104 protein-coding genes, 2 tRNA genes and 1 riboswitch (1 of these 107 running past the window's edge) are annotated in these 113,381 nt (G+C 70.1%); of the genes, 61 read left to right on the top strand and 45 right to left on the bottom strand.

All coding sequences use genetic code 11. From position 1 onward, the window contains the following. The 5 genes from ACZ7MG_RS29690 to ACZ7MG_RS29670 all read left to right on the top strand — a co-directional run. Positions 1-6, top strand: the final stretch of a protein-coding gene (locus ACZ7MG_RS29690; RefSeq protein ID WP_471393124.1) for a beta-N-acetylhexosaminidase. 1,620 nt of this gene lie to the left of the window's left edge; 6 of the gene's 1,626 nt are visible here — the last part of the coding sequence; the start codon falls outside the window, past its left edge; the stop codon is at positions 4-6. A 280-nt stretch (positions 7-286) separates the two neighbouring features. Next, entirely contained in the window at positions 287-1,180 is an 894-nt protein-coding gene (locus ACZ7MG_RS29685; RefSeq protein ID WP_471393126.1) for an FAD binding domain-containing protein, read from the top strand. Continuing rightward, positions 1,177-3,015: a (2Fe-2S)-binding protein gene (locus ACZ7MG_RS29680; protein ID WP_471393129.1), complete on the top strand. Its 1,839-nt coding sequence runs from the start codon at positions 1,177-1,179 to the stop codon at positions 3,013-3,015. Before ACZ7MG_RS29685 ends, ACZ7MG_RS29680 begins: the two co-directional genes overlap by 4 nt. Continuing rightward, on the top strand, positions 3,012-5,327 hold the full coding sequence (locus ACZ7MG_RS29675) for a xanthine dehydrogenase family protein molybdopterin-binding subunit (RefSeq protein ID WP_471393132.1): 2,316 nt from the start codon (positions 3,012-3,014) through the stop codon (positions 5,325-5,327). Before ACZ7MG_RS29680 ends, ACZ7MG_RS29675 begins: the two co-directional genes overlap by 4 nt. Positions 5,328-5,498: 171 nt before the next feature. Then, the gene (locus tag ACZ7MG_RS29670) at positions 5,499-6,128 is read left to right on the top strand and encodes an SUKH-4 family immunity protein (protein WP_471393135.1); all 630 of its coding nucleotides are present in this window, start codon (positions 5,499-5,501) and stop codon (positions 6,126-6,128) included. Here ACZ7MG_RS29670 and ACZ7MG_RS29665 read toward each other — a convergent pair. Beyond that, positions 6,097-6,171 (bottom strand) — tRNA-Cys (locus ACZ7MG_RS29665). The two genes, ACZ7MG_RS29670 and ACZ7MG_RS29665, sit on opposite strands and share 32 nt — an antisense overlap. Before the next feature lie 211 nt (positions 6,172-6,382). Between ACZ7MG_RS29665 and ACZ7MG_RS29660 the strand changes: the two genes are divergently transcribed. The 5 genes from ACZ7MG_RS29660 (at position 6,383) to ACZ7MG_RS29640 (ending at position 11,491) form a co-directional block, all read left to right on the top strand. Continuing rightward, complete coding sequence (locus ACZ7MG_RS29660; protein WP_471393138.1) at positions 6,383-7,867, top strand: MFS transporter; 1,485 nt, start codon at positions 6,383-6,385, stop codon at positions 7,865-7,867. Positions 7,868-7,955: 88 nt separating this feature from the next. Then, complete coding sequence (locus ACZ7MG_RS29655; RefSeq protein WP_471393141.1) at positions 7,956-8,156, top strand: hypothetical protein; 201 nt, start codon at positions 7,956-7,958, stop codon at positions 8,154-8,156. Continuing rightward, entirely contained in the window at positions 8,153-8,527 is a 375-nt protein-coding gene (locus ACZ7MG_RS29650; protein WP_471393144.1) for a type II toxin-antitoxin system death-on-curing family toxin, read from the top strand. Before ACZ7MG_RS29655 ends, ACZ7MG_RS29650 begins: the two co-directional genes overlap by 4 nt. Positions 8,528-8,687: 160 nt before the next feature. Further along, complete coding sequence (locus ACZ7MG_RS29645) at positions 8,688-10,484, top strand: DEAD/DEAH box helicase (RefSeq protein WP_471393147.1); 1,797 nt, start codon at positions 8,688-8,690, stop codon at positions 10,482-10,484. Between the two features lie 365 nt (positions 10,485-10,849). Beyond that, positions 10,850-11,491 carry an IclR family transcriptional regulator gene (locus tag ACZ7MG_RS29640; protein WP_152169216.1) on the top strand — a complete coding sequence of 214 codons (642 nt, stop codon included), beginning with the start codon at positions 10,850-10,852 and terminating at the stop codon, positions 11,489-11,491. Between the two features lie 216 nt (positions 11,492-11,707). Here the strand turns inward: ACZ7MG_RS29640 and ACZ7MG_RS29635 are convergent, their stop codons facing one another. Continuing rightward, the gene (locus tag ACZ7MG_RS29635; protein WP_471393150.1) at positions 11,708-12,550 is read right to left on the bottom strand and encodes an alpha/beta fold hydrolase; all 843 of its coding nucleotides are present in this window, start codon (positions 12,548-12,550) and stop codon (positions 11,708-11,710) included. A 90-nt stretch (positions 12,551-12,640) separates the two neighbouring features. On the opposite strand from ACZ7MG_RS29635, the gene ACZ7MG_RS29630 reads away from it, so the two are divergent. Further along, on the top strand, positions 12,641-13,117 hold the full coding sequence (locus ACZ7MG_RS29630) for a MarR family winged helix-turn-helix transcriptional regulator (RefSeq protein ID WP_471393152.1): 477 nt from the start codon (positions 12,641-12,643) through the stop codon (positions 13,115-13,117). 96 nt (positions 13,118-13,213) lie between these two features. Then, positions 13,214-14,014 (top strand): S16 family serine protease, encoded by an 801-nt coding sequence (locus ACZ7MG_RS29625; protein ID WP_471393155.1) that lies wholly within the window; start codon positions 13,214-13,216, stop codon positions 14,012-14,014. A 48-nt stretch (positions 14,015-14,062) separates the two neighbouring features. Here the strand turns inward: ACZ7MG_RS29625 and ACZ7MG_RS29620 are convergent, their stop codons facing one another. From ACZ7MG_RS29620 to ACZ7MG_RS29600, 5 genes are all read right to left on the bottom strand, one after another. Then, positions 14,063-15,025, bottom strand: a complete 963-nt coding sequence (locus ACZ7MG_RS29620; RefSeq protein ID WP_471393157.1) for a glycine betaine ABC transporter substrate-binding protein — start codon at positions 15,023-15,025, stop codon at positions 14,063-14,065. Beyond that, positions 15,022-15,945: an ABC transporter permease gene (locus ACZ7MG_RS29615; RefSeq protein ID WP_471393378.1), complete on the bottom strand. Its 924-nt coding sequence runs from the start codon at positions 15,943-15,945 to the stop codon at positions 15,022-15,024. Before ACZ7MG_RS29615 ends, ACZ7MG_RS29620 begins: the two co-directional genes overlap by 4 nt. A gap of 251 nt (positions 15,946-16,196) precedes the next feature. Next, positions 16,197-17,450 carry an ABC transporter ATP-binding protein gene (locus tag ACZ7MG_RS29610; protein ID WP_471393159.1) on the bottom strand — a complete coding sequence of 418 codons (1,254 nt, stop codon included), beginning with the start codon at positions 17,448-17,450 and terminating at the stop codon, positions 16,197-16,199. Continuing rightward, entirely contained in the window at positions 17,443-18,090 is a 648-nt protein-coding gene (locus tag ACZ7MG_RS29605) for an ABC transporter permease (RefSeq protein WP_471393162.1), read from the bottom strand. Before ACZ7MG_RS29605 ends, ACZ7MG_RS29610 begins: the two co-directional genes overlap by 8 nt. Before the next feature lie 22 nt (positions 18,091-18,112). Next, positions 18,113-18,595 carry an Lrp/AsnC family transcriptional regulator gene (locus tag ACZ7MG_RS29600; RefSeq protein ID WP_471393165.1) on the bottom strand — a complete coding sequence of 161 codons (483 nt, stop codon included), beginning with the start codon at positions 18,593-18,595 and terminating at the stop codon, positions 18,113-18,115. A gap of 122 nt (positions 18,596-18,717) precedes the next feature. On the opposite strand from ACZ7MG_RS29600, the gene hppD reads away from it, so the two are divergent. Continuing rightward, positions 18,718-19,863 carry a 4-hydroxyphenylpyruvate dioxygenase gene (gene hppD / locus ACZ7MG_RS29595; protein WP_471393168.1) on the top strand — a complete coding sequence of 382 codons (1,146 nt, stop codon included), beginning with the start codon at positions 18,718-18,720 and terminating at the stop codon, positions 19,861-19,863. A 234-nt stretch (positions 19,864-20,097) separates the two neighbouring features. Here the strand turns inward: hppD and ACZ7MG_RS29590 are convergent, their stop codons facing one another. Beyond that, the gene (locus ACZ7MG_RS29590; protein WP_471393171.1) at positions 20,098-21,525 is read right to left on the bottom strand and encodes a tetratricopeptide repeat protein; all 1,428 of its coding nucleotides are present in this window, start codon (positions 21,523-21,525) and stop codon (positions 20,098-20,100) included. A 90-nt stretch (positions 21,526-21,615) separates the two neighbouring features. On the opposite strand from ACZ7MG_RS29590, the gene ACZ7MG_RS29585 reads away from it, so the two are divergent. Further along, positions 21,616-23,022, top strand: coding sequence for an FAD-binding oxidoreductase (locus ACZ7MG_RS29585; RefSeq protein WP_471393174.1), 1,407 nt, complete (start codon positions 21,616-21,618; stop codon positions 23,020-23,022). Between the two features lie 28 nt (positions 23,023-23,050). Here the strand turns inward: ACZ7MG_RS29585 and ACZ7MG_RS29580 are convergent, their stop codons facing one another. Next, entirely contained in the window at positions 23,051-23,464 is a 414-nt protein-coding gene (locus tag ACZ7MG_RS29580) for an SsgA family sporulation/cell division regulator (RefSeq protein ID WP_471393177.1), read from the bottom strand. Between the two features lie 293 nt (positions 23,465-23,757). On the opposite strand from ACZ7MG_RS29580, the gene ACZ7MG_RS29575 reads away from it, so the two are divergent. Continuing rightward, entirely contained in the window at positions 23,758-25,440 is a 1,683-nt protein-coding gene (locus tag ACZ7MG_RS29575; protein ID WP_471393179.1) for an RDD family protein, read from the top strand. A gap of 85 nt (positions 25,441-25,525) precedes the next feature. Next, positions 25,526-26,212, top strand: coding sequence for an RDD family protein (locus ACZ7MG_RS29570; protein WP_471393181.1), 687 nt, complete (start codon positions 25,526-25,528; stop codon positions 26,210-26,212). Between the two features lie 131 nt (positions 26,213-26,343). On the opposite strand, the gene ACZ7MG_RS29565 is transcribed toward ACZ7MG_RS29570, so the two are convergent. Further along, the gene (locus tag ACZ7MG_RS29565; protein WP_471393184.1) at positions 26,344-26,640 is read right to left on the bottom strand and encodes a hypothetical protein; all 297 of its coding nucleotides are present in this window, start codon (positions 26,638-26,640) and stop codon (positions 26,344-26,346) included. Positions 26,641-27,020: 380 nt separating this feature from the next. Here ACZ7MG_RS29565 and ACZ7MG_RS29560 point away from each other — a divergent pair, with 380 nt between their 5' ends. Both ACZ7MG_RS29560 and ACZ7MG_RS29555 read left to right on the top strand, forming a co-directional pair. Then, entirely contained in the window at positions 27,021-29,372 is a 2,352-nt protein-coding gene (locus tag ACZ7MG_RS29560) for an immune inhibitor A domain-containing protein (protein WP_471393187.1), read from the top strand. A 135-nt stretch (positions 29,373-29,507) separates the two neighbouring features. Further along, positions 29,508-29,870, top strand: a complete 363-nt coding sequence (locus ACZ7MG_RS29555) for a hypothetical protein (RefSeq protein ID WP_471393189.1) — start codon at positions 29,508-29,510, stop codon at positions 29,868-29,870. Between the two features lie 193 nt (positions 29,871-30,063). Here the strand turns inward: ACZ7MG_RS29555 and ACZ7MG_RS29550 are convergent, their stop codons facing one another. Both ACZ7MG_RS29550 and ACZ7MG_RS29545 read right to left on the bottom strand, forming a co-directional pair. Beyond that, positions 30,064-30,651: an isochorismatase family protein gene (locus ACZ7MG_RS29550; protein ID WP_471393192.1), complete on the bottom strand. Its 588-nt coding sequence runs from the start codon at positions 30,649-30,651 to the stop codon at positions 30,064-30,066. Positions 30,652-30,919: 268 nt separating this feature from the next. Next, positions 30,920-32,248, bottom strand: a complete 1,329-nt coding sequence (locus tag ACZ7MG_RS29545; protein ID WP_471393195.1) for a nicotinate phosphoribosyltransferase — start codon at positions 32,246-32,248, stop codon at positions 30,920-30,922. A gap of 144 nt (positions 32,249-32,392) precedes the next feature. On the opposite strand from ACZ7MG_RS29545, the gene clpS reads away from it, so the two are divergent. The 8 genes from clpS to ACZ7MG_RS29505 all read left to right on the top strand — a co-directional run bounded on the left by clpS (position 32,393) and on the right by ACZ7MG_RS29505 (position 38,232). Further along, complete coding sequence (gene clpS / locus ACZ7MG_RS29540) at positions 32,393-32,710, top strand: ATP-dependent Clp protease adapter ClpS (protein ID WP_471393196.1); 318 nt, start codon at positions 32,393-32,395, stop codon at positions 32,708-32,710. An 11-nt stretch (positions 32,711-32,721) separates the two neighbouring features. Continuing rightward, positions 32,722-33,324 carry a DUF2017 domain-containing protein gene (locus ACZ7MG_RS29535; protein ID WP_471393199.1) on the top strand — a complete coding sequence of 201 codons (603 nt, stop codon included), beginning with the start codon at positions 32,722-32,724 and terminating at the stop codon, positions 33,322-33,324. Between the two features lie 219 nt (positions 33,325-33,543). Continuing rightward, the gene (locus tag ACZ7MG_RS29530; protein WP_471393201.1) at positions 33,544-34,989 is read left to right on the top strand and encodes an amino acid permease; all 1,446 of its coding nucleotides are present in this window, start codon (positions 33,544-33,546) and stop codon (positions 34,987-34,989) included. An 87-nt stretch (positions 34,990-35,076) separates the two neighbouring features. Next, entirely contained in the window at positions 35,077-35,499 is a 423-nt protein-coding gene (locus ACZ7MG_RS29525; RefSeq protein WP_471393204.1) for a M67 family metallopeptidase, read from the top strand. Between the two features lie 117 nt (positions 35,500-35,616). Then, complete coding sequence (locus tag ACZ7MG_RS29520; RefSeq protein ID WP_471393207.1) at positions 35,617-36,684, top strand: LacI family DNA-binding transcriptional regulator; 1,068 nt, start codon at positions 35,617-35,619, stop codon at positions 36,682-36,684. A 100-nt stretch (positions 36,685-36,784) separates the two neighbouring features. Beyond that, on the top strand, positions 36,785-36,880 hold the full coding sequence (locus tag ACZ7MG_RS29515; protein WP_020115562.1) for a putative leader peptide: 96 nt from the start codon (positions 36,785-36,787) through the stop codon (positions 36,878-36,880). Between the two features lie 116 nt (positions 36,881-36,996). Next, positions 36,997-37,275: a MoaD/ThiS family protein gene (locus tag ACZ7MG_RS29510; protein ID WP_037703545.1), complete on the top strand. Its 279-nt coding sequence runs from the start codon at positions 36,997-36,999 to the stop codon at positions 37,273-37,275. Positions 37,276-37,281: 6 nt separating this feature from the next. Continuing rightward, positions 37,282-38,232 (top strand): PLP-dependent cysteine synthase family protein, encoded by a 951-nt coding sequence (locus ACZ7MG_RS29505; protein ID WP_471393211.1) that lies wholly within the window; start codon positions 37,282-37,284, stop codon positions 38,230-38,232. A gap of 183 nt (positions 38,233-38,415) precedes the next feature. Here the strand turns inward: ACZ7MG_RS29505 and ACZ7MG_RS29500 are convergent, their stop codons facing one another. Continuing rightward, a complete protein-coding gene (locus ACZ7MG_RS29500; RefSeq protein ID WP_471393214.1) occupies positions 38,416-38,892 on the bottom strand; it encodes a type II toxin-antitoxin system PemK/MazF family toxin in 477 nt (158 codons plus the stop codon). 293 nt (positions 38,893-39,185) lie between these two features. On the opposite strand from ACZ7MG_RS29500, the gene ACZ7MG_RS29495 reads away from it, so the two are divergent. Then, a complete protein-coding gene (locus ACZ7MG_RS29495) occupies positions 39,186-39,938 on the top strand; it encodes an MBL fold metallo-hydrolase (protein ID WP_471393217.1) in 753 nt (250 codons plus the stop codon). A gap of 86 nt (positions 39,939-40,024) precedes the next feature. On the opposite strand, the gene ACZ7MG_RS29490 is transcribed toward ACZ7MG_RS29495, so the two are convergent. The 3 genes from ACZ7MG_RS29490 to ACZ7MG_RS29480 form a co-directional block, all read right to left on the bottom strand. After that, complete coding sequence (locus ACZ7MG_RS29490; protein WP_471393220.1) at positions 40,025-41,275, bottom strand: PTS transporter subunit EIIC; 1,251 nt, start codon at positions 41,273-41,275, stop codon at positions 40,025-40,027. Positions 41,276-41,386: 111 nt separating this feature from the next. Then, positions 41,387-41,953: a DUF2087 domain-containing protein gene (locus ACZ7MG_RS29485; protein ID WP_471393222.1), complete on the bottom strand. Its 567-nt coding sequence runs from the start codon at positions 41,951-41,953 to the stop codon at positions 41,387-41,389. A 113-nt stretch (positions 41,954-42,066) separates the two neighbouring features. Further along, positions 42,067-43,338, bottom strand: coding sequence for a PTS transporter subunit EIIC (locus ACZ7MG_RS29480; protein ID WP_471393225.1), 1,272 nt, complete (start codon positions 43,336-43,338; stop codon positions 42,067-42,069). Between the two features lie 83 nt (positions 43,339-43,421). Here ACZ7MG_RS29480 and ACZ7MG_RS29475 point away from each other — a divergent pair, with 83 nt between their 5' ends. The 4 genes from ACZ7MG_RS29475 (at position 43,422) to rdgB (ending at position 45,776) form a co-directional block, all read left to right on the top strand. Then, on the top strand, positions 43,422-43,715 hold the full coding sequence (locus ACZ7MG_RS29475) for a PTS sugar transporter subunit IIB (RefSeq protein ID WP_471393227.1): 294 nt from the start codon (positions 43,422-43,424) through the stop codon (positions 43,713-43,715). Positions 43,716-43,800: 85 nt separating this feature from the next. After that, complete coding sequence (rph, locus tag ACZ7MG_RS29470) at positions 43,801-44,538, top strand: ribonuclease PH (protein WP_471393230.1); 738 nt, start codon at positions 43,801-43,803, stop codon at positions 44,536-44,538. A gap of 195 nt (positions 44,539-44,733) precedes the next feature. After that, positions 44,734-45,132 (top strand): hypothetical protein, encoded by a 399-nt coding sequence (locus tag ACZ7MG_RS29465; RefSeq protein WP_471393233.1) that lies wholly within the window; start codon positions 44,734-44,736, stop codon positions 45,130-45,132. A gap of 41 nt (positions 45,133-45,173) precedes the next feature. Next, a complete protein-coding gene (gene rdgB, locus ACZ7MG_RS29460) occupies positions 45,174-45,776 on the top strand; it encodes an RdgB/HAM1 family non-canonical purine NTP pyrophosphatase (RefSeq protein WP_471393236.1) in 603 nt (200 codons plus the stop codon). 56 nt (positions 45,777-45,832) lie between these two features. Here the strand turns inward: rdgB and ACZ7MG_RS29455 are convergent. The 4 genes from ACZ7MG_RS29455 to bcp form a co-directional block, all read right to left on the bottom strand. After that, a tRNA-Leu gene (locus tag ACZ7MG_RS29455) sits at positions 45,833-45,907 on the bottom strand. A gap of 10 nt (positions 45,908-45,917) precedes the next feature. Then, complete coding sequence (locus ACZ7MG_RS29450; RefSeq protein ID WP_471393239.1) at positions 45,918-46,778, bottom strand: HNH endonuclease; 861 nt, start codon at positions 46,776-46,778, stop codon at positions 45,918-45,920. Continuing rightward, positions 46,775-47,401 (bottom strand): HNH endonuclease signature motif containing protein, encoded by a 627-nt coding sequence (locus ACZ7MG_RS29445; RefSeq protein WP_471393242.1) that lies wholly within the window; start codon positions 47,399-47,401, stop codon positions 46,775-46,777. The genes ACZ7MG_RS29450 and ACZ7MG_RS29445 overlap by 4 nt, the downstream gene beginning before the upstream one ends. A gap of 139 nt (positions 47,402-47,540) precedes the next feature. Continuing rightward, entirely contained in the window at positions 47,541-48,008 is a 468-nt protein-coding gene (gene bcp / locus ACZ7MG_RS29440) for a thioredoxin-dependent thiol peroxidase (protein ID WP_471393244.1), read from the bottom strand. A gap of 104 nt (positions 48,009-48,112) precedes the next feature. Between bcp and ACZ7MG_RS29435 the strand changes: the two genes are divergently transcribed. The 3 genes from ACZ7MG_RS29435 to ACZ7MG_RS29425 all read left to right on the top strand — a co-directional run bounded on the left by ACZ7MG_RS29435 (position 48,113) and on the right by ACZ7MG_RS29425 (position 49,325). Continuing rightward, complete coding sequence (locus ACZ7MG_RS29435) at positions 48,113-48,451, top strand: DUF3618 domain-containing protein (protein WP_471393246.1); 339 nt, start codon at positions 48,113-48,115, stop codon at positions 48,449-48,451. Positions 48,452-48,502: 51 nt separating this feature from the next. After that, positions 48,503-48,844, top strand: a complete 342-nt coding sequence (locus tag ACZ7MG_RS29430) for a GroES family chaperonin (protein ID WP_033525031.1) — start codon at positions 48,503-48,505, stop codon at positions 48,842-48,844. Between the two features lie 65 nt (positions 48,845-48,909). Beyond that, positions 48,910-48,970, top strand: a riboswitch (guanidine-III (ykkC-III) riboswitch). A gap of 34 nt (positions 48,971-49,004) precedes the next feature. Next, positions 49,005-49,325, top strand: coding sequence for a DMT family transporter (locus ACZ7MG_RS29425; RefSeq protein ID WP_045560647.1), 321 nt, complete (start codon positions 49,005-49,007; stop codon positions 49,323-49,325). A gap of 19 nt (positions 49,326-49,344) precedes the next feature. On the opposite strand, the gene ACZ7MG_RS29420 is transcribed toward ACZ7MG_RS29425, so the two are convergent. Then, positions 49,345-51,693, bottom strand: a complete 2,349-nt coding sequence (locus tag ACZ7MG_RS29420) for a transglycosylase domain-containing protein (RefSeq protein WP_471393382.1) — start codon at positions 51,691-51,693, stop codon at positions 49,345-49,347. Positions 51,694-53,611: 1,918 nt separating this feature from the next. Here ACZ7MG_RS29420 and ACZ7MG_RS29415 point away from each other — a divergent pair. The 4 genes from ACZ7MG_RS29415 to ACZ7MG_RS29400 are packed head-to-tail and all read left to right on the top strand — an operon-like array spanning position 53,612 to position 57,254. Continuing rightward, positions 53,612-54,412, top strand: coding sequence for an ABC transporter permease (locus ACZ7MG_RS29415; RefSeq protein ID WP_471393249.1), 801 nt, complete (start codon positions 53,612-53,614; stop codon positions 54,410-54,412). Continuing rightward, positions 54,405-55,301: an ABC transporter permease gene (locus ACZ7MG_RS29410; RefSeq protein WP_471393252.1), complete on the top strand. Its 897-nt coding sequence runs from the start codon at positions 54,405-54,407 to the stop codon at positions 55,299-55,301. The genes ACZ7MG_RS29415 and ACZ7MG_RS29410 overlap by 8 nt, the downstream gene beginning before the upstream one ends. 16 nt (positions 55,302-55,317) lie before the next feature. Next, positions 55,318-56,361 carry an ABC transporter ATP-binding protein gene (locus tag ACZ7MG_RS29405; RefSeq protein ID WP_471393255.1) on the top strand — a complete coding sequence of 348 codons (1,044 nt, stop codon included), beginning with the start codon at positions 55,318-55,320 and terminating at the stop codon, positions 56,359-56,361. A gap of 32 nt (positions 56,362-56,393) precedes the next feature. After that, positions 56,394-57,254 carry a DUF1707 SHOCT-like domain-containing protein gene (locus ACZ7MG_RS29400; protein WP_471393256.1) on the top strand — a complete coding sequence of 287 codons (861 nt, stop codon included), beginning with the start codon at positions 56,394-56,396 and terminating at the stop codon, positions 57,252-57,254. 195 nt (positions 57,255-57,449) lie between these two features. Here the strand turns inward: ACZ7MG_RS29400 and ACZ7MG_RS29395 are convergent, their stop codons facing one another. Further along, on the bottom strand, positions 57,450-58,775 hold the full coding sequence (locus ACZ7MG_RS29395; RefSeq protein WP_471393259.1) for an SGNH/GDSL hydrolase family protein: 1,326 nt from the start codon (positions 58,773-58,775) through the stop codon (positions 57,450-57,452). Between the two features lie 301 nt (positions 58,776-59,076). On the opposite strand from ACZ7MG_RS29395, the gene ACZ7MG_RS29390 reads away from it, so the two are divergent. From ACZ7MG_RS29390 to ACZ7MG_RS29375, 4 genes are all read left to right on the top strand, one after another. Further along, positions 59,077-60,390: a DUF445 domain-containing protein gene (locus ACZ7MG_RS29390; RefSeq protein WP_471393385.1), complete on the top strand. Its 1,314-nt coding sequence runs from the start codon at positions 59,077-59,079 to the stop codon at positions 60,388-60,390. Between the two features lie 90 nt (positions 60,391-60,480). Beyond that, positions 60,481-62,013: an MFS transporter gene (locus ACZ7MG_RS29385; RefSeq protein ID WP_471393262.1), complete on the top strand. Its 1,533-nt coding sequence runs from the start codon at positions 60,481-60,483 to the stop codon at positions 62,011-62,013. 154 nt (positions 62,014-62,167) lie between these two features. Next, on the top strand, positions 62,168-62,623 hold the full coding sequence (locus ACZ7MG_RS29380) for a hypothetical protein (RefSeq protein WP_471393264.1): 456 nt from the start codon (positions 62,168-62,170) through the stop codon (positions 62,621-62,623). Positions 62,624-62,707: 84 nt separating this feature from the next. Further along, complete coding sequence (locus ACZ7MG_RS29375; RefSeq protein ID WP_471393266.1) at positions 62,708-63,076, top strand: Mth938-like domain-containing protein; 369 nt, start codon at positions 62,708-62,710, stop codon at positions 63,074-63,076. A 75-nt stretch (positions 63,077-63,151) separates the two neighbouring features. On the opposite strand, the gene ACZ7MG_RS29370 is transcribed toward ACZ7MG_RS29375, so the two are convergent. Beyond that, positions 63,152-63,679, bottom strand: coding sequence for a levansucrase (locus ACZ7MG_RS29370; protein WP_471393269.1), 528 nt, complete (start codon positions 63,677-63,679; stop codon positions 63,152-63,154). Between the two features lie 48 nt (positions 63,680-63,727). Continuing rightward, entirely contained in the window at positions 63,728-64,216 is a 489-nt protein-coding gene (locus tag ACZ7MG_RS29365) for a DUF2269 family protein (protein WP_471393272.1), read from the bottom strand. 217 nt (positions 64,217-64,433) lie between these two features. Between ACZ7MG_RS29365 and ACZ7MG_RS29360 the strand changes: the two genes are divergently transcribed. The 4 genes from ACZ7MG_RS29360 (at position 64,434) to ACZ7MG_RS29345 (ending at position 69,147) form a co-directional block, all read left to right on the top strand. Beyond that, on the top strand, positions 64,434-65,396 hold the full coding sequence (locus tag ACZ7MG_RS29360; RefSeq protein WP_471393275.1) for a GlxA family transcriptional regulator: 963 nt from the start codon (positions 64,434-64,436) through the stop codon (positions 65,394-65,396). 364 nt (positions 65,397-65,760) lie between these two features. Beyond that, positions 65,761-67,275 carry a hypothetical protein gene (locus ACZ7MG_RS29355; RefSeq protein WP_471393278.1) on the top strand — a complete coding sequence of 505 codons (1,515 nt, stop codon included), beginning with the start codon at positions 65,761-65,763 and terminating at the stop codon, positions 67,273-67,275. A 161-nt stretch (positions 67,276-67,436) separates the two neighbouring features. Further along, the gene (locus ACZ7MG_RS29350) at positions 67,437-68,615 is read left to right on the top strand and encodes a winged helix DNA-binding domain-containing protein (protein ID WP_471393280.1); all 1,179 of its coding nucleotides are present in this window, start codon (positions 67,437-67,439) and stop codon (positions 68,613-68,615) included. Positions 68,616-68,667: 52 nt separating this feature from the next. Next, the gene (locus tag ACZ7MG_RS29345) at positions 68,668-69,147 is read left to right on the top strand and encodes a hypothetical protein (protein ID WP_471393282.1); all 480 of its coding nucleotides are present in this window, start codon (positions 68,668-68,670) and stop codon (positions 69,145-69,147) included. 419 nt (positions 69,148-69,566) lie between these two features. On the opposite strand, the gene ACZ7MG_RS29340 is transcribed toward ACZ7MG_RS29345, so the two are convergent. The 9 genes from ACZ7MG_RS29340 to ACZ7MG_RS29300 all read right to left on the bottom strand — a co-directional run bounded on the left by ACZ7MG_RS29340 (position 69,567) and on the right by ACZ7MG_RS29300 (position 77,370). After that, entirely contained in the window at positions 69,567-70,847 is a 1,281-nt protein-coding gene (locus ACZ7MG_RS29340; RefSeq protein ID WP_471393284.1) for a hypothetical protein, read from the bottom strand. Beyond that, positions 70,844-71,110, bottom strand: coding sequence for a hypothetical protein (locus ACZ7MG_RS29335; RefSeq protein ID WP_471393285.1), 267 nt, complete (start codon positions 71,108-71,110; stop codon positions 70,844-70,846). The genes ACZ7MG_RS29340 and ACZ7MG_RS29335 overlap by 4 nt, the downstream gene beginning before the upstream one ends. Then, entirely contained in the window at positions 71,107-73,776 is a 2,670-nt protein-coding gene (locus ACZ7MG_RS29330; RefSeq protein WP_471393288.1) for an SUMF1/EgtB/PvdO family nonheme iron enzyme, read from the bottom strand. The genes ACZ7MG_RS29335 and ACZ7MG_RS29330 overlap by 4 nt, the downstream gene beginning before the upstream one ends. Further along, positions 73,773-74,552: a class I SAM-dependent methyltransferase gene (locus tag ACZ7MG_RS29325; RefSeq protein WP_471393291.1), complete on the bottom strand. Its 780-nt coding sequence runs from the start codon at positions 74,550-74,552 to the stop codon at positions 73,773-73,775. The genes ACZ7MG_RS29330 and ACZ7MG_RS29325 overlap by 4 nt, the downstream gene beginning before the upstream one ends. A gap of 154 nt (positions 74,553-74,706) precedes the next feature. After that, a complete protein-coding gene (locus tag ACZ7MG_RS29320) occupies positions 74,707-74,985 on the bottom strand; it encodes a hypothetical protein (RefSeq protein WP_471393294.1) in 279 nt (92 codons plus the stop codon). Between the two features lie 5 nt (positions 74,986-74,990). Beyond that, the gene (locus ACZ7MG_RS29315; RefSeq protein ID WP_471393297.1) at positions 74,991-75,287 is read right to left on the bottom strand and encodes a DUF6247 family protein; all 297 of its coding nucleotides are present in this window, start codon (positions 75,285-75,287) and stop codon (positions 74,991-74,993) included. Between the two features lie 178 nt (positions 75,288-75,465). After that, a complete protein-coding gene (locus ACZ7MG_RS29310) occupies positions 75,466-76,011 on the bottom strand; it encodes a class IV adenylate cyclase (protein WP_471393299.1) in 546 nt (181 codons plus the stop codon). Between the two features lie 295 nt (positions 76,012-76,306). Continuing rightward, positions 76,307-76,525: a DUF397 domain-containing protein gene (locus tag ACZ7MG_RS29305; protein WP_471946208.1), complete on the bottom strand. Its 219-nt coding sequence runs from the start codon at positions 76,523-76,525 to the stop codon at positions 76,307-76,309. Beyond that, on the bottom strand, positions 76,522-77,370 hold the full coding sequence (locus tag ACZ7MG_RS29300) for a helix-turn-helix domain-containing protein (RefSeq protein WP_471393305.1): 849 nt from the start codon (positions 77,368-77,370) through the stop codon (positions 76,522-76,524). Before ACZ7MG_RS29300 ends, ACZ7MG_RS29305 begins: the two co-directional genes overlap by 4 nt. A gap of 235 nt (positions 77,371-77,605) precedes the next feature. On the opposite strand from ACZ7MG_RS29300, the gene ACZ7MG_RS29295 reads away from it, so the two are divergent. Further along, on the top strand, positions 77,606-78,241 hold the full coding sequence (locus tag ACZ7MG_RS29295) for an ATP-binding protein (protein ID WP_471393387.1): 636 nt from the start codon (positions 77,606-77,608) through the stop codon (positions 78,239-78,241). Positions 78,242-78,283: 42 nt separating this feature from the next. On the opposite strand, the gene drmB is transcribed toward ACZ7MG_RS29295, so the two are convergent. The 5 genes from drmB to ACZ7MG_RS29270 form a co-directional block, all read right to left on the bottom strand. Further along, complete coding sequence (gene drmB / locus ACZ7MG_RS29290; protein WP_471393307.1) at positions 78,284-80,140, bottom strand: DrmB family protein; 1,857 nt, start codon at positions 80,138-80,140, stop codon at positions 78,284-78,286. Positions 80,141-80,143: 3 nt separating this feature from the next. Continuing rightward, the gene (locus ACZ7MG_RS29285; RefSeq protein ID WP_471393310.1) at positions 80,144-83,395 is read right to left on the bottom strand and encodes a helicase-related protein; all 3,252 of its coding nucleotides are present in this window, start codon (positions 83,393-83,395) and stop codon (positions 80,144-80,146) included. Further along, on the bottom strand, positions 83,392-85,308 hold the full coding sequence (locus ACZ7MG_RS29280; RefSeq protein WP_471393313.1) for a UvrD-helicase domain-containing protein: 1,917 nt from the start codon (positions 85,306-85,308) through the stop codon (positions 83,392-83,394). The genes ACZ7MG_RS29285 and ACZ7MG_RS29280 overlap by 4 nt, the downstream gene beginning before the upstream one ends. Next, positions 85,305-90,104, bottom strand: coding sequence for a DEAD/DEAH box helicase (locus tag ACZ7MG_RS29275; protein ID WP_471393316.1), 4,800 nt, complete (start codon positions 90,102-90,104; stop codon positions 85,305-85,307). The genes ACZ7MG_RS29280 and ACZ7MG_RS29275 overlap by 4 nt, the downstream gene beginning before the upstream one ends. 120 nt (positions 90,105-90,224) lie before the next feature. After that, complete coding sequence (locus ACZ7MG_RS29270) at positions 90,225-90,608, bottom strand: hypothetical protein (protein ID WP_471393317.1); 384 nt, start codon at positions 90,606-90,608, stop codon at positions 90,225-90,227. A gap of 320 nt (positions 90,609-90,928) precedes the next feature. On the opposite strand from ACZ7MG_RS29270, the gene ACZ7MG_RS29265 reads away from it, so the two are divergent. Genes ACZ7MG_RS29265 through ACZ7MG_RS29255 form a run of 3 tightly spaced genes read left to right on the top strand, consistent with a single transcriptional unit; the run spans position 90,929 to position 94,895 of the window. Further along, complete coding sequence (locus ACZ7MG_RS29265; RefSeq protein WP_471393319.1) at positions 90,929-93,022, top strand: helix-turn-helix domain-containing protein; 2,094 nt, start codon at positions 90,929-90,931, stop codon at positions 93,020-93,022. Next, positions 93,019-93,993 (top strand): hypothetical protein, encoded by a 975-nt coding sequence (locus ACZ7MG_RS29260; RefSeq protein WP_471393321.1) that lies wholly within the window; start codon positions 93,019-93,021, stop codon positions 93,991-93,993. Before ACZ7MG_RS29265 ends, ACZ7MG_RS29260 begins: the two co-directional genes overlap by 4 nt. Next, complete coding sequence (locus ACZ7MG_RS29255) at positions 93,990-94,895, top strand: DUF6339 family protein (protein ID WP_471393324.1); 906 nt, start codon at positions 93,990-93,992, stop codon at positions 94,893-94,895. Before ACZ7MG_RS29260 ends, ACZ7MG_RS29255 begins: the two co-directional genes overlap by 4 nt. Before the next feature lie 267 nt (positions 94,896-95,162). Here the strand turns inward: ACZ7MG_RS29255 and ACZ7MG_RS29250 are convergent, their stop codons facing one another. The 5 genes from ACZ7MG_RS29250 to ACZ7MG_RS29230 all read right to left on the bottom strand — a co-directional run bounded on the left by ACZ7MG_RS29250 (position 95,163) and on the right by ACZ7MG_RS29230 (position 101,086). Continuing rightward, positions 95,163-96,386: a DNA cytosine methyltransferase gene (locus ACZ7MG_RS29250; RefSeq protein ID WP_471393327.1), complete on the bottom strand. Its 1,224-nt coding sequence runs from the start codon at positions 96,384-96,386 to the stop codon at positions 95,163-95,165. 97 nt (positions 96,387-96,483) lie between these two features. Further along, positions 96,484-97,455, bottom strand: a complete 972-nt coding sequence (locus tag ACZ7MG_RS29245) for a DNA cytosine methyltransferase (RefSeq protein WP_471393330.1) — start codon at positions 97,453-97,455, stop codon at positions 96,484-96,486. Further along, positions 97,455-97,853, bottom strand: coding sequence for a very short patch repair endonuclease (locus ACZ7MG_RS29240; protein ID WP_471393390.1), 399 nt, complete (start codon positions 97,851-97,853; stop codon positions 97,455-97,457). Before ACZ7MG_RS29240 ends, ACZ7MG_RS29245 begins: the two co-directional genes overlap by 1 nt. A gap of 453 nt (positions 97,854-98,306) precedes the next feature. After that, complete coding sequence (locus tag ACZ7MG_RS29235; RefSeq protein ID WP_471393333.1) at positions 98,307-99,317, bottom strand: SEC-C metal-binding domain-containing protein; 1,011 nt, start codon at positions 99,315-99,317, stop codon at positions 98,307-98,309. A gap of 215 nt (positions 99,318-99,532) precedes the next feature. Next, positions 99,533-101,086, bottom strand: coding sequence for a glycoside hydrolase (locus ACZ7MG_RS29230; protein WP_471393336.1), 1,554 nt, complete (start codon positions 101,084-101,086; stop codon positions 99,533-99,535). A gap of 220 nt (positions 101,087-101,306) precedes the next feature. Here ACZ7MG_RS29230 and ACZ7MG_RS29225 point away from each other — a divergent pair, with 220 nt between their 5' ends. The 5 genes from ACZ7MG_RS29225 to ACZ7MG_RS29205 all read left to right on the top strand — a co-directional run bounded on the left by ACZ7MG_RS29225 (position 101,307) and on the right by ACZ7MG_RS29205 (position 104,849). Further along, entirely contained in the window at positions 101,307-101,951 is a 645-nt protein-coding gene (locus tag ACZ7MG_RS29225; RefSeq protein ID WP_471393339.1) for a class E sortase, read from the top strand. Between the two features lie 105 nt (positions 101,952-102,056). Next, positions 102,057-102,371, top strand: a complete 315-nt coding sequence (locus tag ACZ7MG_RS29220; RefSeq protein ID WP_471393342.1) for a DUF6412 domain-containing protein — start codon at positions 102,057-102,059, stop codon at positions 102,369-102,371. Positions 102,372-102,502: 131 nt separating this feature from the next. Further along, entirely contained in the window at positions 102,503-103,285 is a 783-nt protein-coding gene (locus ACZ7MG_RS29215) for a YidC/Oxa1 family membrane protein insertase (RefSeq protein WP_471393345.1), read from the top strand. Positions 103,286-103,416: 131 nt separating this feature from the next. Continuing rightward, complete coding sequence (locus tag ACZ7MG_RS29210) at positions 103,417-104,274, top strand: fumarylacetoacetate hydrolase family protein (protein WP_471393348.1); 858 nt, start codon at positions 103,417-103,419, stop codon at positions 104,272-104,274. A gap of 158 nt (positions 104,275-104,432) precedes the next feature. Next, on the top strand, positions 104,433-104,849 hold the full coding sequence (locus ACZ7MG_RS29205; protein WP_471393351.1) for a hypothetical protein: 417 nt from the start codon (positions 104,433-104,435) through the stop codon (positions 104,847-104,849). A gap of 96 nt (positions 104,850-104,945) precedes the next feature. Here ACZ7MG_RS29205 and ACZ7MG_RS29200 read toward each other — a convergent pair whose 3' ends face one another. Together ACZ7MG_RS29200 and ACZ7MG_RS29195 are read right to left on the bottom strand one after the other, a co-directional pair. Continuing rightward, complete coding sequence (locus ACZ7MG_RS29200) at positions 104,946-105,413, bottom strand: heme-degrading domain-containing protein (RefSeq protein ID WP_471393354.1); 468 nt, start codon at positions 105,411-105,413, stop codon at positions 104,946-104,948. Continuing rightward, a complete protein-coding gene (locus tag ACZ7MG_RS29195; RefSeq protein ID WP_471393357.1) occupies positions 105,410-106,543 on the bottom strand; it encodes a Gfo/Idh/MocA family protein in 1,134 nt (377 codons plus the stop codon). Before ACZ7MG_RS29195 ends, ACZ7MG_RS29200 begins: the two co-directional genes overlap by 4 nt. Before the next feature lie 55 nt (positions 106,544-106,598). Between ACZ7MG_RS29195 and ACZ7MG_RS29190 the strand changes: the two genes are divergently transcribed. The 6 genes from ACZ7MG_RS29190 to ACZ7MG_RS29165 all read left to right on the top strand — a co-directional run bounded on the left by ACZ7MG_RS29190 (position 106,599) and on the right by ACZ7MG_RS29165 (position 113,267). After that, complete coding sequence (locus tag ACZ7MG_RS29190) at positions 106,599-107,984, top strand: ROK family transcriptional regulator (protein WP_471393360.1); 1,386 nt, start codon at positions 106,599-106,601, stop codon at positions 107,982-107,984. 234 nt (positions 107,985-108,218) lie between these two features. Next, positions 108,219-109,046: a cell wall protein gene (locus ACZ7MG_RS29185; RefSeq protein WP_471393363.1), complete on the top strand. Its 828-nt coding sequence runs from the start codon at positions 108,219-108,221 to the stop codon at positions 109,044-109,046. 342 nt (positions 109,047-109,388) lie between these two features. Next, on the top strand, positions 109,389-110,168 hold the full coding sequence (locus ACZ7MG_RS29180) for an HAD-IIA family hydrolase (protein WP_471397020.1): 780 nt from the start codon (positions 109,389-109,391) through the stop codon (positions 110,166-110,168). A 154-nt stretch (positions 110,169-110,322) separates the two neighbouring features. Next, a complete protein-coding gene (locus tag ACZ7MG_RS29175) occupies positions 110,323-111,072 on the top strand; it encodes a hypothetical protein (RefSeq protein WP_471397023.1) in 750 nt (249 codons plus the stop codon). A gap of 17 nt (positions 111,073-111,089) precedes the next feature. Beyond that, positions 111,090-111,800, top strand: coding sequence for a class F sortase (locus tag ACZ7MG_RS29170; protein ID WP_471397025.1), 711 nt, complete (start codon positions 111,090-111,092; stop codon positions 111,798-111,800). A 444-nt stretch (positions 111,801-112,244) separates the two neighbouring features. Further along, the gene (locus ACZ7MG_RS29165) at positions 112,245-113,267 is read left to right on the top strand and encodes a glycoside hydrolase family 6 protein (protein ID WP_471397028.1); all 1,023 of its coding nucleotides are present in this window, start codon (positions 112,245-112,247) and stop codon (positions 113,265-113,267) included. Positions 113,268-113,381 lie beyond the last annotated feature (114 nt).

Genomic DNA, 113,381 nt, shown 5'->3' with positions numbered 1-113,381 from the left:
GTGTGAGGCGGTGGCGAACCCGTAGGACCGAAAGCGCGTGCCCTGCGACGGTGGCCACCCGAAGGAACAAGAGGGGCAAGGATCACCGGAAGTGGCAATGCGCGCCTATGGGGGATGCCGTGGCAAAACGGACTGTCTCTCGGATGAGGTGGGCGAATGCCTCCTGGCGGACCCCCGCGTTCGGGCCTCGCGAGAATGTGCCAGAGTTGCCACGTCCGCCCTGTCAGCACGTACCGTACGGCAACACAGGCGGGACCAGGTGGGGCAGCGGGAAGGGGCAGCCGGTTTGACCACGCACGCACCGCAGGCGGCGCAGGCCGTGACCCTGCCCGGCTCGCTGGACGAGGCCGTGGCGGCCCTCGCCGCCATGCCCTGGGCGGTTCCGGTGGCGGGCGGCACGGACCTCATGGCCGCGGTCAACTCGGGGCAGCTCAGGCCCGCCGCGCTGGTCGGGCTCGGCCGGATCAGCGAGATCCGCGGCTGGCAGTACCAGGACGGGCACGCCCTCCTGGGAGCGGGACTGACGCACGCCCGGATGGGGCGCCCGGACTTCGCGGCGCTCATTCCGGCGCTCGCCGCCGCCGCGCGCGCCGCCGGGCCACCACAGATCCGTAACGCCGGCACCCTCGGCGGCAACATCGCGACGGCCGCCCCCACCGGGGACGCGCTGCCCGTGCTGGCCGCACTGGAAGCCACGCTGATCATCGCGGGCCCGGGCGGGGCCCGGCGCGAGATGCCCGTTTCGCACCTGCTGGCGGGCATGGAGATGTTGCGGCCCGGTGAACTCATCGGCTTCGTGCGCGTGCCGCTGCTGCACGCGCCCCAGGTCTTCCTGAAGGCCACCGGCCGCACCGGCCCCGGCCGCGCGGTCGCCTCCGTCGCCCTCGTCCTCGACCCCGCCCGGCGCGGGGTGCGGTGCGCCGTCGGCGCCATAGCGCCGATGCCGCTGCGGCCCCTGGACGCCGAGACCTGGGTCGGTCAGCTGATCGACTGGGACGGCGAGCGGACCCTCGTGCCCCAGGCGCTCCAGGCCTTCGGCGAGTACGTCGCCGCCGCCTGCATCCCGGACCCGGCCCTCGAGGTCGACGGCTCCGTACCACCGCTTCCGCCCGCCGTACTGCACCTGCGGCGCACCGTCGCCGCGCTGGCCCGACGAGCACTGGGGAGGGCACTGTCGTGACCGACGACCAGCACGGAGAGGGCACCCCGCAGCAGGGGGGCCAGGGCGGCTGGGAGCGGCTGCCGCAGGGCGACTACGACGACGGCGCGACCACGTTCGTCCAGCTCCCCGAGGGGGGCATCGACGCGCTGCTCGCCGCCGACAGCCCGCTGGCCGCGCCCGGCCACGGCTATGTGCCGCCGCAGATAACGGCGAACATCCCGCACGTCGGCGACACGGCCCACACCGCCGGAACGGACCCGTCCGTCCCCGGCACCTGGGCGATGCCGGCCGAGGGTGCCCAGTGGCACGACCCGAACGCCGGGCAGCAGGGGCCCCCGACGCAGGACGGGTTCACATACAACCCCGCTTCGACCGGGCAGTGGACGTTCGAGGAGCCGGGCGCACGGGAAGGCGCCGCTCCCGGTCACGATGTGACCGGCGAGTGGTCGATTCCGGTCGCCGGTGGTGATCTTCCGGACGAATCCGGTGAGTTCAGCACCTCGGCCCTCGTCGAGCAGTGGGGCGGCAACCCGCCCGCGACCCTCCCCGGCGGTGCCCCCGCGCCCTGGGCGACCGAGCAGATCGGCACGGCGTGGACCGCGCCACCGCCGGTCCGCCCCGAGGAGCACCGGGACGAGCCGCACCCGGCCGAGGGCCGCCCGCCGGGGGAGCGCGCGTCGGACGGGGCCCCGGATGCCCCTGGGGGGCCCTCCACGGCCCCTGGGGACGCGTACGCCGGTCCGGCCCCCGAGACCGCCGGGGAGGCCCCGGAAGCCGCCCAGGAGCCCGCTGGGGCGGTCGGCGAGGCCGACGAGGAGAGGCCGGGCCCGGAGCGGCCCGAGGAGCCCGAGACGGCCGCCGACGCACCCGAGGCCCCCGGCGCCGACGACGACCCGGCTTCCGCCTCCGCCGACGAACCGGAGCCCGCCCCGGCCCCGCCCCCGCACGACGACCACCCCCTCGCCTCGTACGTCCTGCGCGTCAACGGCACCGAACGGCCCGTCAGCGACGCCTGGATCGGCGAGTCGCTGCTCTATGTGCTGCGCGAGCGGCTCGGCCTCGCGGGCGCCAAGGACGGCTGCTCACAGGGCGAGTGCGGCGCCTGCAACGTGCAGGTCGACGGCCGGCTCGTGGCGTCCTGCCTGGTGCCCGGGGTCACCGCCGCCGGCAGCGAGGTGCGCACCGTCGAGGGCCTCGCCGCCGACGGACAGCCCTCGGACGTGCAGCGGGCCCTCGCCAAGTGCGGTTCCGTGCAGTGCGGTTTCTGTGTGCCCGGCATGGCGATGACCGTGCACGACCTCCTGGAGGGCAACCCCGCCCCCACCGACCTGGAGACCCGCCAGGCGCTCTGCGGCAACCTCTGCCGCTGCTCCGGCTACCGGGGCGTCCTCGCGGCCGTCCGTGACGTCGTCGCCGAGCGCGAGGCGCACAGCGCCGCCGAGAGCGAGGCCGCCGCGGACGCCGAGGAGGCCCGTATCCCGCACCAGGCGGGCCCCGGCGCGGGCGGCGTCAACCCGGCGGCGTACGACTCCCCGCACGCACCCCCACCGGCCCCGCACGACCCCGACCGGTCCTACGGCGGCCAGGGGCTGTCGTTCACCGGCCCGGACGACTCCTACGGCGGTCAGGGCCAGTCCTTCGCCCAGCAGGGCGACACCTACGCCGGCCAAGGACAGTCGTTCGGCAATCAGGGCGACACCTACGGCGGTCAGGGTCAGTCGTTCGCCGGTCAGGGCGACACCTACGGCGGCCAGGGCCAGTCCTTCGGCGGCCAGGACGACTCGTACGGCGGCCAGGACGACTCGTACGGCGGTCAGGGCCGGTCGTTCGGCCAGGACGGAGGCCAGGCGTGAGCAACGAAACCGTCATCGCGACGCCCGCGGGCCCCGGCGAGGCCGCGCCCGCCCCCGAGCAACTCCCGCACGGCCTGGGCGCGAACCTGCCGTCCGCGGACTCCCGGGCCAAGTCCGAGGGCACCTTCCCGTACGCGGCCGACCTGTGGGCCGAGGGCCTGCTGTGGGCCGCCGTGCTCCGCTCGCCGCACCCGCACGCGCGCATCGTGTCCATCGACACGTCCCACGCGCGCGAGATGCCCGGCGTCCGGGCCGTCGTCACCCACGAGGACGTGCCGGGCGTCGCCCTGCACGGCCGCGGCAAGGCCGACCGGCCCCTGTTCGCCTCCGAGGTGGTCCGCCACCACGGCGAGCCCATCGCGGCCGTCGCCGCCGACCACCCCGACACCGCGCGGATGGCCGCCGCCGCCGTCATCGTCGAGTACGAGGTGCTCGACCCGGTGATCGACCCGGAGCAGGCCTTCGAGGCCGAGCCCCTGCACCCCGACGGCAACCTCATCCGCCACATCCCGCTGCGCCACGGCGACCCGAACGCGGCCGGTGAGATCGTCGTCGAGGGCCAGTACCGCATCGGCCGCGCCGACCCGGCCCCCATCGGCGCCGAGGCCGGCCTCGCCGTGCCCCGCCCCGACGGCGGCGTCGAGCTGTACGTCGCCTCCACCGACCCGCACACCGACCGTGACGCGGCCGCCGCCTGCTACGGCCTGGCCCCCGACCGCGTCAAGATCGTCGTCACCGGTGTCCCCGGCGCCACCGCCGACCGCGAGGACCAGGGCTTCCAGCTCCCGCTCGGCCTGCTCGCCCTGAAGACCGGCTGCCCGGTCAAACTCACGGCGACCCGCGAGGAGTCCTTCCTCGGCCACGCCCACCGGCACCCGACCCTGCTGCGCTACCGCCACCACGCGGACGCCGAGGGCAAGTTGATCAAGGTCGAGGCGCAGATCCTGCTCGACGCGGGCGCGTACGCCGACACGTCCTCGGAGGCGCTGGCCGCCGCCGTCTCCTTCGCCTGCGGCCCGTACGTCATCCCCAACGCCTTCATCGAGGGCTGGGCGGTCCGCACCAACAACCCGCCCTCCGGCCATGTGCGCGGTGAGGGCGCGATGCAGGTCTGCGCCGCGTACGAGGCGCAGATGGACAAGCTCGCGAAGAAGCTGGGCATCGACCCGGCCGAACTGCGGATGCGCAATGTGATGTCCACGGGCGACGTGCTGCCGACGGGCCAGTCCGTGACCTGCCCGGCGCCGGTCGCCGAACTCCTCCAGGCCGTCCAGGAGTTCCCGCTCCCGGCCCTGCCCAAGGACACCCCCGAGGACGAGTGGCTGCTGCCCGGCGGCCCCGAGGGCGCGGGCGAGCCCGGTGCCGTCCGCCGGGGCGTCGGATACGGCCTCGGCATGGTCCACATGCTCGGCGCCGAGGGCGCCGACGAGGTCTCCACCGCCACCGTGAAGGTCCACGACGGCATCGCGACCGTCCTGTGCGCGGCCGTCGACACCGGCCAGGGCTTCTCCACCCTGGCCCGGCAGATCGTCCAGGAGACCCTGGGCATCGACGAGGTCCACATCGCCCAGGTCGACACCGACCAGCCCCCGGCCGGCCCCAGCTGCCGGGGCCGTCACACCTGGGTCTCGGGCGGCGCGGTGGAGCGCGCGGCGAAGATGGTCCGCACGCAACTCCTCCAGCCGCTGGCCCACAAGTTCGGCATGTCCACGGAGCTGCTGCAGATCACCGACGGAAAGATCACCTCGTACGACGGTGTGTTGTCCACCACGGTCGCGGAGGCGATGGACGGCAAGGAGCTGTGGGCCACCGCCCAGTGCCGCCCGCACCCGACCGAGCCGCTGGACGAGGCCGGTCAGGGAGACGCCTTCGTGGGCCTCGCGTTCTGCGCGATCCGCGCGGTCGTGGACGTCGACATCGAACTCGGCTCCGTACGGGTCGTGGAGCTGGCCGTCGCCCAGGACGTCGGCCGGATCCTCAACCCCGCCCAGCTCAACTCCCGTATCGAGGCGGGCGTCACCCAGGGGGTGGGCGTGGCCCTCACGGAGAACCTGCGCACCCCCCGGGGCCTGATCCGCCACCCCGACCTCACCGGCTACGCCCTGCCCACCGCCCTCGACGTCCCCGACATCCGGATCGTCAAACTGGTGGAGGAGCGGGACGTCGTGGCCCCCTTCGGCGCGAAGGCGGCCAGCGCGGTGCCGGTGGTCACCTCCCCGGCGGCCATCGCGGCGGCGGTACGGGCGGCCACGGGCCGTCCGGTGAACCGGCTGCCGATCCGCCCGCAGGCGGCGGTGGTGACGGGCGCGTAGCGTCTGCCGACGGCCTCCGAAGGAGTCCTTGAGGTGCGTGTTCGCGCGTACGGCGGGCGTTGTCAGTGGGGCGGCGTAAGGTTCTCGACAGTGGGGACGACGACCGCTCGGCGGTACGACGCCGATCCCCACCGGGGGAAGCACACGGAGCACCATGTGCCGGGGGGAGCCATGAGCACAATGACGATGGGGACAATGGGCCTGACGGACCTGAACAATCTGGACGACGCGAACGACCTGGTGGCGCTGACCGGGAGCCCGGTCACGCTCTCCGGACTGGCGCTGGACCTGCCCGCCCGGCTGTTGGACGAGGAGTTCGGCAGAAGCGCGGTGTGGCGCTTCGAGGACTTCGACTTCCCGGCCACGCTCACCCATGAGCCGACCCGCCGTTTCCTGCGGGACATGGGCCTGCCCGAGGACCACGGCTTCTTCCACCTCGACACGGACATCCCGCTGCCGACCCTCGCCGAGTACTACGCGCACGAGCGCCCCGGTGGCGTCGCCCCCGCTCAGCTCCCTTCGGGCGCCGCCCACTTGATCCGCCTGGGCCACTTCGTCGAGGGCAACAGCCTCGTCGTCGACGGCACCACCGGCGCGATCCTCAACTGGAGCGGGCCCGAGTCCACCCTCTGCCCCCTGGACGCCGACATCTCCACCCTCGCCTTCACGCTGTGGCTGCTGCACCGCGAGAAGCACGAGGGGACGGCGACGGGTTGCTGGGTGGAGAACCTGCGTAACAAGGCCTGCGCGGACCTCAGAGGCCCTGGCGTGGAGACCGTGGCGGGAATCGAACCCGCGTAAGTCGCTTTGCAGGCGACTCCCTGAACCACTCGGGCACACGGTCGTGTCGGGAGCGATCCGGCCGCTCCGAACTCGATGTACCGACCGTAGGCGGGGTGCGGCCGAGCGCTCAAGAGGCGCGGACGCGCCGCAACGGGACTGCCATACGCCGTTCATGAACGAGGTGGGGGCGGCTGGGCGTACGTCGAAGGTCTCAGGTGGTGGGGGGCTTTGGACAGGGGCGAATGTCGGGGGTGCCCCTTACGCTGGCGGGCATGGCCGACCTCGAACCGCGTGACGCGGACGTCACACAGACACCCGCTCCCTCCGCCGTGGCTCTCGGTGAGGAAGGTGTGCTGAGCCGTTCCTATCGGGGGCTCAGCATCGGGATCGTCTCGGTCGTGCTGCTGATCGCGTTCGAGGCGATGGCGGTCGGCACGGCCATGCCGGTCGCGGCGCGGGAGCTGGACGGGGTCTCGGCGTACGGGTTCGCGTTCTCGGCGTACTTCACCACGAGTCTGTTCGGGATGGTGCTGGCCGGGCAGTGGGCGGACCGGCGGGGGCCGTTGGGGGCGCTGACGGTCGGGATCGGGTGGTTCGCCGCCGGTCTGGTGCTGTCGGGGACCGCCGGCGCGATGTGGCTGTTCGTGCTCGGGCGGGCCGTGCAGGGGCTCGGCGGCGGGCTGGTGATCGTCGCGCTGTATGTGGTGGTCGGGCGCGCCTACCCGGAGCGGCTGCGGCCCGCGATCATGGCGGCCTTCGCGGCGAGCTGGGTCGTCCCGTCCGTCGTCGGCCCGCTCGCCTCGGGCGCGGTCACCGAACAGCTGGGCTGGCGCTGGGTGTTCGTGGGGATCCCGGTGCTCGTGGTGCTCCCGTTGGGGCTGGCGCTGCCGCAGATACGACGGAGGGCCTCCGGCCCGGTGACCTCCACCTCCACCTCTACGGCCGCCTCCCCTGGGGCCTCCCCCTCGGCCTCGGTCGACCGTCGGCGTATCCGGCTCGCGTTCGGGATCTCGGTCGGGGCCGGGCTGTTGCAGTACGCGGCTCAGGACCTGCGGTGGTGGTCGCTCGTGCCGGCCGCCGCGGGGGTCGGGCTGCTCGTGCCGGCCGTGCTCGGGCTGTTGCCGAAGGGGACGTACCGGGCGGCGCGGGGGCTGCCGTCGGTGGTGCTGCTGCGCGGGGTGGCGGCGGGGTCGTTCGTCGCGGCCGAGTCGTTCGTGCCGTTGATGCTGGTCACCCAGCGGGGGCTGTCGCCGACGCTCGCCGGGTTCTCGCTCGCGGCGGGTGGCGGGACCTGGGCGCTGGGGTCGTGGCTGCAGGCACGGGCGGCGGTGGAGCCGTACCGGGAGCGGCTGATGACGGTGGGGATGCTGCTGGTCGCGGCGGCGATCACCACACTGCCGGGGGTGCTGATCGACTCCGTGCCGGTGTGGACCGTGGCCGTCGCCTGGGCGTTCGGGTGCTTCGGGATGGGGCTCGTCATCTCCTCCACCAGCGTGCTGCTGCTCCACCTCTCCGCCCCCGAGGAGGCCGGCACCAACTCCGCCGCGCTCCAGATGTCCGACGGTCTCACCAACGCGTTGCTCCTCGCGGCGGGCGGCGCCGCCTTCGCCGCGCTCGGCGGTGGCGCGGTAGGCCATGCGACCACCACCGCCCACGGCGCCGCGTCTCACCCGGCCGCCTTCGTCGCGGTGTTCCTGCCGATGGCCGGGGTGGCGGTGGTGGGGGCCTGGGTGACCACGCGGTTGCGGGTGCGGTGAGGGGAGGGCGGGCGAGGTCGACGGGCCTGCGGTCGTGGATTTCGTAAAGCGGTGGAAAACGGGTGATCGTTGACCCTAGCCTCGCCCCATGACCGAGATCACCCTCCGCCTCGACCCCGACCGGCACCGCGCACTGGCCGACCTCGCCGATGCCCAGGGACGGCGGCCCGAGGAAGTGGCGCAGACAGCCGTCGAGACGTATCTCCGTGCGGAGAACGGGTTCGTGCGGGCGCGGGCCGAGCGGCTCGCGGTGGAGCACGCCGAGTTGTTGCGGAGGCTGGGGGAATGAGCCGTCATCTGACCGTGGCCGAGGTGACCGCGATCGCCGAGATCGCCTTCGGCGGGAAGGCGCCCGAGACCCGGGAGGCGGGGCTGCTGGAGTCGGCCGTGCATCGCCCGCGCGCCCGTATGTTCGGCACCGCCGCCTACACCGACCTCTACGAACAGGCCGCCGCCCTGCTCCACGCCCTCGCCACCAACCACCCCCTGGTGGACGGGAACAAGCGGACGGCCTGGCTCGCGGCCGCGACGTTCCTCGCGGTCAACGGGGTGGACCTCGCCGCCGTGGACCAGGACCGGGCGTACGGCCTGGTCATCGATGTCGCCTCCGGTGAGGAGGACGAGGTCGGGGTGATCGCGGAGCGGTTGCGGGCGTTGTGAGGTGGATCCCATCGCCGGGGGAGGGGGTGTCGTACGCGCGGTGACACGGTCCGGGCGCCGGTAGGGTGGCCCGGTTGTCATACGTAGCCGAGGTGTCCGAGTCGCTGCGCGAGTCGCCCGGGGCTACCCGCCGAGCAGCTCGACCCCCAGACCGGAGACCGTGACTACCACCGCCACCTCCTCCCCGAACCACCACCTCTCGCCCGCCTTCCCCGGCCGTGCCCCGTGGGGTACCGCCAGCAAGCTGCGTGCCTGGCAGCAGGGGGCGATGGAGAGGTACATCCAGGAGCAGCCGCGGGACTTCCTCGCGGTCGCGACGCCGGGCGCCGGTAAGACGACGTTCGCGCTGACGCTCGCGTCCTGGCTGCTGCACCACCATGTCGTGCAGCAGGTGACGGTCGTGGCGCCCACCGAGCATCTGAAGAAGCAGTGGGCCGAGGCCGCGGCGCGGATAGGGATCAAGCTCAACCCCGAGTACAGCGCGGGCCCGCTCGGCAAGGAGTACGACGGGGTCGCGGTCACGTACGCGGGTGTCGGCGTGCGGCCCATGCTGCACCGCAACCGCAGCGAGCAGCGCAAGACCCTGGTGATTCTCGACGAGATCCACCACGCGGGGGACAGTAAATCCTGGGGCGAGGCCTGCCTTGAGGCCTTCGAGCCCGCCACCCGCCGGCTCGCGCTCACCGGTACGCCCTTCCGGTCCGACACCAACCCCATCCCCTTCGTGACGTACGAGGAGGGGGCGGACGGCATCCGGCGGTCCTCCGCCGACTACACCTACGGCTACGGCAACGCGCTCGCCGACAACGTCGTGCGGCCCGTCATCTTCCTCTCCTACAGCGGCAACATGCGCTGGCGGACCAAGGCGGGCGACGAGATCGAGGCCCGCCTCGGCGAGCCCATGACCAAGGACGCGGTCAGCCAGGCCTGGCGTACGGCCCTCGATCCGCGCGGCGAGTGGATGCCGAGCGTGCTGCGCGCCGCCGACCAGCGGCTCACCGAGGTCAGGAAGGGCATCCCGGACGCCGGCGCCCTCGTCATCGCCACCGACCAGGACTCCGCCCGCGCCTACGCCAAGCTGATCCGGGAGATCACGGGGACGAGCGCGACGGTCGTCCTGTCCGACGACTCGGGCGCCTCGGACCGTATCGACGAGTTCAGCGCCAACACCGACCGGTGGATGGTCGCCGTGCGGATGGTGTCCGAGGGCGTCGACGTGCCCCGGCTCGCGGTGGGGGTCTACGCCACCACCATCTCCACCCCGCTCTTCTTCGCCCAGGCCGTCGGACGCTTCGTGCGGTCCCGGCGGCGCGGCGAGACCGCGTCCGTGTTCCTGCCGACCATCCCCGACCTGCTCACCTTCGCCAACGAGATGGAGGTGGAGCGGGACCACGCCCTCGACAAGCCGAAGAAGGAGGGCGAGGAGGACCCGTACGCCGAGGAGGACAAGCTCCTCGCGGAGGCCGAGCGGGAGCAGGACGAGGACACCGGCGACCAGGACATGCTGCCGTTCGAGGCGCTGGAGTCCGACGCCGTGTTCGACCGGGTCATGTACAACGGCGCCGAGTTCGGCATGCAGGCCCACCCCGGGAGCGAGGAGGAGCAGGACTACCTCGGGATCCCGGGGCTCCTGGAACCCGACCAGGTGCAGTTGCTGCTGCAGAAGCGGCAGGCGCGGCAGATCGCGCACAGCCGCAAGAAGCCGGACGCCGAGGCCGACCTCGTGGAGCTGCCGGCCGAGCGGCGGCCCGTCGTCACCCACAAGGAACTGCTGGAGCTTCGTAAGCAGCTCAACGGCATGGTCGGCGCGTACTCCCATCAGAGCGGCAAGCCGCACGGGGTCATCCACACCGAGGTACGGCGGGTGTGCGGCGGACCGCCGAGCGCCGAGGCCACGGCGGGGCAGCTGCGGCAGCGGATCGCCAAGGTGCAGGAGTGGGCGACCCGGATGAAGTGACCTTCGTCCCGGTCCGGATGAGGTGACCTTCGATGCCTCGGGGGAGCGCGCTCCGGGAGTGCGGTCTGCGTGGTGCGCCCTTACATTTCGCGACAAATCGAAGTAGTCCGTACCGGTCACTGACCGGATTCTGGACGGAGTCTTCCGCTCAGCGAACCCGCTCGTCTACTGTCCCGCTACGCACACGCCCCGTGGCAGCGCCGCCGCGGAGCGCAGCCGTGAAGCGACTCCGCCCGGATCATCCGGGTTCACCGGATCATCCGGGTTCAGCCGATCGGCGGCCTCTGTAGCGCGTCGCCGACGGGACCGGTGACGCATCAGCCGTGACAGGGGTCGCCGCCCTCACCCAAGAAGGAGTGGGCGTCGTGACCGCGGAGACCTCTCAGACGCTTGATCGGGGACTGCGAGTCCTCAAGCTGCTGGCCGACACCGACCACGGGCTGACCGTCACCGAGCTGTCCAACAAGCTCGGGGTCAACCGGACCGTGGTGTACCGCCTGCTCGCCACGCTGGAACAGCATGCCCTCGTACGGCGTGACCTGGGCGGACGTGCCCGGGTGGGGCTGGGGGTGCTGCGGCTCGGGCGGCAGGTGCATCCGCTGGTACGGGAGGCCGCGCTGCCCGCGTTGCGGTCGCTGGCCGAGGACATCGGCGCGACCGCCCACCTCACGCTCGTCGACGGGACCGAGGCGCTGGCCGTCGCGGTGGTCGAGCCGACGTGGACGGACTATCACGTGGCGTACCGGGCCGGGTTCCGGCACTCGCTGGACCGGGGGGCCGCGGGGCGGGCGATTCTGTCGGGGCGGCAGCAGCCGGGGGACTGGCCGGGGTATGCGCTCACGCATGGGGAGTTGGAGGCGGGGGCGAGTGGGGCGGCGGCGCCGTTGATCGGGGTGAGCGGGGTCGAGGGCAGTGTGGGCGTCGTGATGCTGGCCGATGCGGTGCCGGAGCGGGTGGGGCCGCGGGTCATGGACGCGGCTCGGGAGGTGGCGGACGCGTTGCGGTGACGGCGGGGCGCTCTGGTGACGCCGGGGGCTTGCTGGTGTGACCCCGGGTCGGGTGCTCGCCCGGCGGCTGGGGCTGAGCTGGGCCGGGGTTTCGCTCACCGGCGCTTGCAGGGTGCCGCCTGCGCCCACCCGTGCCGCCCCAGCGGCACGATTGCCCGCAGTAGGGATGGGCGACGCCGCAGCGCCCGGCGGCATGGTTGCCCGCGGTTGGGATCGCTAGGGCAGCGCGTTCAGCCAGTCCAGCAAGTGCTTGGTGAAGGTGTCCGGCTGTTCCATGTTCGCGTAGTGGCCCGTGCCCTCGATCGAGATCGCGTGGGCGTCGGCGGCGACCGTGGCGATCAGGCGTTCCGCCATGGCGATGAGGTCGGGGGCGTCGAGGGCGCCGTTGATGGCGAGGGTGGGGACGGTGAGGGTGGCGGCGCGGGCCCAGGTGTCGGTGACCGGGACGTGCCAGTCCGTCTCGCCGACGGTGTGTTTCAGGGCCGTGGCACGGCTCATCTCCCGTACCCGCCGGACGATGTCGGGGTCCACCTCGTCGACCGTGCGGTGCGGGCCGGCGACCGCCTCGCCGACCACGTCCAGCCAGGCCTCGATGTCGCCGGACATCAGCGTGCCGTAGTAACGGGCGACGCTGTCCTTGGTCCAGGGGTCCGTGTGCTCGGGCTCGCTCGTGCCGACGCCGCTGACGACGAGGGCGCGTACCAGGTCGGGGTGTTCCAGGGCCGTGTCGACGGCCGTACCGCCGCCCATCGACATGCCGACCAGGACCGCCGGGCCGGTGTCCAGGTGACGCAGCAGCGCGGCGAGGTCGTCGGTGAGACGGAACGGCCTGCTCGCGTTGGCGGAGGCGCCGTGTCCTCGGGCGTCCGGGGCGATGACGCGATGACCGGCCGCCACCAGGGCGGGCACCAGGTCGCGCCACATGCTGTGGTCCGTGAAACCGCCGTGCAGCAGCACGAGCGGGGCGCCCGAACCGGTGTCCCGGCCGACGTCCAGATAGGCGAGGGGGCCGTCTTCGGACGGGAACGTGTGGGTGAGGACCTGCGAGGTGTCGGTCATGACAACTAGGGTGTCATGTTGGGGGTGAGGTGACAACCCAGTTGTCATTCTGGTTCTCGCGGTGGGGTGTGGCAGAGAGAGAATGAGCCCGTGACAGAGACCAATGAGCCGCTGCCGCCCGACGTGCTCGCCGGGCGGCTGTCCGAGGTGTTCGCCGTGCTGGGCCCCCTCTACCGGCGGACCACCCGCGCACTGGAGCTGAAGGAACGGAAGGAGGGGTTCCCCGTCGGGGTGCGGGCGGTCCTGGAGCTGTTGCGGATGGCCGGGCGGCCCATGACCGTGCCGCAGATGGGCCGGACCCTCGCGCTGAGCAGGCAGTTCGTGCAGCGGATGGTCAATGAGGCGGCGGCGCGGGACCTGGTCGAGGCCATTGCGAACCCCGCGCACCAGCGGTCCTCCCTGATCCGGCTGACCGACACCGGCCGGGCGACCATCGACGCGCTGGTCGCCCGGGAGAGCGTGCTGCTGGAGCGGGCCGGCGGGGATCTGACGGAGGCCGACGTCGACTCGTGCGTACGGGTGCTGACCCAGCTCCTCACCCTCTTCGAGGACGTGGACGTCAACTGAGGCCCGGCCCCGACCACCACCACGGTCCCTCGGTGCCCACGGCCCCTGGCCACCACCGGCCCGTGGCCGAAACCGCCCCTCACGTAGATTGACCCCGTGCTCTCTCGTCTCTCCAGCCTTTCGCGTCCCGTGGCCGTAGCCGTCTGCGCCCTCCCCGTGGTGGGGCTGCTCACCACGGCGGTGTTCGCGCCGTTGCCGTTCTCCGTGGCACAGCCGGGGATGACGGCGAACGTGCTGGGCGAGAACAAGGGCGAGCCGGTGATCACGATCAGCGGCGCGGAGGCCCGGAAGACCACCGGGCAGCTGCGGATGACGACGATCGAGGCGACGGGGCCGGACGCCCGCGTCGGGCTCGGCGAGGTGATCGACGGCTGGTTCCGCACGGACCAGGCCGTCATGCCCCGCGAGGCGGTCTACCCGAGCGGTGACACCACCGAGGAGATCCAGGAGTACAACGAGGCCGAGATGAAGGAGTCCCAGGACACCGCCACCGAGGCCGCGCTCGCCTACCTCGGTGAGGACTCCGGCGACATCGAGGTCACCCTGCGGCTCGCGGACGTCGGCGGCCCCAGCGCGGGCCTGCTCTTCTCCCTCGGCATCATCGACAAGCTCGACGGCGACGGCAGCGGCGGCGACCTCACGGGCGGCCGCGTCATCGCGGGTACGGGGACGATCGACACCTCGGGCAAGGTCGGCGCCGTCGGCGGAGTCGCGCTCAAGACGCAGGCGGCCCGCCGCGACGGCGCCACCGTCTTCCTGGTCCCCAAGGCCGAGTGCTCCGACGCGCAGACCGAACTGCCCAAGGGGCTGCGGCTCATCCCGGTGACGACCCTGAAGGGCGCGGTCGGCTCGCTCGTGGCCCTGGAGACGGGCAAGGGGTCCGTACCCAGCTGCTGAGAGCGACGGCCGCAGCCCACCCCTGGCCGGCCCTGGGCCACCCGCGCCTCACTCCTCCCGTACGAACCCCTCCGCCACCATCCAGTCCAGCGCGACCCGGTGCGGATCCTCGCCGTCGACGTCCACCCGGGCGTTCAGCTCGCGCGCCACGTCGTTGTTCAGCTTCTTGGTGAGGGGGGCGAGGACGTCGGCGATCTCCGGCCACTCCTTCAGCGTCGCGGAGTTGATCTCGGGGGCCGCGTTGTAGTTGGGGAAGAACCGCCGGTCGTCGGCCATCACCGCGAGCCTCATCGACTCGATCCGCCCGTCGGTCGTATAGACCTCCCCGAACAGACAACTCCCCTTCGCCGCCTGCGTGTAGATGATCCCGCTGTCCATCAGGGTGATGTTCGCGGCGGGCAGGCTCATCCCGTACGCCTTCTGCATGCCCGGCAGCCCGTCCGCGCGGTTGGCGAACTCGCTCTCCACGCACAGCGTGACCGCCCCCGGCTCCTTCGCCGCCAGCAGGGCCACGTCGGAGAGGGTCTCGGTGCCGTACTCGGCGGAGTGGGCACGGTTCAGGGCGAGGGCGTACGTGTTGTTGAGCGTGGACGGCGGCAGCCAGCTCAGGCCGTTCTTCAGGTCGGCGTCACGGACCTCCTCCCACTGTCGGCGCGGGTCGGGGATGGGGGTGCTGTTGCCCTGGTAGGTGATCCACGCGGTGCCCGTGTACTCGTACATGGCGTCCGCGTCCCCGCTCCGCACCGCCTCCCGGGCGCCGAACGACCCCTGGATGCCGGTGCGGTCGAGCACCTCCGCGCCGGCCGCCTGGAAGGCGATGCCCATCATGGCGCCGAGGATCAGGTTCTCGGTGAAGTCCTTGGCGGTGACGGTCAGTCGGGCGCCCTTGAGCGGCTGCCCGCGCCCGACCGAGCCCGGCAGGACGTCGTCGGTCATGGGGGAGCCGCTGGTCAGCCCGCAGCCGGACAGCACCAGCGCCGCCGTGAGCAGCAGGGGCGTACGCCGGTTCACGAGTCCGTCTCCAACCCCCGTGGCCGGAGGAGCACTTCGGCCAGGGAGGCGAGCCAGTCGACCAGCAGGGCCAGGGCGACCGTGAGGATCGAGCCGAGCACGAGGACGGGCATGCGCTGGTTGGTGATACCGGTCGTGATCAGTACGCCGAGGCCGCCGCCCCCGCCGAAGGTGGCGAGGGTGGCGGTGCCCACGTTCAGGACGAGGGCGGTGCGGACGCCCGCGAGGATCAGCGGTACGGCCAGGGGGAGTTCGACGCGGGTGAGCACCTCTTTCGGGGACATGCCGATGCCGCGGGCGGCTTCGAGGAGGGTCGGGTCGTTCGCCTTCAGGCCGGCGATCGTGTTGGACAGGACGGGCAGGACGGCGTAGGCGACGATGCCGATCAGGGCCGCCCTGGTGCCGATGCCCAGCCAGATCACCAGCAGCGCGAGCAGGCCGATGGCGGGGGTGGCCTGGCCGATGTTGGCGACGGTCATGGCCACCGGGGTCGCCCGGCGGAACGCCTCCCGAGTCAGCAGGATGCCCAGCGGGATCGCGATGACCAGCACGAAGAAGGTGGAGATCACGGTCAGCTGGATGTGCTGCCACAGGGCCTGCCACACCTGCCCGTTCGACAGCGCGTTCGCGGAGATCGCGTCCAGCTCGGCCTGCCGGAACCAGACCCAGGTGGCGAACAGCACGACCACGAGGCCGGAGGGCAGGATCGTCAGCTTCCGCCAACTCACCCCGAGACCGGCGGCCCGCCCGGGCGACGGGGCCTCGCCGACGGGAGGGGAGGGGGGTGGCGCGAGGGTGCCGTGGGGCGGGAGAAGGGTGCCGTGGGGTGGGGCAAGGGTGCCGCCCGGCGACGCGAGGGTGCCGTGGGGTGGGGCGAGGCCATCCGACGCGGGGGCGACGCCGGCCTCGCCGGAAGCCACACCGACCGCCCCGGCTGCCGCACCCGCCGACGCGGCGGTGGCGTTCCCGGTCGTGGCGTCCGTTCCGGTGGTGGCTCTTCCGGTCGTGGCGTCTGCTCCGGTGGTGGCCTTCCCGGTCGTCGCATCCGCCCCGGCGGCGGGGCTACCGGTCGTCGGACCTGCCCCGGCGGAGGGCCTCCCGGTCGTCGGACTCGCCCCGCCGCCGATGGCCTCCCCGGCGGCGTCTGCCGTGGCGCCCGTCTCGGCGGCCGTCACCCCGCCCCCACCCCCGTCTCTCCGTCGCCCGCCTGCCCGGGCCGGGGCCGCCCGGTGCCGGATTCCTCCCGCTCGTGCTGGTGTTCCAGGGCGTTCAGTCGGTCCGTCTCCAGGAGGCCCCGGACGGAGGCGATCAGGGTCACCATGTCCACCACGCCGGTGTACGCGCCGTCCGGCCCGGTGACCGCGACCCGCCCCGAGCTGTCGGTCAGTACGGCCTCCAGGGCGTCCCGCAGGGTGGCGTCCCCGGTGACGGTCCTGCGGACCGGGGACCCGGCCCGCCCGAGCGACCCCTCGCCGCGCCCCGCCCCCGTCAGATCGTCGCGTCGCAGCCACTTGAAGGGGCGTCCGCTCCGGTCGAGGAGCAGTAGTTCGTCCGTGTCGCCGGCCCGCAGCCGTTGGAGGATCCGGCGCGGTGGATCGTCCGCCCCGGCCGTGGGCCAGTCGGTCACCTCGACGTCCCGTACGCGGGTCAGGCCGAGCCGTCGCAGCGTGACGTCCCCGCCCACGAAACCGGAGACGAAGTCGTCGGCCGGTCCGGCGAGGATCGCCTCCGGGGTGTCGAACTGCGCGATGCGCGACCGCTCCCGCAGGATCGCGATCCGGTCGCCCAGCTTGATCGCCTCGTCGAAGTCATGGGTGACGAACACGATCGTCTTGCGCAACTCGCGCTGGAGCCGCAGCAGTTCGTCCTGGAGGTGGTCGCGGGTGATCGGGTCCACCGCCCCGAACGGCTCGTCCATCAGCAGGACGGGCGGATCGGCGGCCAGTGCCCGTGCCACGCCCACCCGTTGCTGCTGGCCCCCGGAGAGCTGCCGGGGATACCGGCCGCGGAACTCGCCCGGGTCGAGCCCCACCAGCTCCAGCATCTCCGCCACCCGCGCCCTCACCCGGGACGCGGACCAGCCGACCATCCTCGGTACGAGCGCGATGTTCTGGGCGACGGTCATGTGCGGGAAGAGCCCCGACGACTGGATGGCATAGCCCACCTTGCGCCGCAGCTTGACCGGATCAATGCCGGTGACCTCCTCACCATTGATCCGGATGGAACCACTGGACGGCTCGATCAACCTGTTGATCAGCTTGAGCGTCGTCGACTTCCCGCAGCCGGACGGCCCGACGAGCACGACCGTCTCGCCCGCCTTGATCGTCATATTGACGCTGTCGACGGAGGGTTGACGACTGCCTGGATATCTCTTGCTGAGGTTGACCAACTCGATGGTGGCCCCCGCCACACCGTTCTCAGCCACGGATCCCCCTCGGAATCGTCAGCCGCCCGAGCAGCACGTACGCGGCGTCGAACAGCAACGCCAGGGCGACGATGCCGAGCGTGCCCGCGAGCACCTGGTTGAGCGCGTTCGCGCTGCCCAGGGAGGCGATACCGCGGAAGATCTCGTTGCCGAGGCCCGGCCCGGAGGCGTACGCGGCGATCGCGGCGATGCCCATCAGCATCTGCGTGGAGATCCGGATCCCGGTGAGGATCGGCGGCCAGGCGAGCGGCAGTTCGACCCGCAGCAGCCGCAGGGAGCGGGACATCCCGATGCCCTTCGCCGCGTCCACCAGCGCCGGATCGACCCCGCGCAGACCCACGATCGCGTTCCGGACGACCGGCAGCAGCCCGTACAGCGTCAGCGCGATCACCGTCGGGGCCACACCGAGGCCCACCACCGGGATCAGCAGGCCGATCATGGCGAGGGAGGGGACGGTGAGGAGGCCGGCGGTGGTGGTCGTGGCGAGCGAGGCGGCCCACTCCCGCCGATAGCTGACGACCCCGACGAGAACCCCGACCGCCGTGGCCACGACCATGCACTGGAACACCGCGCTGGCGTGCTGATACGCGTCGAACAGCAGTTTCTCGCGGTAGCTGCCGACGTACTCCCAGAAGCTCACCGGCGCGCACCCCCAGGTTCGGCTAGGTCGTCGTCTCCCGATCCTCCGCCGCCTGCTCCACCAGCGGGATGATCCGCAGCGGAACGGGGTTCTCCATGACGATCGCCGTGGCGGCCCGGACGATGCCATCAAAACCGACGACCCGGTCGATCACCCGCTGGAGATCGGCGTTCGACCGGGCCACGAGCCGGCACAGCATGTCCCCGCTGCCGGTCGTCGTGTGCAGTTCCAGCACCTCCGGCACGGTCGCCAAGTGGGCCCGTACGTCCGGCCCTTGCCCCTGCCGGATCTGCAGCGTCGCGAACGCCGTGACCGGGTAGCCCAGCGCGGCTGGATCCACCTGGGGGCCGAACCCGCGGATGACTCCATTCGACTGAAGCCGGTCGAGCCGGGCCTGCACGGTGCCCCGCGCGACCCCCAGCCGCCGCGACATCTCCAGCACGCCGATCCGCGGCTCGCGCGCGAGCAGGACGATCAGCCGCCCGTCCAGATGATCGATCGCCATGAGGTCTCCCGAGGTGGTCATCCTGTACAGAACAAGCCCGAGCGCGGGCATCCCGCTGTGCAGATTGTCCAGCAGAAACGCGAACTGTTGCGCACCTTGCGGGCACGGAGGAGTCTGCGGCCATGACGCAGACCACGCATCACACCCCCCACACCGCACGGCAGGCAGACCCCTTCCCGGTCAAGGGAATGGACGCGGTCGTCTTCGCCGTGGGCAACGCCAAACAGGCCGCCCACTACTACTCCACCGCGTTCGGCATGCGCCTCGTCGCCTACGCCGGCCCCGAGACCGGCAGCCGCGAGACGGCGAGCTACGTCCTGGAGAACGGCTCGGCCCGGTTCGTCCTCACCTCGGTCGTCAAACCCGCCACCACCTGGGGGCACTTCCTCGCCGAGCATGTCGCCGAGCACGGTGACGGCGTCGTCGACCTCGCCATCGAGGTCCCGGACGCCCGCCGCGCGTACGCCTACGCCGTCGAGCAAGGCGCGCGGTCCGTCACCGAGCCGTACGAGGTGAAGGACGAGCACGGCACGGTCGTCCTGGCCGCGATCGCCACGTACGGCACCACCCGGCACACCCTCGTCGAGCGCACCGGGTACGACGGGCCGTACCTCCCCGGCTACGTCGCCGCGAGCCCGCTCGTCGAGCCGCCCGCGCACCGTACGTTCCAGGCCGTCGACCACTGTGTCGGCAACGTCGAACTCGGGCGTATGAACGAGTGGGTCGCGTTCTACAACCGGGTCATGGGCTTCACGAACATGAAGGAGTTCGTGGGGGACGACATCGCCACCGAGTACAGCGCGCTGATGTCGAAGGTCGTCGCCGACGGCACGCTCAAGGTCAAGTTCCCCATCAACGAGCCGGCGATCGCGAAGAAGAAGTCGCAGATCGACGAGTATCTGGAGTTCTACGGCGGCGCGGGCGTCCAGCACATCGCGCTCAACACGAACGACATCGTGCGGACGGTGCGGACGATGCGGGCGGCGGGGGTCGAGTTCCTCGCCACGCCCGACTCGTACTACGACACGCTGGGGGAGTGGGTCGGGGACACCCGGGTGCCCGTCGACACCCTCCGCGAACTGAAGATCCTCGCGGACCAGGACGAGGACGGGTATCTGCTGCAGATCTTCACCAAGCCGGTCCAGGACCGGCCGACGGTCTTCTTCGAGATCATCGAGCGGCACGGGTCCATGGGCTTCGGCAAGGGCAACTTCAAGGCACTGTTCGAGGCGATCGAGAGGGAACAGGAGAAGCGGGGCAACTTGTGAGGGGCGCCTAGTGGCTCGGGGGGTGCGGGTCGCTTTGGCGGGTGCGGCTCCGGTGGGGCTTCTCGCGCAGTTCCCCGCGCCCCTAAAAGCCCAGGCCCCCCGCGGCCCTGAAAGGCAACCGGCAGCGGGCCTGAAAAGCAAGGGGCGCAGCCCGGGCTTTTCAGGGGCGCGGGGAACTGCGCGAGAAGCCCCACCGGGCCCGCGGTCGCCGACGAACCCGCACCCCCCGACCTCTCACGCGACCCGCCCCCCACCCCCCGCGACATACGGATTCAACCGCCGCGCCTCCTCCAGATGCCGCCGCGCCGGACCCGCCAACCCCAAGGCCTGCTCGATCACCCCCCGGTGATACGAGTAGGCCGCACTCCGCACCTCCCCACCCCGCGCCCGATCCGTCGCTCGCCGGGCGAACCCGAGCGCCTCCCCGTCAGCCCCGGCACGATGCAAGGCCCACCCCAGCGCATCGGCCACCCGCAACCCCGGCTGACGCTCCCACTCGCCCCGCAGCACCCGCACCGCCACCACCGGCGACCCATGGTCCGCCTCCAGCGCCCCGAGGACGAGCGACTCGTTCACCCCGGCCGCGGCGGACCGCGCCACCAGCGCCCGCACCACCCCGTACTGCTCCCTGGCCTCCCGCTCCCGCCCCAGCGACTCGTACAGCTCGCCCAACCGCAGCGCGACCCGCGCGGACGGCCGCCGGTCGAGGGAGGCCCGGTACGCCCGCACCCCCTCCGCCGTCCGGCCCAGCGCGGTCAGTGCCCGCCCCCGGCACGCCTCGCCCTCCGGCTCACCCCGCGCGGCCGAGCAGTACCGCAGCGACTCCGCCGCCTCCCCCCGCTCCCAGGCCAGCTCCCCGGCCCGTACCCACCACGCGGCCCCCGCGGCCGTCGGCCCCGCCGTCGTCGTCTCCGAGGCCGCCGCGTCCGAGAGCGCCACGGCCGCGTCCTCGCGCGCCCCCTGGTCCCAGGAGACCTGCGCGGCGCGCACCCGCGCCACCGGGCCGGAGTTCAGGGTGAGGAGCGTGGCCAGGCTCGCGCGGGCCTTCTTGTACCGGCCGAGCCCGTCGTACGCGTCGACGAGCTGCGCGTACGAGGTCCAGCGCCGCGGCGCCACCCGAACGGCCTCCTCGCCCCAGTGTTTCGCGGTCCGGAAGTCACGGCGGGCGTTGGCGAGGGCGGCGAGGCCTTCGAGCGCGTCCGCGTTGGCGCCGGGCCGCAGCCGCAGCGAGGTGCGCAGGGCGCGTTCGGCGCGGGGATAGTCGGCGACGGCGCCGGTCCGCAGCGCCCGTTCCGTGTACGCCGTGCCCAGCACCGCCCACGAGACGTGGTCGCGGGGCCGGGCCCGTACCCGGGCCTCGTGCTCCCGGACGGTCGCGACGACCTGGGGCAGCGCGACAGGCACCCCGGCCGCCACCCCCGCCCCGGCCGACCGGCCCCCGGGCCCGGCCGCACCCCGCACACCCGCCACCCGCCCGGAGTCACCGCCACCCCCGTCCGACGGCACCACCATCAGCACGCCCCCGAGCACGAAGCACCCGGCGACCGCCCAGGCCACGCCCCGCCCCCGCTCCATCGCCCCGCCCACCCCGCGCCCCAGCCCCCGTACCGCCCGTACGACCCGCGCCGTCCGTACCGCCCGCTCCTGGTTCTCCACAGACATGCCGCTCACTGTGCGTCAATACGACGACCACATCCCGCACCCGAACGCTCGCGCCGACGGGTTCACACCGATGGCCGCGAGTGCGAACCTGTGATCATGAGCCGTATCCAAGCCCCGAGTGACGAGACGACCGGCAACCTCGTCGACCGTCTGCTGAGCGGCCTGCCGGCGGAGGCGGTCCTCACCGACGCGGACGTCACGGCCTCCTACGCGAACGACATGGCGAGCTTCTGCGAGGCGGGTGCCCCGGCGGCCGTCGTCCTGCCCCGGACCGTCGATCAGGTGCAGCACGTCATGCGCGTCGCCACGGAACTGCGCGTCCCGGTGGTCCCGCAGGGCGCCCGCACGGGCCTGTCCGGCGGCGCCAACGCCTCCGAGGGCTGCGTCGTGCTGTCCCTGACCAAGATGGACCGGATCCTGGAGATCAACCCCGTCGACCGGATCGCCGTCGTCGAACCCGGCGTCATCAACGCGGCCCTCTCCCGCGCGGTCGACGAGCACGGCCTGTACTACCCGCCGGACCCCTCCAGCTGGGAGATGTGCACGATCGGCGGCAACATCGGCACGGCCTCCGGCGGGCTGTGCTGTGTGAAGTACGGGGTGACCGCCGAGTACGTCCTCGGGCTCGACGTCGTCCTCGCCGACGGACGGCTGATGTCCACCGGCCGGCGCACCGCGAAGGGCGTCGCCGGCTACGACCTCACCCGGCTCTTCGTCGGCTCGGAGGGCTCGCTCGGCATCGTCGTCCGCGCGACCCTCGCCCTCAAGCCGAAGCCGCCGCGACAGCTGGTGCTGGCGGCGGAGTTCGCGTCGGCCGCGGCCGCGTGCGACGCGGTGTGCCGGATCATGGCCGGCGGGCACGTCCCGTCACTGCTCGAACTCATGGACCGTACGACCGTCAAGGCCGTCAACGACCTCGCGCACATGGGACTGCCGGAGACGACCGAGGCGCTGCTGCTCGCCGCCTTCGACACCCCGGACCCGGCCGCCGACCTCGCCGCGGTGGGGGAGCTGTGCGAGGCCGCGGGCGCCACCCAGGTCGTCCCGGCGGACGACGCGGCCGAGTCCGAACTGCTGCTCCAGGCCCGGCGGATGTCGCTCACCGCGCTGGAGGCGGTCAAGGGCACGACGATGATCGACGACGTGTGCGTGCCGCGCTCGAAGCTCGGGGAGCTGATCGAGGGCGTGGAGCGCGTCGCCGAGAAGTACGACCTGACCATCGGGGTCTGCGCCCACGCCGGCGACGGCAACACCCACCCCACCGTCTGCTTCGACGCGGCCGACCCCGACGAGTCCCGGCGCGCCCGCGAGTCCTTCGACGAGATCATGGCCCTCGGCCTGGAACTCGGCGGCACGATCACCGGCGAGCACGGCGTGGGCATCCTCAAGAAGGAGTGGCTGGCGCGGGAACTGGGCCCGGTGGGGCTGGAGATGCAGCGGGCGGTGAAGTCCGTCTTCGACCCGCTGGGCATCCTCAACCCGGGCAAGCTGTTCTGACCCCCCGGGCCCCGTCCGCGTACCGGCCTCACTGGGCCAGGAGTTCGGCCAGGCCGTCGTCGATGCGCAGCATGTCGAACTCCGAGCCCGGCGGCACCACCCGCAGCGTCCGCTCCAGCCAGGCCGACACCGCGGCGGCCGGCGCCTCCAGCAGGGCGTCCCCGTCCGGTGAGCTGAGCGCCATCAGCACCACGCTCCGGCCCGACACCTTCGTCGGCCACACCCGCACGTCCCCGTGCCCGCACGGCCGGAACACCCCCTCCACCAGCAGCTCCCGCGCGAACGTCCAGTGCACGGGCCGGTCGGAGTTGATGTGGAAGGTGATGTGCACGGCGTACGGGTCGTCGCTGCGGAAGCCGAGCTTGGCCGGTACGGGGATACTGCGCTCGGGCGACAGGACGAGCCCGACCTCCAGCTCGCGCTCCACTACGGTGTGCCGCATGGTGGGTTCCTCTCTCGTGTCTCGTAGATCGTGCGAAGGAGCCCGGTGAGCGGGCCCGTACGAGTGAGAGGGGCGGGGGCCCCGAAGCATTACGCGGATTCGCGAAACTTTTTTCCGACGAGTCCACCGACCACCCAACGCCGACCGGCTTCCGGTACCCGGTGGCCCCCTCGGCCCGTAGCAGATCCGTGCGCGAATGGGGCGGGTCCGGAGGCAGCGGTCATGGACCGTGCCGACGTCTGGTAGATCTGGATCCCTCCACCAAACCCACGAGCAGATACGGGACGACGGACATGAGCGCCCCAACCCCGGCCCCCGGCGACGACAGGCCCCGCGAAGGGTATTACCCGGACCCGTCCATTCCTGGATATGTCCGGTACTGGAACGGCTCCGCCTGGGTGCCGGGTACGAGCCGTCCGGCGCCCTCCGACGGAGAGCCGCTCGCCCCGCCGCCCGGCTCCGGCCCGTCCGGCGCCGTGGAGGAGACGGGCCCGCACTTCTTCGACGAGGACCCCGCGGCCGACGGCGAGCCGGGCCGGGCGGCGGCCGACAAGCCCCTGCACGGCATCCGCCCCGAGCCCGCCTCCGCGTGGGGCGCCGACCGCTCCCGGCAGACCGGGTTCGGCGGCGACCAGGACCGCCGGGTGTCCTGGGGTTCGTCCGGCGGTGTGGACCCCCGGCTCTCCCTCTCGTCCGGCCCCGGCGCCGACACCGGCGCCCCCGCCGCTCCCGGTGACTCCGGGCCCACGGCGAGCACGGACGGTACGGCGACGATCCCGCCCGCGGACGCCGACGACGAGGCCGGGTCCACGCCGGGCACGGTGGTCTTCCGGCGGCCCGACACCTCCGGGGGCCCGGCCGACGGCGGGGAGGCCGCGCGGTCGGAAGGCACCATGACGTTCGGTCCGCCCTCCTCGCGCGCCGGGCGGCAGGACGAGGGCGCTCCCGCGTCCCCCGCCCCGTTCGGCTCACCCCTGACACCCGCCCAGGTCGCCGCCCAGCAGGCCCTGGGCCTCGCCCCGCAGTCCGCCGCGCCCGCGGCGGCACCGTCCGGACCCCAGCAGGGGCCGCGGAGTCCCCAGGGCGCGCCGGCCCCGCAACAGGGCCCGCAGCCGAGCGGCACCGCCCCGTCGGCTCCGGCGGCCCCGGCCCCGGCGGCGATCGCCCCGGCCGCTCCCGTGGCTCCGGCCCCACGCCAACCCGAGCCGCAGCAAGCCCCGTTCGGCGGCGCCTTCCCGCAGCAGGCCCCGCAGAGCCAACCGGTCGCGCCCGCCCCGCAGTTCCCCGAGCCCACGCCGGGTGTGCCCCCGCAGGCCGCCGCCCCGCAGTCGACCGAGCCGCCTCCCATGGCCGTCGGCTCCGGTGGCGGGCAGCCCTCCTGGGCCCAGCAGGTGCACCGGCTGGCCGGGGGCGAGGCGGAGCAGTCGCCCGTCGCGCCGTGGAAGCCGGTGGTGGAGGACCCCTTCCAGGCGGCGGCGCGCCGGCAGTCGGAGGCCAGGCCCGCCGGGCTCGGCAGACGGCTGGCCGCCCGGCTCGTGGACAGCCTGCTCGTCGGCGCCGTCACGGCCGGGGCCGCCGTGCCGTTCGGCACCAAGGCGATGGATCACATCGACGGGAAGATCGACGCGGCGAAGCTCTCCGGCGAGCGGGTCACCGTCTGGCTGGTCGACGGCACGACCTCCGTCTACTTCGGCATCATCCTCGGCGTCCTGTTCCTGGTCAGCGCGCTCTACGAGGTGCTGCCCACCGCCAAGTGGGGCCGCACCCTCGGCAAGAGGCTGCTCGGCATCGAGGTCCGGGACATCGAGGGCCTCGAACCCCCGTCCTTCGGGGGCTCCCTGCGCCGCTGGCTCGTCCACACCGTCTCCGGGCTGCTCGGCATCGGGCTGCTCGGCGTCCTGTGGTGCGTGTGGGACAAGCCGTGGCGCCAGTGCTGGCACGACAAGGCCGCACGCACGTTCGTGGCGGGAAGCTAGCCGTACGGGAGGCCCGCTGGGGGGGCGTACTCCGTACGGCCCCGTGCCGGATGCGGAGCCGGGGGGTTCGGGGTCGACTCGGGCCATGAGTAGCGAACCGCCGCCCTTCGGCTCCGGTCAGTCCCCGGACGACGACCGGTTCAGCAAGCAGCCGCCCCCGCCGCACCAGGGCGGCGGCTCCCCGTACGACCCGCCGCCCCAGCAGCCGCCGTACGGGGGCGGCCAGCAACCGCCGTACGGCAGTCAGCCGCCTCCCTATGGCGGAGGTCCCTACGGCGGTGACCCCTACGGCGGTGGGCAGTACCCCAACGACCCGCTGTCGGGCATGCCGCCGCTCGCGGACAGCGGGAAGCGGGTGCTGGCGCGGATCATCGACATGATCCTGGTCGGGATCGTGGTGGTGCTGCTGGCGTGGGCGTTCCGGATCAGCCAGTACACGGTCGACTCGGACGACTTCGAGTTCGGCAAGTCCCTGGCACAGGAGGCGCTCGCCGCGGTCCTCTACATCGCGTACGACACGTACTTCTCCGTCAAGAACGGCCAGACCCTCGGCAAGAAGCTGTTCAAGCTGCGGGTGGCGAACCTCGACGACGGCTCCACGCCCTCGGTGCAGACCGCGCTGATCCGCGCGGCCGTGCTGTGGATCCCCTTCGCCTTCTGCTGCGCCTGTATCTGGACGGCGATCGCGGGCGGCTGGAGCTTCTTCGACAAGCCGTACAAGCAGGGCCTGCATGACAAGGCGGCCAAGACGGTGGTGGTCAGCACCGGTTGAGCACCCGCACCCGTGCACACACGCCCACGCACGCGCACACGACAACGGCGGGTCCGTGCCACACGGGCCCGCCGAAGCGTTTCAGCAAGCTGTCACCGATTGGCTGTCACCGAGTGCCGGTTCGGACGGCTTCAGGACCCCGTCGGCTCGTGCACCGGCTGTCGTACCGCCTCGGGCTCCTTGACCGTCTCGGTCGCCGGGGCCGGGGCCGGGGCGGCTGAGACGCGGGAGCGGCGTACCACCATGCCCGGCGCGGGCTTGGGCAGCGGCACGGTCAGGGCGACGAGCAGGCCCAGGGCCAGGGCGGACAGCGCGATCACCGCGATGCCCGCGCCGGAACTCGTCTGGGACAGCAGCAGCATGGCGAGGGTGGACAAGATCACGGTGCAGGAGCCGTAGGCGAGCTGTGCGGTCGTCGGACGAGGCATGGCAATCGTGTCCTCGGGTGGGAATCAAAGGTGAAGCAGTGCAGTCGGCTTGGCTTCCGCCGACCTCCGGCGTTCCGCCAATCGACTCTAATCGCCAGGGTGCCCGAGTGGAGCGACGGGTAAGCGTGACCTGACACACGGTGCCGGGTGCACAGGGGGCGCACGGAGTCATGGCGGGCCGCGCATAACGTCCGGGTAACGAACAAGCGCTTCCTCTGGACGCCGATAATGCACTTGACCTGTCCAAGTCAAGATCTGTCTTTTATCTCGAAACTCCGGTCGAATGACGTCACTTGACTACACGCGTATACCGCGCGCGGACTCCTCCACTTCCCGGGGCCATCCCCTTCCGCGCGAACGGACGCGGGGGAGGACCTCAAGTGACCAGTAGACCCTGGACGTACAGAGCGGCGGCCATCGGCGTCGCGGTCGCCACGGCGGCGGCGACCATGTCCGTCTTCACCGTGGCGCAGGCCGCGGACACCACGCCGGCGGCCGTGGACCGGCAGGACCCGGCGGACCACCAGCACGCCGACGACCACGACCTCGAAGGGCCCCTGAGCAAGACTCAGGAGGCCCAGCGCGAGGAGGCCCTGCAGCAGGTCATATCCGGCGACGCCACGGTCAAGGACCGTGACGGCTCGCAGGTCGTGCAGCTGAAGAGCAAGAAGGGCAAGAGCAAGTACGTCGAGCTCGGCCGCGAGAAGACCGACAAGATCTTCACGATCCTGGTCGAGTTCGGCGACGAGATCGACTCCCGCTACGGCGGCACCCCCGGCCCGGCGCACAACCAGATAGCCGAGCCGGACCGCGCCCAGGACAACTCCACGGCCTGGCAGGCGGACTACGACCAGGCCCACTTCCAGGACCTGTACTTCGGCACCGGCAAGAACACCGAGTCGATGAAGAAGTACTACGAGAAGCAGTCCTCGGGCCGCTACTCGATCGAGGGCGAGGTCTCGGACTGGGTCAAGGTCCCCTACAACGAGGCCCGCTACGGCAACAACAAGTGCGGCCAGTCCACCTGCTCCAGCGTGTGGAACGTGGTCAGCGACGGTCTGACGTCCTGGGTCGCCCAGCAGAAGGCAGCGGGGCGCACCGACGCGGAGATCAAGGCGGACGTCGCCGAGTTCGACCAGTGGGACCGCTACGACTTCGACGGCGACGGCGACTTCAACGAGTCCGACGGCTACATCGACCACTTCCAGATCGTGCACGCCGGTGAGGACGAGTCCGCGGGCGGCGGCGCCCAGGGCGAGGACGCCATCTGGGCACACCGCTGGTACGCGTTCGGCTCCGACGCGGGCGCCACGGGCCCCGACGGCAACAAGCTCGGCGGCGCCAAGATCGGTGACACCGGCATCTGGGTCGGCGACTACACCATCCAGCCGGAGAACGGCGGACTCGGTGTCTTCGCCCACGAGTACGGCCACGACCTCGGTCTGCCGGACCACTACGACACCCAGGGCGGCGACAACTCCACCGGCTTCTGGACCCTGATGTCCTCCGGTTCCTGGCTCGGCACCGGCAAGGACGCCATCGGCGACCTCCCCGGCGACATGACCGCCTGGGACAAGCTGCAGCTCGGCTGGCTCGACTACGACACGGCGAAGGCCGCGACGAAGTCGAGGCACAAGCTGGGCGTCGCGGAGTACAACACCAAGGACAAGCAGGCCCTGGTGGTGGAGCTCCCGAAGAAGGAGGTCACCACCGAGATCGTCGAGCCGGCGCAGGGGGCGACCCAGTGGTGGAGCGGCAGCGGTGACAACCTCGCCAACACGCTGACCCGTTCCGTGGACCTCACGGGCAAGTCCTCGGCGGCGCTGACCCTCGACGGCTGGTACGACATCGAGGCCGAGTACGACTACCTCTACACCGAGGTGTCGACCGACGGCGGCGCCAACTGGACGCCGATCGACGGCACGGTGGACGGCGCGGCGATCCCGCGCGACGCCAGCGGCAAGCCCGCGCTGACCGGTTCCTCCGCCGCGCACACGAAGCTGTCGTACTCCCTGGACGCCTACGCCGGCCAGAAGTTCGACCTCCGCTTCCGCTACCAGACCGACGGCGGCGTGGCCCCGAAGGGCTTCACGGCCGACTCGATCGTGGTCACCGCGGACGGCTCCGCCGTCTTCTCGGACGACGCGGAGAGCGCGGACGCGGCCTGGACCGCCAAGGGCTTCTCCCGCGTGGGCGCGTCGATCACCGACGACTACGCGCAGTACTACATCGCCGAGAACCGTCAGTACGTGTCGTACGACAAGACGCTGAAGGTCGGCCCGTACAACTTCGGCTTCTCGACCACGCGTCCGTCCTGGGTGGAGCACTTCGCCTACCAGAACGGTCTGTTGATCTGGAAGTGGGACACCTCGCAGGCGGACAACAACACCAGCGTGCACCCCGGTACGGGTCTGGTCCTGCCGGTCGACTCGCACCCGGCGGCGCTGAAGTGGGCCGACGGCACGGTGATGCGCAGCCGGATGCAGTCCTACGACTCGCCGTTCAGCCTCTACCGCACCGACGGTCTGAAGCTGCACAAGGCGGACGTGCTGACGACGATCCCGTCGTCGGCGGGTGTGTCCACGTTCAACGACCGGACCAGCACCTACTACGACGCGGCGGCCCCGCTCGCCGGTGTCAAGATCACTGACACCAACACCAAGATCGACATCGTCAAGGAGGCCGAGGACGGCTCGACGATCACGGTCAAGGTGGGCCCCGCGGTGAAGTAAACGGCATTTCCGCAGGTCAGAGCATGTTCGGCCGTGACCCTCTTGGCGGGTCGCGGCCGGACGTGTTTAGGTGCGGGGTGTGGTCTTCTTATTGACACCGACATCGACTCTGACGCTCACGGGGGTGTGACCTGCATGGCCGCAGGAGGTTTCTGCAAGCTGCCGGACGGCAATGTCGTCGTCGCCCTGAACCTGCCGGGGGCGACGGCGCCGGGCACGCCGGGCACCGTCTGGGCCCCGGCCGACGACGGCTCCGTACGGGTCCTCGTCCTGGCCGCGAACCGCGCCCGGGCCCTGACCCGGCTCCGCAACCTGGGCATGCGAGCGGTCTACCTCCGCGGCAACGCGGCGCCCCCGACCCCCGACGAGATCACCGCCGTCCTCCACCACCCCGACGGCCTCATATGGCGCACCTCCCCGGTCTGCCCCGCCTCCACGACCCCGGAGCTCTGGCACCCGATCAGAGCGCTCCTGAGGAGACCGACGCTACGGGTGTGACCGCCGACCGAGGCCGGTCCAGCGGGGCTCCCCGGCCACTCCATTCCGCCGCGGCGGTGATCAGCCACGACGGTGGATCTCGGCGGTGCCGTGTCTGCCGCGAGCTGTGAAGTCGTCCGGCGGCCAGGGCGCGGCTCGGCCGCGCACGGTGAGCGGGGAGGGGGCGGGCCGCCCCTGGCCCGGTGCGGGTCCGCTACACCACCGGCTTGCCCGAGAGTTCCACGCCTGCCTGGCGCAGGTCTTCCAGGGCGCGCTCCGTGGTCTCCTCGGCGACGCCGGCGGTGAGGTCCAGGAGGACGTGGGTGCGGAAGCCCTCCCGGGACGCGTCGAGGGCGGTGGCCCGTACGCAGTGGTCGGTGGCGATACCGACGACGTCGACCTCAGTGATCTCGCGGGCGCGGAGCCAGTCCGCGAGGGTGACGCCGTTCTCGTCGGCGCCCTCGAAACCGCTGTAGGCCGCGGAGTACGCCCCCTTGTCGAAGACCGCGTCGACCGCCCCGGAGGCGATCACGGGGGCGAAGTTCGGGTGGAAGCCCACGCCCTCCGTGCCGGCGACACAGTGGGCGGGCCAGGAGTGGACGTAGTCCGGGTTGTCCGAGAAGTGGCCACCGGGTGCGATGTGGTGGTCACGGGTGGCCACGACGTGCTGGTAGCCGGGGCCGGCCGCCTGGCCGATCAGCTCGGTGACGGCGGCGGCCACATCGGCACCGCCGGCCACCGCGAGGCTGCCCCCCTCGCAGAAGTCGTTCTGCACGTCGACGACGATCAAGGCGCGGCGCATGGTGTCGGTGTCCTTACGACTCTTCGGTTCTCGGGTGTGGGTGTGGGGGTGAGTGCGGGTCGGGTGCGATGGGAAACTGCGAACTTCCGAGCCTAGAGACTTCGAGCGCTGTTCGGGAGGGGGCATCCGGCGCTCGCCCGGTGCGCGGACCGGAGCACGGGCCCACCACGCGGGCGCTCGGGGGCTCGCGGGAGAGCGCGCCGGACACATTCACTCCGGCCCACTCCCAGCGTGCGCCCGGCCGCCGCCCACCGCGTATCCGAGCGGCTCAGACGTACTCCGTCGGGATGACCGCCTCGCCGCGCGACAGCTGTGTGGCCGACAGCGGGAGGTTCGCCCGCGCGGTCACATGCCGTGCGCGGACGACGTCCAGGGGCTCCCGGGAGAGCACCCGGCCGTCCTCGATCAGCCGGACGAGAAGCTGACGGTCCTGGAGCTCCTCGGGCACCGGCCCGGTGCCGATCACCTCGGCCTCGGCGACCCCGTGCTCGTCCAGCCGCCGCGCCGCCCACTTGCGGCCCCCGACGGACGTCTTCCCGCCGCTGGACTTCTTCGCCACGGGCACCAGCGGGTCCGTGGGGTCCGCGGACTCGGCGCGGGCGACCAGCTTGTAGACCATCGAGCAGGTCGGGTGCCCGGACCCGGTCACCAGCTGCGTACCGACCCCGTACGCGTCGACCGGCGCCGCCGCCAGCGAGGCGATGGCGTACTCGTCGAGGTCCGAGGTCACGATGATCCGGGTGTCCGTGGCGCCCAGCTCGTCCAGCTGCTGCCGCACCCGGTGGGCGACGAGCAGCAGATCGCCGGAGTCGATGCGCACGGCGCCCAGCTCGGGCCCGGCGATCTCCACGGCGGTCCGTACGGCCTCGGCGACGTCGTAGGTGTCGACGAGCAGCGTGGTGTTCCGGCCGAGGGAGTCCACCTGGGCCTGGAAGGCGTCCCGCTCGCGGTCGTGCAGCAGGGTGAAGGCGTGGGCGCTGGTGCCGACCGTCGGGATGCCGTAGCGGAAGCCGGCGGCCAGGTCCGAGGTGGAGGTGAAGCCACCGAGGTACGCGGCGCGCGAGGCGGCCACGGCGGCCAGCTCGTGCGTGCGCCGGGCGCCCATCTCGATCAGCGGGCGCCCCCCGGCGGCGCTGGACATCCGGGAGGCGGCGGCCGCGATCGCCGAGTCGTGGTTGAGGATGGACAGGATCACGGTCTCCAGGAGCACGCACTCCGCGAAGGTGCCCTCGACCCGCATGATCGGCGAGCCGGGGAAGTACACCTCGCCCTCCTGGTAGCCCCACACGTCCCCGCCGAAGCGGTAGCCGGCGAGCCAGTCGAGGGTCTCCGCGTCGACGACGGAGCGTTCGCGCAGGTAGGCGAGGACGGCCGGGTCGAAACGGAAGTTCTCGACCGCGTCCAGCACCCGTCCGGTGCCGGCCACCACGCCGTACCGGCGTCCCTCCGGCAGCCGCCGGGTGAAGACCTCGAACACCGAACGCCGCTCGGCCGTGCCCGCTTTCAACGCGGCCTGCAGCATCGTGAGTTCGTACTGGTCCGTGAAGAGCGCGGTCGAGGGGACGTCGACCGGCAAACCGAGGTCCGCTGTGTTCATGGCAAGGGATCGTACTCCCATTTCGTCAGTCTGACGATTTCTGCCGGATCTTCGGCGGATCGTCGGCGGATCTTCGGCGGATCGTTTCTCGTCCGCCCAGGTCACGGGGTCGCATTTGTGCGGGCACCCCCCTGTGGTGGCAGCATGGGCGGTGTGACGGCAGCCGTACCCATGGAGATCGAGAAGACCGAGTCGGCGGAGGAGACCTTCGCCGTTCCCGAACCGGACGTCCCGTGGGTCACGATCGTCCACAACGACCCGGTGAACCTGATGAGCTACGTGACGTATGTGTTCCAGGCGTACTTCGGGTACTCGAAGGACAAGGCCACCAAGCTCATGCTCGACGTCCACCACAAGGGCCGCGCGGTCGTCTCCAGCGGAACACGCGAGGAGATGGAACGCGATGTGCAGGCCATGCACGGCTACGGTCTGTGGGCCACCCTCCAGCAGGACCGGAAGTAGCGACGCACCTGATGCCAGGACAATTCGAAGCGCTCCCCGGCGGCGGCGCGGCCGTCGCGCTCGACGAGGTCGAGATCTCCATCATCCGCTCGCTGGCGGTGCAGCTCCTGGAGCTGATCGGCCCGGGACCGGCCGAGGAGGCGGGCGACGACCCGCTCGCCGAACTCTTCGCCGAGGGCCCGAGCGAGCCGCCCAAGGACCCCGTCCTGCTGCGGCTGTTCCCGGACGCCTACAGCGATCCCGAGGGCACCCCGACGGCCCGGGAGGCGGAGGAGCAGCGGGCGTACTCCTCTGAGTTCCGCCGCTTCACCGAGAACGACCTGCGGGCCGGCAAGCGCGAGAAGGCGCTCGCGGTGATCCACTCCCTGGACGCGCTGGCGGCCACCGGTGAGGGCGGGGCCGTACTGAAGCTGTCGGCGGACGACTCCCGGCACTGGCTCGGCTGCCTCAACGACCTGCGGCTCGCCATCGGCTCCCGGCTCGACGTCGTCGACGAGGAGGACACCGACCTCCTCTACCGCCTCCCGGACGAGGACCCGCGCAAGCCGATGGTGATGGCGTACCTGTGGCTGGGCGGCCTCCAGGACTCGCTCGTCACCACACTGATGCCCTGAGGGAGCCGTCCGGGGTTCGTCGGGTGTTCGCTCAGAGGACACTCAAATCCGAATAACGATCGCGTCACCACGCCCGCGAGGGATGCCCTCGCGGGTGTTCTTTGTCCGGTTCTTCCTGTGACGTGCGCCATAGAGCGGTCGGTGGATCAAGAGTGCGGCCGTGATAGATCTCCAGGACTGCCAGCACATCCGGGGGGATCGGCGAAAGGCACACCACACATGACCTCCGCTCAGGTCAGCAAGAACGGCGACGAGGCCGCACCCGGCGACGCACCCGAAGAGGGGTACGAGCGCGGGCTCGGCAGCCGCCAGGTCCAGATGATCGCGATCGGCGGCGCCATCGGCGTCGGCCTCTTCCTCAACGCCGGGGCGAACATCGCCAAGGCGGGACCCAGCCTCATCCTGATGTACGCCATCGCCGGCGTGATCATCTTCTTCATCATGCGGGCGCTCGGCGAGCTGCTGCTCTATCGCCCCGTCTCGGGCTCCTTCGCGGAGTACTCCCGCGAGTTCCTCGGCCCGTTCTTCGGCTACTTCACCGGCTGGACGTACTGGCTGCTGTGGGTCGTCACCGGAATGGCGGAGCTGACCGCCGCCGCGATCTACATCAACTACTGGTTCCCGGACGTCCCGCGGTGGGTCTCGGCCCTGGTCTTCCTGGTCGTCCTGTTCGTGGCGAACCTGATCTCGGTGAAGCTGTTCGGCGAGATCGAGTTCTGGTTCTCGATGATCAAGGTCACCGCGATCATCGGCATGATCGTGATCGGCCTCGGCGTCCTCACCTTCGGCTTCAGCGCCGCCGGCGACACGGCCGCCGTCTCCAACCTCTGGGCCTACGACGGCTTCTTCCCCAAGGGCATCGGCTCCTCCCTGATGACCCTCCAGGGCGTGATGTTCGCCTACCTCGCCGTCGAGCTGGTCGGCGTCACCGCCGGGGAGTCCGAGAACCCGGAGAAGACCCTCCCCAAGGCGATCAACACCCTGCCCTGGCGCATCGCGCTCTTCTACGTCGGCGCCCTCACCGTCATCCTGTGCGTGGTGAAGTGGACCGAGTTCGCGCCCGGCGTCAGCCCCTTCGTGGCGGCCTTCGCGAAGATCGGCATCCCGGCGGGCGCCGCGATCGTCAACTTCGTGGTCCTCACCGCGGCCCTGTCCTCCTGCAACTCCGGCATGTACTCCACGGGCCGCATGCTGCGCACCCTCGCCGACAGCGGTGAGGCCCCCGGGGCCTTCAACAAGCTGTCCGCCACCAAGACGCCGGCGTTCGCGATCTCGGTCTCCGTGCTCTTCATGGGCATCGGCGTGGTCCTGAACTACATCGTCCCGGACAAGGCCTTCGAGTACGTCGTCTCCGTCGCCACCGGCGCCGGCATCTGGACCTGGCTGATGATCCTGATCAGCCACGTCCGCTACCGCCGCGCCGTAGACGCAGGCCGCCTGCCCGCCTCCTCCTTCCCGGCCCCGGGCGGCGCGATCGGCAGCTGGATCGCCATCGTCTTCCTGCTCTTCGTCACCTGCCTCATCGCCTACGACCACGAGGCCCGCGTCAGCCTCTACGTCATGGCCGGCTGGGCGGTGGCCCTCGGCATCGGCTGGGCCGTGCTGAAGTCCCGCAACCCGGGGGTCACCGGCCGCCGCGAGCCGGAGTTCGAGAAGATCGGCTGAGGCCCGCCGACAGGCATCTGCCCAGCATGTGGGCCGTCCCGTACCACCCTTCGGTACGGGACGGCCCCTCTGCTTATCCTGACGAGCATGCTGACCATCACCCAGGCACTCGTCGACCAGATCGTCGCCCACGCGCGCAAGGACCACCCCGACGAGGCGTGCGGCGTCATCGCCGGACCGGCGGGCTCGGACCGGCCCGAGCGGTTCGTCCCGATGCTGAACGCGGCCATGTCGCCCACGTTCTACGAGTTCGACTCGGGGGACCTCCTCAAGCTGTACCGGGAGATGGACGACCGCGACGAGGAGCCGGTGGTCGTCTACCACTCCCACACGGCCACCGAGGCCCACCCGTCCCGCACGGACATCTCGCTCGCCAGTGAGCCGAACGCCCACTACGTCCTCGTCTCCACCGCCGACACCGACGGCCTCGGCGAGTTCCAGTTCCGCTCCTTCAAGATCGTCGAGGGCGAGGTGACCGAGGAGGAGGTACGGATCGTCCAGGCGTACTGACCGGGACCGGGACCGGGCCCCGACCCGGACCGGGGTGGGCGGTATACGCGGCGGCATTCACGGTTACGGTGTCCGTACGCACGCGCACGCACACAACTGCCCGCGACGGAGACGGTGTTGACTCAACAGACGCGACGACTGCCCGGCCGGCGCCCCACCCTCGACGACGTCGCACGCGGCTCGGGGGTGTCCAAGTCCACCGTGTCGCGGGTGATCAACGGCGAGGACAAGGTCCGCGCGGCCGTCGTCGAACGGGTCCGGGAGGTCATCGCCGAACTCGGCTACGTACCGAACTCCGCCGCCCGCCAACTGGTCACCCGCCGCAACAACGCCATCGCCGTCGTCGCCAGCCAGCCCCAGAACCGGCTCTTCATCGACCCCTTCTTCGACCTCCATCTGCGGGGCATCCGCAAGGAACTGGTCGCCCACGGCGCCCAGCCCGTCCTGCTCTTCCTGGAGGAGCCCGAGGAGTACCCGCGCGTCGGCGACTTCCTCGGCGGCGGCCATGTCGACGGCGCCCTGCTGTTCTCCCTGCGCGCCGACGACCCGCTGCCCGGCATGATCGACCGGCTCGGCCTGCCCGCCGTCTTCGGCGGCCGCCCCCTGGTCCGCGAGGGCGAGCGGGCGCACGACCGGGTGTACGTCGACGCCGACAACCGGGGCGGCGCCCGCGAGGCCGTCCGCCATCTGGTCGCGCTGGGCCGGGAACGCGTCGCGACGATCACCGGTCCGGTCGACCGGGAGGCCTCCGCCCTCGACCGCCTGGACGGCTACCGGGACGTGCTGCCGGACGCCTCGCCCCTGCTGGTCGAACACTCCGACTACACCCGGCAGGGCGGTGCCGACGCCATGGCCGTGCTCCTGGACCGCCGCCCCGACCTGGACGCCGTCTTCGTCGCCTCCGACCTGATGGCCTCCGGCGCGCTCCAGGTGCTGCGCGAGCGCGGGCGCCGGGTGCCGGACGACGTGGCCGTCGTCGGCTTCGACGACCTCGCGCCCATCGCCGAGCACACCGACCCGCCGCTGACCACCGTCCACCAGGACATCGAGGGCATGGGCCGGCTCATGGCCCGGCTGCTGTTCAGCGGCGCGGAGAACCCGGCCGGCCCCGGCGCGCCGGGGCCGGCGAGCCCCCTGTCCTCGGTGGTCACACCCACCCGACTGGTCGTCCGAAGCTCGGCCTGACCCCGCCCCCGAAGAGCGGGGTCTCACTTGTCGGCCCGAATCCGTCCGGCATGTGGGATCACATTCCGGGACCCGGACCGGGAATCGATACGATGAGCCCATGGTTTTTGACGACGTGAGCGAGAAGACGCCGGGCGCCCTGCTCGTGGCGCGGCTGCACGTCGACCTGTGCAGGCTCGCCAGCGCCATCTGTTGACGCCGACCCCTGCCGCCGTACGGCCGTGAGCCGCGGCGCGACCCCCTGTGTGACCACGCACTCCCGCGCTGCCGCGCGCCCACCGACCCGACCACTCCCGACAGGAGCCGCACACCATGGCCATCGAGGTCCGCATCCCCACCATCCTCCGCCAGTACACCGACGGTCAGAAGGCGGTGGAGGGAGCCGGTGCCACCCTCGCCGACCTGTTCACCGACCTGGAGACCCGTCACACGGGCATCCACGCCCGCATCGTGGACGGCGGTGAACTGCGCCGCTTCGTCAACGTCTACCTCAACGACGAGGACGTCCGCTTCCTGGAGGGCATCAACACCAAGCTGTCCGACGGCGACAACGTGACGATCCTGCCGGCGGTGGCCGGCGGCATGGCCTGATCACCCATGCGCTACGACTCCCCGCTGGCCGCGGTGGGCAACACCCCTCTGGTGCGCCTGCCGCGGCTGTCGCCGTCCGCCGACGTCCGTATCTGGGCGAAGCTGGAGGACCGCAATCCGACGGGTTCGGTCAAGGACCGGCCCGCCCTGCACATGATCGAACAGGCGGAGAAGGACGGTCGGCTCACCCCCGGCTGCACGATCCTGGAGCCCACCTCGGGCAACACGGGCATCTCCCTGGCCATGGCGGCCAAGCTCAAGGGCTACCGCATGGTCTGCGTCATGCCCGAGAACACCTCCCAGGAGCGGCGTGAGCTGCTCGGCATGTGGGGCGCCGAGATCATCCCGTCCCCGGCGGCGGGGGGCTCCAACACGGCCGTACGCGTGGCGAAGGAACTCTCCGCCGAGCATCCCGACTGGGTGATGCTCTACCAGTACGGCAACCCCGACAACGCGGGCGCCCACTACGCCACGACGGGCCCGGAGATCCTGGCGGACCTGCCCTCCATCACCCACTTCGTCGCCGGTCTCGGTACGACGGGGACGCTGATGGGGGTGGGCCGGTACCTGCGCGAGCAGAAGCCGGACGTCAAGATCGTCGCCGCCGAGCCGCGCTACGACGACCTCGTCTACGGGTTGCGCAACCTCGACGAGGGCTTCGTGCCCGAGCTGTACGACGCGTCCGTCCTCACCACGCGCTTCTCCGTCGGCTCCGCCGACGCGGTGACGCGTACGCGGGAGCTGTTGCAGCAGGAGGGCATCTTCGCCGGCGTCTCCACGGGGGCCGCGCTGCATGCGGCGATCGGGGTCGGCAACAAGGCGGTGAAGTCCGGCGAGCCGGCCGACATCGTCTTCGTCGTCGCCGACGGTGGCTGGAAGTACCTGTCGACGGGCGTCTACACGGCCGCGACGACGGAAGAGGCCATCGAGACGTTGCAGGGGCAGCTCTGGGCATAGCGGGCGGCGGCGCGTTGTCGGCTGCGGGTGCGTGGGGCTTCTCGCGCAGTTCCCCGCGCCCCTTAAGGGCCTACGGCCCTTTCGGGCCGAAAAAGCACGGGGCGCAGCCCCTGCTTTTTGAGGGGCGCGGGGAACTGCGCGACCAGCCCCCACCGGACCCGCACCCGACAACGCACCCCCTCCTCAGCCGGACAAATGGCGGACCTGGTCCCAAAGGATCGGGTCCGCCACGCCCGCCTTGCGGCGGAAATCGCGGACCGGCACCTCACGCAGCTCGCCCGTCTCCAAAAAGCTCGGCCGCCCCCGCGCGTCACCGACCGCGCCCGGCGGCAGCGGGATCACCCCGGCCCGCTCGTCGCGGTAGCGGCTCGTGATCTTGGCGACCCGTGCCCGGTCACCCCGTACGGCCAGCACCAGACACGGCCGGTCCTTGCCCCCGGGCCCGTCCTCGAACGGCACACTCGCCCACCAGATCTCGGCGGGCCGGGGCCGCGGCACAGGCCCCCGCGCCCGCTCGGGACGCCCCGGCGGCCGCTCCCGCCCACCCGGCCGTCGCGACCGCCGCGGCGGTCGCCGTGACCGCCCCCACCCGTCGACGACCGTCGCGACCAACGCCAGCGCCACCACCGCCGCGAGCGCCAACCACCAAGACGTGTCCATGGCCCCGACGGTACCGGCGCACACCACCCCACGCCCGCCTGGTCGCACGCTCCCGCGCCCTTCCACGCCACTTCACCCCGCCCGAGCGCGCCGCAACGGCCCTACCACCAGCCGAACCGGTGACACCACAGGTGAGTTCGCCCACAACGACCCCTGGCGGAGGAGCGACCCACCCTTTTGCGCCTTACGCTCAACGGACCGCACCACTCCTGCTACACCCCTGTCCGCCCTTCGCAACCCAGCGCAACGACACGACTGTCACGACTTCACGCCAGCGCGGAGGTTCCGCTCTTATGAAGCTCACCGTCGTCGGCTGCTCGGGGTCGTTCCCGTCCGCGGAATCGGCCTGTTCGAGCTACCTCGTAGAGGCCGACGGCTTCCGGCTGCTCCTCGACATGGGCAACGGTGCCCTGGGCGAGCTGCAGCGCCACTGCGGTCTCTACGACCTCGACGCGATCTTCCTCAGCCATCTGCACGCCGACCACTGCATCGACATGTGCGCCTATTTCGTCGCACGGTACTACCGCCACGACGGGGGCCGCTGCGACCCCATCCCGGTCTACGGACCCGAGGGCACGGAGCAGCGTCTCACCACGGCCTACGCCGACACCCCGTCCGCCTCCTCCATGAGCGAGGTCTTCGACTTCCACACGGTCAAACCGAGCACGTTCGAGATCGGCCCCTTCACCGTCCACACGGAACGGGTCGCCCACCCCGTCGAGGCGTACGGCATCCGGATCGAGCACGACGGCCGGGTCCTGACGTACTCCGGGGACACCGGTGTCACCGACACCCTGGACGAACTGGCCCGCGACGCCGACCTGTTCCTCTGCGAGGCCGCCTTCACGCACGGCAAGGAGAACATCCCGGACCTCCACCTCAACGGCCGCGAGGCCGGGGAGACGGCCACGAGGGCGGGCGCCCACCGACTCGTCCTCACCCACGTCCCGCCGTGGACCGACCCCCAGGTCAACCTCGTCGACGCCCGCGCGGTGTACGACGGCCCGGTGGAGCTGGCGGTGCCGAGGAAGTCGTACGAGATCTGAGCCCCCTGGGCACGACCCGGGCATGACGAAGGCCCCGGAACCTTCCCGGTCCCGGGGCCTTCGTCATGCCGTACGGCGGTCGGATCTCACGCCTTGGTGAGGTCCTCGACCTCCTCCTCGGGCTCGCGGCCCGGGGTGGGGAGGTTGAACCTGACGATGGCGAAGCGGAAGACGGCGTAGTAGATCGCCGCGAAGACCAGGCCGATCGGGATGATCAGCCAGGGCTTGGTGGCCAGGCTCCAGTTGAGGCCGTAGTCGATGGCGCCCGCGGAGAACGTGAAGCCCGCGTGGACACCGAGCGCCCAGGTGACCGCCATGGAGATGGCCGTGAGCACCGCGTGGATCACGTACAGCAGCGGGGCGATGAACATGAACGAGAACTCGATCGGCTCGGTCACACCGGTCACGAAGGAGGTCAGCGCGAGCGAGATCATCATGCCCATCACGGCCTTGCGGCGCTCGGGGCGAGCGGAGTGCGCGATCGCGATCGCGGCGGCCGGCAGACCGAACATCATGATCGGGAAGAAGCCCGACATGAACTGACCGGCCGTCGGGTCACCGGCGAAGAAGCGGTTCAGGTCACCGTGCACGACGGTGCCGGCGGAGTTGGTGAAGTCGCCGATCTGGAACCAGGAGACGGTGTTGACGAACTGGTGCATGCCGATCGGGATCAGCGCACGGTTGATCAGACCGAACAGACCGGCACCCGCCGCGCCCAGCCCGGTGATCCACTCGCCGGCGTCGGAGATGACCTCACCGATGGGCTCCCAGACCAGACCGAAGAAGACGCCCATCGCGGTACCGACGAAGGCCATGATGATCGGGACGAGCCGGCGGCCGTTGAAGAAGCCGAGCCAGTCCACCAGCTGCTTGCGGTGGTAGCGCTGCCACAGCACGGCGGACAGCAGACCCATGAGGATGCCGCCCAGGACACCCGGGTTGTTGTAGGTCGCGGCTATGTCGGCGCCGGCCTGCACCTTGGCCTCGGTGACGGGGAAGGCCTTGAGGACGTTGCTGTAGACCAGGAAGCCGACCAGGGCGGCCAGCGCGGTCGAGCCGTCCGACTTCTTGGCGAAGCCGATCGCCACACCGATGCAGAACAGCATCGGCAGGTTGTCGAAGATCGCGCCACCGGCCGTGGCGAAGACCGCCGTGACCTTGTCGGGCAGGTTCAGCTTCTCCTGGACGTCGGCCTGGCCGAGGCGGAGCAGGATGCCCGCCGCCGGCAGCACGGCGATGGGCAGCTGGAGACTGCGGCCGACCTTCTGCAGGCCCTGGAAAAGACCGGATCCCCACTTCTTCGTGGGGGCCGCCGTTGGCGCGGTGGCGGTGCTCATAGACTTCCTCCATCGGGTGGTGGTCTACACCACTCAGTGGTGTAGACCTGTTGTAGCAGATGGGGAAGGGATCAGGAACCCTCGGTTCCTACCCGGATTTCGGACGACTCGTCAGACCCGTACGTACCGTGTGCCCGACTCGTCGCGGCGCAGCAGATCCTCGTCCACCAGCGCCCGGCGCAGGGTCACCCAGTCGTCGAACCACTGCCCGCAGAACGCGTTGACCTGCGCCTCGGAGTAGGCGACCCCGGCCTCGAAGGAGTCGGCGACGACGGCCAGCACCCGGGCGCGCACCTCCGCGGCGCCGGGGATCGAGGTCAGCCGGCCCTTGCGGAAGTAGGCCCCCGCGCCGTCCCCGCCGCCGCGCCCGGAGATCCGTACCTCCGCCTGGACGGCCAGCCGGAACGTGTCGTCGAGGAGCCGGTAGGCGCGGGCCTCGGCGTCGTACGCGGCGATCCGCCCGTCGACGAGCCTGCGCAGCGCGACCGCGGCGGCGGCCGGGCGCAGGCCCGTCCGCTCCGCCACCTCGGCCGGTGAGGTCGCGCCGAGCGCGAGCGCCGCGAAGGCGTCCCGCCGGTCGGTCTGGGCGAGCAGACCGACGAGATCGCGACAGGAGGGCGGCGGATCCTCGACGGAGGGGAGGTCATGGGTGTCGGACGTGGTGCGCGATGTGTCCATGGGTGTCAACTTTCGGTTCGCCGTAGGGAATTGGGGCCGCACCTCGTGTGCGGCCCGACCTCTACGACTACCGCGCCCCCCGCGGGCCGGGGCAACCGAATTCCGTTGCCGGGCTACGGCTTCGTCATGTCCTCCACCTCGTCCTCCGGCTCCCGCCCCGGGGTCTTCAGATCGAACCTCGTGATCGCGAACCGGAAGATCACGTAGTACACGGCCGCGAAGCACAGCCCGATCGGGACGATCAGCCAGGGCTTGGTCGCCAGGTTCCAGTTGATGACGTAGTCGATGAGCCCGGCGGAGAAGCTGAAGCCGTCGTGCACCCCGAGCCCCCAGGTCACCGCCATCGACACACCTGTCAGCAGCGCGTGCACCACATACAGCCCGGGCGCGATGAACAGGAACGAGTACTCGATGGGCTCGGTGATGCCCGTGACGAACGACGTCAGCGCCACCGAGGTCATCAGCCCGCCGACCTCCTTGCGCCGGCTCGGCTTCGCGCAGTGCGTGATGGCGAGCGCGGCGGCCGGCAGCGCGAACATCATGATCGGGAAGAACCCCGAGGTGAACTGCCCCGCGGTCGGGTCCCCGGCGAGGAACATGTTGATGTCACCGTGCACGACCTCCCCGTCCGGCTCGGTGTAACTGCCGAACTGGAACCAGATGGGCACGTTCAGGAACTGGTGCAGCCCGATGACGAGCAGCGCCCGGTTCGCCACCCCGAACACCCCCGCGCCCCACGCGCCCAGACCGCTCAGCCAGTCGCTGAAGCTCTCCAGCGCGTCACCGATCGGCGGCCAGATCCACAGACAGAGCGCGGCGAACGCGATCGCCACGAACGACATGATGATCGGCACCAGCCGCCGCCCGTTGAAGAACCCGAGCCAGTCCACCAGCTTCGTACGGTGGTAGCGCTGCCAGAGATACGCGGTCAGCAGCCCGATCACGATCCCGCCGAAGACCCCCGGGTTCTGGTACGAGAACGCCGCCACCGTCCCGTCCGGTGTCTGGCACCCCGTGTCGACGGCCTGCGAACCGGCCGCGCAGTCCTTGGGGAACTCGTGCAGCACGCTGTAGTAGACGAGGAACCCGGCGACCGCCGCCAGCGCCGTCGTCCCGTCCGACTTGCGTGCCATGCCGATCGCCACGCCCACGCAGAACAGCAGCGGCAGCCCCAGCTCGCCGTTGAGGAGCGCGCCGCCCGCACCGTCCATCACCTTGGCGACGTCCGTCCAGCCGAGCCCCTCGTCGCCGAACATGTCCGGCTGGCCCAGGCGGTTGAGGATGCCCGCGGCCGGCAGCACGGCGATGGGCAGTTGAAGGCTGCGGCCCATCTTCTGCATGCCCTGGAAGAGATGGGTGCTCTGGAGTGCGCTGCCGGCGTTCATTTGGCGACCGTTCGTCCGGTGGTGTAGACCAGTGACCGTCATCCTTCGGTACGGATGGCGGGGCCGCTCGCGAAGCTGGGCCAATGGTGGGTTGCTGCGGCAAACTGCGACAACAGGGAAAAGGCAACAAGGGGAGAGTGGGCATGGCCAGTAAGGCTGAGAAGATCGTCGCCGGGCTCGGTGGCCTCGACAACATCGAAGAGGTCGAGGGCTGCATCACGCGCCTGCGCACCGAGGTCCGCGACGCCTCCCTCGTGGACGACGCCGCCCTCAAGGCCGCCGGAGCCCACGGCGTCGTCAAGATGGGCACCGCGATCCAGGTCGTCATCGGCACCGACGCCGACCCCATCGCCGCGGAGATCGAAGACATGATGTGAGCCCCGCGCGCTCACGGACGAGGCTCCTGCCCGCGGGACCGCCGGGGGAGGAGCCCCCTCCGTATGTGCCGATAGGCTCAGCGCCATGTCTCGAATCGACGGCCGCACGCCCGAACAGCTCCGCCCCATCACCATCGAACGCGGGTGGAGCAAGCACGCCGAGGGCTCCGTCCTCGTCTCCTTCGGCGACACGAAGGTCTTCTGCACCGCCTCCGTCACCGAAGGCGTCCCCCGCTGGCGCAAGGGCAGCGGCGAGGGCTGGGTCACCGCCGAGTACTCCATGCTTCCCCGCGCCACCAACACCCGCGGCGACCGGGAGTCCGTACGCGGCAAGATCGGCGGCCGTACCCACGAGATCTCCCGCCTCATCGGACGCTCCCTGCGCGCGGTCATCGACTACAAGGCGCTCGGCGAGAACACCATCGTCCTCGACTGCGACGTCCTCCAGGCCGACGGCGGCACGCGTACGGCGGCCATCACCGGCGCGTACGTCGCGCTCGCCGACGCCGTCGCCTGGGCCCAGGGCCGGAAGCTGATCAAGGCCAACCGCCAGCCCCTCACCGGCACCGTCTCGGCGGTCTCCGTCGGCATCGTCGGCGGCGTCCCCCTCCTCGACCTGCGCTACGAGGAGGACGTGAAGGCCGACACCGACATGAACGTCGTCTGCACCGGCGACGGCCGCTTCGTCGAGGTCCAGGGCACCGCCGAGGCCGAGCCGTTCGCCCGCGAGGAGCTCAACTCCCTGCTGGACCTGGCCGTTTCCGGCTGCGACGAACTGGCCGCCCTCCAGCGCAAGGCGCTTGATACGGTCCTCGAAAGGTAAAGAAGGGTAAAGGGCGCACCAAGAGCGCCGGCCGCCGGTGGCAACCGCGGCGGCCCCGCGCGCGTCCTTGCCCATACGGGCGCACGGCACACCACCGTGCGCCCGGCCACACCGCAGTAGCCGTTCACGCACCACACGTTCATGCACCGCAGGGGGCCGTCAGGCCTGCAACCAGCCCATCAGGAGGACCGTTCCATGGCCGCGAGCCGCCGACGTCGTATGACCGCCATCGCCGGAGCCGTAGCTGCCGTCGCCCTCACGGCCGGGCTCACCACCGGCTGCGACGCGGTGAACAAGGCCCTGGACTGCGTCCAGACCGCCGAGGCCATCGCCCAGAGCGTGAACGACCTCCAGCAGGCCGTGCAGACCGCGGCCGACGACCCGACGCAGCTGGAGGAGTCCCTCGCCTCCATCGACAAGAACCTCGACGACATTGGCGACAAGACGGACAACACCGACGTCAACAAGGCCGTCGACTCCCTCCAGAAGGCCGTCACGGACACCCAGGCGGCCGTGGAGAGCGGCGACACGACGCCCGACATCAGCGGCATCACGGACGCGGCGGGCGAACTGACGAAGGTCTGCACCTCGTAACCGGGGCGAGCGCGGCGGCGGGGATCGCGATACTGGTGGGCATGACCCGCCTGATCCTCGCCACCCGCAACGCCGGCAAGCTCACCGAGCTGAAGGCCATCCTCGCCGACGCGGGCCTCGCCCATGAACTCGTCGGCGCGGACGCCTACCCGGACATCCCCGACGTCAAGGAAACCGGCGTCACCTTCGCCGAGAACGCCCTGTTGAAGGCCCACGCCCTCGCCCGGGCCACCGGCTTCCCCGCCATCGCCGACGACTCCGGCCTCTGCGTCGACGTCCTGAACGGCGCCCCCGGCATCTTCTCCGCCCGCTGGGCCGGCCGCCACGGCGACGACCAGGCCAACCTGGAACTGCTCCTGGCCCAGCTCGGCGACATCGACGACTCCCACCGCGGCGCCCACTTCAACTGCGCCGCCGCCCTCGCCCTGCCGGACGGCACGGAGCGCGTGGTCGAGGGCCAACTGAGGGGCGTCCTCCGCCACACCCCGTCCGGCACGAACGGCTTCGGCTACGACCCGATCCTCCAGCCCGACGGCGACACCCGCACCTGCGCCCAGCTGACGGCAGAGGAGAAGAACGCGATCAGCCACCGGGGCAAGGCCTTCCGGGGGCTGGTGCCGGTGCTGCGGGAGCTGTTGGGCTGACCGATCACACGAAACGCCCCGCACCTTCGAAACGAAGGTGCGGGGCGTTGTTTCGGTGGGCCCGGTGGGACTCGAACCCACGACACACCGGACCTAAACCGGCGCCCTCTTGCCAGCTGGGGTACGGGCCCGCAGCGTCGCCTACTCTATCGGGCTTCGGGGACGTGGTACGCGGCGAGATCGACTTGCGTAGGTGGCTGTCTGGCTGTGGCAGGAAGGGCACAGATACCGGAGGTTTTCGCGGCGGTTGTCCAGCCGGTCACCGTTGATGTGATCGATCTCCAGGACCAGTCTCCTGCCTTGCCAGATGTCGCCGATGCCGCACGAGGTGCAGACGTGCGGCACTCCGAGGTCGTCGAGGGCCCGACGTAGCAGGGCGGTTCTGGTGCGGTTCGAGCTCGGCTCCAATCGGCGCAGGATCTGGTCGGGGGACTTTCGGTGCCGCGACACAGTGCCGCGAAAGTGGCCCTGCCCGGTGAAGTGATCAGTGGCGATGCCGTGTGCCAGCAGAGTGCGCTTCACTCGTGTGCGGGCGGCGCCATTGGTGTCGTGGTAGCCGAGGATCTTGAGCAGGCCGCCAACGCTGGTGGCTCGGGCAGCCGCTGATGCGAGAACGTCCGGGGGAAGGTCTTCGAGGCTGCGTCCGCACCGACGTGTGAAGTGCGACGTGTCGATGCCGTATTGGTCCAGTCGCTTTCTGACGAGCCAGTAAGGACTGTCCTCCGGCGGATAGCCCAGATACTCGAACATCTCGCGGATGCTGTGCGACTGGGTCGCAGCCTCTTCCAGTAGTTCGCGCGCATAGGACCGCTTCTCTCGGGGCGGAAGCGGCTCTTCGACGAAGTGTGAGGCATCGATCCCATAGTGCTCCAGCCTGCGGCGCAGGTAGCGCCGAGGGCCGCTGCCCAAGGTCGTGCCCAGCCGCCGCATCATGTCCACCAGGCTCGTCGAGGTGGCCGCAGTCCTCATCAGCACGTCCCTGGTGTACTTGGGAGTGCTCATGCGCTCTTCCGCTTCCGACGTCCCCGGTAAGTGTCGGTCGTGGCATGGCAGTTGGGGCACAGCAGCCGTAGATTCTCCGGGCGGTTGTCCCACCAGCCGCCGCTGATGTGGTCGACTTCGAGTAGGAGCGGCTTGCTGTTCCACTCCGGCCCCGTGCCGCACGCCGCGCAGATTTCACGGACTCCCGTACGCAGGAGTTCTCGGAGCAGCCGGTTGCCGGGGACCCTTCCGTCCTCGGGGCTGCGCAGGGTGAGAGGGTTGCCGAGCGATCCCTTCGGGCGCCCTCTGCGCGCGGAGTTGAAGTGGGAAGTGTCGATTCCGAGCGTGGCGATCCGGCGACTGATGTGTGTTTGGTTGCCCCCGACCTGGTTGATTCCGAGGTGGCGCACTACGTCCTTGATGCTGGTAGACACCGCCACGGCGGCGCGTAGGCGCTCTTCCGTGTGCCGGACCCGGTTCGTGGCGAAATGTGAGATGTCCACGCCGGCCTCAGCCATCTTCTGGCGTAGGTAGCGCCTGCTTCCCGGAGTCGGTCTGCCGCCGCACCACCGGACGGCCTCGTCGATGTGTCTTGTCTCGCGCGCTGCTTCCTTCAACAGTTCGCGGGTGTACCTGACGGTCATGACCTCTCCGTTCCCGGCCACCTGTTCGCGGCTCGTACGGAGTAACGAACCGTTAATCGGACAGTTACGCCCGAAATACGGAACAGCCCGCACCGGGAGGTCCGGTACGGGCCGTGGGGGTGGCGGTGGCCGCTGGGGCTCAGATGCCAAGGTCCTTGATGATCTTCGCCACGTGGCCGGTCGCGCGGACGTTGTAGAGGGCGTGGGCGACCTTGCCCTCCTCGTCGACGATGATCGTGGAGCGGATGACGCCCAGGTAGGTCTTGCCGTAGTTCTTCTTCTCGCCGAAGGCGGCGTAGGCGTCCAGGACCGTCTTGTCGGGGTCGCCGAGAAGGGTGACCTTCAGGGACTCCTTCTCGCGGAACTTGGCGAGCTTTTCGGGGGCGTCGGGGGAGATGCCGATGACGTCGTACCCGGCGTCCGCGAGGAGCTCCAGGTTGTCGGTGAAGTCGCAGGCCTGCTTGGTGCAGCCGGGGGTCAGGGCGGCCGGGTAGAAGTAGACGATGACCTTGCGGCCCTTGTGGTCGGACAGGGACACCTCGTTGCCGTCGGCGTCCGGGAGGGTGAAGGCGGGGGCCACGTCGCCGGGCTGGAGTCGCTCGCTCATCGTTCCAGCGTAATGGCGGGCCCTGGCGGTGCGGCGCCGGGTGGAGCTGACAGACTGTCCGTCACAAGGGATTTCAGGGACAACCGACTACGGGAGGCCGCGCGGTGGCGGAGACCTCGGACACCAGGACCCCGGCCGAGATCGAGGCGGACATCAAGCGCCGCCGCGACAACCTCGCCGAGACGCTCGACGAGATCGGCGTCCGTGTGCACCCCAGGACCATCGTGGGCGACGCCAAGGCCAAGGTCGTCTCCAACATCGACCACAGCATCGGCAAGGCCTATGTGTCGGTCAACCGTGTGGTCACCGACGTCAGGGGTCAGTTCGTCGACGAGGACGGGGCGCCCCGGGTCGAGCGCATCGTGCCCGTCGCGCTCGTGGTCGTCGGTGTCGTCGGTGTCGTGGGGCTCCTCGCCCTCGGCACCCGGCGTCGCAAGGCCTGACCGGGGCCGGTCGGGCGACGGGGACAGCGACGAGGACGGTAGGTTCGGGGTGTGAGCGAGAAGACCCAGCACGACAAGTTGCCCATCCGGATGCTGCACGACCGTGTGCTCGTGCGGCAGGACACCGCCGAGGGCGAGCGGCGTTCCGGCGGCGGCATCCTGATCCCCGCGACCGCGGCCGTCGGCCGGCGCCTCGCCTGGGCCGAGGTCGTCGCGGTCGGCCAGAACGTCCGGACCGTCGAGCCCGGCGACCGGGTCCTCTACGACCCCGAGGACCGCGCCGAGGTCGAGGTCCGGGGCGTGGCGTACGTCCTGATGCGCGAGCGCGATCTGCATGCCGTGGCGGCGGACCGGTTCGAGGGGTCGGAGGACTCCACCGGCCTGTACCTCTGATTTACGGGTGGGAGTAGGCGGTGGGGGTTGGTGACCATGGTCACCAACCCCCACCGCCTTCTGTTTGTTACCTTTGAGGGGCCCGACGAGACGCGCCGTACCGGGATGAGGAAAAGACGACGCACCCCCGATTCTTCGCATGGATCACGGAGGTGCCGTCATGGCCTGGGTGCTGCTCGTCGTCGCCGGACTGCTGGAAGTCGGCTGGTCGATCGGGATGAAGTACACCGACGGATTCACCCGGCCGCTGCCCAGCGTGCTCACCGGCGCCGGCATCGTCGCCAGCATGCTGCTGCTGTCCTACGCCGCCCGCACGCTTCCCATCGGTACCGCGTACGGCGTGTGGGTGGGGATCGGGGCGGCCGGGGCGGCGGTGTTCGGCATGGTGTGGCTGGGGGAGCCGGCCACCGCCGCCCGGATCTTCTTCGTCTGTCTGCTGCTCGTGGCCGTGGTGGGGCTGAAGGCCACCTCCGGCCACTGAGCGGGCGTAGTCACCTCAGCTAGCCGAACGGTCCCACCGAGGTCTCGCCTCCCGTGGTCGCGCCGCCGTCCGTCGTGCCTCCGTCGGTCGTCGTGCCCCCGTCCGTCGTGCCTCCGTCGGTCGTGGCGCCGCCGGTGGAGGCGGTGCCGCCGTCCGTCGAGGTGCCGCCGGTGGACGTGGTACCTCCGTCCGTCGCCGTACCGCCCGTGGAGTCGGTGCCGCCGTCGGTCGTGGGCGTGCCGCCGGTGGTGGTGGCGTCCCCGGTGTCGTCGTCCGTCGGGCCGCCGGTCTCCTCGTCGCCCGTGGCACTGCCGGTCTCCTCGTCGCCGGTGGCGCCGGGCTCGTCGGCGGGGGTGCTGGGCGGGGTGTAGACGACGTCCGCGCCGACCTGGAGGTCGAGGTCGAACTCCTTGACCTTCTTGCCCTTGAGGGCGGCCTTGGTGAACTGCGCCCAGATCTCCGTGGGCGCCCCGCCGCCGTTGACGCGCTGCAGACCCATCGCGCCGTACAGCGGCTTGTGGGCGCCGGTCTTGGGGTCCTGGCCCATGACGGAGACGACGGTGGCGAGGTCCGGGGTGTAGCCGGCGAACCAGGCAGCCTTGTCCTCCTCGGCGGTACCGGTCTTGCCGGCGACCGGGTGGCCGGAGGTCTGGGCGGCGGTGGCCGTACCGCTCTGGACGACGCTCCGCAGGATCGACGTGGTGGTGTCGGCGGCCTTGCGGCTGACGGCCTGCGTGGACTCCGTGGAGGGCAGGTCGACCGCCGCGCCGCCCTTGCTGATCTTCTCGATCATGGTGTATGTGCCGTGCTTGCCGTGGTTGGCGAGCGTGGCGTACGCCTCCGTCATGTCCAGGACGCTCGCGGTGGCGGTGCCCAGGGCGATGGACGGGTACGGGTTCATGTCCGGGGTGTTCTTGGGCAGTCCGAGGTCGATCGCGGTCTTCTCGACCTTCTCGGGGCCGACGTCCACGGCCATCTGCGCGTACACCGAGTTCACCGAGCTCTGGGTGGCCTGGCGGACGGTGATGTTGCCGTAGTTGACGTAGTCCTCGTTCTCGGGGTCGTACACGGGGCCGGGCCAGCCCACCACGGGGCGCTTGTTGGTGCCGTCGTAGACGGTGTTCGGGGTGATCGCCTGGCCGCTCTGGTTGTTGGAGGCGTTCTCCACGGCGGAGGTGAACACGAACGGCTTGAAGGTCGAGCCGACCTGGAAGTCGCGGCGGGTCGCGTTGTTGACGTACTGCTTGGTGTAGTCGATGCCGCCGTACATCGCGATGACCTTGCCGGTCTTCGGGTCGATGGAGACACCGCCGGCGCGGACGTAGTTGTCGACCTTGCGGTTCTTCTTGTCGAGCTTGTCCATCAGCTGGTCGTCGACGGCCTTGATGAAGGCGTTCTGCATCTTGGGCTGGATGGTGGTGGTGATGCGGTAGCCACCGCCGTTCTCCAGCGCCTCCTCGTCGATGATCTTGTGGTCGTAGAGGTACGACTTGATGGCCTCGACGAGGTAGCCGCGCTGGCCGGAGAAGGCGCTGGACGTGGTGGCCTGCTTCGGCATCGGGAACTTCGCGCCGGTCCGCTCGGACTGCTTGAGCCAGTTCTCCTTGACCATGCCGTCGAGGACGTAGTTCCAGCGGGCGACGGCCGCGTCCTTGTTCTCGGGGTGGGCGACGACGTCGTACATGCTCGGCGCGTTGACCAGGGCGGCGAGGTAGGCGCCCTGCTCGGCGGTGAGTTCGTCGGCGTCCACGCCGTAGTAGGCCTGGGCGGCGGCCTGGATGCCGTAGGCGTTGCGGCCGAAGAAGCTGGTGTTGAGGTAGCCCTCAAGGATCTCGTCCTTGGTGACCTCGCGGTCCAGCTTGATCGCGATGAAGAACTCCTTCACCTTGCGGGTGACGGTCTGGTCCTGGGCCAGGTAGTAGTTCTTCACGTACTGCTGGGTGATGGTCGAGCCGGACTGCTTGCCCTTGCCGGTCGCGGTGTTCCAGGCGGCGCGGATCATGGCCTTGGCGTCGATGGCCGGCTCGGAGTAGAAGTCGCGGTCCTCGGCGGCGAGTACGGCGTGCTGGGCGGCCTTGGAGACCTTCGACAGCGGGACGTTCTCGCGGTTGACCTCGCCGTCTCGGGCGATCTGGGTGCCGTCCGCGTAGAGGTAGACGTTGGACTGCTTGGTCGCGGCGTCCTGCGGCTTCGGGATGTGGACCATGTTGTAGCCGAGCACGAAGGCGCCCATGATCAGCATGAGTCCGAGGACGAAGGCGCCGAGCACCATGCGCCAGGTGGGGATCAGCCGCTTCCAGCCGGTGCGCTTGGGCCGCTTGGCCTTCTTCTTCCCCTTGCCGCCGCCGGGGGTGGGGGTGGGGGTGATGTCGGGGACGACGGTGGGAGCGGCGGCGGACGCGGTGGCCGCGCCGCCCGTGGCCTTCCCGGCGGACGCGGTGGCCGCGCCGCCCGTGGCCTTCCCGGCGGAGATCACGCCGAGCGCCTGCGTGGGCGTGTCGGCCCCGGGCCGCGCACCGGAGGCGCCGCCCTTCCGGGCGGGCGTTACGGCCAAGGTGGTGGTCGGCGTGTCATCACCGCCCGCGCCGCCGCCCGCGCCGCCGCCCGCGCCGCCGCCCGCGCCGCTGGCCGCGCCGGGCGTGCGGGGGGTCTTGGCGCCGGGGGCGCCGGTGGGGTGGCCTTCGGCGGAGGGGGTGGTGGGGCGGCCACTGGTGGAGGAGGCGGTGGGGCGGCTTCCGGTGGAGGAGGCCGAGGTGGAGGAAGGAGAGCCGGTAGAGGCAGGGGAGGAGGGAGTGGGAGAGGCAGGGGAGGAGGCCGAGGCAGAAGCAGCGGCTCCAGCCCCGGTCCCGGCCGCAGCCCCAGTCCCGGCCGCGGCTCCAGTCCTGGCCGCGGCTCCGGTTCCGCTCCCAGTCCCGGCCGCCACGGCTCCGGTTCCGGCTCCGGTTCGGCCCCCAGTCCCGGCCGCAGTCGTGGCTCCGGTTCCGCCTGCGCTGCCGGCGGGGTTGCGGTCACGTCCGGCACCGGGCCCGGTGCCGGACGCACCGGCCGGGCTGCCGCCCAGCCCCGCGGCCTTGGCAGCCCGCGCCGCTCTGGCAGCCCTGGCGGCCCTGGCGTCCGGAACCGCGGCGGAGCCGCCGTCACGTCCGGCGCCGGCGCCGCCGCCGGGCTGATCGTCACGCGCGCCGCCGGTACGACCGTCACGAGCCCCGGGACTCTGACCGTCCCGAGCTGCGCCGGAGTTACCGTCACGAGCATCGGAGGTACTGCCGGCGGCCGACGCCGACTCGGCCCCGGCCCCCCGCCCACCGGCCTTCCCACCGCCAGCCGAGCCAGAACCGCCCGAGCCGGGCTGCCCGCCCGATGCCGCCCCGGCCCGCCCCTCGGCCACCGAGCCGGAGTGCGAACCGGCTCTGCCGCCGGCCGCCGAGCCGGACTGTCCACCGGATCGTCCGCCGGACGCCGAGCCCGACTGCCCACCGGATCGTCCGCCCGAGGCCGTGCCGGACGGGCTGCCGAGGGCCGAGCCGGACTGCCCACCGGGTCGTCCCCCGGACGCGGTGCCCGCCTGTGAGCCGCCCCGCCCCCCGGCCACCGAGCCGGAGTGCGAACCGACCCTGCCGCCGGACCCCGCCGGCCCCGACTGCCCGTCAGACGCCAAGCCGGGCTGCCCGCCGGACCTGCCGCCGGACGCCGAGCCGGGCTGCCCGCCGGACCTGCCGCCGGACGTCGAGCCGGGCTGCCCACCGGCCCTGCCGCCGGACGTCGAGCCGGGCTGGCCGGCGGGTCGTCCCTCGGGCCCCGGGCCCGAGGGGCTGGCGGGTGTGGCTTTGGGCCTTCCGGGGGAGGGCGGGGCCCCGGGGGCGGTGCCCGGGGGCGTGCCGTCGGTGTTTCCCTTGGCCTCGTTGTCACCGGACCCCGGAGTGCGGCGCTCCGGATCCCTCGGTGCCCAGCCCGGGCCGTTCCGCTTCGGCTGCGGCTCGTCGCTCATCGTGCTGCGGTGCTCCTGTTTTCGCGTCGTACGTTCATTTCCGTACGGCCTCGTACGCTTTACGCCCGCTCCGGGCCGGTTCTGAACCCCTGAGTAAAGACTCTCGTACTGTTCGATCCGTTCCCGGATCCCGTGACGTCCCCCTCACACCCCACGCGCACCCCACGAGCGCCACCGTCCGCCCCCGAAAACGCATGGCAGGCCCCTCCGGCCGCGGACTAGGCTCCTTCGCTTCGGCCCGAATCGGTCCAGGCCTCGGCCTTTCGCCTAACTCTTCGCAGCGGATGGGGGTTTCCTCGTGGGCACAGGGCGGTTGTACGCCGCCGTCGCCGCCGGTGGTTTCAGGCGGTACGCGACATATCGGGTGGCCACCGCGGCGGGGGTGTTCACCAACACGGTCTTCGGCTTCATCCTCGCATACACCTACCTGGCCCTCTGGCACGAGAAGCCCCACCTCGGCGGCTACGACCAGGCCCAGGCACTCACCTATGTCTGGGTCGGCCAGGCCATGTTCGCGGTGATGGTACTGGGGAGTGTCGGGTTCGAGGAGGAGTTGATCGAACGGATCCGGACCGGGGACATCGCCGTGGACCTGTACCGGCCCGTCGACCTCCAGCTGTGGTGGCTCGCCGCCGACATGGGCCGCGCCCTGTTCCAGCTGCTCGGACGCGGTGTCGTCCCCATGGTGTGCGGCGCCCTCTTCTTCGACCTCGCCCTGCCCGACGGGCCCCTGCCCTGGCTCGCCTGCCTCGTCGCGGTCGCCCTCGGCGCCCTCGTCAGCTTCGCGATCCGGTACATCGTCGCCCTGTGGGCGTTCTGGCTCCTCGACGGCGCCGGAGCGATGCAGATCACCTGGCTCACCGGAGTCTTCTTCTCCGGGATGCTCCTCCCGCTCAATGTCTTCCCGGGCGCCCTCGGCGACCTCGCCCGCCTCCTGCCCTGGTCCGCGCTGCTCCAGGCCCCGGCCGACGTCCTGCTCGGTGAGGCCGACCCCTGGGCGACGTACGCCTTCCAGCTCGCCTGGGCGGCCGTACTGCTCGCGGTCGGGCGGCTCATCCAGTCGGCGGCGACCCGGAAGGTGGTGGTCCAGGGTGGCTGACCTCGACGAGCGGACGGATACAACGGATACCAGGGCCGGTCGAACGGCTGGGAACCCCTTCGACGCGTACGGCCCGGCCGACCGCGTACGGGACGGGCTGCGCGCCTACCGCATGATCGCCGCCATGTGGATCCGCTCCACGATGGCCTACCGCGCCTCCTTCGCCATGACAACGTTCGGCAACTTCGCGGCGACTTCCTTTGACTTCGTGGCGATCCTGCTCATGTTCTCCCAGGTCGACGAGTTGGGCGGTTTCTCCCTCCCCGAGATCGCTCTGCTGTACGGCACCTCCGCCGTTGCCTTCGGTCTCGCCGACCTGATGATCGGCTCGATGGACCGGCTGGGGCGGAGGGTCCGCGACGGCACGCTCGACACCCTCCTCGTACGACCCGTGCCCGTGCTCGCCCAGGTCGCGGCGGACAAGTTCGCGCTGCGCCGCCTCGGCCGGGTCACCCAGGGCCTGTTCGTCCTCGGGTACGCCCTGACCACGCTCGACATCGCCTGGACCCCGGCCAAGGTGCTGATGATCCCGCTGATGGTGGGCAGCGGCGGGCTCATCTTCGCGGCGGTGTTCGTCGGCGGCGCGGCCTTCCAGTTCGTCGCGCAGGACGCCTCCGAGGTGCAGAACGCGTTCACGTACGGCGGTGCGACCCTCCTGCAGTACCCGCCCGCCCTCTTCGCCAAGGACCTGCTGCGCGGGGTGACCTTCGTCCTGCCGCTCGCCTTCGTCAACTGGGTGCCCGGGCTGTACGTCCTGGGCCGCCCCTACCCCCTCGACCTGCCGTCCTGGACCGCCTTCACACCCCCGCTGGTCGGCGTGGCCTGCTGCGCGCTGGCGGGGGTCGCCTGGCGGGCGGGCCTGCGTTCGTACCGGAGTACAGGAAGCTAGGGAGTCGGAGTCGGCCGTGACAGACAGTGCGTTCAGTGCGTTCATCGAGCTCGACCGGGTGGAGAAGGTCTTCGACGTCCGGAAGAAGACCGGGTTCCTGCGGCGGGAGCGGCGCGAGGTGCGGGCGGTCGACTCGATCTCCTTCACCGTGGCGCGAGGGGAGATGGTCGGCTACATCGGGCCGAACGGCGCCGGGAAGTCCACCACCATCAAGATGCTGACCGGCATCCTGACGCCGAGCGGGGGCCGGCTGCGGGTCGCCGGTATCGACCCGTCCCGGGAGCGGACGCGGCTGGCCCGTCGTATCGGTGTCGTGTTCGGGCAGCGTACGACCTTGTGGTGGGACCTCCCTCTCATCGACTCCTACCGGCTGATGCACCGCATGTACCGCATCCCCGACGCCCGTTACCGCGAGAACCTCGACCGCTGTGTCGAACTCCTCGAACTGGGCGCGCTGTTGGACGTGCCCGTACGGCAGCTCTCGCTCGGCCAGCGGATGCGCGGGGACATCGCGGCGGCCCTGCTGCACGACCCCGAGGTGCTGTATCTGGACGAGCCGACGATCGGACTGGATGTCATCAGCAAGGCCAAGGTCCGGGAGTTCCTCAGGGAGCTGAACAGCGAGCGGGGCACGACCGTGCTGCTCACCACGCACGACCTCCAGGACATCGAACAGCTGTGCCGCCGGGTGATGGTCATCGACCACGGGCGGCTGATGTACGACGGGCCGCTGACCGGGCTGCACGAGGTGGGCGAGAGCGAGCGCACCCTCGTCGTCGACCTGGAGCGTGAACTGCCGCCGATCGAGGCCGCGCCCGCCCGGGTCGTCCGGGTGGAGGGGCCCCGGCAGTGGCTGGCGTTCCCGGCGTCGGAGTCGGCGGCGCCGCTGGTGGCGCGGATCGCGTCCGCGTATCCGCTCGTGGACCTCTCCGTGCGGGAGCCGGACATCGAGGCCGTGATCGCCCAGATGTACGCGCAGCAGGCGGAGCGGGTCGCGGAGGAATCGGCGGCGGAGGAGGCTGCGGAGCGGTTGGGGGAGTCGGGGTCGGCTGTGTCGTAGCACCGTGCGGGGCTTCCTCGTAGGCTGATCGTATGACGGACGACACGCCGGATCTTCCGGCCGCCGCGGATCTTCGTGCCTCCGACGCCGATCGTGAACGGGTCTCCGAGCAGTTGCGGGACGCCCTCGCGGAGGGGCGGCTCGACATGGAGGAGTTCGAGGAGCGGCTGGACGCGACGTACAAGGCGCGGACGTACGGCGAACTGGCGCCGATCACCCGGGATCTGCCCGGGGCGGGGACCGTGGCGCCGCCGGTCGTGGTGCCGTCGTCGTCGGTGTCGTCGGCGTCCGTCTCGCTGGTCAAGGGGCCTGCGGCGGACGCGAGTTGGCCGGAGCGGATCGTCGGGGGCGAGGGGACGTCCACGTGGGGCGTGGCGATCATGTCCGGGTTCGAGCGCAAGGGGCGGTGGACCGTGCCCGCGCGGTTCGACTGCTTCGCGTTCTGGGGCGGCGGGGAGCTGGATCTGCGGGACGCGGTCTTCGCGGAGCGTGAGGTCACGATCAACTGCGTGGCGATCATGGGCGGGATCAATGTGATCGTGCCGCCCGGGGTCGAGGTCGTGGTCCGGGGCATCGGGATCATGGGCGGGTTCGACCATGGCGAGGAAGGGGTGCCGGGGGAGCCGGGCGCTCCGCGGGTGATCCTCACCGGGTTCGCGTTCTGGGGCGGGGTCGGGGTCGAGCGGAAGGTGCCGAAGGCCGAGCGGCAGCGGTTGAAGGAGGCGCGGCGGCGGGAGCGGGTGGAACGGCGTGAGGCGCGGCGGGAGTTGGGTGCGTCCCATCGTGATCACGCGCACGAGATGCGTGAGGCGCATCGGGATGCGATGGAGCAGGTGCGGGACGCTCTGCGGGAGCGGCGGGATGAGGAGCGGGAGCGGAGGCGGGAGTACTAGGCCGGCTTTCGGGTGCGGGTGCGTCGTGGTTGCTCGCGCAGTTCCCCGCGCCCCTAAAAGATTGCGCAGTTCCCCGCGCCCCTAAAGATTGCGCCGTTCCCCGCGCCCCTGAAAGGACGCGCCGTTCCCCGCGCCCCCAAAAGGATTGCGCCGTTCCCCGCGCCCCCGGATCGCCCTCGGATCGCCCCCGAGTGGCTACAGCTCCGCCGGTACCGCGCCCTTCAGTTGGTGTAGGTCGAAGACGTTTGCCATTCGTTCGTAGCCGCGGTCGCTGGGGTGGAGGTGGTCGCCGGAGTCGTAGTCGGGGCGGAGACTTCGGGGGTCGTAGGGGTCGCGGAGGGCTTTGTCGAAGTCGGCGTAGGCGTCGAAGACGTTGCCGGAGCGGATGGTGGCGTTAACGGCCTGGCGGACGGACTCGCGCTGGTCGGAGTAGCCCCGGTGGCCGTGGAAGGGCATCAGGGTGGTGCCGACGACGCGCAGGCCCCGGGCGTGGGCCCGGTCGACGAGACGGCGCAGGCCCTCGGTGATGGCCTCGGGGTCGGCCCGGCCGGGGTTCTTGAGGATGTCGTTGACGCCGAGGTCGATGACGACGGCCTTGACACCCGTCCGGCCGAGGACGTCCCGCTGGAAGCGGGAGAGGCCGCTCGGGTTCTCGGCGGGGCGGCCGTTGCCGTCGGTGAGGACGCGGTTGCCGCTGATGCCCTCGTTGACGACGCTGTAGCGCGGGATGCCGGAGGAGCCGGTGGCGGCGCGGAGCCGGCCGGAGAGGACGTCCGTCCAGCGCCGGTTCTCGTTGACCGTCGAGGTGATGCCGTCGGTGAGCGAGTCGCCGAGGACCACGACCGTGCCGTCGGACTCGTTGCTCAGCACGTCCAGCGCGGTGACGTACCGCCAGTGGAGTGTCTGTGTGGTGTACGGCTCCCCGGTGACGTCCGCCACCCGGTCGCCCTCGGCGGTGTACGAGATCTGCCGGGCGTGCGCGTGGTAGGTCGCGGGGCCGGACGGGGTGGGTGAGTAGGTGGTGATCAGTACGTCGCCGCCGTGCGGGATGGCCACCCGTACGGCGTCGCTCACCACCTGCTGACCTGCGGCGATGACGACCGTCGGGTTGCCCGCGAAGGTGAGGCGGCGCATGGTCTCGGCCGCCGCGGCCGGGGTGTCCGAGGCGGCGGCGACGGCGAGCGAGGCGTGGGTGATGGTCAGCGGCTGCTGGCCGTAGAGATTGGACAGCGTGACCCGGGCACTCGTACCGGCGGCGGTCGTGTGCACCACGTTGCGGACCGAACGGCCGGCCAGGCCCGCCTGCTCGGTGCCTGGCTCCGACCCGCTCGGCGAGGCCGCCCAGGCACCGACCCAGGCGCCGGTCGAGGCGGGCGCGGCGCTGTTGCGGGGCGCGCGGGTGAACGTCTCCTGGCGCTGGGAGCCGTCGTCGATGCCGACGCCGACGTATATCGCGGCCGAGATCGCCACGACCAGGGCGGCGATGGCCGCCAGAAGTGCATAACCGTGCTGCTTGGTCATGCGGTGTGTTACTCCTCGGGCTGTGGAGCCCCGAGGCTCCGATGTGATCACCCCATCATGCGTCATGGGGTGAGGGCTGCTTGTCGGAACCCCCATCGGTTCCCCCGCCCGGACAGACGCGGGGAACTCCTGTTCCGTTCCAGGAGTAGGTCTCAGTGGGTCTATGGAGTACGTCACCAAGAGTCGAAGCGCCGAAGAACGGACAATGTGAGTACGGGGGACAGGAACGGGTGGAGTGATGGACGACCGTACGAATGCGGAAGACACGGCGGCGACGTCGACGGCGCGGGCGACGGCCGCGATGTCGGCGGATGCGGCAGGGACCGGCGAGCCGCGCGCCTCGCACCGCACCATGACCACCTTCAGCGCCGCCGACGAGGAGAAGCAGCGCGGCGTCCGCCAGATGAAGCTCATCGCGGCCGGGCTGCTGCTGTTCGTGGCGCTGGTGTACGTCCTGGCCAAGTGGGCCGCGCACGAGGGCGCGGGCGCCTGGGCCGGTTATGTCGCGGCGGCGGCCGAGGCGGGCATGGTGGGCGCGCTGGCGGACTGGTTCGCGGTGACCGCGCTGTTCCGGCATCCGCTCGGGCTGCCCATCCCGCACACCGCGATCATCCCCACCAAGAAGGACCAACTGGGCGTCTCGCTCGGTGAGTTCGTCGGCGAGAACTTCCTCTCCCAGGACGTCGTACGGCAGCGGCTGCGGGCCGTCGGCATCGGCAGCCGGCTCGGCGCCTGGCTCGCCGAGCCGCAGAACGCCGATCGGGTGACGGCCGAACTGGCGACCGCGCTCCGGGGCGCGCTGACCGTGCTGCGGGACTCGGACGTGCAGGCGGTCGTCGGGGAGGCGATCACCCGGCGGGCGAACGCCCAGGAGATCGCGCCCGGCATAGGGAAGATGCTGGAGAAGATCGTCGTCGACGGTGGCCACCGGAGGGCCGTCGATCTGATTTGCACCCGCGCCCAGAACTGGCTGATCCTCCACGACGAGCAGGTGATGGACGCGGTCGAGGGCGGCGCCCCCGGCTGGACCCCCCGGTTCGTCGACCGGCGGATCGGCGAGCGGGTCTACAAGGAGCTGCTCCGCTTCGTCACCGAGATGCGCGACTCGCCCACCCATCCGGCGCGCGGCGCCCTGGATCGTTTCCTCACCGACTTCGCCACCGACCTCCAGTCCGACACGGACACCCGGGCGCGCGTGGAGCGGCTGAAGGGCGAGGTGCTCGGCCGGGGCGAGGTCCAGGACCTGATCGCCTCCGCCTGGACGGCCGTACGGTCGATGATCGTGTCCGCCGCCGAGGACGAGCGCAGTGAGCTACGGCTGCGGGTGCGGGCCTCCCTGCTCTCGCTGGGCACGCGGCTGGCGACCGAGCCGAACGCCCAGGCCAAGGTGGACAAGTGGCTGGAGGGCGCGGCCGTGCATGTCGTGACCACCTACCGCGCGGAGATCACCTCCCTCATCACCGAGACCGTCGCGAGCTGGGACGCCGAGCACACGACGAAGAAGATCGAGGCCAACATCGGCCGTGACCTGCAGTTCATCCGGATCAACGGCACGGTGGTGGGGTCGCTGGCGGGGCTGCTGATCTACACGGTGTCGCGGGCGCTGGGGGCGTAACACCTGGCGTAACACCTGTTCGTGGGGGCACTCGGGCCGAGTTCGGCGGAGTTCGGCCGAGTGCGTCCGACGTGGAGGGAGCCGCAGCCCATGTCCGTCACCGATCCGAAGCCATCGGATTCACCGGATTCACCGGATTCACCGGGTTCACAGGGTTCACAGGGTTCACCGGGTTCACCGGGTTCAGCAGGGGTGATCACGACCGCCGTGCCGGCGCGGCTTGACCGTCTGCCCTGGTCGCGCTGGCACTGGACGATCGTCATCGGCCTCGGCACGGTGTGGATCCTCGACGGTCTGGAAGTGACCGTCGTCGGCAACATCGCGGGGCGGCTCTCCGAGGAGGGCAGCGGGCTGCCGATCAGCTCCGCGCAGGTCACGGGCATGGCGGCGGCCCTGTATGTGGCGGGCGCCTGTGCGGGCGCCCTCTTCTTCGGCCATATGACCGACCGGTTCGGCCGCAAGAAGCTGTTCATGGTGACGCTGGTGGTCTATCTGGCGGCCACCGCGCTGACGGCCGTCTCCTTCTCCACCTGGTGGTTCTTCCTCTTCCGCTTCCTCACCGGCTTCGGTATCGGTGGTGAGTACGCGGCCATCAACTCCGCGATCGACGAGCTGATCCCGTCCAAGTACCGGGGGCGCGTCGACATCGTCATCAACGGCAGTTTCTGGCTCGGCGCGATCGGCGGTTCGCTGCTGTCGATCGTCGCCCTGAACACCGACCTCTTCCCGGCGAACGTCGGCTGGCGGCTGACGTTCGCCCTCGGGGTGGTGCTGGGCCTGGTGATCCTGCTGGTCCGCCGGAACGTCCCCGAGAGCCCCCGCTGGCTGCTGATCCACGGCCGGGAACAGGAGGCCGAACGGCTGGTCGACGAGGTGGAGGAACAGGTCGCGGAGGAGAAGGGAAGCGAACTGCCGCCGCCCGACCGGGAGATGACCGTCCATCAGCGCAAGAGCGTCGGCTTCGGCCTGATCGCCCGTACGGTCTTCTCCCACTACCGCCGCCGCGCCGTCCTCGGCTTCGCCCTCTTCATCGGGCAGGCGTTCCTCTACAACGCGATCACCTTCGGCTTCGGCGCGATCCTCACCACGTTCTACGACGTCCCGACCTCCGACACCGGCTACTACTTCGCCGTCATCGCCGCAGGCAACCTGCTCGGCCCGCTGCTGCTCGGCAAGCTGTTCGACACGGTCGGCCGCCGGATCATGATCTCGGGGACCTATCTGCTGTCCGGTGTGCTCCTCTTCGGCACGGCCTGGCTCTTCGGCCGGGGTTCGCTCGACGAGGTGACCCTGACGGCCTGCTGGTGCGTGGTGCTGTTCTTCGCGTCGGCCGGTGCGAGCAGCGCGTATCTGACGGTCTCCGAGGTCTTCCCCATGGAGACCCGCGCGATGGCCATCGCCTTCTTCTACGCCCTCGGCACGGCCGCCGGCGGTATCAGCGGCCCGCTGATCTTCGCCGAGCTGACCGAGTCCGGCGTCGTCTCCGACACCGTCCTCGCCTTCCAGATCGGCGCGGGGCTGATGTGCGCGGCGGGGCTGGTGGCGGCGTTCCTCGCGGTGCGCGCGGAACGGCGGTCGCTGGAGGACATCGCGGAGCCGTTGTCGGCGAAGGGCTCCGCCTAGCTGCCGGGTGTAGTTGTTCGTCGGCTGCGGCGCCGCGGGGGCTGGTCGCGCGGTTCCCCGCGCCCCTTTCGGGGGCGCGGTCGGCTGTGTGGCTCAGGCGGACTGAGTATCCGTACTCTGTCGGGGCGGCGGCTGTTTGGGAAACCTCGTACGCATGACCGAGAAGCTGCTCCGCCCCTTGCGCACGCGCCCCTGGCCGGAACGCTGGCTGACGCGCCTGCTCGGTGCCGCGCTCGCCGCGGCCGCGTACCGCCTCTGTCTGCCCTGGGATCTGCGCGACCGGCCCGAGCTGGAGGGCTCGCTGACGGAGACCACCCCCGTGACCGTCGTGGGCGTGATCGTCCTCGCCCTCGTCCTGCTCCTCCTCGCGGCCTACTTCGGCCACCGGGACGCCCTGGCCTGGCCGTTGCTCCTGGTCGCCGTCCCGCCGGCCGCCCTGATGTACCTTTCCTTCCACACCCGCCCCGAGCCCCTGGACGCCTCCGTCTGGCCCCTCTCCTGGGCCTTCTTCACCCTGGTACTCAGCGCGTGGGTCCTGGTCGCGGCCTCGGTGGCCCGGGGGTTCCGGAGGGAGCCGGCCGACGAGGAGTGGCTGATCAGGAGTAGCTGATCAGGAACGGCTGACCAGGAACGGCTGACCAGGAGTGGCCGATCAGCAGTGGCCGGGAGGGACATCCGAAAGGTGGGGGAGCCGATGGAGAGATCGCCGCTGATCACACACGTCTCATGGGGACGTATGGAGGTCGAAGGGCTCGCGGACGGCAAGGACTTCGTGCTGTATCCCGGGGGAGGGCACCCCTGGGACTGGAACGAGCACGGCACCCGGCACGAGCCCGGGATCCAGCCCGCGGACGTACGACGGTTCCTCGACCGCGGCTGCACGGTCGTCGTCCTCAGCGAGGGCATGGACCGGCGGCTGAGGACGATGCCGGAGTCCTCGCTGCTGTTGCGGGAGGCGGGTGTCACCGTGCACATCGAGGAGACGAAGGCCGCCGTCGACCTCTACAACCGGCTGGCGGCCGGGGGCGAGCACGTCGGTGGCCTGTTCCACTCGACCTGCTGAGCGTTCGCCGCAAGCCCCCGCCCTCGCCCCCGCCCCTGCCTTGGCCCCGGAGGGCCTGGCCGCCGTACCGGGTGCTCAGCCGTAGAAGTAGTGCCGGGCCTTCTCCTCGAAGAACGAGGAGTAGGCGAGGCCGATGGCCGGGGTGCCGCGGTAGGTGCCCACGTACTGCTGGGCGCTGTCGACCACGACGGGGCGGGCCATGCAGGCCCACTTGTTGCGCTGCTGGGCCTCGGCCCAGCGGATGGCCGCCGGGTCCACCCGGTCGCTGACCAGCAAGGGGAACGCGCCGATGCCGTTCTGGATCCCGGCCGGCAGCCCGCCCTTCGTCTTCTTCGCGTACGTCAGCACCTGGTCGGTGAAGGTCTCGATGGTCGGGATGGTTATCTCCTGGACCGCCGCCGCCACCGTGAACAGGTGCAGCTTCGTCCCCATCCAGCGCCACTTGAAGTCCGCCCGGCGCCCGACGAGCACCGGTACCCCGGCCCACTCCTCCCACCAGGTCCGGCACTGGTCGGCGGCGAGACGGGCGGCCACGGTGGACAGATAGGCCTGGGAGGGGTGCGAGGGCTGGGAGGGCTGGGAGGGCGACTGCGGTTCATACATGGCCGGATCATGCACCCGTGCGAGGGCCGGTGGGAAGCGGGGCGGGGCTCAGGCTCCGGTGGTGGAACCGGGGCGGACGATCATCAGCACCGTGACCGTGGCCCACAGCAGGTTGAACACGCCGGTGAACATGCCGAGTTGGGCGGTCACCCTGGGGCCGACGGCCGTCCTCGTCCCACCGGCCTCCCCATCCCCTCCGCCGAGCCCTTCCAGGATCTCCTCCTGCCGGGGCAGGACCAGCGCCAGCAGGACCATCGCCGCGAGGGCGGTCAGCAGCATCGACACGATCAGCCAGGGGTCCGTCAGCACGCCCATGCTCATCGCCGTGGCGAACCCCAGCACGGGTACCGCGATGCCCACCCCGCCGTACACCCGGCAGATCCGGTGCAGCAGCCGTACGGCCGACCCCGCCCGCTCGCTCCCGGGTTCGGCCAGCGCCTTGCGCGCGCTCGGCGGGAACATGCTGGCCGCGACGGTGATGGGCCCTACGGCGATGATCGCGGCGAGGACGTGGAGGGAGAGCAGGAACTTGGTCACGGGGGGACGGTACGGGGGCGGATGGGGTGGGGAGTAGTGGCGGGATTGCCAGAGCCCAACGGATTCTCGCCAGCGGCGGTAGTGGCGGTAGTGGCGGATCAGGGGCCTTTCCAGGGTGGGACCGGGGGCCTTTCCGGGGTGGGACCGGGGTCGGGACCCGGAGCTCGGCTGCCCGCAGGCGCTTGGCGAGAACCCGGCGCCCCTCTACTCTCTCGCCATGCACACCGTGGCCGTACTGGCGCTGGAGAACGTGATCCCCTTCGACATGTCGGCCCCCGTCGACACCTTCGGCTGGGCCCGGCTGCCGGACGGGCGGGAGGCGTACCGGGTACGGGTCTGCTCGGTGGCGGCGGACGGGGAGGTGAAGGCGGGCCCGTTCAGCGTGCGGGCGCCGTACGGGCTGGAAGCGCTGGCCGAGGCGGACACGATCATCCTGCCGGGGACGGAGGACCCGACGGCGCCGTTGCCGCCGGGGGTGACGGAGGCGCTGCACGCGGCGGCGGCGAGCGGGACGCGGATCGCCTCGATCTGCGTGGGCGCGTTCCTCTTCGCCGCGACGGGCCTGCTGGACGGGCTGCGCGCCACGACGCACTGGATCGCGGCTCCCGACCTGGCGGCTCGCCACCCCCTCGTCACCGTCGACCCGAACGTCCTCTACGTGGACAACGGCCAGTTCCTGACCTCGGCGGGCGCCGCGGCGGCCATGGACATGTGTCTGCACATGATCCGCAGGGACCATGGCTCGGCGGTCGCCGCGTTCACCGCGCGGATGTGTGTGATGCCCCTCGAACGGGAGGGCGGCCAGGCCCAGTTCATCGTCCAGGACCAGCCCCCGGCCCCCGCCGGCGCGACGATGGAGCCCCTGCTGCGCTGGCTGGAGGAGAACGTGGAGCGGGATCTGACCCTGGACGACATCGCCCTCCACGCCGGCACCAGCGCCCGCACCCTGAACCGCCGCTTCCGCGAACAGACCGGCACGACGCCCCTGCAGTGGCTGCACCGGGCACGGGTCCGCCGCGCCCAGTACCTCCTGGAGTCCACCGACCACACGGTCGAACGCATCGCCACCCAGGCCGGCTTCGGCTCCCCCACGGCATTCCGCGACCGCTTCAAGCGGGTGGTGGGGACGAGCCCGTACGCGTATCGGCGGGCGTTTCGGGGGGAGGGCGGTGTTCTTTGAGGGTGTCTTTCGACAAGGGTGTGCTTCCCGTCGGCAACCACCCAAGAGGGCCCCGGCACACGGTGATGGCCGGATGCCTCAACTCCCTTGCTTGGAAGGCTAGTTGAGCAGTACAGGAGTGTGATCCACGTCACCGGCGTGACGTGTGGGAAGTGGTCCGCGACCCACCCGTAGGCCTGGCATGCTCATGCATGACTACTGGGGGGTAACCGTCGCGTACGCGCTGCCTCCCGGGCAACCGCGCCGTCGTGGCCGCCCCCCCCGACGCCGGATCTCGATCTCTCATCTCCGCCCTCCTGCTCCTCATCTCCATCTCCGCCCTCCTGAAGCGCACCCCCCTGTCACCGCTCCCGAGGACTCACGCGTGCACAAGCTCAGAAGACATGCCCTGCTGTCGGCACTGTCGGCGATCACCGTCGCGACCCTGCTGACCACCGGCTGCTCCGCCACCGACTCCCCCTCCACCTCCACCGTCGACAAGGCGGCGGCCACGACGGCCGAGACCCCCGAGCCCGGGGCCGTAGAGGAACAACTCGCCGTCGTCTCCGCCCCGGACGGCGACGCCACCCCCACCGCCGTGGCCGACGCGAACGCGGTCGACCAGGGCAAGGCCGAGAAGTCCGCGCTCAAGGTCGCGTCGTACGACCGGAAGAGCGGCCGGGCGGTCATCTCGGCACCGTCGTCCGCCACTTCGGACGCGGAGCCGTCGACGGCGCCGTCCGGAACCGCGTCGGAATCCCCGTCGGACACGGGCTCCGGCTCCGAAGGTTCGGACACGGGCTCCGGCTCCGAAGGTGGCGCGAAGCCGAAGCCCGCCGTGGCCGTAGGCGACGTCATAGCCAGCGCCCCGGCCCCCGGCGCCCCCGACGGCGTACTGGCCAAGGTGACGGAGGTCGTGGGGACCGCCGCGGACGGCGGTACGACGGTCGAGACGGAGCCGGCCAAGCTCAACTCCGTGCTGGGCGAGAGCGAGGCGGACGGCACGGTCCCCGTCGACCCGTCCACCCTGGAGGTCGACCCGCTCGTCCAGGGCGTGAAGGTCTCCTGGGCGAAGACCGGCAACCTCACCTTCGGCCCCGAGGGCGCGAAACTCCCGCTGGGCAGCCTGCGCATCGACGTCGGCGCCGCCGTGGAGACCGCACCGGGCGCCCCCGCCTCGGCCGCCGCGTCGGTCGAGGGCTTCGTCCAACTCGCCCCCGAGGTCGCCTTCTCGTACGACGGTTCCGGTGCCGGTACGGGCGCATCGCCCGGCGGCGCGTTCCTGGGCCTCACCGGCGACTGGGCCTCCCAGTGGTCCCTGAAGGGCCGCGCGGCGGGCTCGACCGCCGCCAAGCCGATCCGTATCCCCTTCGCCGAACTGCACGCCGACCCCGTCATCCAGGTCGGCCCGGTCCCGATCGTCGTCAACCTCGACCTCGTCTGCTACTTCCAGGTCGAGGCCGACGGCCGCGTGACGGTCGACGTCGAACAGGACCTCAAGGGCGACTTCCGCGTCGGCGGCAACTTCACCTGGGCCAAGGGCTGGCAGGGGGTGAGCGAGTCGAACATGAGCGGCGAGCCGCTGAAGACGACCGTCACGGCGGTCGGTGACGTCAAGGCCGCGATGGGCGCCGAGGCGACGGTCGGCCTCTACGGCACGGTCGGCGTCACCGCCGACGTCGCCCCGTACCTCCGCGCCGAAGCCGACGCGACGGCCGAGGGCTCGGCGGACGGCACGGGCTCCGCCTCCGGCTCCTGGGCCCTCTACGGCGGCATCGACCTCACCGGCACGCTCAACCTCCAACTCTCCATCTTCGGCACCCCGATCTTCCAGACGAAGATCCCGCTGGGCGCGCTGCACGAGGAGTGGCTGCTGACGAAGGGCGAGGCGACGACGTAGTCCGTCCCGCACCCGTGCCCCGCGCCGCCCGACAGGGACGGCGCAGGGCACGTTGCCGTGTCCCGGTCAGCCTTCCCGATAAGCCGCCGAGGCAGGGGAGGTAGGGGAGGTAGGGGAGGTAGGGGAGGCAGGAGAGGTAGGGGAGGCGTGAGAATCGCATCATGGGGACCCAGAAACTCACCGCCCGCGCCCTCAACCGCGCCACGCTCGCCCGTCAACTCCTCCTCGCCCGCGAGCAGTTGGACGTGGCCAAGGCGGTACGCCGCATCGTGGCCCTCCAGGCCCAGCAGCCGGCCTCCCCGTACATCGCCCTGTGGAACCGCCTGTCCCCCTTCGACCCGGCGGCCCTGGACGCGGCGCTCACCGATCACCACCTGGTCAGAGCGACCCTGATGCGCATCACCGTCCACACCGTCCACGCCGACGACTACCGCCCGTTCCGCGAGGCGATGGAACCCACCCTCCGAGGCTCCCGTCTCGGCGACCCCCGCTTCAGGGCCTCCGGCCTGACCGCGTCCGACGCCGACACCTTCCTCCCACCCCTGCTGACGTACGTCGAGGACACCCCGCGTACGGCCGCCGAACTCAGAACCTGGCTGGAGGACCACCTCGGCACCACCACCCCGGACACCGGCGCCCACCGCATGCTCCGCCACTACGCGCCCCTGTGGCACGCCCCGACCGGCGGCCCCTGGTCCTTCGACACCCGCCAGTCGTACGTGGCGGCCTTCCCCCGCCCGGCCCTCACCGAACCGGACGCGGCCGGCGAGGGCCTCCGCACCCTCATCCGCCGCTACCTCCAGGGCTTCGGCCCGGCCACGGTCGCGGACATGGCCCAGTTCGCGCTGGTCCAGCAGGGCCGGATCAGAACGGCGCTGGAGTCACCGTCACTGTCCGAGGAACTCGAAGTACTCCAGGCCCCCGACGGCAAGCGACTGCTGTACGACATCCCGGGCGCCCCCCGTCCCTCCGAGGACACCCCCGCCCCACCCCGCCTGATGGCCATGTGGGACAGCACCCTCCTCGCCTACGCCGACCGAGGCCGCGTGCTCCCCGCCGAGTACCGCAAGTACGTGACCCGCATGAACGGCGACGTACTGCCGACGCTGCTGGTGGACGGGTACGTGGCGGGCATCTGGCGCCCACTCCCCACCGGAATCGAGGCCACGGCCTTCCACCCCCTCCCCGCCCCCACCTGGAACGCCCTGACCGCGGAGGCCACCACCCTGCACAAGCTCCTCACCGACCGCGACGACCCCACCCCCTACCGCCGCTACGACCACTGGTGGACCAAGCCCCTCCCATCCACGGCGGAGACGCGCTTGCTCTCTTTCGAGTGAGCGCGCTCGTGAGTGATGGCGGGCATGCGAGTTTCGAAGTACTTTCAAAGTCATGGGTACCGAGAGCGCCGCCGTGAACTTCTCCGAGCTGGTGAACAAGAACAAGCAGACACTGGCCCGGCTCCAGGAATCGCCGAGACTGCTCCTGCACCGTAGGGACGGCGAGGATCTGGTGCTCACCACCGCGGCGCGGGCCGAGCAGGACCAGACCGTGGTGTCGGCGGCCACGCGGATGCTGGTCGCGATGGCCCGCCGCGAGCCCGGCAGCATGGAACTGCTCCTCGACATACTGCCGGACGCGTTCCCCTGGGTGCGCTTCCTCCCCGAGCCCGACGTCCACGCCTTCGCCATCGAGCTCGTCGACACCATGCGGGCCGCCGACTCGGTCGGCAACAGCGCCTCCGTCGCCCAACTGCTCATCGCCTGGCAGCACACCGCCGAGGTCCACTCCGACCCCGAACTACTGACCGCGCTGACCCGAGACCACGCCGAGGACTACGGCGCGGTACCCGACCCGCGGGACATCGCATGAGCTTCGGCCGCGGGGATCGCGCCGCGCCACCGGCCCCGGAAGGACACTGGGACGTCCGCTTCGCGGACGCCGCCTCGGCCAAAGGCTGGGAGAACCTCGCCCAACAGGCCCGGGAGAACACCTACCGAGCCTGGGTCACCCTGCGCACCCACCCCAAGCCGACCATCGAGACACCCCGCCACCACCGGCTCAAGGTGGAAGCCTGGCCCATGGCACTCACCGGGGCCGGACCTGCGAGCAGTGGCAGATCGAGGTCACCGGGGGCGGCCGCGTCTGGTACCTCCTGGACACCGCCCGCGACACCTGTTGGATCACCTTCGCGGGCACCGGGCATCCGAAAGCCACGGACCGAAGCTGATCCGCGGCACATGAGGGGGCGGTGCGGCCGGACATGGCCGCTCACCCACTCGCGCTGGGGCCTACTCCCTGCCGATTCCGCCCCGCAGCGACGACAGGACCAGGCGCCCGTACCGTGTCGTCAAGGCTGCCGCTGTGGCGGCGACGGACAGTCCGAGAGAGATGAGCAGGTGTGCCACGGAGTGGTCGTCGAGAACCTGCAGGATGCCGAGGGCGGTGCCCAGCGGCAGGCCGAGGATGGTGAGAAGGCCCAGAGCACCGCTGATCTGCTGACTCTCCTGGGTTTGTACGAGCCTGCTGTAGTCGCCCGCTTCAGCGAGGATCTCGTCGAAGCGGGCGGGTAACCGATACTGGTTGTGGAAAGCGAGCAGCAGGTCGTTCGCGGGCCCGTGGGCTGTGAGGTGCTGTCGCCAGTAGGTGCTGCGAAAGACGGCGATGTTCCTCTCCAAGGTGGCCACGCGTCGTGCGAGTCGCGAGGAGTCGAACACACCGGACAGTTCGTCCGTGAGTTCGTCGATGTGATCGCGTTGGAGGACGCCGAGGAGCAGGGCGTCGAGATAGACCGTGCGGGAGTGCAGGGCACCGAATTCGAAGAAGTCGCCCTGACCCGTATCGGGCCGGTGGCCGAGGAAGGCAGCGCCTTGGCGCAGTACAAGGGCGCTCCAGTCCGCCGAGATGCGGACGGTGTCTTCGAGTTGCGAGTGAGCGGTCTCCGGCGGGACGGGGAAGTCTTCTGGTGTGGAGCGTGAAGCCAGTTGCCACAGCCAGCGGTCGGCATCGGCCGGGAGTTCTCTCTCCGGGCCTGTGCGGAGCGCAGGAGTGTGTTGTGCCGTCGGCGTCATGAAGGCGATCGAGTAGGGCCGGGCAACAGCGAACGGCATGCCGGACGTGCGTACGTCGGCGACGTCCGCGAGGAGTGCGGTGGGATCGAAGGACCCGGTGAGCGGTTCGGCACCGACCTCCGACCGTCGTCCGGCCAGTGCCCGGAGGACGGGCAGGAGCGGTCTCTCCACACTGAAGTGCAGTACGGCGAGGGCGTGTTCGGGGTCGCGTGCGCTGGCGGCACGGAGAAGTTCCAGGCCGAGCAGATGCAGCCCATCGTGCTTGACATCTGTGGGCAGGTGCCAGCGCCGAGGCCGTCCAGGCCCCCCGTAAAGGGCTCGGGCAGAGGCGGGAGCGAAGTAGGTCGACCGGGTTTCGGCATCGGTGCGGCGGCTGCCCAGCTCGAACGGGAAGGGTCCTTCCGCCCAGTCGGGAATGCGCTTCAACCGCACGGGCAGGACGACGGTCAATTCCTGACGCGACCCGGTGACCGTGCTGAGGAGCGGAGCGCTGTCGGTCACCGGTAGTACTCGGTCGGGTCGGGCTGACCGAGGCGGATCACGAATTCGGCCCGGTCAGGACTTTCGGCACTGATATGGAAACGCACGTGCTCCCCTGCGCGGATGGTCCGGAATCCCTCGGTCACGATGTGCCGGTAGTCGAAGCTGTAGTAGCGCTCGTCCTCATCGTCGCGAATGATGTAGGAGCTGAGTACACCGCTCGGTCCTCCGCCGCTCAGCCGTGTGTCGACGATGGTTCCGTAGCGCGGCTGCCCGCCGCTCATATCGTCGACTCCTCTGTCCCACAGGGGCTGCTTTCGTCGCTGACGGATTGCACACATCGGAAGCCGACCGCGTTACTTGCACCGTTCTTTCGATAAATGCCCTTGCTGCTGGTCTGTGCGGCGCGCAACGGGTTGTCATAACTACCACCGCAGATGACGGCTTCGCCGGAGTCGTCCAGGCTGGTGGAAGTCCATTCCCAGCAATTGCCCACCATGTCGAGAAGTCCGAACGGGGAACGGTTGCCCGGGCGTTCTCCGACCGGTGTCACCCATGCTCTGCGAAGGGCGTCTCCCGCGAAGTCCCGGTACCAGGCTTGGTACGTGACGACGGGTCGGCCGACCCAGGAGTCGGCGCAGTTGACGCGATCGCCGTCCGGGGCGTCGCCCCAGGGAAAGAGCCGGCCGTCGTTGCCTCGTGCGGCAGCCTCCCATTCAAGAGCCGTCGGCAGCCGCTTCCCTTCGAAGGCGGCGAAGGCGTACGCGCTCCACCAACTGACGCAGATGGCGGGGTGAGCGTCGTAGGACGAGTTCTCGTAGTAGTCGGGGCAGCGTAGCCGGTTGATCGCCGGACGATGTGTGATGTCGACGGGCTGCTTCGGGTGGTCCCACCGTGAAGTACCGTCTGTTTCCAGGGCGTTGAGGAAGCAGCGATAGCGTGCGACGGTCACGGCGTCGCGATCGAAACGCACAGCATGTCGGACCCGGCGGATCAGCAGCCGCTCAGCCGGACCGACCAGATACGCGCCACTGGGCAACACACAGTCGTCGGTCCTCGGAAGACTGGGCATCCCGGCCAGGAAGGCGCGCACTTGCTCGGTGAGGAAGGCACCTCCGGGAATATCCGCCGCCTCGTCCTGATGTGATGGATCGGTGAGATACCGGGCGGCCAGAAGTTCCTGATAGGCGCTGTGCGCAAATGCGAGGCGATCAGGCCCGGCAGGTCGCAGCAACGGCCCAAGGACACAGGCGTCGAGATCCAGCCGCCCGTCCGTGAAAGCGTCGGACCCCAACCGCCGGACCAGGTCGAGGAGAGAGAACACGGTCTGGTCGGAGAGGAAGGCGTGTCCGAACGCGGCAGGCAGCCGCGCTTCCAGGTCGGGCCGTCCTCGCTGGGCCAATGTCCGTGTGATGTGTGCTCCGAGTATGTCCGCGAGCCTCTGCCCCGGCGGAAGGTCCAGCACGGCGACGAGCTGCTTCTCCAGCGGTGTGGCCTCGGGCTCGGCCAGGCGTACGACGTGGAAGTGCGGCACACGTGATGGGTCGAGGCCGTTCGCGTACATCTGCTCGACCAGTTGCTCGGAGCGGCCCGCACCACTGTCCAGCAGCTGGCGTACCTGGGGCGAGTCTGCGAGGAAGGACACCCGTGAACTCATGACTACCGCCGATTCGGCGGACAGGACGGCGGCGAGATCGGTGAAGAGCCGTAAGAACCCCGCGGGGCTCGACTCCTCGACGCCTTCGTCGACGGCATCGAGCACACACAGCGCGGTCCCGGAGCGGATCAGGTAGAGAAAGAGGTCGAACGCGCGGGAGCGGTCCGAAGGCGCCAAGGCAGGCGCCACGAGACGGCCCGCGTACTCGGAGAACGGTTCGTCCTTCGGTTTGAGCCCGAGGTCGAAGTAGAAGCGAAATCGGTGGATCTCCGGGTCGGTCGCGAGTGAGCGCAGCAGCGTGCTCTTTCCGCTTCCGGGACGTCCGGTGACCAGAACGTTCGCGTTGCTCTGAGCGAGCCGGGACAGCAGCTCCGCCGCGTTTCCGGACTGTTCCACCCGTGCCTCGCCGGTGCGCGGGTCGGTGGTCAGTGTGGCCGCGGTGACAGCGGTCCGCGGTTCGACCGGCTCTTCGACGGAGACGACGCGGGCGAGGTGGTTGTCGAGTTTGACGACGGTGTCGAGAAAGCCGTCGTAACGCACGATCCGGAAGTCCCCGCCCAGGAGCTGACGCAGCGGGTCGGAGGGATTTCCGCAGTCGTCGTCGAGGACGACGAACCGGGTGAGCTTTGGCAATCGGGTACGCAACAGCTCGCCGCCGCTGGAGGCGAGGACCGTACTCAGGTCATCGGCGTCCTGGGAGAGCATCAACTCCACATATTCGAGTCGTACTCCCGACTCACGGCAGAACAACTGGTACACGGTGTCCCGGCTGAGCACGAACCGCTTGGCCTGGCGGTAGCCGAGCGTGAGGTACAGGCCGGCGAGGAACTCGCAGCGACGCGCCACTTCAGGGGCCATGTCGGGTTCACCGTCGAGCAGCGCCACGCTTCCCGTGTCGGTGAACCAGATCAGCACGTCCACGAGCCTGCGTACGGCCTGCAGGCCGTCCTCGTCGCTGATGTCGTATCCGTCGTGCGTGGACCGGTTACGGAGCCGTCGGATGTCGTCCAGAGCGTCCAGGACCGTGCTGCTGCGGATGTACGGTCGGCAGCGCTTGACGAGGTCGTTCAGTGCCTTCGTCGCAGGATCGCCTTCGATTTCGTGGTAGCGCCACAGCTCCTTGAGCAACTTCTCGGCCAGCTTTCCGACCAGAGCGACGGCGTTCTCCGGGTAGCCGTCGTTCAGCGACCGCAGTGGCCGTGCCAGATCGAGCCCCAACCGATCGGCGATCCGCGCGTGGTCATCGAGTTCGTTCCTCAGACGCCGCAGCCGTTCGTCGACCACGGTGCTCACGCCTCGTTCCCTCGCCGCCGTCCGACGACGAACGCGAACCGGTCAGGGAACGCCAGAACGGGCTCCGGGTGCGCAGCCCGCATTTCTTCGATGCCCTTTTCGATCTCACTGTCGCTGAAGGTCGAAAGCAGCGACATATAGCGGGCGCGCACCATGCCGAAGTACCTGTCCCGGTCGATGCGTAGTTCATGCTCGACGTGTGTGAGGTCGGCCTCCAGCCCGGCCACCCTCAGATGCGACTCTATGAGCGCGGGGTCCGGCTGAAGCTCCTCAAAGCGGTCGAGGGCGGCCTTGAACAGCGGATACTTGATCGTGGCGGGGAGCATCACCACCAGCAGCCGCCCTCCCGGCGCGAGCCGTTCGGCAAGCCCCCGAAGCGTTCGAGCCTGGTCGGCCACATGATGCACCGACTCCTTGAGCCACATCGCGTCGAGTTGTTCGTACGGCAGCTCCGCTCGCCCTTCGGCGATGTCCTCGGCGGAGGCGACGATCGGCACCAGGGCGGGGGGCGGTGGGGCGCCGAGCTGACGGAGCATCGCCGCGGAGGGATCGACACACAGGATCGGCTGACGTGGCTGGACCTGCTCAGCAACTTCCTTCGCGAACAAGCCCGTTCCGGAACCGATGTCGGCTATCCGGTCCGTGGGGTCGAGCCGCAGCGCCTCGGCGATCCGGCCGGACATCCAGGGAACGTACTCCGGGCCGTAGATCCAGTGCTCGTCGTACTCGGCCGCGAGCTCCTCGTAGTGCCCTCGCACGTCGCCCTGCCGCTCCACGGTTCCCCGATTCCCCTCGCGTCCCTCGACTGCCGTCGACTGTGCTGCCTGCGTCGACTGGCCTGCCGCACAGGACTCGTGCAGGTTATCGCGCGTGCCGGTACGGCAACAGGGCGTCATCGGGGCAGGGGGCGAAGCGGGCGGGATGGAAGTCCTATAGGGGATCGACGCCGTCGTCCGGCGTCACCGCGACGATGGCGACGGTCGGAGGGGGAGGAGACGGTGTGTAGACGTATGCCACTGCCAGCCCGGGAACATCGTCCCTGGGCTCGATCCTGGTCTTGCGGACCTCGGTCCCGTCCTGCCGCGGTGGCCCGAGGAGCACCCCCAGGCGTGGAATCTGTTCCAGTTCTTGCCGCAGGGCTTCCAGCTCCTGCTCAGCCCCGAGCACCTTGGCGCGCTGGGCCGCCCGTGCCGTGATGGCAGCGATCACGCCACTCACTGGTCCTGTGCCTCCTGCTTGAGGCGAGTGGCGAGGTCGATGCCTTCCTGCACCGCGATGTCGAAGGCCGGGTCCTGATAGAGCCGGATCCTGCCTCGATAGTCGACGATCACCGCTGCGACAGCATTGAGGTCGGTTTCCGACGACGCCTCCAGCGCACGCTGAAGGTCCGCTTCAAAGGCACCCTGGTCGCCAGGGAAGCCGTGCCCGGATCGCAGGGCCGCGCGGATGTCGCCGATGGTCTTCAACGGCAACGGCGCGGGAACGGTTGTTTCCGTATGCTGTGCGCTCACGATCATCTGCTCCTTGGTGTCCCGCTGTCCTACGAGGAGTGTCCTACATCCTCACGGCCGGCGTGAGGATCCGTTCGAGGCCGTCTCGTGGAAGAGCCGTGCGCCCCGGAACGGCAGGGGGCGGCAGCGGCTGAGGTCCCACGTGTCGGGTCGTGACTGTCCGGACGAGCACGCGCCCTCACGCGAAGAGGAGGGTCGGCTCGGCGAGGATGTCCCGCCCCAGCTCGCTCTTGTAGATCAGATCGATACTGCCGAAGCGAGCCCGGGCGTAGTCCAGGCCCAGAGCCGCCACGGCGCCCCGCACCGCCGCCTCGGAAGAACCCTCGATCTCCAGGAAGGTCTCCAGCTCCGGCCACGTGTCGAAGTCGTACGTGACGCCGTCCAGTCGCCATTCCTCGCGGTAGTTCTGCTGATACCGAACCTGCCGCAGCCCGAGCGCCGCGAGCAGCTCCGCGGTCCTGCCCAGGTCGTCGACCTCGACCTCGATCTCTGTGGTCCCGTTGATGTCCGTGGCGTCGGTGACCTGCTTCAGTGTGAGCGTGGTCCTGCCACCCTCATCCCGCAGCCTCAGCCACTGTTCCCCCTGCACGGCGTCGTTCTCGAAGATGAGCCGGGTGAACATGGTCTTGGGAAAGACCTGTTCGGCCCCAGCGGCGCGCAGCACGCCGACAGTCGCCTGCACGTCGATCTCCAGGAACTTCGCCTCGTACTCGTGTTGCGCCACAACTCTCCTTCACGGATGACAGCTTGCACGCGTCAGGTCGTGGAACTCCTGCTCACGCATCTTGTTGATCTCGCTGCACACGGCGCTGTCCAGGAACTGTTCCAAGGGCAGACACAGGTCCATACGCTGAATGCAGACACCTACGTGGAAGGTCCCACGCGGAACTCTGACGCTCCGGCGATGAGATGGATCTCCTGCGGCTCTGCTCGGAGTTCGACGAGTAGTTGGTCGATGGCGTCCAAGAACGCGTCGCCGCCTGCGAACGAGGACAGGACCCGTAGCGAGACATGTAGGGCTACGAGGGGGTCGGCTTCCCGCGCTTCAGGGCATGGATGAAGGGGCGCCAAGCACTACTGCCAACGGTGACGACGTGGCCGTTCGGGATTTTGGAGTCACGTATGAGTGTCTGGGCGTCGGATCTCGCGCACTCCACGCACTCGCCTCCCGCGCCGTTGCTGTACGAGGACGTGAACCACGTCGGACGGTGGTCGTCGCCGGCCTCTGCGATTGTCATCTGGCGCATTCCTTCAAGACGGACTTGATCAACTGGGCGGACCGTTGAGGACTGAGAGCCGCGGCTCGCAGACCGTCGAACGCCCTCGTGTACTCACGGACATGATGCTCGCCTTCCAGGTAGACGGCATCGGTGATGCCGTCCCGGTAGACCAGATCCGGGTCTTCCGGGGCCGGAAAACCGAGCATCGTGAACGAGCCTGTCGCCGGGCAGGTCCCCGAGTCGAAGGGGAGGACCTGCAAGGTCACGGACGGCAACTCGGCGGACTCCAGGACGCGTTCCAGCTGTTCCCGCATCAGCGCCCGGTCCCCGACGACGTTGCGCACGGCCCCTTCGTTCACGACGAACCAGGCGTCGGGCGCGTCGGGCCGAGCGAGCATGGCCTGGCGCTCCATGCGAACGCGTACGGCTCTGTCGATGTCCTCGGCGGACATGTGCGCACCCGTCGTGTGGAGCTCACGGGCGTACTCCTCGGTCTGCATGAGGCCCGGCAGCAACTCGCACTGATACTGGCGAAGTACCGAGGCGTCCTGTTCCAACCCGATGTAGATGTTGAACCATTCGGGCACGCCCGCGCCGTGCACCTGCCACCAGCCGCGCGTCTTGGCCTGACGGGCGAGGGACTTGAGGAATTCGCGCAGCTCTTCGCTCGTGTCGTGGAACCGGCACAGGGCATCGACATCGGAGGGTTGCACCCGCCCACTGCCCGTCTCCATCCGGTTGACCTTGGAGCCGCTCCAGTCCAGCGCTGCCCCGACCTGGGCGCACGTCAGCCCGCTCGTCTCGCGCAACTTCTTCAGCTCGATCGAGAGACGACGACGCCGTGCCGTCGGTGAACCGGCCATCTCAAAACCTTCTCAACCATCCGTCGAATAGCGGGCATTCAGTCTTGCGCCAAGGGTGCTGCCTGCCAATCACTCGGAAGTGGGAATCCCGACGTGCACATTGCATGTGGGGATATGCGCGGTCCATTCTTCTGGTGGCGCAACACAGAGTGAGTGCTCGTAACGCTCCGCTGGCTCGAACGGGTCGGGGAGGCGGCATGCAATGAGAGGGGTCCTCGTGATCCAGGAAGCCTGTATGTCACGAAAGCCATGGAGCCTTGACTTCCTTGCGGAGCCCGAGGAGGTGGCCGCTCTACGGCGAGCCTTGAGGATCCACTTGAGGCTCTGGGGCCTGGACGAACTCGTCGATGTGGCCCAACTCTGTCTGAGCGAGCTCGTATCCAACGTGATTACTCACGTTGGTGTGGGTACCCCCGCCACCCTCGCTGTCTCGATGACGGGCACCCGCCTGCGCATCGAGGTTCAGGACCCAGACACCCGCGCTCTACCCACGCTCCGTGAGGTGGATGTCAACTCCGAATCGGGGCGGGGTATGGCGCTCGTCACTTGCACCGCTGACCGCTGGGGCGTTCAACTCCTCGCCGACAGAAAGGTGACGTGGTGCGAGCTGTCGACGAAGCTTGCGTCGCCGAACGGCCATGTCGCGACGCCTGGTGTCATGCGAGCTGAGGCCCTGCTTGACACTTGCACAATGTCGAAGAGGGCGCGTGTGTCGAACCCGAGCAAGTTGAGCGTAGCGGTGACTCAGGATGCCGTGGTCGGTGTCATCTCGGACTTCCTGCTCTGGCTGCGAGCGCACGGCTGTGATCCGGAGGACGTTCTGGACCAAGCTCTGAGTCACTATGAGGCGCAGATTCGTGCACGTCAGTGATCTGAGCCGATTCGGTGGCCAGCGTACGTGCCGGCCAGGGTGTCAGCGAGTGAAGAAGCCCGGTACTTGACCGTCCGGTGTCCCGACGAGGGTTGCCCGGTCGAGCAGGATGTTGTTGTTCTCGCAGCTCGTCTCGGGGAGCAGTAGACAGGCATGGCAGGCGGCCACGTTCAGGCTGTCCGCGCCGCTCGACTCGGACTCCATGCACAGGGGGTCGTTCGAGCACCAGCTCGCTCTGTGCAGGGCAGCTCGGAGAGAGGCTTCGAGACGGTCCGGTTCACCCTGGGCGACGACGCCGCCGAGACTGCCGGCGGAGTCGCTGGTGGCCGTGTAGACGAGTACTCCCGCCATGTCCCCCTCGCCGTAGATCCGCTCGCGTAGGGAGGCGGCCGGGTAGCCGCCGTCCAGGCTCCATTCGTTGATCAGTATGTGTGCCAAGGCATGCAGAAGGAGGAAGCGGGGCGTAGCGGGCGAGGGCGGAACCGGTTTGTCAGAGTCGCCCATACGTGCTGACAGCAGCCTCTCGTGGCTTTCCCGAACCCGGGCGGCGCGGGCCACCTGCCCTGGTTCCTGCTCCCAGACTCGCAGCCGCTCCGGGTCGAGACGAACGAACACCCCTTCACCGCTCACTTCGAAGGCCGGCAGCCAATTCGGCTTGGCCGGCGAGATCGCGGCCTCGCGCAGTGAGGAATCCGCCGGACTCGGTTCCTCCACGCGCCGGAACGACTGCAGTGCCCGCACCTCGCGCAGCCGCTTGACCAGCATCACCTGAGCCAGGCCATGGGACGAGCGTAGAGCGCCGATCGGGGTTGTGGGGGGCTCGCACACAAACTCCTGGTCCTGGTCCGCGACCTCTGGATGAGGCGTGGACAGGCTCTGGTACTCGCCCTCGTAGATCTCCTGCCGGTAGTTGCGTGCGCGCTGGGCGATCTCCGTACCATCGGCCGGCTCGATCGCGGCAGCCTCGGCAGCGCGCCTCCGCTCGACCTCGGCCACCACGTCGTCCCCGGTGTACTCGGGGTGGTGACGCAGCAGTCTCTGCATGCGCACGAACGCCTTGATGGAGGGGGCGTCCTCATTTTTGAAGACTTCGTAGAACGGCGCGACGAGCTTGGCGATGCCCTGGCTCCACGGAGGGATGGAGAGAGCCGAGTACATGACCGGGAACCACACCGAGGAGGAACCGCGCTGGAGGGTGCGCGGTGACTCCTGGCAGCTCACGGCCGGAGCGTCCTTGAGCCAGGGGCTACGGCCGGCGCACCGGATGCCGAGGTCCTTGAGGGCCTGCCGTCGGAACGACCCCTCCATCGACACTTCCTCCACCCCGCAACTGCAGCCGATCAACACGGCGCGCAACGACGCGGTCGAGCCGTCGGCCCGGAATGTCAGTTGTCCCCCACAGGCCCCGGAGGTCGTCCGGTTGCCCCGATGGACCCACTTCCAGTAGGGGAAGTCCTCCAGATGGCCGTGTGTGCAGGCGATCACGAAGCGGGACGGGACCAGGTTCTCCTGACAGGTCGAGCACTCGGCCCGACCGGCGGGCGAGTTGAACTTACGGAAGGGCTGCAGTTGATGGCAGTGGGGGCACGAGTACATCTCCGGGAAACGCACTGCCCGTACGCCGTCCCGGGCCTTGTCGGGATCGGGCGCCGGTGGCATGCGGAAGCCGGAGACGCCCAGCTGCCGGGCCAAGCGGGGCTCCGAGATGAACGGCGCCTCGGAGACGTCCCACGAGTCGATGCCGCGGACCAGGAAGGACTCGTTCTCCACCGCGATCATGGCCCCGACACCATACGTCGTGATGAGCTGGGCCCGCCGGATCTCTCCGAGCTTGCGGACGGTACGGGCCGGTGCCGACGGGAGGCCGCGGCGACGGGTGCGAGGCGGGGCGGGGCTCATGGTTCAGCGCTCCTCGAAGAAGGTGGACGAGGCATCGACGTCGCGCAGACTCCACAGTGTCTTCCACGGAGAGGCGTCGGGCGACTCGTCGTCGAAGTTGGCCAACAGGGCGGGCACGCGGGAGCCACGTGGAGCCTCGTACACAAGATTCGGGCGGGCCAGCGCCTCGTCCTGCCACCATCCGACGAAATCCTCAAAGGCCGCTGTGGTGGACTCGAGCTCGGCCGGCTCGACCGCCGCCACCCGGTCCAGCAGGAGGGTACCGACCGTCTCGCGGAGATCGATCACGAAGTCCTCCACGCGCGCCGCCGCGTCGTTGTCACGTGCGGCCGGCAGCATCAACCGAGCCAGGGCCACCACCACGGCGTGCAGTCCGCGGTCACGGGCCCGCGCGGAGAAGGGGGTCACGCTGGTGGACTCCACCTCGCGGTACAGGGCGGAGTGGAAACTCTGGAAGTCCTCGTAGTGCGAACGGTCGCGGGAGCGCGTGGAGTTGAGCATGATCGCCACGAGACCGGGGTGTTGTCGGCCGACCCGGCTCGTCGCCTGGATGTACTCGGCAGTGGTCTGGGGCTGCCCCATCACTGCCATCAGCCCCAGCCGGTCCACGTCGACTCCCACGGAGATCATGTTGGTGGCGAGCAACACGTCCAGTACGTCCGGCATCGGGAGCTGTCGTTCCACGGCCTTGAGTCGGCGGGAGATGTCGCTCGAATTCGCCCGGCTACTCAGCTCCGTGAGGGCGTCGGCGCGGCGCGCCTTGACCCCGTCCCGCACCGCGAGGTGTCCCAGGCGTTCCTGGACGTCGTCGAGGACCTGGAGCTCCGCTGCCGAAAGCAGTCGCAAGCTGTTGAAGTAGCCGATCAAGGTCCAATACGCGTCCTTCACCTCAGGCGGAGCACTATGGGTGTGAGCCCGGTGGAGCAGCGACGCGTACACCCGGATCAGCAACGTGGCCTGGCTGGTGCTGGATGTCAGCAGGCCGACGTAGCGGCGGGCCGCCTTTCGCTCCCGTGGCGTCTCCACGGCGAACCAGGAATCCCGGGAGTCGAGGCCCGAGGGTGGAAACTGCTCCACCGAACGGGCGAACAGTCGGGTGCCCTGCTCCTCGGCACGTCGGATGGTCGCGGTCGAAGCGATGACCTTGGGCCGATCCGCCAAGGCGTCCACGGCCGTCTCGTACAGGCCGGTCAGCGTGCCGAGCGGGCCCGAGATCAGGTGGAGTTCATCCTGGATGATGAGCTCGGGCGCCCGCACTCCGTCCACGTCCCGGTTGAACAGAGCCGCGGACGCGGGTCGCCACGGCATCGAGGCGAACTTGTCGACCGTTGCGATGACCAAGGTCGGACGATGGGCGTAGACGGCTTCGTCGATGAGGTGTACCGGCAAACCGCGGCGGAAGTCGCACGTGCTGGCCGGGCAGTTGACAGTCATACGTACGGCGTTCTCATCGACCCCGTAGTCCGCCGCGCGCAACGATTCGCCGCACCAAGGGCAGTTGCGCAGTTGGACCGGGTTCTCCGTCTCCAACTGGAAACTCTCGTTGCGCGCGAGAACGGCCAGTTTGCTCGCGGCGACCGCCAGTGTGTTGGGGGTCGCCGAACGACCCACCCACATACCGATGGAGATCTCCTCGAGCCCCAGACGTCCCGGGTCGGCTGCCCGTACGAGTTCCATCGCGCAGATGAGTGCGGCGGCGCGCTCGAACTGTTGGAGAGTGAGCAGGCGGAGCGTGTACCGCATGAGCACCGTGACGCCGCCCCCGGCCTCCCCGTCCCGTAGGCGCCTCAAGAAGGCGGTGAAGGCGATCAGTCCGAGATAGGCCTCCGTCTTACCGCCACCAGTGGGGAACCACAGCAGGTCGGAGACCTGTCGGTCCTCGTGGTCCGGAGTGACGATCCCGGCCAGGCAGAGCAGGACGAAGGAGATCTGGAAGGGCCGCCACCGCCCGGCCTGGCTATCCGGTTCGCCCGATCTGCCGCCTTTGATCCACGCGGTACGCGCCCGCTGGTCGGCCATCGCGAGGTTCGCCAGCTGGAACGCGCGCAGAATTTCCGGCTGATCGGGGTCCTCCAGCAGATCCACGCCGTCATGCATTCGGCGCAGTGCTCGCTTGCAGAGCTGGACCTGATCTACCGCGATTTCGCTGTACTCCGTGCCGTGCAGCAGGCGGGCCTGACCCTCCTGGGTCTCGATCCACTGCTCGTACCCGCTCAGCAAGGTGCGAAGGGCCGAGACGACGTCGTGGGCCGGGTCGGTTCCCAGTCGGTACATGGTCAGTGCTTTGTCGTCGATCTCCGGGTTGGAGTCCGTCAGCAACACCTCGTGGGACGGGACGAACTCGGTTCGCAAGGCGGTGACGGTCGGAGGCTTGATCGATACGGACCCCACCGGAGGTGGCGTCCAGTCCCAATGCGCCGCACAGCCATGGCCTGTGGCGAAGCTTGGCGCATGGCGGTACAGGAGGCGGCTCAGCGCATGTTCCGAGTCGACCGCGTCCAGAGCGGTCGGCCGTGCCACGAACACCGGACTGCTGCCGTCCTTGGCGGTGACGATCAGCTCCGGTTGGTAGAAGCAGTGCGCGTCCCGTAGGTCGAATTGACCGACCTTCAGACTGTTGACGACCGTGGCCGTCACGGTCACCGTCCCGTCGGACTCGGACCTGGGGCGGACCAGCACACGCAGTTCCAGGCCGGGATGGAGGTCGAAGGGGTCGAGCAGGCAGGGCTGCGTGACGTCCACGTCGATGGGCTCGATCCGCAGAGCGGAACGACGCCAATGCTCCCGCTGGGCCTTCGTGCTTCGTGCCTCGGTCCGCTTCGCGGCCACCGGATTTCCCTCGGCGTCCTCTGGCAGATAGACGGCAGCGTGCACGGTCAAGCGAATCCACGCGGACACGGCCGGGTTCACAGCGAACGTAAGACCGATGGACGACGGCATCCGGACGTTTGCCAGCGAGACGCCCAGATCGCCGGGGCCTTCTTCGATGTCCCGACGGGTGCCGAGTGGCGTCATGTCGGGCCCGTCCCGCTCGTACTCCAGCTCCCCCAGCTCGGCCGGACCACTCTGGGGCGAGACACCGGACCGGTCCGGCTTCGAGCGCGGGAAGAGCACGCCGACCGGGTACATGGTGATCGGCGCATCGTCCGTGAGAACTTCGTCCGGACCACCCACGGGACCGAGGAGGTCTTGCCGCAGGGCGCCGAGGAGCGAGTCACACACCTCGTAGTGTGCCTGGTGATCCGACCCGCTCATCCTTCGCTCCCTTCCGGTCCGTCCGCGTACCACTGGAAGCGCCCCAGACCGCACAATCGGGGTGCGACCCACGCGCCGTGCGTACCCAGCCCGGCGGCCTCGGTCGCCGCAGGAACGCCCGCCACACTCTCCACGCATTCGACCCGGAGACCGGTGATCAGTTGCGGCCAGCGATCGACCTCCGAATGCGCGGTGCGGCGCAGCATTCGGTGCAGGTCGGTGCGGAAGCGCTCCGACACCACCCCGATTCGTCGCCCACCGACCACCACCGCGTACGGCGGGGACTGGTCGGCGGCGACCGGGATGCCGTGCAGCAGTACGAGCTCCGCCTCGGCACCAGCGGTGACGTCGGCCAGGAGGTACCGCGACACCTCCGCAGCGTCCTGGTGTATTCCCTCCGCGCCCGGTGGCTGCTCGTGGGACACGTCCGAGCCGATCAGCTCGATGCCGTTGCGGGCCCAGGTGCTGCGACCGCCCAGGTACCAACGGTCGATCCTCTTGTCCTTGCGGAGGAGCCACGAGTTGGGGGCGTCCAGGACGTACAGATCATCCCGGGCCCGGGTCATGGCCACATACAGCAGCCGGGCTTCCGCCGCCGGGTCGTAGTCGTACTTCTTCTTCCGGACTTGGGTCGGCTCCTTCAGCACGCGTGGTTCGACGATCAGGACCCGGTCGAACTCCAGGCCTTTGGCGCGGTGCACGGTCGAGATCACGAGCGAGGACGGCTGTGACGCGGTGAGCTCGTCGGGCAACCGGCCCTCGGCTAGCGCCCGGTGCAGCCCGGCGACATCGAGTGTGCCGCGACCGCTGCCCCGCGCTACCTTGCGCACCGAACGCCACAACGCCTCCGGCGTGCTGCCGACCGGGATCTGCAGGTCGACCAGCAGTTCTTCGAAGCGCTCCCGGCTCAGAGTGGACGCGCCGGTCGAGGCGAGGAGTTCGGACATCCACACAGGGGCCGAGCGCTCGCGCGCCGACCGCTGCAGTGTGTGGGGGACATCGGCGTCGGCCAACATGCCCGACAACGTCAATGCCTGGCCGTTGTCGCGGCAGAGGATGGTGGTGGTGTCGGGATAGTCGCGCAGCGCTGCCCGCACGAACTCGTCCTCCAGGCCTCCGAAGTTCGGTGCCGAGAGCAGCAGAGCGCGCAGGTCGCCGTGGATACGCTCGGCCTCGGTGGCGGCCTCGGCCCGATCGCGGGGCAGCCGTTGCAACTGGGCGCCGTAGGGCAGGGCCATCCGGGCGGCCTGGCTGCGGGCCCGGAAGTTGTCGTCCAGGTGGAGTTCCACCAGGTCCTCACCGAAGGTGGCACGCACCCAGGCCAGGAAGCGGTCGGTCTCCTCGGCCCGCTGATCCGGATCGGACACCTGGAATCCGTACACGGCCTGAGCTGAATCACCTACCACGGTGAAGCCGCTGTTCTCCTGGAATCGGTCGAGCAGTGCCTCGACCATCTCCCGACGGACACCCACGAGGTCCTGCACCTCATCGATCACCACATGGGCGGGCAGGTACTCGCCGCCCTCGACCGCCCCCTTGTCGATCGCCTCGGTGGCGGCCTCGATGCGCTCGTCGAAGGTGTACGTCCCCCAGTCCGTGTCCGGGTAGGCGCGGTTGAGCAGGGCTGCGGCCCAGGCGTCGAAGGTCTGCACGCGAATCCGCTGCGCGGCGGCGGCATGCCGCTCGATCCGCTCGGTGAGTTCGCGCACGGCGGCACGGGAGAAGCTGAGCACCAGGATCTCCCCGGCCTCCAGTTCCTCGCGCTCCACCAACACGTCGAGCCGCCGCACGAGGGTGTGCGTCTTGCCGGCTCCGGCCCCGGCCGTGACCAGCACCCGGGCATCCCAGGGCTGGTCCACCACGGCCTGCTGCGCGTCGGTGAGTTGATGCTCGGTGAGAGAGGTGAGAGTCACTGGCCCTCGCTCCACAGGTACTCGAACTCGGTGAAGGCGAGTTCCTCACCGAAGTTCGTGATGTTGTCCCGCACGTTCAGGATCAGGCAGCTCTCCTTGCCACCGTTCTTCGGGCCACGCAGACCGCGTCCGATCATCTGCTGGTAGATGTTCGGGCTGTACGTCGGACGGGCCACGACCACGACGCGGGTGGCCGGTGCGTCGAAGCCCTGGGTGAGCACACCGTAGTTGGTCAGGACCTGGATCCTGCCCTTGCGGAAGTCGTCGATCTGCTTACGACGTTCGTTGGGGGGCGTGGTCGAGTCGATCGCTGCGGCCTTGATGTCCCGGTCACCGAGCTTGGCGGCCAGGAGCTTGGCGTGGGCCACGGATGTGGCGAACACAAGCACAGGCCAGTCGGCGGGCATGGCGGCGATCTCGTCGACGATGCGCTGGCTGCGTCCGTGGTCCTCGGCCAGCCGCTGCTCGGCGCCCTTGGGCAAGGTGGAGAACTTCTCGGACTGGGCACGCTCGTCCGCCGTCAGCGAGATGTCGGCGCCCACCAGTTCTCGGTGTTTGACCTGGGCCAGGACACCGATCTGTTGCAACCCCTTGATGGCGACGGACAGATCGCCGTCGAAGACCCCGGTGTCGAGACGGTGGCCGAACCGCTGCACGAGCAGCCGGGTCAGTTCCTCGTTGTTCCGGTACGGGGTCGCGGTGAGTCCGATCAGGTGACGACTGGTACGACGGTGTGTGAGGTCGAGCTGTTCGAGCAGCCGTGTGTAGCGCGGCGACATCGCGGTGTGCGCCTCATCGATGATGACGAGTTCGGCAGTCTCCCGCAGCCAGGCGTAGTCCTCCTTTTCCAGGCAGCTGTCCAGCTTGGCGTCGGTGGCGACGACCAGGTGCGGACGTCCGTCGACGGGGGTCGCCTCGTTCGAGGCCCAGAGCCGGCTGATGACCAGAGGAAGCTCGGGACCCACCTTCGACCAGACGAACTTCCAGCTCTGCACGGCCTGTTCGCACAACTCGTCGGTCTGGGCGATCCACAAGACCGGACCGGGCAGATCCTCCCGATCACGGATCCACCGGATCACTCCCTCCGCTGTGACGCGTGTCTTGCCGGATCCGGTTGGCAGGCTGAGCATGCCGCGCTGGGGCATCGAGTTCTCCAGCAGAGCGAGCAGCGCCTGCGCGAGTTCCTCCTGGTAGGGGTGCAGGGAAGGAAATTCGGACGGACCGTCGACCTCGATGCGGGGCTCCAGCGAGGGCACCTGAGCGCCCGCGAAGGAATCCGGGAACCCGAGGTCGGTGACGAAGCGCAAGGCCTTCGGGTTCCCGGTGAAGGAGCTGGGAGCGCGGGTGGGGAAGTCCAGAGCGAGATCCCGGGAGTGGACCCGAAGGATCGCTTCGCCGTGGGCGTTGAAGGCCATCTCTGCGACGCGCCGAGGGGTCGGTTCAGCGCCCTGCTCCTGGATCTCGCTCTCCATGAGGCCGGGCGGAAGCTCGCCACGCAAGGCCTCTTCACCGATCAGCAGAGCGATCTTGTCGATGACGCTCTCGCTCTCCCGCACAGCGCGCAGCCTCCCCTGCAGAGCCTGGTCGTGCTCCTGCCTGTCCTGGAGAGCGAGTGCCTGGCTGCAGCCTGCCGTGCCGAAGCCCCACTTGAATTCCTCATCGGCGGCCTGCAGAACCTGCAGCCGGTCCAGGGAGTCCAGTACGAAAAGGGTCTGGCCCTTCCTCGCGAACTTGAGCGACTTCCGCTTGCTGCCCATGGGCGTGCGCACTACTTGCTCAAGCTCGGAGCAGCGCTGGATCTTGTAGCTGCTGCCTGCCTGACCGAGGCGCGCCTTGACCGTCGTGAACTCCTCGAACAGGGACACAGCCCGCCCGATCTTGACAGGCTCGATCTCTCTGCTGATGACGTCGGAGACCTTGAGCATGCCCCATTCCTCGATCATCTCCTTCGCCGTGGCCACATCCGCCTTGTCGGTGACCAGGAGCGCGGGGAGTCGCTCACGGACGAGCTCCTTGAACTCCAGCGCGTTCATCGCGACGGCGATCTCGTTGTCAGGGCGCCCTTCCCAGGAGGAGCCCACGCGGCATCGGGTCGGAACGCCTTCCGGGAACTCGAAGCCGACCCTGTGCAGGAGGGCGTACGCGCGACCGATGAACGCGTCGTCCTCGCTCTCGAGCACGAGGTCCAACAGCTTGCCCCAGCGTCGGGCGGGCACCTCGTCGGAGGTCGTGGGCATGTTGAGTCTCCGCGCCGCCTCCTCCGAGATCTCGGCGACAGGGAGAACAGCACGGAACGCCTTGAGCTGCGGACCGACAGCCTCGGACACCCGGGTCAGTCCCAAGGAGGTCTTCACGAGGCCATGCTTGGAGATCATCCAGCGCAGCGGGGACATCACGGCCTTGCGGGTGCTGGCGGTGGTTCCGTACTGCATCTGCCAGTACTGCGAGATGTCGGATGCCGGCAGAGCTGCTACGAAGGCTGCGCGGCCCTCCTCGGACAGTGCGGGCAGCAGGTGCAGCGGTCCCAACGTCGGAGCACCCTCGACGGTGAGGCGGGAGATGCTGGGGCGGGGGGCGGAACTCGACAGGCCGCGCAAGTGCTGGGCATGAATGATTTGTCGGTATTCCTCGAACCATGTCTCTTGGTGGGCCTGGTATCCGCCGGCGGGACGGTCGATCAACCCGAGTTCACGGAAGACCGGTCTGTCGCTCTCGTGGAAGTCCAGGTCGACGGCGATGGCCTTGTCGCGGCTTCCGTCGCCTGGCACCACGGGTCCGGGCAGGAGGCAGTCACGCATCAGCCTGTAACGACCGTCCATGGTGCGAACGCGTAGCGTCTCCAGCGGCCTGGGCACCTTGGTGCGAATACGGTTGACCTGCGCGCTGCCGCCGGCACTGCGTAGGAGGATCCAGAAGTTGGACCATGCGTCGTTGTCGTAATTGGCGAATCCCTGATCGAGGACGCCCTCGAACCGTCCCTGCGCATTGGCGACGTTGATGCCGATATTGTGCAGATGCCGGGCCATTTCGGGGCGTTCGGAGATCGACGGGTGGACGTAGACCATGTCGTCGCGAAGGGAGTCGGCGGAGGTCCGGTGGAAAATCTCACCGGCTATCGGGGCGACGACCCCGTGCTCCTCCGTCAGCACGATCCGGGCCTTGCGGGCCTCGGCGGTGAGAGAAGAGTCGCCGCGATAGCGCGCGGCCTGATCCTTGAGCACCATCAGCGAAAGGATCTCGATGGCGTGGCACGAAGCCTCAGCGGAGCCGTCGGCGACGAGCGCTTCGAGCCAGTCCTTGACGTTCTCGGGCGTCTTCCCGGCCGCGTCCAAGATGTGCATCATTTTGCCGCGACGGAGGGCGCTGTCGGAGGCGTCGACGGATGAGTGCACCCAGTTGGTGGGGCGGCCGCTGTACTCCGACCAGATCCGGATCCATTCCTTGTCAAGATCGGACGGCGTGATGAACAGGTCGCGAGGGAGCTGGAGTTCACCGTTCTGATCAGGCAGTGAGGGGCGTTGGGCAGCTATTTCCCACACTTGCCGGAGGAAATAGTCGTCAGCCCAGTTGAGCTTCTCCTTGGTGCGGCCCGGCAGCAGGGGAAGGTACGCGGCGGGGTCCTCGGCGGGCACAAGTTGGGGCAGGGTATCGATCACCAACTGGGCCGCGACCTGCAGTAGCTCCCGGTTGAAGGGGCTGCCGTCCAGAAGGTGCTGTCGGTCCTCGTTCGTCTTCCATGGGGCGTTCAGAATGCCGGTCAGCGACACCTCGTATTTCGTCGGGAAGAAGGCCCAGAACGACCCCCTGCCGACGGGTGTGGTGTACAGGCCGTTGCGGACGGTGTATTCGGGCACGGCCCAAGAGATTTCGAGTACTGGCCGGTTGTGCAACTCGCCAGCGCTGTCCGCGACGTTGTCGGTGGGAGAGTGGGCGACGGAGAACACCTTCCACTGCTCGGTGGTCTGCTTGGCGCCGCGTGCCACTTCCCTGAGGGTGCGGTGGATGCCCTTGGGTTCGATCGAGATTTCCCGCCGTGCGGGGGGCATGGTGCGCTCGTCGTGCAGCAGTACCTGGCCGACGTGGGAGGAGAACAACTGGAAGCGGGCAGGGAAGGCTTCCGTGATCCGCCCGGTGCGACTCCTGTACCCGCTGATGTCCCGTCCGAGACGCTCCGCGGCACCGGGTATCAGGGGCAGACGGACGACGGTGGTAGCCCAGCGCAGGAGTTTGTCCAGCACGTTGTCGTCGGCACGTTCCTGTTCGACGTCGAGGGGCCGGGCCATGCGGAGCACCGGGGTGTCCATTCCGATGTCGCCCTGCCGGCCGATGGCCTGGGCGATCTCGGCGGCGGACCAGTCCCGGTCGAAGCCGAAACCGAAGGCACCGTTCCCGCTGAAGAATTGGGGCGAGTCGCTCACGGAGAGCACGGACTTGACGCCGACGCCGAAGCGCCCGATCTGCCCGCCGCGCTTGCGCGAGACACTCATGCGCAGGATGGTCTCGGCGCCCTCCGGCGTGACCGGGGTGCCTTCGTTCGCGCAATAGAGGTGGCCGTCGGTCAGGACGACGTGCAGCTTGCCGCCGGGCGATGCCGCGATCTCGTCCGCCGCGTTCTGGACGAGTTCGAGCAACTGCCTTTCTCCGTAGCCGCCCTGGGTGATCCGGCGCTCACCGTTGGCGTGCTCCTGTATCAGTCCCGGGTCGACCTGATAAGTCTTCAGGACGGTCGAGGACTGTCGGATCACGGTGTCGATCACGGGCGGGAGCGAAGGGTCGGCCAACTGCCGGTCGGTCATGAGGCACCTGTCTCGAACGAGAGAAACGAACCGAGGACACCGTGGGGGAGGGGGTGCCGGTATGAAGCCGGCACCCCCCGGCTGAAGCAAATCAGGACAGCTTATGAGAAATGAGGGGGATCAGCTGTCGATGGTGGTGACCGTGGTGACGGTCGTGATCGTGGTGAAGGTCGTCGTCACGGTCACGACCGTCGCAGTCTGCTTGGCCGAGCGGATCTTCTTGGTGCGGGTGACCTTGATCTGATAGGTGCGGGGGCTACCGGCGCGCCGGGGGGTGGTGGGGCGACGGGTGGCACGGGACCTGCGGGGCACGGGCGGGGCGAAGGGGGTGGTCGACTGCTCCGTGGGCTGGCTCTGCGCGCGGCGGGCGAGGCGCCGCCGCTCCGACGCCAGAATCTGGGGGTGGATACCGTGACACATCAGAAGCTCGGCGCGGAGATCGGGGTCCTCCGTGCTGTCGTACTCCTTGATCAACCACGCCATCCAGGCGTCATCGTTGCTCATCTGGGTCCCCTCCCTGTGGGCGCGTCGACGAGCGCCCGTGCTGGATAACGCATGCAAAGAAAGCTGTGCAACTGGTCTGAGGGCAGAGCTCTCCGCCCCCCGGAGCAAGCGCGCACCCTCAACGGCCTTGGCCAGGTAGGGATTTGCTCGGAAGACCGTACCACGCGGATCGTCTGCCGATCTGAAGATCAGAAGAAAATTCAATCCATCCCGCTGGCGCTCGAAGCGATCGCGCATGTCTATTGAAATTTGACAGTGACGACAACGTCAAACAAGGTGCTACCGTGGCGCTGCCCGGAACCGATGGGGAAGTGGGGGCAATGGAGGACACCGAGGACTTCGGCGTCTGGCTTGGGCGCCAGTTGCGCCGCAGCGGGATGTCGCAGGCCGAGTTCGCCAAGCGGCTGGGGGGGAACCTGACGCGCGCGGCGGTGTCGGCGTGGGTCACCGGCAGGGCGCAGCCGCGGGCGGAGATGATGGTCAGGATCGCCGAGATCCTGGAGACGGACGTCGCCACCCTGGTCACCAGGGACGCCGACGCCGGATCCCCCCGACCGATCGGCTGGTATCACCGGATCGCCCACCACGACGGCGGTCGGGAGTACGGCAACGCGGCCGCCTTCGCCTTCGACGCGAACCTGGCTGTACTGGCCCGGGAGGTCACACAGAACGCCCTGGACGAGCGGCTGGACCCGCGACGCCCGGTGCGCGTGCGCTTCACCCTGCACGAGCTGACCGGTGAGCACCTGCACTCCTTCCTGTCAGCGCTGAAGTGGGAAGAGCTGGAGCCCCACTATGCGGCGGCGGCACAGTCCCGGCAGAAGGTCGGTCGGGTCCTCGCCGAGGGGCTGAGGGCGTTGCGCGAGGGGTCCTCTCTTCTGCTTCTCCGGGTGGACGACTACAACGCCTCGGGGCTGACCGGGCCCGAGTACGGGGACGGACGGTACGCCGCTGTGGTTCGCCGGCAGCTCGACAGCCACAAAAGCAACGACCGGGCCGGTGGTTCGTACGGGCTGGGGAAGGCCACCCTGTGGGCGGCGAGTCGACTGGGTCTGGTGCTGGTCAACAGCACCCTGTCCGAGACGCATGAGGGGCGGACAGCCCGCCGGGTGGTCGGGCGTCTCGACCTTCCCTGGCGAGAGGTCGACGGAGTCGCCTACGCAGGACCTGCCTGGCTCGGTGAGCCGGACACGGAGAAGGAGCATGAAGGCGTCTCCCGCTCCTGGTGGGCGGACGAGCGTGTGGTCGCCGATCTGCGGCTCGATCGGGACAGCGACGATCCGGGAACTTCCTTCCTCGTCGTCGGCGCTCATGACGCGGCCGGCAACAACGACACCCTGGAGGACCTGCACGAGGCCCTCAGCCGGGCGCTGGCCGACAATTTCTGGGCCGCCATGACCTCTGGCCGTTCGACGTCGGCCATGCTGGAAGCATCGGTTCGCGCTCTTCGTAATGGTGAATCTGTGGTGTCGGAGAAGCGGGTCGATCCGCTCGATCGGCACCCGGCGCTGGCCCACGCGCTGCGGGCGTACATCGATGGTGAGACGGTCGAGGAGCTCACGGCCACCGGACAGGTCGCCGCCGTGGAGGTCACCCTCGTCGTCCCGCCACTGCGGGCCGCCGGGCGTAGGGCTGAAGGACACAGTCACCGTGCCGTACTCCTGGTCACTCCTGCCGCCGACAAGGACGAGGAGCACAGCCGTATCACCTGCATGCGCGGTACCCGGATGACTGTCACGGCCCGGCGTCCGCGCGGTTTGCGTCCGGGAGTGGACCCCTTCCAGGCTGTCCTGCTCGCCGGTTTCGCCACTGGCGACGACGGCGCGGCGACGCGTGCCGCCGAGGCGTTCCTACGAGCTGCCGAGCCACCGGAGCACGACAGGTGGGGAGCGACAGAGGAACTCACCGCCGCCTATGCCAACGCACCACGCCGATTGACCGAGTTCAACGCGGCCATGGACGCGGCGCTGCGGGGCGTGATCGGTCGGCGGACAGCCGGTCAAGATTCGACCGGACCTGAGGTCCTCCGGAAGCTGCTGCGCCTTGATGCGCCCACCACGGTGGGTGGTCGTCGTGGCCAGGGACACCCGCTCGTGGACCGGGTCGTCGGGAAGGTGGACGGAGACGGGGCCTGGACCTTGGACGTAACGCTGACCGTCCCACAGCGCGACGACCGCTGGCAGCTACTGCCGGTGGTCAAGTTCGATGTGCGGTCAGGGGGGCGTCCTTCATTGGAGTGGGCGGAGCTGTCCGCGAAGGAGAACTGCGAGATCGTCGACGGCAGGTTGCTCGTCGATCCGGACGTACGATCGGCGCGCTTCGGCGGTGTCACGGCTGTCGGCAGCCACCCGGTGGCCGCCGACATGGCCGGTGTGATCGTGGACATCCAACAGGCACGGGAGGCTTCGGCGTGAGCACCGTGTACGCGTACCCGACCTTGGTGGGGAAGATCGAGGTCACCGTCCGAGGGGCGAGCATCGACGGGAAGCCGCTGCAGCTCTCGTTGATCTCCCAACGCGATCAGGTCGTCGCCCTCCATCAGATCGAGCGGGACGACTGGACCGAAGGCGTACTCGATCTAGAAGTCTCCCTTCCCATGGACGAATTGGCCGACGGCCCGTGGTCCGGAGTCGCTTGCGTCGCCGTACTGTCCGAGGGAGCCACCAACACCCGCAGAGTGAGTCGTCTGGAACGCCGCCGTGGCGATACACATTGGCGAGGCGAGGTCCGAGTGCGCCGTTCCACTCACGTGGCGCGTGCCGTCCTCGACGTGAGCGTCGTAGGCAGTCACGGTGGAGTCGACGGGCGTGTTCTCGGTACCTCTGATACGCCCTGGATCGTGGACCTACTTGCCCGTGTTCCCACGAGACAACGCGATCTGGAGATCCTGGAGGAGGATTTCCGGGACGGCCCGCAGGAGTGGCTGCGTCCGTTCATGGCTGCGCCTTGGTTGATCGACACCACCGGAGACGTGCCGGCCGTCCTGCTCAACACGTCTTTCGAGGGTCTTCCCGAGCTGCTGTCCGGTGCGCGTGGCTCGTTGGAGAAGGCGACAGCGGGACTGGTGGCCGCGCAGATCGCGGGAGAGGCCTGGGCGACGATGTTCCACTCCGCGCTGAGCGACCTCGAATTCGATGAGGACGGCACCCCGCGTCTTCCCGGAGGATGGCGGGAGTCAGTGCTGCGCGCCATGCTTCCTGAGGTGTTTCCCGGCCTGCCTCTCTCCGAGGCACTGGGGGAGGCCCACAGCCGTCGAAGTGACGGCCGAGGGTGGGCGGAGGTCCAGTCGCGGATTCAGTTCGCAGCCGGACGACGCGGTCAGGTGCCCAAGAACCTGACGGCGGCCATCCGCGCCGTAACCCGTTCCCAGGAAGTGAGCCGATGAGCCGACACCGCATCGAGCCCCCCGAACGGCTCGCGCTGCTACCCGCCCACCTCGCCACGGCCTTCCTCACTCACGGGGTACGCGCGGGACAGGACGGTCTGCCGCACGTGGCGATCCTCCGGGCGAGCACGCCGATCGAGAGCGACGCTGTCCGGTGGAGCTCCGCCCCGGTGCGGGAGATCGTCGATGAGGCGATGCGCAGGTTCGACGTGGCCCGGACCGACGCCGATGCCTGGCTGGCACCTCGGTTGCACGCGACCCTGCGGATGACCCGTGCTGAGGCGGCGAACTCGGGTCTGTGGAACTTCCTTGCGCTGGCCGTGGCACCGGACTTTGTCCTGTGGCGGCACATGCCGGCCGGGGAGGCCGCTGACGGCGCGCCCAGGAAAGTCAACAGCGCCAGGTTCGTAGGCCCTCACTACAGCCAGGCATTCGCCCGACTGTGGTGGGCCGCCGAGATGTTCCGTGACGGTCCCGATTACGCCCCCGCGGAGATCGCCTGCCGCAATCAGGACATGACCAACACTGCGCTCCGGCTCGCTGTCATCGATCACAAGCCCACCGCACTGGCCTTGGTGCGGGTCCTCGAAGGGTTGGCTGACGAGGGAGCCACACGACTCGGGGATCGGGTCAACGCGCTCTGCACGGCAGTCAATACGGCCGGCAGCACGCTCATGTACGAAGTGATCGCTCCGGACGAGGCGCCCGACCACCACGCACTCACCGACTGGATCGACGATGCGGAATCGGCCCCGGCTGTTCCGTGGGACAGACTTCCCGGAGGGCCGGACGACGGCACCGCCCGGCGTTCCTCCTGCGAGGTCCTGTCGCGGATGTTCGAGCGATTCGCCGTCGAGGCGCCGCTGCGTGACCGGGCTCGGTCCGGGGTGGCGCACGCTTAGAGGGATAGCAGGACAGAGGTGGCGCGTTCGCCGGCGATGGGCGCGCGGGCGCAGTTCGACATGCGCTCCGGCCCGCGTCCCACCATCGCTCGGGCCGAACTCGTCGGAGTGGACAAATGCCAAGTGGCGGACGGAAGGCCGCGTTTGGACGAGGCGAGAGGCAAGGCACCCGAGCCGGGCGGCCCGTGGTCCGACGTCGTGGTGGTTGCGGACGCGCCCGTGCGACGGAAGGAGGCAAGCGAGGAGGACTGATCCGAGCCCCTCGTCCTACTGGTGGGGAGGGCGCCAGGACTTCAGTGCCTCGATGGCTCGTTCCTTGCGGCTCTCGTCCAGTCCCAGTGCCGTACACAGCACGTGCACGGCCAGGAGCGGCGGGATCGCGTTGCCGATCTGCTGCGCGACGTCGGTTCCTCGCCAGGGATACTCGGCCGGAAAGGTCTGCAGCAGTCCGGCCTCGCGGAACGTGAAGCGGTCCTGTTCCGGACCCAGTTCAGGATCGTCGTTCGCGTCGAAGCCCTTGAGGTCGTGCACTCTGTTGCGGCGTACCTTGCCGGTGACAGTGGCCGCCGGCGCGTCGGACGTGCGGAGGCCACGCTTCTTGGGGTCGCCCCCCGAACCGTAGTTGGAGCGGACTACGAAGTCCGAGGAGCGCGAGTCCTTGAGCGCGTCACCCATCGAGACCCATGGCTTCACTGACGGGGAGGCCGAGGCACCGAAGAGCGGACTCTGCCGGAGGGAGCGGACGGAGGCCTTGGGTTTCTGCGCCGCTGAGTGGCGCTTGGCCCCCTTGTGATAGCGCTGATGCGTCACTGGCGGGAACTCGACACTTCGGCCTCTGCCCTTCCCCTGGTAGCGAGCGATCAGCACCGCGCGGCGCCTTGTCTGTGGCACTCCGTACTCCTCGGTGTGCAGAATCTCGCACTCCGCGTCGTACCCGAGTTCGCGAAGGATCTCGCGGTACTTCTTCCACACGGGGAGGACGGTGGGGACCTGCTCCAATACCACCACCTCGTAGGGATCGGACTTGAGCTTCTTCTCAACGATCCATCGAAGGGGTTGGAGAACGAGCCCGGTGCGCTCGTCGGCCCATTCCAGTTCGACGGCTCTCCGCTCCACCTCCGCCCAAGCCTTCTCCAGGTGTCCGACGGTCGTGCTGTCTCCCACGAGCTGGGCCAGGTCCGTCACCTCGTCGAGCGCCTTGTGTCCCTCCCGGTTACCCGCCACCGAGTAGGTCTGGCAGGGCGGACCTCCGGTGAGGACGCGGGCCGAGCGCAACTCGGGGTCGAGCGGGTTCAGCTTCGCCACGTCGCCCACTTCGGTGGTGCGGAGACCGGCGGCGTGCCGCGTCGCGCGGGTCGATTTCTCCCACTCCACTCCGATTGCGGGCTCTCCGAGCACCTCGGCCGCGATGTCCAGGCCGCCCGGTCCTGCGAAGAGATCGACGATCACAGGTGGGCCCTGGTTTGCGTTCGTGTGAGGTGCGCGGGTCATGAGGGGGAAGTCTAGTCGGCCCGGGTACGGCGTACGGCCCGTATCGCGCGGCCGTTCGAGAGCCCGCTATTTCTGGTCTGACCAGGGAAGTCTTCGGTCAGGAACGGAGCGCGTGAGCGATTGCGAGGCCCAGTGCCTCGGCCACCGGCGGCGGGGAGGCGTGGCCGATCTGCCGGTAGCGGGCAGTTTTCTTTCCGGTGATCTCCCAGTCGTTCGGGAAGCTCTGGAGCAGGGCTGTCTGGTCCACCGTGAGCCGCACCATGCCGTCCTTGCCGAGTTCCGGCGCCCACGCGAAGTCCTGCCCGGGGATCTCGTCGCCCAGTGAATGGGCGTTCACACCCAGCTTTTCCCACTTCCGCTTGGTTCCGGCCGGGCCCAGGTCGGCCCCACCGCGGTTCTTCGACCCGCCTACCAGCGTCGGAGCCACGGTGGCCGCCTGGGCCGCCCAGCGGTCGGCATCCCTCCAGCCACGCGACCGCATGGAGGGCGCCAGGGCTTCGCCGGCCGACACATGATCCGTCACGGTGGGGGAGGGCGACCGAAAGGCCGAGAACCACCGCTTCTTGAGCGCCACAAGCACCCCTTGCTTGCGGTCCTGCGGCACTCCGAAGTCGGCGGCGTTGAGGACGAACCAGCCGAACTCGTAACCGAGATGCTTTAGTTCGGCACGGGCGAACTCGTGGAAGTCGTGGAACCTGTCCGGGTCCGCGAGGGCGGGCACATTCTCGACGAGCATGGCCCGAGGCCTGACCGCATGGGCGAGGTAGACGGCGGCCTTCAGCAGCCGCTCCTCCTCGCCTGACTCGGTCCGGGCGGCGGTGGCGTTGGACTTCACCCGCGGTAGTCCTGCGGACAGCAGGTCCACGTCGTAACTCTCCGGGTGCTCACTCGGATCGAGATCCAGAAGGTCCCCTTGAAGTACGTTCCAGTGCGGTCGGTTGGCCCGCAGGGTTCTGCAGGCATCGGTGTCCTCGTCCAGGAGCAGCGTCGGTTCGAAGCCGGCCCGCTCCAGTCCCAGGGCCAGCCCACCGGCCCCGGAGCACACGTCCACAAAGGTCAGCCCGCTCATCAATGCGTCCCCCGAGCCCGCTGGGCCCTCCGTCGGGTCACTGCCGCTGTGACGCGCAGGGCCACATCTTCCGCCGATTCATGCTCCCAGAACCGCAGGACCTCCCACCCGGCGGCCACGAGATGCTCGGTGGTCTCCGTGTCTCGCGCCATGTTGCGGTCCAGCTTCTGGCGCCACCACTCCGCGTTCGACTTCGGCTGCGTCGCGTGCTGGGGGCAGCCGTGCCAGAAACACCCGTCGATCAGCACTGCCACCTTGACCGATGTGAAGGCCACGTCGATCCGGCGTCGGGTCATGCCTGGGACCGGGAACTCCACGCGGTAGCGCAACCCGGCAGCGTGGAGCAAGCGACGAACGGCCAGTTCGGCGGCCGTGTCCTTGCTGACCTGTCTGCTCATGCGCGCGGAGACGGCGGGCGACAACGGCTTCATCGTGCTCAAGGCGGCTGTGCCTCACGATCGCGGCTCGGTCCGGTCGGTTGCAGTTCGATTCCATCACAGCGGAGCGGTCAGCCGCTCCGGGTCTTGGTGATCGAGATGGCGGCGATGGGGGCCGGTGCCGCCGAGGTTGCCGTAGGGCCACTCGCTTCTTAGCAGTGTCGTGATTCCGCGGCCCGCCTCAAGGGCGCTGCGCGTCGCCTGCGGCGATCGGCCTGCGGCCGACCCTTGACCCGGGCCGCGGAATCACTGAGGGAGAAGCGAGCGAGCGGCCCGGGAGGGTGGGGGGCCCGGCCGAGTTCAGGGTGGAGGTTAGCTGGGTTGTGGGGCGGGGTTCGGGGCGCGTACTCGGCTCGCAAGCACGCCGGGCTGGCTTAGCGGCTTGCGGTGAGTGGTGGGGGTGAGTGGTGGGGGTTACGCGCCGTGGCAGGTCTCGTACGTTTCCCCCGAGCCGCACCAGCACGCACTGCCACGTTGCGGGGGCCAGGAGACGGCCAGGCCTCGGGCCGCCAGGGTCGTCGCGTACTGGGGGAGGAGGGTCGCGTCGTCCGGGGAGGAGCCCTCTGAGGCGGCGAAGGCCTCGTATGACGGGACCGTGCCTGTGACGATGCCCAGGTTGGGGGTGCCTGAGGAGGACAGTTCCCTCAGGGAGGCCTCTATTGTCGTCAAGTGGGACTCGTGGGACGGGTATTCCGTCGACAGGCCTGGGTACGCCGTCACCAGTTCCGAGAGTTCGGGGGCCGGCCAGTGGAGGACCGCTACCGGGAAGGGGCGGGACAACGCCTCTCGGTACGCGCCCAGCTCCGCTCGTAGGCGGGAGATTTCGGCCTGCAACTCCGCTGGGTTGTCCGAGCCCAGGGACCAGACTCGTTTTGGGTCGTGGAGTTCGTCCAGGGAGATCGAGGACGAGTGTTGGGTGTCCGCTACCGCGTCCCAGTTGTCGTGGGGGGCGCCCAGCATGCGGCGGACCCTGTGGCGGCCGAACAGCAGGGCGCGGGTGGAGTAAGGGGGTTCTGCCACGTCCGTCAGGAGGAGGGTCACGGCTGAAGTGAACGTGTCCTGGGCCGCCTCCAGCTCGTCGTGGGCCTCCAGGGCCTCCGCGACGATCACCCAGGGGGCCGGGTCGCGCGGGGCGGCCGCGCGGACTCCGTCGATGATCGCGCGGGCCTCCGCCTCGTGGCCGTACTCCCAGAGGTTGGAGGCCTTGAGGGCTCGTACCAGGTGGGGGTTGTCCAGGGGGGTGGAGGACGACAGGAGGCGGTCGTAGAGGGCCGTCGCGGTGGGGCGGTCGCCGGCCAGTTCCCGGTGGGCCGCGGCCTGCAGCAGCAGGTGCTCGGCGTCCTCCGGGTAGAGGTCGGCGGTCCGCTCCAGGCGTGCCGCTTCGGCGGTGTGGTCGACGTTCTCGGCAGGCGTGTCGGGGCGCATGGACGACACCGTACTGCCGATGGGGGAGGGAAGGGGATGAGAGGTGAGGTGCGGGCGGGGGCGGGAGGGAGGGGGTAAGGAGGTGGGAGGGGGCAGGTCAGGGGCGCGTTCGCTCCTACCTTCCGGCCTACCTTCCGGCCTACCTTCCGGTCCACCATCCGCCCGGTCTTCCGTCCCGCCCCTCCCGTCCCGCCTCCCTCCCGCTCCGCTTCCGTCTAGATCGTCACGCCGTCGATCTGCAGTGTCTGTACCGCCCCCGCCGCGAACGGGACCGCCACCGACTTGCCGCTCAGGAACGTGTCCGAGTACGCGCGGTAGCGGTCGCTGCCGCCCGAGGTGTGGGTGTTCCAGCGGGGGACCAGGCCGTTCGTGCCGCCGGTCACCGTGGTGAAGCCCGAGAGGTTGAAGGTGAAGGTCTGGGCGGAGGTGGCGGTGTTGATCGCCACGATCACCAGGCGCTTTGCCGACGCGTCGTACGCCGCCGCCGTGTAGCTGGAGCCCGCGTCCAGGATGGTCATTCCGGGGCGGATGTGGCGGCTGAACTGTGCCATTACGTAGTACTTGGTCTGGATTGTCGTGGGTTGGAGGGTGTTCGCGTCGTACGCGATCATCGCCCAGCCCGCCGTCGGGTCCATCACCTGCCAGTAGACCCAGGCCGTGGGGTGGAGCCAGCGGAAGTCGTAGCAGAGGTTGCGGGCGAGGGTCCAGCCCGTGCCGTCGCTGTCGCCCGTCTCCGAGTTCCAGAGCTTCTTGCCGGACGTCGTCACCACGTCCGTGTAGAGGAGGTCGCGGCGGCCGTTCGCGCCCTGGTAGCCGTGCACGTTCACCTGGCTGACCAGGGCTTTCGTCGACGAACCGAAGGCCGCCCAGGTCGAGCGGGCCGTGTCGTAGTTCGTCTCGTCGGAGGCCGAGATACGGACCGACGTCAGACCGCGGGCGTCCAACTCGCTGCGCATGTAGGGGAGTACGGCCGCCTGGACCGCCGGGTCCATGTGGCAGCCCTCCTGGGTGCCGGTGGCCGTCCACCAGGAGGCCGCCGGCTCGTTGAAGGGGTCGACCGTCGCGAAGTTCACGCCCCAGTTGTTCTTGGCGTAGAGGGCCGTCGCCGCCAGGTGGGAGGCGTGCTGGCGGTAGTTCCAGGTCTGGAGGTTGTTGCCGCCGCCGGAGGCGCCCGAGGGGTTGTGGTTCGAACACATCCACCACATCGGGGAGTTCGCGAAGAGTTCCGTCGTGGCCCCCCGCGCCACCGCCTTCGTCAGGGCCGCGCGCTGGTTGGCGTCGGCGGTCCAGTCCCAGGCCGAGGAGGTCGGGTTCTCGTTGGTGTAGTCCTGCCAGAAGCCCTCGATCTGCTTGAAGGCGGGGATGTTGGGGGACTTCACCATCGACTCGCCGTTGATGGAGTTCGAACTGCACGCGCCGAGGTTGTACCGGGCGATGTTCATGCCCAGGCCGGGCAGGGCCGTGCCGTTGTACGTCGTCGTCTTCGTGGTGAACCACAGGTCGGCGAAGTCGTCCCGGGCGCCGAAGACGTTCGCCCACCAGGCGAGGGAGGTGCCCCAGCCCTCCCAGGTGCCGTACTTCGTGGCCGGGTTGACGGCGATGGTCGCGTCTGCGCTCGCCGTGCCCGTGCCGAGGGCGGTGCCGACGACCGCGCCGCCGGCCGCCGCCAGCAGGGCTCTGCGGCCGAAGGCCGTCGGGGGGCGGTCCGGGGCCGGGGGCTCCGCGGTCGGTCTCGCCTGGTCGTCCTTGGGGTCGGGGGATGCAGTCATGTCAGCTCCGGGGGATGCGGGTGCCGAGGGGAGGGAAAGGTGGGGTTCGGGGGGACCGGCCACCTTCCGAACTGCTCAGTGGAGACAACTGCTCAGTGGGGACAACTGCTCGGACAACTGCTCAGTAGGGACATCGGAAGAGTCAGGGGTGAGTGGTGAGGTTGTCGAGAGGTGTGACAGCGCTTTCTGCTATTTCTTTCAAGGGTTGTGAGAAGGGGAGATGAAAGTCCCCCACGTACGTGCCCTCCGCGTCGCCGCCGAGTGCGCCGTCACCTTCGGGCTCGTCCTCCTCCTCTTCGTCGCCCATCAGCTGTGGTGGACCAACCGGCAGGCCCAGGAGGGTGCGGCCCGCGAGGTGGCCGCGCTGGAGAGGGAGTGGGCGGTCGCGAGCGGGACGGAAACGCCCTCCCAGCCGTACGAGCCGTACGCCGTCCTCGTCGTCCCCCGCCTCCGGCTCCGCGTGCCCGTCGCCGAGGGGGTCGGCCGGGCGGAGGTCCTCGACAAGGGGTACGTCGGGCACTACCCGGGGACCGCGCAGCCGGGCCGGCCCGGGAACTTCGCGCTCGCCGGGCACCGCACCACCCATGGCGAGCCCTTCCGCCGGCTCGACCTGCTCGCCCCCGGCGACAAGGTCCGCGTCGAGACCCGGGACGCCGTGTACACGTACGTCGTCGACCGGACGCTCCCGCAGACCGCGCCCGGCGACGGCGGTGTCCTGCGGCCCGTCCCGCGCAGCGAGGTGCGCACGGCGTACGGGTACGACGAGCGCGGCCACTACCTCACGCTCACCACCTGCACGCCCGCGTACACCTCCACGTACCGGCTCGTAGTCTGGGGGAAGCTGCGCTCGGTCCGGCTCAGATGAGAGCATGCGGATGAGAGCGGTCCGATGAGAACATCGGATGAGAGCATGTGTGCGAGTGCGCCGCCGAACGGGGCGCGGGGAGTACCGAGAGGGAGGAGGAGTGTCGTGATCCGGAGCTGGTTCGGTCAGCGTCCCGCCGCGATGCTGCTGCTGCTCCTCTTCGAGGTCGCCGTCCTCGACACCGGCACGCTCTCCGCGGCCGTCGCCTTCGCGGCCACCGCCGCGGCCGGCTCCGCCTTCGCCGCCTGCGCGCTGATCGCCTCGCGCTGCGCGCCCGTCGTACCCCGGACGCGCGTACGGACCGCCATCCGGGACCGTGAGCGCCGTACGGCGTTCCTCCCGCAACGCGATCCCGACGCACGCGGGCGTACGCGCCCCCGGGCGCCCGGACACGCCCTCCTGACGGCCACCGCCGCGTAGGGCACACCCCCACCCGTTCTTCTTCTGGCTGAGGCCTGTGCTCCGCAGGCGGCCCGTCGCGCCGAGTCCGGTCGATCCGACCGCAGCTCACCGCTCCCCGGCACGACGAGACCCCTGGAGGGCTCACACCCATGTCCGTATTCGCCGACCTTGTCGCGCACCTCGCCGATCTGCTCCAGCCGCTGTTCCACGCCTCCGCGACGGCCGTCGCGATCGTCGTGTTCACGGCGCTCGTACGCCTGCTCGTGCACCCCCTGTCCCGGGCGGCGGCGCGCGGGCAGCGGGCGCGGATCGCGCTGCAGCCGCAGATCGCGGAGCTGCGGAAGAAGCACGCGAAGAACCCGGAGAAGCTCCAGAAGGCGATGCTGGAGCTGCACACCAAGGAGAAGGTGTCGCCGCTGTCCGGCTGCCTGCCCAGCCTCTGCCAGCTGCCGGCCTTCTTCCTCCTCTACCACCTGTTCTCCAACACCACGATCGGCGGCGAGTCCAACGCCCTCCTCACCCACAAGCTCTTCGCGGCCCCGCTCGGCGACCGCTGGCACGACGCGCTCGGCGACGGCGGTGTGTTCGGGCCGCAGGGGGTCGTCTACCTGGGGCTCTTCGTGATCGTCGCGTGCGTCGCCGCCTTCAACTTCCGGCGTACGAAGCGGATGATGGCGGCGGGTACGGCCGGGATGCCGGCCGTGTCGGACGAGCAGGTGCCCGGGATGGCGGCGAGCATGGGGGCCGTCAGCAAGTTCATGCCGTTCATGTCCTTCTTCACGCTGGTCAGCGTGGCGGTGGTGCCGCTGGCCGCCGCGCTGTACGTGGTGACCAGTACGACCTGGAGCGCGGTGGAGCGGGCGGCGCTCTACCCGCTGCCCTCGGCCGGGACCGCCCCCGGTGCGTCGGCGGCGGCTGCCACCACCCCGTAGGGGCCGGCGCGGACGGTCCAGTCCGTGAACCGGGTCTTGCGGAGTGGACCGTGACCTTGGACGATCGACCAGTCCTCCGATGGCTGCACCCATCGGTCGGGCGCGGCGGACGACCGAGGGAGATGGCGACCATGAAGCTGCTGCGAGTCGGTACGGCGGGTGCGGAGCGGCCCGCGCTGCTCGACGCCGAGGGGGTCCTGCGGGACCTGTCGGGCGTCGTGCCGGACATCGACGGCGCGCTGCTCGCGGACGAGGCGGCGCTCGGGCGGGTCCGGGAGGCCGCCGAGAGCGGTGAGCTGCCCGTCCTGGACGCGGCGGGACTGCGGGTCGGGCCGCCGCTCGCCCGGATCGGCAAGATCGTCTGCATCGGGCTCAACTACCACGACCACGCGCGCGAGACCGGGGCCGAGCCGCCCTCCGAGCCGGTGATCTTCTTCAAGGCGGCGGACACGGTGGTCGGGCCCTACGACACGGTGCTTGTGCCGCGCGGGTCGACGAAGACCGACTGGGAGGTCGAACTCGCGGTCGTGATCGGGCGTACGGCCCGGTACGTCGAGTCGCGTGAGGCGGCGCTGGAGCATGTCGCCGGGTACGCCGTGTCCCACGACGTGTCCGAGCGGGAGTTCCAGCTGGAGCGCGGGGGGACGTGGGACAAGGGGAAGAACTGCGAGACGTTCAATCCGCTGGGGCCGTGGCTGGTGACGGCGGACGAGGTGCCCGATCCGCAGAAGCTGGGGCTCCGGCTGTGGGTCAACGGGGAGCCGAAGCAGGACGGGACCACCGGGGAGCAGATCTTCGGGGTGAGTGAAGTCGTGCGCTACGTCAGTCAGTTCATGACGCTGTACCCCGGGGATGTCATCAACACGGGGACGCCTGCGGGGGTGGCCCTGGGGGAGCCCGAGCCGAAGCCGTTCCTTCGGGCCGGGGATGTGGTGGAGCTGGAGATCGAGGGGCTGGGGCGGCAGCGGCAGGAGTTCGAGGACGCGTAGGTGGTGTACGTGTTGGGCTGAATCGCTTCGGTCCGGTTCTGTTCCTGCTCGGAAAGTAGTTGCCACTGCCTCGTTTGTTGTTGAAGATGTGTCTGCTTCAACATCAACAACCAGTGACAACGGGGGAAAACATGAAGCAGCTGGGCAGGAGCAAGCGCGTGGCGTCCGTCGGGACCGCCGCCTCGGTGCTGGCCGCAGGGCTGGTTCTCGGTGTCGCGGCGCCTCAGGCGAGTGCCGCGGACTGGAGTTCCTTCACCTATGAGGTGGACGGTTCCGTCAACGTGACGGTGTCCAACGGCGGCAGGGTCGCCGGGTTCGGCGCGTGGGCGCGTGACCCCGGTGATCTCGGAAGCGCCACCGGAGACACGCTGATCGCCAACGACCAGTTGGCGGACGGCTACGGCATCGAGGCGCGTCTGGACACGGGCAGGGTCGCCACGACCCGAGGGCACGAGTCGCCGTACACCGACCGTGTGACGGGGGACCTTCGCGAGGACCAGACGTACTACCTCACCGTCTGTGTCGTGCAGGGGTCGTTCAAGAAGTGCTTCGGGAGCAACGCCGTCAAGTCGTGATCCGCGTGCCGGACCGCGCGAGTCGTGTTCCGAACGTCTGAAAGGGGCCCGCTGTGCGCGGGCCCCTTTCGGGTTCCGGTGGGGTGTGCCGCCGGATCAGTGGTCGAGGAAGCGCCCCAAGGCCTCCACCACCATGGCGTGGTCCTCCAGTTGGGGGAGGCCCGAGACCGTTGCCGTGCCGATGACTCCGGCGCCCATGACCGTGATCGGGAACGAGCCGCCGTGGGCCGCGTAGGTGTCGGGGTCCAGGCGGGAGGAGTCCTCGAAGGTGGTGCCCTTGGCGCGGAAGCGGGCGCCGACCAGGTAGGAGGAGGCGCCGTAGCGTTCCACGACCCGGCGTTTGCGGTCGATCCAGGTGTCGTTGTCCGGGGTCGAGCCGGGGAGGGCGGCGTGGAAGAGCTGTTGGCCGCCGCGGCGGATGTCGATGGCGACGGGGGCGTGGCGTTCGCGGGCCAACTCCACCAGGAGGGAGCCGAGCGCCCAGGCGTCGTCGTGGGTGAACTGGTCGAAGACCAGGCGGAGTTCCTGGGCCTCCAGTTCCGCGATGGTGGGGGCCTCGGTCATGACAGCTTCACCGCCACACCCTCGGTCGCCGACTTCCGCGCCGCTTCCAGTACGTCCAGCGCGGCGGCCGCCTCGTACGCCGTGACCGGGTTCTCGCCGGTGCCGTGCAAGGCGGCGGACACGGCCTTGTAGTACGCGGGGTAGTCGCCCGGGAGGGTCGGGACGGGGGTGCCGCCGCCGGTCAGGGGCGAGTCGCCGGCGCCGACGCGGCCCCAGAGGTTCTCGGGCTCCTCGCCCCAGGCGGTGCCGGGAGCCGGGCGTTCGCCGTCGCGCAGGGCCGCCTCCTGGGGGTCGAGGCCGTACTTGACGTACCCCGCCTCGGAGCCCAGTACCCGGAAGCGCGGGCCGAGTTGGGGGGTGACGGCGGAGGCGTAGAAGTGGGAGCGGACGCCGTTCGCGTGCGTCACCGCGATGAACGTGTCGTCGTCCGTCTCGGCACCCGGGCGGCGCAGGTCGGACTCGGCGTACACGAGGGTGGCCGGGCCGAAGAGGGTGAGGGCCTGGTCGACGACATGGCTGCCCAGATCGTAGAGGAGACCTCCGATCTCTGCGGGGTCGCCGGACTCGCGCCAGCCGCCCTTCAGTTGGGGGCGCCAGCGTTCGAAGCGGGACTCGAAGCGGCGGACCTCGCCCAGTTCGCCGTCGGCGAGCAGCTTGCGGAGGGTCAGGAAGTCGTTGTCCCAGCGGCGGTTCTGGAAGACGGAGAGGAACAGGCCGCGGGAGTCCGCGAGGGCGGCCAGCTCGCGTGCCTCGGCCGCCGTACCGGCGACGGGCTTGTCGACGACGACCGCGAGGCCCGCCTCCAGGGCGGCCGTCGCCACGGGGACGTGCGTCTTGTTCGGGGAGGCGATGACGACCAGGTCCAGTTCGTCCGCGCGGGCCCACAGCTCGTCGGCCGTGGCGGCGAACCGCACCTCCGGGAACTCGGCGCGGGCCTGGGCGCGCCGCTCGGGGTTCGACGTGACGACCGTGTCGAGGGCCAGGCCCTCGGTCGCGGCGATCAGCGGGGCGTGGAAGACGGAGCCGGCGAGGCCGTAGCCGACGAGGGCGACGCGGAGGGGGCCGCCCGCGCCGGGACCTGAGCCGGTACCCGTGCCGGTACCTGTGCTGGTGTCTGTCGTGCCTGTCATACGACCACTTAAGCAACGCTGTTGCCAAAGTGCAAGCGCGAGGGACAATGGGAGGGTGAACGGCAACCGGAACGGCAACGGCGGCGCCAGCGGCGACGTCAACGGCGGCGTCAACGGGAACGGGAACGGGAACGGGACCAGCGACCGGAGTGGCAACGCCGGCAGGGGCGGGCGCACCGCGGGAGTGACCGGCGTGAATCTGCTCGCCCTGCGCAGCCACAACGGGGCGCTGGTGCTGGACCTGCTGCGGGCCGCCGGGGTGGCCGGGATAAGCCGACTGGAGCTGGCCGACCGGACCGGGCTCACCCCGCAGGCGGTCAGCAAGATCACCGCCCGGCTGCGTGCGGACGGGCTGGTGACGGAGGCGGGGTACCGCGCGTCCACCGGGGGCAAGCCGCGCACCGTGCTGCGGCTGGTGCCCGACGCCGGGCACGCGGTCGGCCTCCACCTCGACCGCGACGAACTGACCGCCGTCCTCTGCGACCTGACCGGCACGGTGGTCGCCGAGCGGCGGGCACCGCTGAACCTCGGCGCCGGGGCGGACGCGGTGGTCGAGGGCGCGGCGCGGGAGGTGGAGGCGCTGCTGGCGGGGGTGAGCGAGGGGCGTACGGCGGCGTGGGGTGAGGGGCGTACGGCCGTGCCGGGCGAGGGGCGCGCGGTTGAGGTGGGCGAGGGGCGTGAAGCCGGGTCGGCGGAGGGGCGTGCGGCTGGGGTAGCGGAGGGGCGTGGGGCTGGGGTGGGCGAGGGTGGGGCCGGGGTGTACGGCGCCGCGCTGCTTCCCGTGCTCGGCGTCGGGGTCGCTCTCCCCGGGCCTCTCGATCATCTGCACGGGGTGCTGCACCGGGTCACCGGGTTCCCGGAGTGGGACGGGTTTCCGCTGCGGGCGGCGCTGGCGCGGCGGCTCGGGATGCCGGTGGTGGTGGACAAGGACACCAACGCGGCGGCGCTGGGGCTCGCGGCGGTCGCGGGGGCGCACGGGTCCTTCGCCTACCTCCACCTCGGTACGGGGCTGGGGGCGGGGCTCGTGATCGACGGGGCGGTGCATCGCGGGGCGCGGACGCGGGCCGGTGAGTTCGGGCACCAGGTGGTGCAGCTGGACGGGCCGATGTGCGAGTGCGGGAACCGGGGGTGCGTGGAGGCGCTGTGCCTCGCGGCGGTGGCGCGGGGGGATGTGGAGGAGGCGGCGCGGGTGCTCGGTACGGGGGCCGCGAATCTGGTGGGGCTGCTGGACATCGAGCTGGTGCTGCTGGGTGGGCGGACGGTCGAGGCGCGGCCCGACGTGTTCGTGCGGGGGGTGGGGCTGGTGCTGGACGAGTGGGCTCGGCGGCAGGGGGAGGATCCGGCCGTGCCGGTGCGGGTGGTGGGGGGTGGGGCGTCCGGGGTCGCGGAGGGGGCGGCTCAGTTGTTGTTGGCGCCGTTGTTCGGGCGGGAGGACGGGTGACGGGGGTGCCTGTTCGCCGTGGGGGTTGGGGGCTGGGGGTGCGTTGGCGGGTGCGGGTTCTTCGTGGTTGATCGCGCAGTTCCCCGCGCCCCTGAAATGGGCCGCTGTGTTTCTTCCCGGTGTCTATGAGGGAGCCCCCCGCTCCGCTGATCGAGCGGTCATCCGGGGTCGATCCTGGGGGGTCGAGGCGTGGCGGGGGGTATGGGTGCGGGTTGATGGCATGGTCATGTGTTCATGCGACTGTCCACATATACGGCTACGTGTCTGACCCTCGCCCTCGCCACCACAGCAGCCGCCCTCGTCACCGGCCCCGCGGCGGCGGACGACCGGCGGCCCACCTGCACCGGTGCCGGTGCCGACGGTGGCGCCTTCCCCCTCCGGACCCGTATCCGCGGTGGTCCCGCCGCCTATGTCGCCGGCGGTGGCTTCCACACCTGGGCGGTGGACCTCACCAACACCACCTCCCGGACCTGCGGCAACATCCACCCCGTGGTCGTCCTGGTCGACGGCGCGCGCAGGCTGGAGCGGACGCAGCCGCAGCTGGAGTTCTACGCGGACGCCAAGGGGACCACGGCCCGGCCGGTGACCTTCGAACGGACCGACGCGGACGAGTTGGTCGGCGTCCTGGGCGGCGCCGGCACCGGGTTCACCGTGCCGCCCGGCCGCACCCTCACCGTCAGGGTCCGTCTCTCCCTCACCTCCGACGCGGCCGTCCCCAACGACGTCGTGGCGAAGGCGGCCGTGGTCGAGCGGCGCGGCGACGACAGCGAGTGGGTCGGCGAGTCCAACGCCTACCGCTTCCGGATCACCGACGGGGAGGAGGCGGAGGAGAGAGAGGAGCGGGGAGAGGAAACCGAGCCCGGCAAGGAAGGGGGCGGCCAGGACGGGGGCGGGGCCGCGAAGGAGGGCGGCGGCGGTGTCGTACGGGGCGAGCCGCGGCCGTACGCCGACGAGTTGGCCGCCTCGGGAATGCGCGAGGCACTGCCGTACGTCACCGGGCTCCTGCTCCTCTCCGCCGGCGGCCTGCTGGTGGCGGCCGTCCGCAGACGCACCGCCGGGTGAGGCGAGGAGTGGCAAGCGCCGTCGCGGGGTGCGGGTGGGTGGGGGCGGGCCGCGCAGTTCCCCGCGCCCCTGAAAAAGCGGGGCTGCGCCCCTGCTTTTTCGGCCCGAAAGGGCCGTAGGCCCTTAAGGGGCGCGGGGAACTGCGCGAGAAGCCCCACCGAACCCGCACCCGCCAACACACCCCTCCCACGACCGACCCCCTCTGACCTGATCGCGCGCGGTCTCAGCGGCCAAGATCGGCCTCCTCTTTTCGGCCAGGGCTCATTAGGGTTGGGGCGGACCCGGACGTACGGATGTACGGACGTACGGCAGGAATCGGTAGAGGTCGGCAGGAGAACGCACATGGCAGAGCGCAAGCCCATCGAGTCGTGGCTCACCGACATGGACGGGGTGCTCATCCACGAGGGCGTGCCGATCCCCGGCGCCGAGGCCTTCATAAAGAAGCTCCGCGAGTCCGGCCGCCCCTTCCTGGTGCTCACCAACAACTCCATCTACACCGCCCGTGACCTGCACGCCCGCCTCTCCCGCATGGGCCTGGACGTGCCCGTGGAGAACATCTGGACCTCCGCCCTGGCGACCGCCCAGTTCCTGGACGACCAGCGGCCCGGCGGCACGGCGTACGTCATCGGCGAGGCGGGGCTGACGACCGCGCTGCACGACATCGGGTACGTCCTCACCGACCACCAGCCCGACTACGTGGTCCTCGGCGAGACCCGTACGTACTCCTTCGAGGCCATGACGAAGGCGGTACGGCTGATCAACGACGGTGCCCGGTTCATCGCCACCAACCCGGACGAGACCGGCCCCTCCACCGAGGGCCCGCTGCCCGCGACCGGCGCCGTGGCCGCGCTGATCACCAAGGCGACCGGGCAGAAGCCGTACTTCGCCGGCAAGCCGAACCCGCTGATGATGCGCACCGGCCTGAACGCGATCGGCGCGCACTCCGAGACCAGCGCGATGATCGGCGACCGGATGGACACGGACGTCCTCGCGGGCATCGAGGCCGGGATGGAGACCTTCCTCGTCCTCACCGGCCTCACCACTCCCGAGCAGATCGAGAAGTTCCCGTACCGCCCGTCGAAGGTCGTGAACTCGATCGCGGACCTCGTCGACCGCATCTGAGCCCGGCCGCCCCCCGGCCTGCGGACGACCTCCGCCCCCGGTCCCCGGATAAACCTCCGGACACCCGTCGGACACCCGTACGGAGCAGTCGTGGCGCCTCCCCGGATGCGGCGCGCTGCCCGGCGGGGGAGTCTCAGGTGTCTGGAGGTTCACCATGGGCTCATTGCGAGTCACTCTCTGTGCCGGGACGGTGGTCGCGGCGGCGCTGACCGCGTCGGCGCCCCCGGCCCACGCGGCCGACTCGGGGAACGTCTCGGTGGTGCCGGCCTCGCCGGTGCCCGGCAGCGACATCCAGGTGCGGGCCAAGGGCTGTGCGGGGCGGTCCGGAACGGCCTCCTCGAAGGCGTTCGTCGCCGACGCGCAGCTCACCCAGCTCAGCGGCAGAAGCCTCGGCACGCTCGCCGGGGAGACCCGCGTACGGTCCTCGCTCAAGCCCGGCACCTACGGCGTCCGGATCACCTGTGACGGCAGGGAAGACAAGGTCACGGGGACGATCGAGGTCGGCGGCGGGAAGCCCGGCGGCGGGAAGCCCGCCACCAAGCCGCCCGCCACCGGATCACCGGCACCGAAGCCGCCCGCCACCAAGCCACCGGCCACCGAACCGCCGGACACCGCGCGGCCGGACACGAAGCCCGATGAGCCCGATGCCTCCACCCGGCCCTCCGCCCCCGCCTCCCCGGTCGCCCCCGTGCGCGCGGGCGGCGGTGGGGCGGCGGCGGGGCTCGCGGCGGCCGATCCGGCGGGCGCACGGGGCTCGGCCGACCCGGCCAACTCCATGGACGACGCCCGGCACACCGGCCCCGGCGCCCGGCACGCGGTGGTCGGACTGGTTCTCGCCGGGGTCGCGGCGGTGGCGGTCGTGGCGCGGGGCGCGCGCCGGGGCCGCGGCCGGGGTACGGAGTAACGGACTAAGGGGTCGCTGTGCCGAGACGGGACTATTCCGACGACGGAAGCGCGATCGGGGGCGTCGGTGCCGAAGGCAGGCCGGGCGGTACCGGCCGCGTCGTCACCGGTGTCGCCTGGGCCGTGCTGCTGCTCGCCCTCTGGCTCTGGGGCCGCGAGGTCACCGACGTACGGCCCGGCACATCCGCGCCGACCACCGGTGACGTGGCGGCGGTCGGGCGGCCCGACCGGGCCGAACTGCCGCCCGCGGCCGAGCCGTTGGGAGGTGCGCGGCCTCAGCGGCTGGACATCCCCGCGCTGGGCGTGCAGGCGCCGGTCGTGGCCCGGGGCCTGGACCGGGACGGGGCGATCGAACCGCCCGCCTACGGTCAGCCGGGCGTCGTCGGCTGGTACGCGGCCGGTGCGCGGCCGGGGGCGACGGGCGCCGCGCTCTTCGTCGGGCACGTCGACACCGAGACCCGGCCCGCCGTCTTCTACAAGCTGAGCGCGCTGGGGGTCGGCGAGAAGATCCGGGTGGCCCGCAGCGACGGCCGGATCGCCGAGTTCACCGTGGACGACGTCCAGGTCCTCGGCCGCGACGACTTCGACGCCCGACAGGCCTACGGCGTGCGGCAGTCGGGGCGCGCCGAACTCCGACTCGTCACCTGCGGCGGCACGTTCGACAAGGCGAGCCGTACGTACACCGCGAACGTCGTCGTCTCCGCGTACCTGAGCGGGACGGGAACCTGAGCGGGACGGGACCGTGAGCGCGCCCCGGGCGCTCCTCACCCGCGCCGAGTGACAGCCGGCACCCGCGCCGAATGACACGCGGCCCGGCCGGCGACCCGCTCCCCCGGAAGCCGCCGACCGGGCCGGTCCTCGACCGTGCGCGCTCGGGCCGCGGGAGTTGGCCCGGCGCGAACACGGGAGGTCTGGGGACTCGGAGTACTGGGAGCACCCGGAGGGCGCGACAGGCCTGGCCGGGGCCGTTCGTCTGCGACTCTAGAGCGCGCGGGCGCCACCGGCTAGAGGCTGTTTGACGCCAAGTCGACCGGGCGTGGCTCTATGTCATCGGCCCAGGTGAACGCGGCACGGAAAGCCGCTTCTCGGCCAAGGCGACGACGGCCTCGTGGGCGAGGCGGGACTTATGTCAGGATTGGGGCTTACGACACGGTGCACCCAAGGGGGAGTTGGATGTACGGCAGTAGGGGGGCCGGGGTTCGGGCGTCCGTGGGGGTGATGGGGGCGGCGTTACTGCTCGCCGGCTGTTCCGGGGGAGACGACGGTGACGGTGAGAAGGACCGGGCCTCCGGTCCCGGCATCACTCAACAGCCCAGCGGCACCGACCCGTTCTGGGTCAATCCGCAGGGGAACGCGGCGGCGCAGGTCGCCGCCTACGAGAAGGCCGGCAAGGACAGGGACGCGAAGCTGATCCGCAGGATCGCCGAGCAGCCGACCGGCGAGTGGATCGGCCCGGAGAACCCGGAGCGGGAGGCCAAGGGCTTCACCGAGGCCGCGGAGAAGGCCGACCGGGACGCCGTCCTCGTCCTCTACAACATCCCGCACCGCGACTGCGGCCAGTACTCCGGCGGCGGCGCGGCCGACGGGGACGCGTACCGGGCGTGGATCGACGGCGTGGCCGAGGGCATCGGGGACCGGTCGGCCACGGTCGTCCTGGAGCCCGACGCGGTGCTGCACGTGGTGGACGGCTGCACCCCGGAGGAGTTCCACGAGGAGCGGTACGACCTGCTCAAGGGCGCGATCGAGCGGCTCGGCGGGCTGAAGAACACGAAGGTGTATCTGGACGCGGGCAACGCGGGCTGGGGCGACCCCGAGGAGATCTACGACCCTCTCAAGTGGGCCGGCGTGGAACAGGCGGACGGCTTCGCCGTCAACGTCTCGAACTTCTACACCACGGACGATTCCATCGAGTACGGCCGCCGGCTCTCCGCGAAGATCGGCGACAAGCCGTTCGTCATCGACACCAGCCGCAACGGCAACGGCCCCTGGACCGAGGGCGACGAGGACGAACGCTGGTGCAATCCGCCGGGGCGGGCGCTGGGGGAGTCTCCGACGACCAAGACGGCGGACTCACTGGTGGACGCGTATCTGTGGGTGAAGCGGCCGGGAGAGTCGGACGGGGAGTGCAAGGGGGGACCCAAGGCCGGGGAATGGTGGCCGGAGTACGCCCTGGACTTGGCGAAGGCGTCCGGCTGACCACCGGTGGGGGCTGGTCGCGCAGTTCCCCGCGCCCCTTAAGGGCCTACGGCCCCTTCGGGCTGAAAAGCATGGGGCGCAGCCCCTGCTTTTCAGGGGCGCGGGGAACTGCGC

The organism is Streptomyces sp. NPDC107538, from assembly GCF_055657445.1.
Note: the sequence above shows the minus strand (reverse complement) of the source record. Positions and strands in the feature narration are given on the sequence as shown.

Excerpts from the sequence above, each read along its gene's own strand:
- ACZ7MG_RS29670 (WP_471393135.1), top strand. The coding sequence starts at position 5,499 with ATGAGCACAATGACGATGGGGACAATGGGCCTGACGGACCTGAACAAT.
- ACZ7MG_RS29660 (WP_471393138.1), top strand. The coding sequence starts at position 6,383 with ATGGCCGACCTCGAACCGCGTGACGCGGACGTCACACAGACACCCGCT.
- ACZ7MG_RS29655 (WP_471393141.1), top strand. The coding sequence starts at position 7,956 with ATGACCGAGATCACCCTCCGCCTCGACCCCGACCGGCACCGCGCACTG.
- ACZ7MG_RS29650 (WP_471393144.1), top strand. The coding sequence starts at position 8,153 with ATGAGCCGTCATCTGACCGTGGCCGAGGTGACCGCGATCGCCGAGATC.
- ACZ7MG_RS29635 (WP_471393150.1), bottom strand. The coding sequence starts at position 12,550 with ATGACCGACACCTCGCAGGTCCTCACCCACACGTTCCCGTCCGAAGAC.
- ACZ7MG_RS29600 (WP_471393165.1), bottom strand. The coding sequence starts at position 18,595 with ATGGCGATCGATCATCTGGACGGGCGGCTGATCGTCCTGCTCGCGCGC.
- hppD (WP_471393168.1), top strand. The coding sequence starts at position 18,718 with ATGACGCAGACCACGCATCACACCCCCCACACCGCACGGCAGGCAGAC.
- ACZ7MG_RS29590 (WP_471393171.1), bottom strand. The coding sequence starts at position 21,525 with ATGTCTGTGGAGAACCAGGAGCGGGCGGTACGGACGGCGCGGGTCGTA.
- ACZ7MG_RS29580 (WP_471393177.1), bottom strand. The coding sequence starts at position 23,464 with ATGCGGCACACCGTAGTGGAGCGCGAGCTGGAGGTCGGGCTCGTCCTG.
- ACZ7MG_RS29575 (WP_471393179.1), top strand. The coding sequence starts at position 23,758 with ATGAGCGCCCCAACCCCGGCCCCCGGCGACGACAGGCCCCGCGAAGGG.
- ACZ7MG_RS29570 (WP_471393181.1), top strand. The coding sequence starts at position 25,526 with ATGAGTAGCGAACCGCCGCCCTTCGGCTCCGGTCAGTCCCCGGACGAC.
- ACZ7MG_RS29565 (WP_471393184.1), bottom strand. The coding sequence starts at position 26,640 with ATGCCTCGTCCGACGACCGCACAGCTCGCCTACGGCTCCTGCACCGTG.
- ACZ7MG_RS29555 (WP_471393189.1), top strand. The coding sequence starts at position 29,508 with ATGGCCGCAGGAGGTTTCTGCAAGCTGCCGGACGGCAATGTCGTCGTC.
- ACZ7MG_RS29550 (WP_471393192.1), bottom strand. The coding sequence starts at position 30,651 with ATGCGCCGCGCCTTGATCGTCGTCGACGTGCAGAACGACTTCTGCGAG.
- ACZ7MG_RS29545 (WP_471393195.1), bottom strand. The coding sequence starts at position 32,248 with ATGAACACAGCGGACCTCGGTTTGCCGGTCGACGTCCCCTCGACCGCG.
- clpS (WP_471393196.1), top strand. The coding sequence starts at position 32,393 with ATGGGCGGTGTGACGGCAGCCGTACCCATGGAGATCGAGAAGACCGAG.
- ACZ7MG_RS29535 (WP_471393199.1), top strand. The coding sequence starts at position 32,722 with ATGCCAGGACAATTCGAAGCGCTCCCCGGCGGCGGCGCGGCCGTCGCG.
- ACZ7MG_RS29530 (WP_471393201.1), top strand. The coding sequence starts at position 33,544 with ATGACCTCCGCTCAGGTCAGCAAGAACGGCGACGAGGCCGCACCCGGC.
- ACZ7MG_RS29525 (WP_471393204.1), top strand. The coding sequence starts at position 35,077 with ATGCTGACCATCACCCAGGCACTCGTCGACCAGATCGTCGCCCACGCG.
- ACZ7MG_RS29515 (WP_020115562.1), top strand. The coding sequence starts at position 36,785 with ATGGTTTTTGACGACGTGAGCGAGAAGACGCCGGGCGCCCTGCTCGTG.
- ACZ7MG_RS29510 (WP_037703545.1), top strand. The coding sequence starts at position 36,997 with ATGGCCATCGAGGTCCGCATCCCCACCATCCTCCGCCAGTACACCGAC.
- ACZ7MG_RS29505 (WP_471393211.1), top strand. The coding sequence starts at position 37,282 with ATGCGCTACGACTCCCCGCTGGCCGCGGTGGGCAACACCCCTCTGGTG.
- ACZ7MG_RS29500 (WP_471393214.1), bottom strand. The coding sequence starts at position 38,892 with ATGGACACGTCTTGGTGGTTGGCGCTCGCGGCGGTGGTGGCGCTGGCG.
- ACZ7MG_RS29495 (WP_471393217.1), top strand. The coding sequence starts at position 39,186 with ATGAAGCTCACCGTCGTCGGCTGCTCGGGGTCGTTCCCGTCCGCGGAA.
- ACZ7MG_RS29490 (WP_471393220.1), bottom strand. The coding sequence starts at position 41,275 with ATGAGCACCGCCACCGCGCCAACGGCGGCCCCCACGAAGAAGTGGGGA.
- ACZ7MG_RS29485 (WP_471393222.1), bottom strand. The coding sequence starts at position 41,953 with ATGGACACATCGCGCACCACGTCCGACACCCATGACCTCCCCTCCGTC.
- ACZ7MG_RS29480 (WP_471393225.1), bottom strand. The coding sequence starts at position 43,338 with ATGAACGCCGGCAGCGCACTCCAGAGCACCCATCTCTTCCAGGGCATG.
- ACZ7MG_RS29475 (WP_471393227.1), top strand. The coding sequence starts at position 43,422 with ATGGTGGGTTGCTGCGGCAAACTGCGACAACAGGGAAAAGGCAACAAG.
- rph (WP_471393230.1), top strand. The coding sequence starts at position 43,801 with ATGTCTCGAATCGACGGCCGCACGCCCGAACAGCTCCGCCCCATCACC.
- ACZ7MG_RS29465 (WP_471393233.1), top strand. The coding sequence starts at position 44,734 with ATGGCCGCGAGCCGCCGACGTCGTATGACCGCCATCGCCGGAGCCGTA.
- rdgB (WP_471393236.1), top strand. The coding sequence starts at position 45,174 with ATGACCCGCCTGATCCTCGCCACCCGCAACGCCGGCAAGCTCACCGAG.
- ACZ7MG_RS29450 (WP_471393239.1), bottom strand. The coding sequence starts at position 46,778 with ATGAGCACTCCCAAGTACACCAGGGACGTGCTGATGAGGACTGCGGCC.
- ACZ7MG_RS29445 (WP_471393242.1), bottom strand. The coding sequence starts at position 47,401 with ATGACCGTCAGGTACACCCGCGAACTGTTGAAGGAAGCAGCGCGCGAG.
- bcp (WP_471393244.1), bottom strand. The coding sequence starts at position 48,008 with ATGAGCGAGCGACTCCAGCCCGGCGACGTGGCCCCCGCCTTCACCCTC.
- ACZ7MG_RS29425 (WP_045560647.1), top strand. The coding sequence starts at position 49,005 with ATGGCCTGGGTGCTGCTCGTCGTCGCCGGACTGCTGGAAGTCGGCTGG.
- ACZ7MG_RS29400 (WP_471393256.1), top strand. The coding sequence starts at position 56,394 with ATGACGGACGACACGCCGGATCTTCCGGCCGCCGCGGATCTTCGTGCC.
- ACZ7MG_RS29395 (WP_471393259.1), bottom strand. The coding sequence starts at position 58,775 with ATGACCAAGCAGCACGGTTATGCACTTCTGGCGGCCATCGCCGCCCTG.
- ACZ7MG_RS29390 (WP_471393385.1), top strand. The coding sequence starts at position 59,077 with ATGTCGGCGGATGCGGCAGGGACCGGCGAGCCGCGCGCCTCGCACCGC.
- ACZ7MG_RS29385 (WP_471393262.1), top strand. The coding sequence starts at position 60,481 with ATGTCCGTCACCGATCCGAAGCCATCGGATTCACCGGATTCACCGGAT.
- ACZ7MG_RS29380 (WP_471393264.1), top strand. The coding sequence starts at position 62,168 with ATGACCGAGAAGCTGCTCCGCCCCTTGCGCACGCGCCCCTGGCCGGAA.
- ACZ7MG_RS29375 (WP_471393266.1), top strand. The coding sequence starts at position 62,708 with ATGGAGAGATCGCCGCTGATCACACACGTCTCATGGGGACGTATGGAG.
- ACZ7MG_RS29370 (WP_471393269.1), bottom strand. The coding sequence starts at position 63,679 with ATGTATGAACCGCAGTCGCCCTCCCAGCCCTCCCAGCCCTCGCACCCC.
- ACZ7MG_RS29360 (WP_471393275.1), top strand. The coding sequence starts at position 64,434 with ATGCACACCGTGGCCGTACTGGCGCTGGAGAACGTGATCCCCTTCGAC.
- ACZ7MG_RS29350 (WP_471393280.1), top strand. The coding sequence starts at position 67,437 with ATGGGGACCCAGAAACTCACCGCCCGCGCCCTCAACCGCGCCACGCTC.
- ACZ7MG_RS29345 (WP_471393282.1), top strand. The coding sequence starts at position 68,668 with ATGGGTACCGAGAGCGCCGCCGTGAACTTCTCCGAGCTGGTGAACAAG.
- ACZ7MG_RS29335 (WP_471393285.1), bottom strand. The coding sequence starts at position 71,110 with ATGAGCGGCGGGCAGCCGCGCTACGGAACCATCGTCGACACACGGCTG.
- ACZ7MG_RS29305 (WP_471946208.1), bottom strand. The coding sequence starts at position 76,525 with ATGACAATCGCAGAGGCCGGCGACGACCACCGTCCGACGTGGTTCACG.
- ACZ7MG_RS29300 (WP_471393305.1), bottom strand. The coding sequence starts at position 77,370 with ATGGCCGGTTCACCGACGGCACGGCGTCGTCGTCTCTCGATCGAGCTG.
- ACZ7MG_RS29295 (WP_471393387.1), top strand. The coding sequence starts at position 77,606 with ATGTCACGAAAGCCATGGAGCCTTGACTTCCTTGCGGAGCCCGAGGAG.
- drmB (WP_471393307.1), bottom strand. The coding sequence starts at position 80,140 with ATGAGCCCCGCCCCGCCTCGCACCCGTCGCCGCGGCCTCCCGTCGGCA.
- ACZ7MG_RS29285 (WP_471393310.1), bottom strand. The coding sequence starts at position 83,395 with ATGAGCGGGTCGGATCACCAGGCACACTACGAGGTGTGTGACTCGCTC.
- ACZ7MG_RS29275 (WP_471393316.1), bottom strand. The coding sequence starts at position 90,104 with ATGACCGACCGGCAGTTGGCCGACCCTTCGCTCCCGCCCGTGATCGAC.
- ACZ7MG_RS29270 (WP_471393317.1), bottom strand. The coding sequence starts at position 90,608 with ATGAGCAACGATGACGCCTGGATGGCGTGGTTGATCAAGGAGTACGAC.
- ACZ7MG_RS29265 (WP_471393319.1), top strand. The coding sequence starts at position 90,929 with ATGGAGGACACCGAGGACTTCGGCGTCTGGCTTGGGCGCCAGTTGCGC.
- ACZ7MG_RS29255 (WP_471393324.1), top strand. The coding sequence starts at position 93,990 with ATGAGCCGACACCGCATCGAGCCCCCCGAACGGCTCGCGCTGCTACCC.
- ACZ7MG_RS29250 (WP_471393327.1), bottom strand. The coding sequence starts at position 96,386 with ATGACCCGCGCACCTCACACGAACGCAAACCAGGGCCCACCTGTGATC.
- ACZ7MG_RS29245 (WP_471393330.1), bottom strand. The coding sequence starts at position 97,455 with ATGAGCGGGCTGACCTTTGTGGACGTGTGCTCCGGGGCCGGTGGGCTG.
- ACZ7MG_RS29240 (WP_471393390.1), bottom strand. The coding sequence starts at position 97,853 with ATGAGCAGACAGGTCAGCAAGGACACGGCCGCCGAACTGGCCGTTCGT.
- ACZ7MG_RS29235 (WP_471393333.1), bottom strand. The coding sequence starts at position 99,317 with ATGCGCCCCGACACGCCTGCCGAGAACGTCGACCACACCGCCGAAGCG.
- ACZ7MG_RS29230 (WP_471393336.1), bottom strand. The coding sequence starts at position 101,086 with ATGACTGCATCCCCCGACCCCAAGGACGACCAGGCGAGACCGACCGCG.
- ACZ7MG_RS29225 (WP_471393339.1), top strand. The coding sequence starts at position 101,307 with ATGAAAGTCCCCCACGTACGTGCCCTCCGCGTCGCCGCCGAGTGCGCC.
- ACZ7MG_RS29215 (WP_471393345.1), top strand. The coding sequence starts at position 102,503 with ATGTCCGTATTCGCCGACCTTGTCGCGCACCTCGCCGATCTGCTCCAG.
- ACZ7MG_RS29210 (WP_471393348.1), top strand. The coding sequence starts at position 103,417 with ATGAAGCTGCTGCGAGTCGGTACGGCGGGTGCGGAGCGGCCCGCGCTG.
- ACZ7MG_RS29200 (WP_471393354.1), bottom strand. The coding sequence starts at position 105,413 with ATGACCGAGGCCCCCACCATCGCGGAACTGGAGGCCCAGGAACTCCGC.
- ACZ7MG_RS29195 (WP_471393357.1), bottom strand. The coding sequence starts at position 106,543 with ATGACAGGCACGACAGACACCAGCACAGGTACCGGCACGGGTACCGGC.
- ACZ7MG_RS29185 (WP_471393363.1), top strand. The coding sequence starts at position 108,219 with ATGCGACTGTCCACATATACGGCTACGTGTCTGACCCTCGCCCTCGCC.
- ACZ7MG_RS29180 (WP_471397020.1), top strand. The coding sequence starts at position 109,389 with ATGGCAGAGCGCAAGCCCATCGAGTCGTGGCTCACCGACATGGACGGG.
- ACZ7MG_RS29175 (WP_471397023.1), top strand. The coding sequence starts at position 110,323 with ATGGGCTCATTGCGAGTCACTCTCTGTGCCGGGACGGTGGTCGCGGCG.
- ACZ7MG_RS29165 (WP_471397028.1), top strand. The coding sequence starts at position 112,245 with ATGTACGGCAGTAGGGGGGCCGGGGTTCGGGCGTCCGTGGGGGTGATG.